This window comes from Rothia dentocariosa ATCC 17931 (assembly GCF_000164695.2).
GTDB classification, from domain to species: Bacteria; Actinomycetota; Actinomycetes; order Actinomycetales; family Micrococcaceae; genus Rothia; species Rothia dentocariosa.
Genome location: NC_014643.1, coordinates 57,672 through 173,014 on the forward strand (window position 1 = coordinate 57,672; position 115,343 = coordinate 173,014).

Below are 115,343 nucleotides of genomic sequence, written 5' to 3' on the forward strand. Positions count from 1 at the left end.
GTTTGTTGACCATTCCGAGCAAAATTCGAGCAGTGTTGCTTATACCCGCGCACGGTATACTCCTATACCGCAAGCATTACCGGAGAATTTTCCTCTAACCCGTACCCTGCTTGATACCGATCTTCATCAAATCCTCGGCTCAGACGGCGCACGTAGACGCGGTTACCTTTTGGGCACCGTCGAAATCCCACAGTACGGTAAACGGCAGCCTATCCGGCTGGATTTAGAGGCACATCCGGGCGCCCTTGCCGTGCTAGGAACTGTTTCCGAACGCACCGCAATCACAAACGCGCTCATAGCCCAAGCTATTGAGCGGCAGAACCCTGTCTATGTTTTTACCTCAGATGCAGGGTATCATCGACGCCTGCACTCGTACGCAGATAGTCTTGCCGTACTCGTTGGCCCCCATGAGCCTCAGCATCTTCGATTCTGCCTCGAAAAATACGTTCGAGTCATCATGCTGACCAGAGCACTCAGCAGCCTCTGCTCATCTGTGACGGAGTTGATGGATGGCTTGAAATGCTCATGAGAGACCCCCAGACGGAGTCATATCTCTACGATGTATTGGCTCAAAGCTACCGTGAGGGCTACCAGGTTGTTTTTACCTCAGCTCTTCCTCTGCGAGGCAGGTTCAATTCGGTCGCATATTCAACCCTTCTCAGCCGCAGGTTTGTGGAATCGGATTTACTGCGCAAGTCTTCTAAGAGCTATCCTCTACCGAACGCCACACATTTTGCGATCGAAGGCGGGCTCAATACCGCCCTTGTGGGCGATGTTCCTCTGGAAGCATCAACGTTGTGCCCTGTTGTGACCTCATGTGAAAATATCATCGAGCTGCAATCGGGTAACTCCAACTTTTCATGCGATAAGTCGCTCTCACTCCGTCAGTTCCCGCAGACTTTTCCCATGCCACAGCTAGAGACAATCGTCATGTGGCATAGAGGCTACAACGCCCAGGGAACACATATATTGTGCGGCTACTCTCGTACGGGCGATCCTAGTTTTCTTCAGGCCAAGGAAGGCGTTTTTATACCCGTTGTGGGTTCCCGTGCCTCAGGTAAAACGCATTTTCTTTCTGCGCTTCGAATGCTTAACCCGCATCTGGGAGCTCTCTACATCAATGGGAACACCCCACCCGACGCCCAGAAAATTCGCCAGATGTGCAAGTCGGTACAAGATCCCGAGAAAACTCTGATTCTCATCGATGATCTTGCCTATATACCGACAGCCGCTCAGCAGGTGCTTCTTGAGCTCGGGCCGCGTTTCAGGGCTGTTTGGGTAGCATATACGCCATGGGCCCGGTGGCATTCATCCCCCATTTTGACGGCACTTTCTGGATGCTCGCGAGCGGTTCTTTTGGCCCCTGCCTCTATCTCTGATGGGGACATTTGTTCTTTGCATGAGATCCCACGCGATATGTATACCGAGGGGATGTTACCGGCTGGGCGCGGAGCACTTGTGGATGCGGGCCGTGTACAGGCTTTTCAGGTTCCCGATGAGGTGTATCAGTCTGCACATAATGCCGTTCAGGCTTATCAAGAGTAAATTTATCGACCCGCATAACGGGATAATTCTCGTTCCTCTTCCTCAGTAACTTTGAGTGTATATTCTCGGGTTGCACGGGTGAAGAGGAGCGCGAATGCCGTTCCAGCTAAGAGAATTTCCACACAGTTAATCACTAAAAATGTTACGGCAGCAGCTTGTACTTCTGGGGTAAGACTAAAGTATATGGAGAGGTTAGAAGCACCTACAAAAGCAGCACACAGGCTGATGAGCATCACCCAGACACGAGCATGTCCCTGATAGAAACGAACAGCACAGAACATGATGCCTACCCCCAAAGCAACTTGAATGAGACTGTTGACGATACGATCTGCGTTCCTCTCAGAGTCATTCATGATGAAGGGTGCGATAATTCCGCGGTACACAAGCACGACGGCAAAAAATCCTAATATACCGGAGGTTATTTTTACAGTAATCGGTACGGTGATGCGTGCTTTCATCGTGTTGGTGGTCTTCCCCATCGTACTCTCCTTGCGGTGGGCTCAGATGCGAGGCTTATAGGCTTTTAATTCTAACTGGCAGTCGTTAAGCACGCATGGTCTGACGTTTTATGTCGTGCATTCGTAGAAGTTCACGTAATTTGCTCTTCTTTCATGATTTTTGAACATAGTTATAGGAGTTTCTTAAGTATTGAAACTTAGATACAAGGAGACCCTAAGTGATGCAAACCTCCAAGATTTTAAGATTTTTTTCGGAAAACCCCTTGTCAGAGAGGAATATCCATGCGAAAGTTGATAAGTCAAATTTTTGCACCACTCATTGACGTAAAGATTTGCCTACACGCACACAGAACAAGTTAAGTTATCGCTTGTTGTCAGCTACCGTGCAGTAGCGAAGCACGAGCAAACCATAAGATAGAAGGAGGTCCAGCTGTGGATTGGCGTAGCCGTGCTGCTTGCTTGGATAAGGATCCAGAACTATTTTTCCCTGTTGGAAACACCGGGCCTGCTCTCTTGCAGATTGAAGAGGCAAAAACTGTTTGCCGCTCGTGCGAGGTTATTGACGTATGCCTCAAATGGGCTATCGAAACCGGTCAAGATTCTGGCGTTTGGGGAGGTACAAGCGAGGATGAGCGTCGTGCGATGAAACGTCGCGCCGCTCGTGCCCGCCGTGCTTCCTAACTATAAGCGCGTATTCTCAAAGTAGAAGCCCGGTGTCACTCCTACTTCCGGCAGGAGTGACACCGGGCTTCTGCTATTTTCTTCATACCAAAATGCTACGTTGTACTAACTCAAGACGGCGTTGATAATAACGCGCGTGCCAGAAGGCTCATTCGCTTCCCAACGGATCGAGCCGTTAAGCTCACTGGCAACTAGAGTACGTACGATCTGCATTCCTAATCCTTCATGCTCCGCTGTAGGCCGATATGCATCCGCACCAGATTCTTCGATGGGGTCATCCCCCATACCTCTGCCGTTGTCCGTAATAATAACGGTCAGGGTATTATCCCCCTGCTCATTGATGTTTCGGCGCCCTTCAAGAGTCACACGCCCAGTTTCACCGTTCAGCCCATGCTCCACAGCATTTGCAACAACCTCGTTGATAACTAGGGCAAGCGGAGTGGCAAACTGACTAGGGAGTAACCCAAAGTGCCCCAAGAGCTCTGTATCTACGGTCTGCCCGGGAGAAGCGAGCTCGGCAGCAATATGGAATTGCCGCTCGATAAGCTCATCAAAATCTACACTCTGCGTTAACCCCTGCGATAGAGCTTCATGCACCGTTGCAATTGTAGCCACGCGTCGCATAGCTTGTTCCAGTCCCTGCTTTGCTTCAGGTGTTGTCATGCGCCGCGACTGCAACCGTAAAAGCGCCGAAACCGTTTGAAGATTATTCTTAACACGATGGTGAATCTCTCGGATTGTTGCATCTTTTGTCATAAGCTCCAGCTCGCGACGACGCAGCTCAGTGACATCACGGCACAAAATAAGTGCACCACGACGTTCCAGCCGAAAAGTAGTACTATGCACGAGTGGAATAGAGCGCATCGTTACTCGGGTGCGGCCAATCGTAAGTTCAGTACGTATATCCGCACGGCCCGCTAGAACGAGCTGCAAAGTCTCATCAGCTTCCTCCCCAGAAGGAAGCATATCTCGGGTAACATCCGCCAGGTTGAGGTTCTCAAGATGGTCACCTAGCCCCAAGCGCGCATACATTGAGTTTGCATTGGGTGAGGCCAAAACGACCTGCCCCTGTGGATTAATGACGATAATTCCATCAATGGCACGCGGATTACCACGAGTATTATTCTCCTGCGCCAGAGGATCAGGCCAAATACCGAGGTGAATCATCTCAAGCATATTCTCGGTAACCCAGTTATAGATTTCTTCAGCTTGAGATGATGCCCGCACTACAGTGGGAATCGTATGCATACTCAGAAGCGCAATAGTACGGCTATTACGCACTATTGGCACAAAGGTCACTTTCACTCCGGGGCGCATACTGGGCCCGGCTTCCATAACATGGTGAACAATCTTCTGGGTATGCCAAGATTTACGTGCTTCATCGCAGATATTATCGTCCATCGTGTGATCCACAATATCGTGATGAAACAGAGTGTGAACGTTAGACGGGCGCACATGTGCTATTGCTGAAAACCCGCTGGACGCCGACGGTCCAGAAACGCTATCCGGCCCGCTCCCATCAGCCACCACATAGTCAGTGGGGAACCATACAACAAGGTCACTCTGAGCAATATCGGCAATAATCTGCCACTCCCCGATGATGAGGTGAATCCACTCGGTATCACCAGGACCGAAACCACCAGGGCTGAGATTACTCTCTGTAAAAGACATTGGGCTCTCCCAAGAAGTTGAATACGTCTAACCTATTCTACGGTTCAACCATGTTTTCTGGATATATGACGTGGAGAGTTTATAGTTTTTACGCCTTATTCATGCGCAATAGATCCTATTGTTACTTTTCGGTTTCGTATCCCGAGAAAAGGCTCACCTCAGTTTCCTAAGGCCCAACGATGTGTATAGCTTGCGAATCCCAACAATAAGCGGGCTTCTGGGCGCATATTCCAGAAGAGTCTGCCCACGAAACCATGCCCGATCCACGGTTTTCCGGTCATACGGTAAAAACCCCGAAATAGGGTTTCGCGGCCCAAAACGCTGCCAGGTATTCGCCAGTTCTCGTTCCGCGTCCCGTCCGGTTGCCTCAGCACGAACCTTGTTAAGCCAGATATGAACCTTGGCAGTATCACGAAGCGTACAGGCACCTTCATGCATTTGGTCATACGCACGGATCGTTCGAGGGATACCGATAATATCGGCGTTTCCCAGTAATACAATATGATCCGCCATTTCAAGAGCCGTTATAGCAGCACCATTGCGGCGGGGACCAGCCTGCGCAAAACCAAGCTCGGCATCTGACTCAAGACATGCTGCTGTGTCAAGAATAATGACATCATAGCGATGCGCAAGCCACTTTATACTATCGCGGAGCGCACGCGTTCGCAGCTCAGGCCAGCGATCGGGACGAGTTATACCGCTCAAAAAATCAAGATAATACTTTCCCACCCGCAGAGTGCTAATTGCCTCATCGCTAATCTGGGTGTCAAGCTGCCCACGCTCGATAAAATGACACAGCTGTGCGATACCAGAATAATCATCTAGAAGACCTAAAAGAGGACTTAATGAGGGGTTATAGGTATCGGCATCGACTAAGCATACACGCATCCCCTCAGCGGCAGCGCAGTTCGCTAGGTTAAGCGCTAAAGTGCTACGCCCCGGCGCTCCCCCTGTGCCCCAAACGGCAACAATAGTTCCTCGGTTTCCAGCTTCTACAGTGTCGTCTATTTGAGGCGCAGAAAACTGTGGATAGTATTGTCGGGGCGAATCTCTACGTTCGTTCAGAGTTGGCTGCTGCATATTACTTTCAAAGTGAGCAGAGGCTTCGTAACCTTCCTGAAGCTGCGACGCTTTTAATTGCTCTTGCGAAGGGCAAGACAATGGAAAATCCATGCTGCTTTGTTCAGTCTGGCTTCTATTCGGGTTTACTAGAGCATAGCCGTATCCAGAAGTATCGGGATGCAGGTATTCTCCTGACCCGTTGTAGAGATTCTGCGTATCATATCCGTAGTGTCCGGAATATCCCGAGTCGTACCCATACCCGTTCTCCGCTTTTTGAGGAGTTATGCCGAGTTCCTGTTCAGGCTCAGCAGATGCCTCATCAAGTAGTTTTTCCACTACCGCTGGCAGTTGATGCGGTTCCGTATCTGTTGCAAGAGGCATAACAAGATCCGGAAGCGGAGTATCTTCAGGAACCAAAGCAATAAATTTTACATCTGCTTCGTCCAGTTCGTGCAGAATAGATACGGTAGCTTCCTGGGGCAGACCCACGCTGAGGATAGCACACGCTATTCCGGCGTGGGCATAGCCTAAAGCATCCGCAAAAGTATGAGCGCTTCGAGCAACGCTAACACGCCCCCGTTGAGATTCGATAGCGTTCAGGATGGTACCGTCGTCTCCTAAAAGTACCAGAGGGATATTATGGATCACTTAGTTCCCCTCAGATTTATATTCAATAGGCACAAGGGTAACTTTTGTCTCTGATGACATGGCATGCAGAATGTCCGGCAGCTTTTCGGATTCTATCCAAAGCTGTACATTGGCATGCCCGTTCGCACCCAAAACCCCTTCATCAACCGCAATAGTTGATATTTCTGCATTCTGAACAAGAGGTTTTTGTTCAGACTCAATATCCTCGTTTTTGCCTTCGCCCTCAGGCACTTTCTGCTTTTCCTTACCGGAGGAGATGACCCAGATATCCACACGTTCGCCAGCTTTAAAAGTAGAAGCTATTCCACGATCAAGGGTTACCGTAACAAGCCGTCTGCGCTCCTGGATATTCTCGTTTGCAGATGCCGAGCTAATAAGCTCCCCCGCAGGAATTTGCCGCACAGCGATATACTTTCCTGATTCAAGTTGCTCACGTGAAAGATAGCGATCTTTACTATCACCCAGATTAACCTGTTTTTCAATCAGCATATCTGGAGTAATCTTTTGCCCAATAGAAATATCATTCTTCGCAGTGTAATATGTATAAGTCTGATTATTAATTCTAATAATTCCAATCACTCCCGCTATTGAAATCAGAATTAAGATAAGACCAACAATAAGCTTCGGGTCTTTAAAACCCGGCTTGTGCATACGCATACTACTTTCTTCAGATTGATGCATATTCGTTCTGGAGATTTTATTATGCTTCACTGCATAGACCTTTCATCCGGAAGTGTCGCTACCCTAGCGGTTTGTAGCTGTTTTCTGCGCTTTCATCAGGGAGCAAGCGCCTAAATTATATAGCACCACACTGCACACCTTGAAAGCAATTATTACAATTTTGAGCGCGGTATCATCTCTTTGTGTGCATAATATCTAAACTACAAACCTATGAATATGAGATGTGCAGCTAGATAATTTTTTCAGGCTTATGTACATAAATAAGCTGGCATAAGCCTATTTAGTAGACTATACTGAAACTACACATTAGCTGCTCCCCAAGAGCACAAAGGGACCCAAAGACTCTGTAGCGGAAGGATTTTTTACCATGTCTGCACCACGTTTTTTGACACTCAGCGATGTCGCCGAAGAGTTGCAGGTGTCGTTGAGCCAGGTACGAGCACTCGTTCGTAGCGGTGAACTACCAGCAATTCAAATTGGTGGTCGCAACCAATGGCGTATTGAGCGCACACGCTTCGAAGAGTACATTAACGAACGCCACGAGCAGACACTAGAAGCCATCGCCTCCGGCAAAATGACGAAAATCAAAGCCAACTAATTGACCGTCACAATAGCACATATACGGGATGTGGGGATTATCCTCACACCCCGTTCTTTATATGCCAGCGCATTGGAGTATGCGGAATAAGGTTCGCATGGAGCTAACGCCATTTCGATAAAATCTGCCCCAACTCGTGCGATAACACCTTCAAACATCGTGTTTACTGGGGAAGCACAAGATAACCGCACAGGCTCTTGGGCCATCATCAAGGCATAGCAGGCGTCGGACATACTAAACCTGTAGGCACGGGCCTGCACATCAACCTTGACCTCTGCCGCCTGACTCTCGCTTTCCCACCACAGGATGCTCGATTCTGGAATAAGGATATTCTCTCGTCCTGTGCTTATCTGAATCCATCCTTGACCAATCGCTTCAAGATACCCTTCACGAACCATCCCGTCCGTACCATTGACTTTTACCCTGCTCCCATGTTGAGCCGCGCATCGCTCACGCATGGTTACCGCCATATACTCCATGCGGGCACGTCGCTGTGCCTGGTTCTCAAGAGCCCGGAGCTGCTCCGCTTCAAACTGTATGTCTAAATCTCGAAATAATCGTTGCATTCTCATGCTATGAGCCTACTGCATTCTAAGGTTTTGAGGCACATTGTACCCCGCACAGAACCCTGGAAAATCAGTATTTCCCCGAGAATTATTACTAAATGATTAAGATTTTGCCCCTCAGATTTACATCAACCATGTAGGCACGGTAAACATAACATATAAGAACATCAACGACTACCAACGCCAAGGGGGAATACGATGAAGTCACAAGCTCAGATGAGCGTCCTTGATGGAGTGCTCAGCATCGGCGTTCCCACGCTATCCGTTCTCTCAGGGGCGCTAGCGCATAGTGTTCGCGTTATATCTGTATCTTTGACGGGTTTGGAAAACGCTATGATGATGAGCGTTGAAGTCCTCTCTGCAGCCGTCATGCTCTGGTGGGCTCTTGGCGTTATCCTCGGTGTTGGATACCTTCTGAAAGTCAGAGCCGGTTCCATACACCTGCACCACCGTGAGGATCGTGGAACTTTTCTGCTCCCCCGGTATATACGCAACACTATTCTTACTCTAGGCGGTGCAGCATTAGGTCTTAGCGCGGCATTTGCACCTGCACAGGCCGCAGATGCGCATCCGAATATCAGCAGCCCTGCAATATCTGCGCCGTCTCAGCTTTCGGCTTCCCCTGCTGCCCACTCGGCTTCGTCGTCAGAGGCATCTGTGGAAAATTCTACGCCCAGCACGGAGGCGAATGCTTCACCGCAGGAGTCAGCCGCAGGAACCCCTCAAGGGGTACCGTCTCAGAACTCTCCGTTCTACCAGGCTGCTGCCTCATCTCCGCAGGTTACTGGGGCGGCCTCCGCTTCTCCTCATGAGTATTCTGAGAGCCCGGCAGTACCCGTTAAAAAGCACCAGCAGCAGCGTCCAAGTCTTTCACCCTACGCGCAGCCCTATGGTACACCGCCGCCATACATATCTGCCGAACCGGCGGTTCCTTCAACAACCCAGCCTCAAGCAGAACATCAGAGTTTGAGCCCGTTCTTCGGCGGCCAACGAGAAGGCGCACCTTCCAGAGAGGTAGCACCAGCATCTCGAAACCACACTACGCGTTCCAGCCACCAAGTTGTTGTGGGTGATTCTCTCTGGTCCATTGCCTGCCACGAGCTGAGCGACGATGCCTCTCCTCCGGAGATTCTGGAATACTCCCTGAGAATTCACGCTGCCAACCTGGACGTTATGGGGGATAACCCCAATATCCTATATCCGGGTCAAACTCTCACATTGCCTGACCGATAAGTACGCTATTTTTCTTCTCGACCGATATGCCCAACCACTATGCAAAGGAGCTAAATCATGACCGCTATCAATATTTCTCTTCACGATCTCTCCAAGAAGATCGAGAGCCATCTTCTCGAAGAAGCAGCCGCCAGAGCGCAACAGGGTGATATTCCCGATGTACCACCATCGACCGCGCCAGGAAATCTTGTCCAATCACAATATGGAGTAGTCCTCTCCCCGATCAATATGTACGCTCAAGATCAACAGAATAGAGAATCTCACCATATGTTGCCACAGAACACTGCTGTTAGGGCACGCATTCGTTCCCGGAAAAGTGCATCTCACGGGCGACCTCTTAAGCGCTCCGATTCTGGAACCCTACGCATTGAGTCGCTTTGCGCAGGCATAGGTTTAGCGGTTCTTGAGGTTCTTATGAAAAAGCGATCCGCACAGCAGTTCAAACACTGGCTATCACCCGAATGCTTCACGGCGTTGGAACAGCGCCGTTCCTCACAAGAGCAACATGCTAGTTATCTCGCTTTTACCAAGACCCCGCACGTAGCGCGGAGCCGTGCTCAAAGACTTAATGACGAGACATATGAGGCATGTATTATTCTCACGGACGGTGTTGTAACCAGGGCTATGGCAATGCGGGTGCAGGCTCGCTACGGCGGGTGGTATATTACTGCACTGCACTTTATCTAAACCGCATAACCAGATGTGGGCACCCCAAGCTTTTGGGAGTGCCCACATGCATAATAAAAATAGTGAAGAAGCTGCTAGTCAGCGTTCTCTACACGAACATCGGTGCCACCTTCTTCATTGGGTGCAGAGTACTGCAAGAACTTTGGGCGGCTCGGAGACTGAAGCTGCACCGCCGAGGCCTTGGTTCGCTGCTTCGACAAATCCAAATTGAAGAGGTAACTAACGGTCTCTTCACGAATAGCATCAAGCATAGCCTGGTACATGCTGTAGCCCTCACGCTGGTATTCCACTAGGGGGTCGCGTTGTGCCATCGCACGTAGTCCGATGCCTTCTTTCAGGTAGTCCATCTCGTACAGATGTTCAGGCCAGCGTTCTCCAATAGTCGAGAGCATTACACGACGCTCAATCTCACGCATAGAATCTTCGCCTACAGATTCTTCGCGTTCATCGTAGACAAGATGCGCGTCTGCAAGGATCTCTTTGACTATCTGGTCGCGAGTAATCTGGGTTCGATCCCCGGCGTCTTCCGCCAGGTCGTCGGCGGTAATACTGACGGGATAGATGCTCTCAAGAGCCTCCCACAGGTCGTCAAGGTCCCAATCTTCTGCGTGCCCTTCGCTGACACGTTCGTCAATGGCGGTCGTCAAGACCTCGTCCACGAAACCAGAGATCTGTTCCTTGAGATCGTCGCCGTGCAGAATCAGAGAACGGTCCTTATAGATGGCTTCACGCTGACGGTTAAGAACATCATCGTATTTCAGCACGTTCTTACGCTGTTCTGCGTTACGTGACTCAACGTTTGATTGCGCAGTCGCGATAGCACGTGTCACCAACTTCGAATCTAGAGAAGAATCTTCCGGAGCCATCGCCATGAGGCGGGTTGCAGCGCCGGTATTAAACAGGCGCATAAGTTCGTCAGTGAGTGAAAGGTAGAACCGGGACTCGCCAGGGTCACCCTGACGGCCAGAACGACCACGCAGCTGGTTATCGATGCGGCGCGACTCATGGCGTTCGGTGCCTAGCACATAAAGACCACCAAGTTCCGTTACCTCATCGTGCTCGGCCGCTGCCTCTTCCTCACACTGTTCCAGAATGTCGGGCCAGCGTTTCTCATATGCTTCAGAATCGCGATTCGGGTCAAGACCCAATTCAGCCATCTTGGCGACAGCCTCGAATTCTGGGTTACCACCAAGCATAATATCGGTACCACGACCTGCCATGTTGGTAGCCACCGTTACGGCACCCTTGCGCCCTGCCTGAGCCACGATGTGAGCCTCACGCTCATTGTTCTTGGCGTTCAACACCTCATGGCGCACACCTTCTTTTGCAAGTTGACGCGAGAGGTACTCCGACTTCTCAACGCTCGTCGTACCCACCAGAATAGGCTGTCCCTTTTCATGGCGTTTCTTAATGTCTTTAACAACGGCTTTGAACTTGGCTACCTCGTTACGGTACACCTTATCCGGGTTGTCAATACGCTGCACATCCTTATTCGTGGGAATAGCAACAACACCCAGCTCGTAGGTGCTCATAAATTCAGAAGCCTCAGTCTCCGCAGTACCAGTCATGCCGGAAAGCTTATCGTACATACGGAAATAGTTCTGCAAGGTTACGGTTGCCATCGTCTGGTTTTCAGGCTTAATTTCGACGCCTTCTTTAGCCTCAATAGCCTGATGGATGCCATCGTTATAGCGGCGTCCAGGAAGAATACGACCAGTGTGCTCATCCACGATCAGGACTTCACCGTCGATCACCACATAGTCTTTGTTATTGGTAAACAGCTCTTTCGCTTTGATGGAGTTATTTAAGAAACCAATAAGTGGAGTATTCCTGGATTCGTACAGATTCTTAATACCCAAATGGTCTTCAACTTTATCGATGCCAGATTCGAGAATACCGACGGTGCGTTTTTTCTCGTCTACCTCGTAATCTTCATCTTCTTTAAGAACGTTTTTTGCGATGCGCGCGAATTCACCGTACCAACGGTTCGCTTCACCTGCAGCTGGTCCCGAGATAATAAGGGGGGTACGCGCCTCATCAATCAAGATCGAATCGACCTCATCAATAATGGCAAAGTTATGCCCGCGCTGTACCTGCTCGTCAACGGTCCATGCCATATTGTCACGCAGGTAATCGAAGCCAAACTCATTATTCGTACCGTAGGTAATATCGGCTTCATACTGTTTACGGCGTTGGTCCGGGTCCATCGACGAGAGAATCACGCCAGATTCCATACCAAGGAACCGGTAGACACGACCCATCAGATTCGCCTGATATTCAGCAAGGTAATCATTCACCGTTACCACGTGCACACCTTTGCCACTGAGTGCGTTTAGGTATGCGGGCAGAGTTGCGACAAGAGTTTTACCCTCACCGGTTTTCATCTCAGCGATATTTCCCAAATGCAGGGCAGCTCCGCCCATAACCTGAACCTTGTAGTGACGTTTTCCAAGGGTACGCTTAGATGCTTCCCGGACAACAGCGAAGGCTTCAGGAAGCATAATATCCAGGGATTCGCCGTCCTCAATTCGGGCACGGAACTTATCGGTCTCGCCGCGAAGCTCGGCATCGGTCATAGACGCAAAACTATCCTCAAGCGAATCGACCGCCGCGCTATACGCTTCTAACTGTCGAAGAATTTTTTTATCGCCAGTGCGGAGGATTTTCTCTAAGAAAGATGCCACTGAGCTTCTACTCCTTGTTGTCTTCGTCCCCTCATGAGGGCGACACAAAATGCGCCCACGGCTTGAGGCTTTCCTAACTATTGTAGGGCAGAGGTATCCATCTGACAGTCACAGTCCTCATTTTTACGCTCTGCGCGGGTAGAAATAATAATTATTTTCCTCACAGGAATATAGCAGAACCCGAAACACTCGCTAGAAAGAAAGCATTTCGGGTTCTAAATCTAAATGAGTATTAATAATGAGGAGTGTCGTCTACTCTTCGGTGAGAGTGATAATACCGTAGCTCCATCCTTTACGGCGATATGCGGCTGCCGGTGCTCCTGTTTCTTTGTCAATATAAAGGTAGAAGTCATGACCAACGAGCTCCATACGATCCACGGCTTCTGCCGGAGTCAGCTTTTCACCTACAAAACTCTTGTGACGAATCTCAATTGGTGAAGCTGCTTCATCGACGAGGGTAACCTCGCTATTGTCGAAGGCTGCTTCTTCAACAGGAACATCGGGTAGCAAAATTTCCGTAATCGTCTCGGTAACCGTAGGAAGCGATCCTGTAGCATCTGCGACAGAAACAGGATGCTTACCACCATGTTTGCGTAGCTTACGACGATCACGTGCTCGACGCAGGCGTTCCAAGAGCTTTCCATAAGTCTCATCAAAGACCGCAAATTTATCATGTCCTTGGGCTTCTGCACGAAGCACCGGTCCACGTCCAACAACGGTAATCTCAACACGAATTGACTCGCCACCAAGATGGCCATCTTTAGTAACTTTGACGTCGATATCGCTCACGTTGTCGCCAAGCTGCTCGAACTTTTCGACCTTCTCTTCGACATATTCACGAAGACGATCCGAAATCTTGATATTACGTCCGTAGATGTTGACTTCCACGATATTTCCCTCCAAAGTGTGGGGGTTATGCACCGTACTCGGTTGAGTTCGATACCGGGAGCCCGTCCTTGAGGCTCCTTGTCATTATTTTATTACATTCTTATGGTGCATGTCACCGGAAATGACAATTATTTTCGTAGTACGAACACTGTGTATCAAAACGCAGAATAGCCTTAGTCCGGGTGTACCATAAGGGCTTCCTCGTCCACTTTTTTCTGCATCGACACAGCAGCTACACAGGCTGCTCCCAGAACTCTCGCGCCACCCTGGTGCAAGACTCGTGATGCTTCAAACACGGTGGCACCGGTAGTCATCACATCATCGCACACAATGCACAGTGCCCCAGCTACACTTGCTCTGGGTGACACCCGCATCGCTCCCTCCATACGCTGGGCTCGCGCGCTAACTCCGAGCGTTTTCTGTCCTGCTGTATTCGGCCTTATTAAACGCTGGTATATGTTTTCTTTTTCTAAACTCAAGATATGATGTGTCTTCACCCGCACTTTACGTCTGTACAGAGCTACAGAACGATTAAGCTCGTGTTCTACCTGTCGCGCAAGCAACTCAGCCGGTACGTAACCACGACGCTGCACGCTACGTTGTGATGAAGGGGCGGGTATCAATAGGATGCGCGTTCCTGCGGGAACTTGCGCACGGTCAATAATCGTTGCCACGGCCCTGCCCAATGCGCGCGCTAGTTCGGGAACCGCATCAGTGCGGCCCGCATTCTTCATGGAAAGGATCACATGCGCGAGTGTTTTCTCATAGATACCTGCTGCAACCGCTCCCGGTACGGGGTGCTGCAGCACAGGAGTGTGCACGGCGGAGGTTTGTTTTCTCAGTGAAGTCTCGCACCGAGTACATAAAGCCCGGCGAGTACCGGCAGCATCTAAAAGCGCCGTACCGCCTACACCGCATCCGACACATGTTGCCGGAAAGAACAGCTCCCACACTGCGTAAAGAGCCTTTTTACCTCTCTTTCGAGGTGTTTTATCCATTGCTCTTTTATCCTGCGTACGTAATCTCACTCAGCGATCCGCTTATGAGTTTCCAACCGCGGTCTTCCAGAAGATAGCACTCTCCCGTATCGACATGCCCAATAATATGACCGCTGTCCCCTGCTGCAGACATAGAGCGCAGTCCCTCCAACCGATCCAGCTTTGTCTCCTCACTGTTGAGAGAGGTTAGTTCTGCTTCCCCTGTGGTGGTGTTGACGACGGCAAGGGTCTGTTCTCCCGCCCAATCTACACAATGGGGAGATACAGAGGCGTTAACCCGCACTAATTCGGTAAAGCTACGCGGTTTGCCACTCTCATCACGTATAATCCCTGAAATAACTAGCATTGACGCATTATCTCGCGTGGTGATAAACGCGCCCCGAGTGCCGTCCCGTGAAATTTTAAGAGAGTTAAAAACGAGACCATTTTGCCAGGGAACAGAGATGTTAATGCCTTTTTCTCTTTCCTCAACGCTATCGGATGCCGGGTTAAAGGCGCGTACTGTTCCGCTATGATCGGTGGCCCATACCCATCCATAATGGTCAATGCTGGGGCGAGATAAGTCGCGTGTTTCCCAAACTTTTGAGGAATTTGTATCGCGCACTGTATAAAGCTTTTTACGCCCCTCGCTTAAGTAAGCGTAGGTAGTGCCGTCATATCCGATAGTTGGCGCCGAAGGATCCTTAATTTTTTCCACTAGCGTGCGCTGCGAATCCCCAGCATCAAAATCACGCTGAGTTACTAAACGGTCTTCATTAAGCGCCACAATTCTAGTATTAGACTGCGTCACCAAAGGTATTTCATGAAATCCTTCGGGCTTATCTGATGATGAAATTTCGTGGCCGTTATAGCAGAAAACTACAGTCTCAATACCCGTAAAATTGCTGGCAAGATGCACAATCTGCTGGCGTAAACGTGCTAATTGAAGTTCATCTGTAGATTCGCCTCCAAAATCAACCTTTATCGTATGTTTTTCAGCGTCAAAGTTAGCACCATTAACTTTCATGGACTCATAAGTCGCTGAGAAGACAGATTCCTTGAGATAATTTGCTGGTCCCATGATTAGGGTTTGAGCCAGCGTTTTAAAAATTTCATCGCTACGTGCGAACCAGCGTAAATCTGGCACCGCGTAGGTATAGCTAGGATCGTAGTAATACAGACGGTAGGATTTGAAAGAACGGTCAAATTCACTACCGTCTATCCACAACCCGTTGGGGCAGTTACGTATGCGCCACTCACCGCCCTCCTGAATCATCTCGAACGTTTCCGGAGTTGGTGCAGGAGCGTTGATAAAGGAAGTAACTAAACCTCGCTCATCCACACGAGCAGTTTGCTTAATCGAAACCTTATAAATATTATCCTCGCCACGAGTGATACGCGCGGTCTCAGAATATATACGGGTCTGAACCTCTGGAACCCATTGTTGAGCAAACTCTGTCGTTAAGTACTGGCGAGCCACTCCGTAATTATCGGAGCTATCAACACCAGCACGCAGAAAGCCTTCAATAATGCCTTCCGGAGTTCCGCCAACCTGAGGACTCATAGCATGGATTGCAGACTTTCTATCGTCTGCATTATCCAAAGACTCTGAATACTTTTGAATACCCTTGGGATCTGGCAATCCAGAGCATGCCTGCACCAATAAAGCAATACTTCCGACTCCGCCCAGAAGCATCGTGCGGCGTGAAAGAGTGGGCAGGGTCTCTGACAGCGTCTGTTTGTGCGAAGAGTTTTGAAATATTCTGCGCATTATATCTGTCCTTCAGACGCATCATCTTGAGTTTCATGACGGGTTTTACGCAATGATGTCGAAAGAGTATCGCCCGCAAGAGCGCTGTGAGCATATGCCTCTGGCTCAGGTTCTCCGGTAATCAAGACCGGGGAAGGACCGAGCTCTCCCCCCTGAACAAGCGGCAAGTTCATCGTGAAGCAGGCGCCTTTTCCTTTTATGCCCCAAGCCTCAATACGCCCACCGTGCAAACGTACATCCTCGGCGGTAATAGACAAGCCCAACTCAGTACCCCCTAGAGTACGTTTGCGTGAGGTATCTGCACACCAGAAGCGGTTGAAGACCTGTGCTGCTTCCTCCTCACTCAAACCGATGCCATGATCGCGTACCGCCACACCCAAGTTTGTTGCATTCGTGGCGATGTAAATATCGACGGGCTTGGATTCACCATGCTCAATAGCGTTAAAGAGGAGGTTACGCAAAACACGTTCAATACGAACCCTATCGATATCAATATCAATATGCGCCTGCTCAGAATGCACAATAAGCCTGGTCCCGGTACGTTCCAGATGCGGAATAACCTCGACCAAAACATCGTTAAGAACACTCATAAAGTCTTCAGCGTCGATGTTCAAAACGGCGCTGCCTGCATCAAAACGCGAAATCTCCAGAAGGTCAGAAAGCAAGGCTTGGAAGCGATCCACCTGGTTATGCATAAGCTCCACACTGCGCGACTGCACAGGATTGAGGGTGTCACGCGAGTCATAAAGGAGTTCGCTGCTCAGACGTACCGTCGACAACGGTGTACGCAGCTCATGCGACACGTCCGAGACGAATCGCTGCTGCAGCGTCGATAGTCTCTCCAGCTGTGTAATCTGATCCTGCAGGCTATCCGCCATTTTGTTAAAGGAAATTCCTAATCGCGCAGCCTGATGTTTACCACGAATGTTAACGCGGCGGTTTAGGTCACCGGCAGCAAGTTTCTCTGCTGTAATAGCGGTCGAAGTGATCGGGCGTACCACTAAGCGAGTGACAAACCACACAATTGAAAGTACTAGAATCAGCAACACTGTGAATCCAGTACTTAACACAACATTGATATACGTAATGGTCGATTCAGACTCGCTTAAGTCGTACACCATAAACAGCCCATAATTGGGGTTCTGAGGAATGGATACACTCGTTCCAATAATCAAGGCCGGGTAAGGCTCACCATTGGATTTTCCAGGTTCTGAAAGCGTCGTTTTCTCCCAAAAAACACCGGGAGAATCCCGCACAGTATCTTTAAAATCTGTGGGTATTACTGAGGCATCTAGAGGCGCGTTATCGCTACTCTGCTCAGGAATAAACCCCTTCTTCGATTGCTGATCCAAGGACACTAAAACCCAGCGCCTCTGAGTATCGCCGCCAGCGTCAAGAACCGTGAGGTTGTGTTTAACAGTACGTCGAACTTCGCTGTCTTCACGCGCACTAATAGGATCCAACACTCTCTGTACAGTCTCAAATCCCTTACTAGTTTCTTCTAACGCCTGGTTCTTTTTATTCTCAAAAAGCGATGTTGCAATCTGGTTAGACAGCGAGGTTCCTACCGCAATAAAAGCAATAAGCATCATGATGCCCGCGCTGGTCACGGACCGAAATTGCAGAGAATGAACCCACAACCGGTGAATTGCGCGGAATGGGTTGAGGGTTCGCTTTTTCCGGGGCTTAGACTTAGCGTCCAAGTCCCGACTATCGGAGGCTCCAGAGGTTGCGTCAGGTGTGGGCATAGGCAAAGTTACTTTCCAGACATGAAGATGCGCATAGCGGACTGAAATATCACGTTAGGCGGCACCTCCAACGTTCTCTAGGGGTACTTTATATCCGACGCCGCGCACCGTTTGGATAACCTGTTCGGCACCAATATCCGTAAACTTCGCGCGAAGACGCTGCACGTGAACGTTTACCAAAGAATCGCTCACATCGCTGTAGCCCCAAACAGTCTCTAACAGCTCTTGACGGCTCATAGCCTGCCCCGGACGGCGAACCAAAGCTGCAAGAAGGTCGAATTCCAAAGGTGTCATAGGCACTTCAACACCTTTATACTTGAGGGTTCGGCCATCCATATCCATGATGGTATCTCCCACCCGCACCACCAACTGGCGGCTCTCACGCGGGCGCAAACGAGCACGGATACGAGCCATAAGCTCAAGATGTTTAAAGGGCTTTGCGATGTAATCGTCAGCGCCAGCTTCCAGCCCTTTTACCACATCTTCAGTATCGCTTTTAGCAGTCAGCATGATAATAGGCACATTAGATGACGAACGGATCTGCTCACAGACTTCGATACCGCTCTTCCCCGGAAGCATGAGGTCCAGCAATACCAAATCTGGTGAATGCCGCATAAACGTCTCAAAGGCGCGAGAGCCGTTTTCGCAAAAAACTGCGTTATATCCCTCCTGTGCCAGGACAATGCCGATCATTTCTGCAAGAGCGTCATCATCATCAACGACCAGGACGGTCGAGGTGGTGGTGGTCATGGCGTCTCTCCTCTATATTATTCGGTGATTATAGTAATTATCCTAAGCCCTCAGCCGCCATTTCTGCGACTATTCGCGCATACTCTGTGGTTCTCGCCATCTGAAGTGTGGCCTCATGCGGGTTTATATGTGTAGTATTTGCACGATGTGTTAGCCCAACCGAACGTATCTCGGTTTTCTGTAGTCCAACATCATTCCACAGTCTCCACAATCTCTGTGCTTGCTGCGGTATAGCATCCGAATCTACGATGGGCAGCCAAAGCCTTGCTCCGGATTCTAGTACGGCTGCCGCTATTTCCCAGCGATGCGGGTCGCTAAGAGGCTGTGCCTGAATCAGATTCTGGCTTGCCTCGTCCGGGTCAAAAAGCAGTTCGGCAGGATTATCTGCCGTTGAAAACGTACGGGCTATAGCGCAAGCATCTGCCACAGAGCTGAGGTTCGACGTGCGATCATCAGGATACGTCAAGGGAACCTTGGTGAGGTTCAGCATAGGCGTTATGGTAAGTTCGGTAAAAGTATTGGCGCAGATACGGTAACTTTCGTAGATTTCGCTAACCGGTACCGCTGGGATAGTGCGAAAACCACTCACCGTAGGGATAGTACCCGAAATAATGCGCCCAAGTTCCGGCTCGTCCAGTTGTACCGTAAGACGGGCTTCGGGCTGGTTGAGGGCTTGACGGATAAGAGAGATGCTCTCCCCTAGCCCTTCTAGAAAGGCATCCCGTATATCGCGTGCCGCCCCCGCATCACTGATGGCGCGCTCGCCATTAGGCGCATAGACCCGCGCAGCAAGGGTGTATGGTCCGCACAGCTGAATTTTGAAACTGGGCGCAGCATCCTCAGGCACTGAAGCTCCAGAAGACTCACCGCCTACGACATCGGCGAGTGCGTTAATATCTGAGACATAACAGGATCGCGCACGCGCACTTTCGCGGGTACCGCCGCCTCTAGCATGAACTAATCGCCATCCATAGGATGCGCCTTCAAGTTCCATTCCAGAGAGCGTGGCAATGGTGCGAGCAAGAGTAGTGCTCTGCCAGCCACGCTCTGGAAGCTCCGGTAGGAATGGAAGATGCGGATGCCCCAACTCACCACGCACACGATGCAGGGCATCTATTATCTGCGTGCCGGGGAATTCGCCTAGTCCGCTGGCTCGTACCGCAACGGTATCGCGCTCAGCAAGCTCGGTAGCGAACTCACGTTCGGGTGCACGATAATCACCCGGTAGCAGCAGGCGCTCGGGCACATACTGTTTTCGGGTGTTTTCGTCCGCAAATCTGGTAGAGAACGAGGTCATCAAATCTACGCTAGCATCTAATCCGTCTGACGGTCGAGAGAATCATCGTTTTGAGCCAGCTCGTCCTTATGCGCGTGCGCTATTTTTTCGTGGTGTCGAATAACCTCGGAAATAATGAAGTTCAAAAATTTCTCCGCAAATTCGGGATCGAGACTAGACTCTTTCGCCATAGCCCTCAGACGAGCTATCTGGGCTTCTTCTCTTCCTGGATCACCCGCAGGCAGGTTATGCTGTGCTTTAAGAACCCCAACGCGCTGGGTGGCTCGAAAACGCTCCGCAAGAATATGAACCAACGCGGCATCGAAGTTATCAATAGAGCGCCGCATCGCGAAGAGTTCTTCGTAAACCTCGGCGGAAACTTCGTCTCCCATGGAGGTGGCACGCGGATCAAATTCTTGCTGGGTCATTATAGGTCCTTAAGGGTTACGAGCATTATTACACTGCTGCGTTTTCACGAAGATCATCAAGGTCTTCACGAGCAAGTGAGTAAGCACGGGCTATGGTGGACTGTCCTAAAACTCGTGTGCCCTGGTAAAGCACCATAGTTTGCCCGGGTGCCACGCCAAAGAGCCCATCGTGCAGACGCACCACAGTCTCTACACGAAGTTTTCCGGGGGTTTCGGCATCGGTATCTTCTGCCCATTCAAGATGCGCGGTACCGCGTACCGGGTCTGCATGTGCACGCACTTGAGCGGTAACATCAAAGGTCTCGCTGCGCACGCCGAGTTTTGGTTCCTGAGCAAGAAAATGTTCTGCTTCCGGAACAGGAATTCCAGCCCAGGTGGCCCGAATTCCGCGGATTTCGTCGATAGAAAGTAACTCACGAGAACCGACAATAACTTCATTCGTTTTTGGTCGGATTTCGAGAACAAAGCGGGGTTTCCCATCAGGCGCCGGAGTGCCTAAGGCTAGCCCCTTACGCTGCCCAACAGTAAATCCTTGAGCCCCAGGGTGTTCCCCCACCACATTGCCGGAGGTGTCTTTAATCATGCCAGGGCGCATTTGAATGTGCTCGCCTAGCCAGGCACGGGTATCACCCTCGGGAATAAAGCAAATATCGTAAGAGTCCGGTTTCTTGGCAACCGAAAAACCACGCCGTTCAGCCTCCGCACGAACCTCTGCCTTCGAGGGCGTGGTTGCTAGGGGGAACCAGGCGTGTTTGAGCTGTTCGTGGGTAAGGACGCCCAGCACATAGGACTGATCTTTTGCCCAGTCTGCGGCTCGATGCAGTTCTCGGTTACCGTCGTCGTTGGTGATAACGCGGGCGTAATGACCGGTAACTACCGCATCAAACCCTAGGGAGACGGCACGTTCCAAAAGCGCGGCAAATTTGATTTTCTCGTTACAGCGCATGCAGGGGTTGGGGGTTCGTCCCGCTTCGTATTCGGCGATAAAATCATCAACTACATCTTCCTTGAAACGCTCCGAGAAGTCCCATACGAAGAAGGGTATGCCCAACTGGGCGCATACGCGGCGCGCATCCATAGAATCTTCAAGGGTGCAGCACCCACGAGAACCGGTGCGGAGCGTTCCGGGCATACGAGAAAGCGCCAAATGCACGCCCACTACCTCATGCCCCGCCTCAACGGCACGGGCGGCAGCAACAGCTGAATCGACGCCGCCACTCATAGCAGCCAAAATCTTCACAGAGTTTCCTTATAAACGTTGGGTACGGTTTCGTGGTGAGAATAAATGTGAGGTTCTATTGTACGCTTCTTATTGCATGTGCGCAGGTTCGCCGCAATTATCCGCCGTACCAGCGTTGAGCGTCAGGCAGATGTGAGGAAAGACCCGCTTTTGCTGCCTGTGCATAGGCTTCAGGCAGGGCCGCGAGCAACCGAGCAATATCTTCGCCGGTGCTGGAATGCCCAAGAGTAAATCGTTGCGCACTGCGGGCGGTGTCTTCGTCCAGCCCCATGGCGAGAAGCACATGGGATGGTCTTGTTACTCCCGCGTTACAGGCCGAACCGGTTGAGGTTTGAATCCCCTGCATGTCGAGCAGAAAGAGGATGGTGTCTCCTTCTGCGCCTTCAAAAGTAAAATGAGCATTCGCAGGCAGCCTTTTTTCACCAGGAAAGGCCTCAGTCGTTGGGTCGATGCCGCTCAGGTGAGCTTGTGGAATAACCGCCTGTACCGCCGCTATTAGCTCATTGCGAAGTGCTGCAATACGGATGGATTCTTCTTCAAGATGCTCAATCACATGCGCGGCGGCCTCAGCAAATCCCGCGATCGCGGGGGCATCTATAGTGCCGGAACGCACGGAACGCTCTTGCCCGCCCCCGTGCAAAACCGGGGTGAGCTGCGCTGTTCGTGTGGCGATAAGCGCACCGATGCCCATGGGACCGCCAATTTTATGCCCGGAAATCGCCATCGTATCAACCCCGCTGTCGCGGAAGTTAACGGGTACCGCACCGAAAGCCTGCACCGCATCCGTATGCATGGGAATACCGTATTCAGAGGCTATGGCGGCAATATCTTGAATGGGCTGTACAGTGCCAACTTCATTATTTGCCCACATAACGGTAACTAACGCAACATCCGCAGGGTTCTGGGCTATCAGTTCCCGCACGTTTTCGGGGTCTACCAGCCCTTGCGAATCCACCGGAATCCAGTCGATAATCGCGCCCTCGGTCTTCTGCAGCCATTCGCAGGTTTCTTCCACCGCATGATGCTCAATACTTGATACTAGGATGCGCCGTCGCACCGGGTCTGCTTCCCTGCGTTTCCAGTACATCCCCTTAACCGCAAGGTTGTCTGCCTCTGTTCCTCCAGAAGTAAAAATAACCTCGGCGGCATCGCATCCTACAGCTCGGGCGATACGTTCGCGGGCATATTCAACGGTGGCACGGGCATCGCGTCCGGTAGCGTGCAGCGAGGAGGGGTTACCGCCCGCACGCATCTGCTGTACCATTGCGTCTATAGCAATTGGCAGGACATCGGTAGTCGCTGCGTGATCTAGGTAGACCCGGTTCACTATTTCCTCCTCTGGCGTATTGCCCTTATTCTATCGTTGTTCCTCGAACTTTCGGGAGGAATTCGTCATAAATGCGCCGCAGGCTAAACCTGCGAAGAGTCACGTTCGGTGGAAACATGCGCGGTACACTGGGGTACGTGTTCAAGATTCTTTTCTATACCCCCGAAATTCCGGGGAATACGGGTAACGCCATTCGTCTGGCCGCAGTAACCGGGGCTGAACTTCACCTCGTCGAGCCTCTAGGATTCAATTTTGAAGATGCGCATCTGCGCCGTGCCGGGCTGGATTATCACGATCTTGCGGTCGTAACGGTTCATAAGACCCTGCAGGATGCTTGGAAAGCCATGATGCCTGCGCGTGTTTTCGCCTTTACCACCACGGCAGCAACCTCGTATGCGGATCTTGAATATCGTGATGGCGATGTGCTTATGTTTGGTCCGGAGTCCGTGGGCTTACCAGCCGATGTACAGCAGGATGAGCATATTACAGAACGCGTAAAAATCCCCATGATTCCTGGGCGCCGCTCTCTTAATCTAGCGAACTCCGCGTCCATCGCAATTTTTGAGGCATGGCGCCAACACGGATTCACGGGAGGAAAGATTTAGTTGTATGTGTGCCAACCGCCAGGTTCCCCTACTTTTTGAGGATATAGCCGCCGACCCGATGAACGCCGAGTACACGTCACGCGGGTGGGAGCCCGTATATTCGGCGAGCGCTCGATCACGCATTATTCTGGTGGGTCAGGCACCCGGGCGTATTGCACAAGAGACTCGTATTCCATGGAATGATGTGAGTGGTCGGTTACTTCGTACATGGTTGAGCGTAAGCGATGACGAGTTTTATAACCCAGAGCTGTTTGCCCTGATGCCGATGGATTTTTATTATCCGGGAAAAGGTAAGCACGGTGATTTACCACCGCGTAAGGATTTTGCGCCGCGTTGGCATCCGCGGCTGCGCGCCATGATGCCGCATGCACAATTAACCATTCTGGTAGGTGCCTATGCGCAAAAGTACTATCTCGATGGAGTTTCTGCTCCGCGGCTTCGCAGTAACCTTACGGAAACGGTGGCACACGCAGAGGATTATCTGCCGGGTTTTGTGCCTCTGGTGCACCCTTCTCCGCTCAATATTGGCTGGCGCAAGCGTAATCCCTGGTTTGAGGCCGAGAATATACCCGATCTGCGTGAGCGAGTACGTAAAATCTTGGGTGCATAGCCTAAAGCGTCCTGAAAACCTAGTCTAGGTTTCCAGGACGCTGACCTGTTAGAAACTAGGCGTTGCGGCGCCTCTTAATTTCTTCAACAGCCTGCGGGATGACAGTGAAAAGATCCCCAATGACGCCAAAGTCGGCAATCTCGAATATGGGCGCATCCGCATCCCTGTTGATGGCGACAATAGTCTTTGAAGTATCCATGCCGACCTTCTGCTGAAGAGCCCCCGAAATACCCACGGAAACGTATAGTTCGGGAGAAACGCTCTTGCCGGTTTGCCCAATCTGAGTAGAGTGATCCAGCCAGCCTGCGTCTGTGACGGCGCGGGTCGAACCGATCGCGGCGCCGAGCGCATCCGCCAGATCCTCAATGGGGGCTAACTTGCCGCCGATACCGCGGCCAGCCGCCACAACGGTAGCTGCTTCTTCAAGGTTGGGGCGAGCAGATGTAGGCTTCTCGGTTATTTCGGTGATGCGCACCATATCGTACCCGGGCAGAGTATAGGTGGTGAGTACACCCTCCCCCACCGCAGTGGGTGCCGCCGCCGTATCTACCGAGTTGAGGCGTAGGGTTACCAACGGCAGACCTTCAACCCGCACGGTGCTGTCGTACTCGCCCGCCAAAACATTCTTACGAATATTGAGCGCATCATCCACGTCATGAGCGCCCGTCACAACGCCTACGGGACGAGATCCCGCCTCGGAATTCCCGAGGCGCACGGCCACGCGCCCCAGAAGCTCAATCGAGTCAATATCATGCGGGGCAAGAACCACATCAGGACCAAACTCAGTAATAGCCTGTACGGCGAGTTCCACGCGGGCAGCAGGCAAAGTATCTGTCATGGATTGCGCTGGGGCAAAGACACGTGCCGCGCCCTGTTTAGCGTAAAACTGCGCAATATCAGCGGAGCCTTGGGCGAACGTCATTACTCCCAGTTGAGTTCCGCCCTGTCCAACACCAGCTCGCAGTCGTGCCAACGCTAAAAGTTCTCGGTCCACACTGCTAGGTTCGGTCGCAAAATTCGTTGTGCCGCCTATAACCAGCACACGGTATGCAGTCGTCATCATTATCTCCTGTACTGGTTAAATAAGGTTTCGGGATGCCAAGAATTCGACCAGCTGTATGCCGCCGTCGCCTTCATCCACGATGGTTTCACCTGCGGTGCGTTCTTCCCGCGTCTGCGCTTCGGTCACGGTAACGGTAGATGCGCTGCCGCCGAACTTAGCAAGCTCATCCGCAATATCCGCTGCGTTCACGGTCGTAATAGGCTTCTTTTTTGCTGCCATCAGCGCCTTAAAGTTGGGGTATCGCGGAGTGTTCACTTGATCGGTCACAGAAATCAAAGCGGGCAATTCAGTTTCACAATGCTGCGAGCGAGTATCCAGATCCCGGCGTGCCCTAACAGTTCGGCCCGCAACGGTCAGCGATGCCACCTGAGAGATTCCGGTGCGCCCCAAAAGTTCGCTCACCTGAACGGGCACCAACGAAGTCTCACCTTCGGTTGATGCCATACCCGTCAGAATCAGGTCGAAGGTGCCGTGTTCCTGCTCATAGGTGGAGAGTGCAGCGGCTATGATGCGTGAGGTCGCCAGAGCATCAGCCCCTGCGAAAGCATCGTCGAGAATGTGTACGCCTGCGTGTGCACCCAGCTGCAGCGCACGGCGCAGCCCCTTAGAGGCATCCGCTGCGCCTAACGTAAAAGCGATAACTGCAGAATTCGCTGCATCGGTGTCTTCCGCTTCGACAATCTGCATGGCGGCTTCCACAGCGTATTCGTCAAGCTCACTCATCACTGATTCGCTGCGGTCTACCCGCAAAGTATCGTCAATTTTTTGTTCAAATTGGGTGTCTGGCACGTACTTGGTAAGTACGGCGATGCGATATGCGTTTTCGCTCACGCTCATCCTCCTGCGCCTCATGTGTGTGCGGCGCGTCTGTGGGGTTTAGTTAGGTTTGGCTATATTCTACCTTGCCGTGAAATCTTCAGTCAGGAAAACCCGGATATGAGAGCGGTATATTCCTGAACACAGCAGGCAAAGGAGAGGCGGCGTTTCTTCATGTGAAACGCCGCCTCGGGCAGTTTTATAGCTCTGTTAATGCTGATTATCGGCGTCGCCGAGCGTCACCTTGATGTTCTTTGTCTCTGACCCCCGTTTAATCTTCATATCCACTGTGGCACCTGCTGCTTGTGCACGCACCACGCCGTTGAGGGTCTTACTCTGTTCGATGCGGTGGCCATCCGCCTCGACGATAACATCTCCCTTCTGCAGACCAGCCTTTTCTGCAGGGCTTCCGCTAGAGATATTGGTGACCCGCACACCATCCGGGAAGAACCGAGATTCTCCCTCGTTGGTCTGCCCAGGGGCGCTTTCAATATTCGCGCCTAGGTACCCATGGGTTGCTTTACCTTTGCTAATAATTTCGTCAGAAATACGCTTAGCGTAGTTCGAGGGAATGGCGTACGCGATGCCCTCATTGCCGCCGCCTTCAGACTCGATCTGAGAGTTGATGCCCACGAGCGCCCCGCTAGAGTTCACCAAAGGACCGCCCGAGTTACCATGGTTCACCGGCGCATCGGTCTGAATCATGGGAATATATACGCCGTCTTTTTCTGCTTCTGCAGCACGGTCGGTGTTAGAGATAACACCCGCAGTCACGGTGTCCTGCAGATTATGCGGCGAGCCAAGCGCCACCACGGTTTCACCAGGAACGACCTTCGAGGAGTCGCCAAAGGTAATGGGTTTAAGGTCTAGCCCACTGGGGTCAATCTTGATGACCGCAAGATCCGAGGTTACATCGGTACCCACGATCTTTGCCACGCGAATACTTCCGTCATGCAAACGCACTTCGACTCTAGAGGACTGCTGGGTACCGTTTGTAGAGACTACGTGATTATTGGTGAGAATATGTCCCTGGTTATCGAGAACTTCACCTGTACCAACGCCGTTACCGTCGGTCAGCTTTGATCCTACAGTGACGGTCGAAGGAAGCACCTTCTTAGCTGTATCGGTTACGACTGTGGGATTTGTTGCACTGCCTCCAGCATTTCTACCGGTGACGGATGAACTATTGCTGCTTGTAGATGCGGCAATACCGCCTCCAACACCAGCACCTACGCCGCCGCCCACAAGGGCTGCAAGCAAAGCCGCGGTAAGCACAACACCGGTTCCATATTTCTTCTTGGGCTCTTGCTGAGGGTTCTGCCCCTGCCCGGAGTACTGGTTCTGATATCCATTCTGGGGGTTCTGGGAGCTCTGTTGATACCCGGAAGTTTGATAATTTTGCTGGTAACCCTGCTGTTGATAACCCGTACTCTGGTAGTCCTGTTGAGCATAGGATCCGGGTGCAGAATGCTGCATTGGACGGGTTGCATCGTTATAACCGTTAGCGCCAGAATCTTGGTTCCAGCCACCAGGGTATTGGGTCATTGTGGTCTCTCCTTGAGGGGCTCTCAATAAATCTTAGGTGATATCTGAATAACCATATTGGCGACAGCGCCAACAGGCACGCGTCTTTTTCTACTGTAAACGCAGTTCTTGTTTTATACCTCCGTTTTCTCTGAGGTTGCACCCGGAATTTCCTGGGAGTTTGCTGAGAACCCTCAAATTCCGGGGTAACTCCACAAAAATATTTCAAGAGGTACAGCCTTCCAGAGTCAATTTCACAGCCTACGCTTAAAGACGGGCTCTAAGGTTTAACGAGATCGCGTCAAGAAAGGAACAGACATGCTGACAGCACTCATTATTAGTACCATGCTGGCCGTTATTCTTGGCTTAGGTACCGGCCTGGTAGCGTGCTGTGCAGGCATAGTGCATCGTCGTTTGGCGCGTGCTCAGTCCTGTTCTTCTGCGCTTGAGCAGCAGCTTAGCTCGGCGACCAGCTTATAAAAATCACGAAGATCTTAGTATTACACGCACCAACGACGAAAGCTCGTAATACAAGCTAAGAGGTGCCGTCTACTAAGTAGGGTAACGGTCACCTTTTCTTAAGCTTCGTAGAGTCTCTAACAACTCGTGGTGCAGCTGAGTCATATCGCAAGGTGATATTTCTTCAGAAAAATTCCCTTAAGCCGCTCTAAAACAGGGTATGTTTATTGGTATGACTATTCATCGCCGAAACACTGTCTCCCAAAATTTTTATGGTGCCACATCTAGACCCCATTCGTCTCAAAGATCTCTGACCCGTATTATGGTCACCCTCATGCTGTCTTTCATCTGCGCGTTGACCGGTATCGGCGCTAGTTTCATTGCTTACCCGACGGCGGCCCACGCTCAAGCACCTTTCGAGGTCACGCTAAATCCACAAACCCCTATTATTGACCGGGACGGAACTCTTAATGCCTTATCGGATGGACTTGAAGACGAGCTCACCGAAGGTTTGAGTACCAGTAATGCCCTTCACTCGGTAGAAGCCTATATGGTGTTGGTCTCCGGGACCAATGGCAAACCGCTCAAGGAGTGGGGTCAAGAATTCCTGAGTCTCAACCATGCTCGCCCACGTACAGTAATTTTGCTTATCGATACGTCTAAGAACCAAGGCACTATTATCAGCAATGACCAGAGTTTTATGAGCGATGCATGGGCACACGCCCTGTATGTTAAAGACAATTCGAGCTCCCAAAACAGCAGTATCAAGCGTGTTATCGCGGATCATGGTCTTTACGGTACCGCCGGACGCATGTTCACTGATATCTTTATCGGGGATCATGACTACTCCGCGAGCAATGACGGAAATATCCCTCAGGGACTAAGCGATATTTCCGAAGCCGATGGCTGGTTCGAAAATTTTCTTGTTGCCGCAGGCGTGTTGGTTTTTATCCTGTTTATTCTGCTTGGAATTCCTGTCCTCATCATCCGCGTCGTACGTAAAAACCGTCGAAAAACGGCAGAATTACAAAAATGGCAGAACGACCTGCCGCTCCGCGATCCTTCGCAGGTACAAGTTCCCCAGCAGTATCAAATGCCGAATCGTCCCGGGCACCATATGGTGACGGATACGGAATATATGAAGAACCGCGGCTACGATCTGAATTAGCCAATATTATTCATCCAATGAGTACCGCATCGTGAACAAAAGCGGTACTCCTGGAGTAAACAGTCGACGACCATACCCTGAGAATTAGCCCGGAATTTCTTCAGATATGTACGCTCTGTGATGACTACAGCTCATGACAGGTTGATGACCGGTAAGATGGAAGTACGTGTGGGTTTATTCCTCCCACGCCGTGGATAATCACCGCGCGGCATATGCGAAAGAATGGGAGTCTTCCTTTGAGTAATATCACGAATGCTGACCGTCCGTTTGGTTCTCGGCGCATCCGACGTGCCCTCAGCGTAGGTGCTTTAGCTTTTGGCACCACTATGCTTTCCGTCGCGCTACCGGCGGCGGGCTCTTCGTTCTTGACACCCGGTATCAGTACCGCGCAAGCCCAAACTCCCATGACTATCACAGGTAGAGTACAAGACACGACTAATGTCTTGGGCGATACCTCAGAACTTAACTCTAAAATCAGCGAACTCTCTAAAAACCACAATATTGATCTGCATGTGCTGACTATTGATAAGTTTGAGAGCCCTGAAGAGGCTAAAGCGTGGACTGAAGAGACAGCGAAAAAGAACAGCTACGGTAATGCGGATGCCATTCTTGTCATAGCGACAGAAAGCCGCCGTGCTTACTTCGCTGCTGGAAGTAATAAGCCGCTCAGTTCTGATCAGCAGTCGGAGGTGTACCAAAAATACATCAAGCCAAAACTGCAAAGCGGGGATTATAAAGGTGCAGCTCTTGAGGCGGTCAACGGTATTAACGCCCAAAAAGGGGGCATTAGCCCCGCTGTCGCTATAGGCGGCGGCGCCATAGGCGTAGCGGGTGTAGCGGGCGCTGGGTACTACATTATGAAACGCCGTCGCTCCAAAAACGAGCCGGGAAGTACACCCGCATATTCAGCGTCTAAAGTACCTGAAGTCTCGTTGGAGGAGCTGCGTACTCGCGCTGGTGCCGCGCTTGTTCAGGCAGATAATTCTATGGTGCAGTCGAAGCAGGAACTTGAATTTGCCCGCGCCCAATACGGTAATGAACATGTCAAGCCTTTTGAAGAGGAACTAACGCGCGCCCAAGAGCTCATGCAGGCATCATTCCATCGCCAGAAACTTCTCAACGATGATGTTCCGGACACCGTTGCGGAACAGCGCGCTTGGTTGAGCGAAATTATCGATAATTCTCAGGAGATTTCTGATATTTCCCGAGATCAGGCGCAGAAGCTCTCTGAAATGCGCAATCTTGAGCACGAAGCTCCACAGGCTATTGCTAGGCTCCAGGGGCGTATACCGGAACTTCAGCAGATAGTCGAAACCGCGCAGCATACATACGCGCGACTCAAGGACCAGTACTTGCCGAGTGCGTTAGAACCGATCAATAAATCTGCAGCTCTGTTGGATTCACACCAAAGCCTGGTGGCTCAGGAACTTCAGGAGGCATCTCGTCTAGTGGATGTTTCCCGGTCTGAAGCTGTTGTACACCTGCGCAACGCCGAAGAATCTGCGGCTCAGATTACCTCGCTGGCAGAAGCAGTCAGCAATCACGCCTCAGCTTTGGAATCTGCGCAGTCCAGCCTTAGCACCGACATTTTGAGTATTCAACGTGACGTGGCTGAGGCTAAGAGCCTCGCGGAGTCTCAGAACCGTGCCGAACTCGCCGCGACGGCAGCCGGTATGGAGGCTATTCTTGGGCAGGTTTCACAACAGGCACAAGAACGTCCGAATGATCCTATTGCCCTCACGGAGCAACTGCATCAGCTCACAAGCGAGCTGAATCGTTCCATGTCATCGCTTCGCGCCGACCGTGAGCGTGAGCAGGCGGCTAAAGAAAGTCTGTCTCGTACCTTACGTTCTGCAGAGGCTCAGGTACGCAGTGCATCGGACTTCATTAACAACCGTCGACGCGGTGTCGGTTCACAAGCTCGTACCTACCTATCGGAGGCGCAAACTGCCCTGAGCGATGCACATCGTTTGCGGGAGTCCGACCCGGTAAATTCGCTCAACAGGGCATATGAAGCTATTTCTTTGGCGAGCGATGCGCAGAACTCCGCAAATCAGGATGTCAACAACTACTGGGATGATAACCGTTATGGTCAAAGCTACGGCGGCGATTCCCTAGCGCAAGGCATGCTCTTAGGTGCTATTTTTAGCGCGATGGGCTCACACTCTGCTTCAGCATCCACCGGTCATCACTGGGGCGGCGGTGACTCCGGTGGAGGCTGGGACTTCGGAGGCGGTGGCGGCGACTTCGGCGGTGGAGACGGCGGCAGCTTCTAACCTACAAGAACATAGGTGTGTCAGAAGCGTGTTAGGGTTCTCGTTAACCTCATGTTCTTGTACTCGTCACCTTATAGGCGATATTTTCCCAGTAATTTTTCAGGCTGACCCACGATAATAAGAAAAGTTGCGGCGCTGTACGTGCGAATAAGCTCCTTCCCGGTGCCGCGTGAAAGAAAAGGATATAACATGGTAAAACAGTCCATTTTCGGTCGTATCGCACAGCTAGCAAAGGCTAATATTAACGCCCTCATTGATGCGGCAGAAGACCCGCAGAAAATGTTAGATCAGATGGTTCGTGACTATACAAATAACATTGTAGAAGCAGAAGCAGCTGTGGCTCAGACTATTGGTAACCTGCGTCTTCTGGAGCAGGATCATGCCGAAGACCTGCGCGACGCCGATGAGTGGGGTTCTAAGGCTCTGGCTGCCTCCAATAAAGCCGATGAGTTCCGTGCTGCCGGCGACACCGCTAACGCGGATAAGTTCGATAATCTCGCAAAGATTGCTCTGGGCAAGCAGATGCAGGCTGAACGTGAGGCAAAGGCCGCAGAACCGCAGATCGCATCGCAGACCCAGGTGGTGGAGCAGCTCAAAGACGGTCTCACCAAGATGCGTGCAAAGCTGGATGAGCTTAAGTCCAAACGCGATGAGCTTAACGCCCGCCAGAAGACCGCTGCCGCTCAGTCTCAGGTAAATGATGCGCTCAAGGCATTCGATGTTATGGATCCCACGAGCGAGGTCTCGCGCTTTGAAGAGAAGGTTCGCCGCGAAGAGGCTCGCGTGCAGGGTCAGCAGGAACTTGCAGCTTCTTCTCTGGACGCTCAGTTCAATGACCTTGAAGAGCTTGGTCGTCAGTCTGAACTTGATGCGCGTCTTGCGGCTCTCAAGAACAAGAACGCATAGTCTTAGCCTGATCGCCTGTTAGATTACGCAGATGCTCCCCAACTTTAGGTTGGGGAGCATCTGCGTTTTACGTTCTATGCTGAAAACCTGTTTTTAGAGTTTAGAGGCACGGTACAGGAACGCCGCCATAGCCTCACGTGAGGTAGCTTCGCCAGGTCGGAAAGTGCCGTCAGGCCAACCAGTAGTAATACCCTGATCTGCCATCCATGAGATTTCCTTATAGAACATAGTAGAGGGGTTTACATCAGCAAACTGCTGTGCACCCGGTGCATATGCGGGAGAACCGTTGAAACGGTAGAAAAACGCTGCCAGTGCCTCACGGCTGATAGTATCATGTGGGCGGAAGGTACCATCGGACCATCCGGTCGTAATTCCCTGCTGTTTAAGCCACACGATTTCCTTATATGCCGGGTGGTTCGGCGTAACATCTGGGAACGGAGAAGTCGCGGGAAGCTCCACGGCAGGGCTACCCGCAAGACGGTAGAGATACGTTGCCACCTGGGCACGATTTACAGCGCTGTACGGACGGAAAGTGCGATCGGCAAAACCGGTCATAATGCGGCGATCCGAGTTCCAACTAATCTCTGTGTAGAACGGATTCGTGGTCGGAAGGTCGCTGTACCCTGCGCCAAAACGGTGACCGCCTGTATCGAGGGATTGCGCCATGATGAGCGGCAGGTCATAATCTTGGTGGCTAAAACCTGGGATCAGTTTCATCTGGGTATTGGTAAAGCCGCTGTTACGGTACGCAGCGTAGCCCTGTTCAACAGCCCCTCGGGCGCTCCACGTTGGAGGGTTCGTTGTACCAGAAGTATCGGCGGCGCCAACCCACCAGTACATAGGCTGGTTCTTAATGTTCTGCGGCGCCTCGGTCTGCATGCGCTCATAACCGCCGCCCGCAACGAGGATAGAACCGCCGCCAGAGCGCCATGTGCCCTGACGATCCGCATTCAGCTCATAAGTGATGAACTCGGCGCCTCCGGAGTAACCCATCGTCCACACCTGTGAGGGGTCGATGCCGTTACTCGAAATAAATTGCTGCGCAAAGGAGCGGAAATAGTCGCCGTTGGCGTCAAGGTTTTCCCACCAGGTAATGCCGTTGCCGGATGCATTTTTATCTGGAGACACGACGGGTACAAAAACCATGTTGCGGGCATTTGCGATACGGCCCATAGCGGGGAGCATGCCCTGCTCAGGGCTGTGAATCTTAGACTGGTCGTTACGCCAATAGTCGCCGTCAATGTAGAAGACTACGCCCACGGGTTTTGACCAGTCAATACCGTTTGCATACACGTGGTACTGAGAGTTAAGGCCGTTCGGGGCGGTGTAGCTGCGGTATGTGCCGGATGCGATGGTTGCATGGGCGGGTGCAGTAAGGGTAGCGCCCACAATAGCGGGTACGGTAAGTGCGGCCAGGGTTCCGGCACGCATCTTTCTGATGCGGGTCATAGTAAGTCCTCGGTTCTCGATTTTCTTGTCGCTATGTGCTGAATAATGTGCGCTGAATTCAGCCGCTATGTTTGTGTTGTGAGTGATAGACTCCGGTAGGGCTAATTTCGCCTACGGAGCAGTGATAATCTGCTGGGACTTGAGATTAGTCCCCTCAGATTTGGGAGCTTTACGAAGTCTGCAATAGCGGAGTAAAGCATTCAATAGAGTTAAATTACCAGTTAAATAATATTAAATAAAAACATAGGTTAAATTTTCGGTATAGTATGCCGATCAAGAGGTTCTTAAGAATTGACGTTTGGCAAGAACATACATGAGAGACAATGTGCACCTACCGCCACAGCAGAATCGCACCATATCGCGGTTTGTAGCTTTTTCTAATTCTCAATAGATTTTTAAAGTAAAGATGTCCTGCTTCTATTCTTATACCATTGCGATAATAGTCACATGGTTATAGAGAATCTACCTCTGGGACGCCCTGAAGGGTTCGCCCAGAAGCTCACGGAAAAATATTTATTCTTTCGTGAGCCCCTGAGTTTTACATGTTGGGCCAGGTCGGGTGCAACCGACCCTCACTATCCCCCACCCCCACATCATCCAAATGCCACCGCTGACCCGTATACACATCCACCTTACGCAACTGCGGATTCGGATTCCCCACATCAGGCTCCTCCTCATGACCCGGACACCCCTTCGCACCCGGATCCTCAGCACAAGTCTTACCCACCGAATGCACCTCAGACTCCCACACCCGCACCAGCACCGGATCACTAATACGAGACACCTCGGTTCCGAAAAACTGCCACGGCCCACCATCAATACTGTACTGACCCGCATACGTCACCGTGACGTACGCATGAAAATTCCCCACCTGCGGATACGCATAACTCGTCGACGTCTCATGTAAGGGTTGACCAGAATACTGTGAAGACACCGGGTTACCAGCACTATGTGTTTTTAGGTCGTGTCCGTCTCCATACTCATACCGGTACGCCACCGGTACCGCCCGAATCCTAGTGCGTCCAATCGGTAAGTCCCCTTCAAAAATATTAGAACTGCCTTCTAGGGTGGTGTAGAAGTTCGTTTCCTCACCCTTACTCGTATGTGGTGGATGCGCACTATCCAGGGTCAGGTGCGGGTGCGCCGGGATCAGCTCCAGCAAATGGGTGCGCATCTCGGTGATAATCCGCTCATACTCACCCTGAGCTTGCTGTGCTGCTTCCGGGTCGTTCAGGGTGCAGGTATCACCGAACAGATGATTCGTAATCGTCTCCCCAACAGGTTTAGCCTGACCATCATCAGTAAATTCTTTATACTGACCCACACGCCCATCCCGACTAACACAGTACGAACCATCATTGGCAACATCAAAGCTAAACGACTTATTAGCACCACTTTTATCCTGAGCGAACCCAAGATTCCCATGATGATGCTCCCCATACCACCTCCTATAAGCCTCTTGCCGTGCCCGTATTTCGTCCAGTGTTTCTGGTGAGCTCTCTATATTGGGAGAACTTTGATTTTGAGAGTTATCGGGATCTTTCCTCTCAGATTGACGCAGCTGAGTCTCTGTTTGCTGCATACATTGAAAACTGTCAGAGGTATTCACGCATGATATAGAAAGAGCACTGGGAACATAATATAGCGGCGAAAGTATCAGACAGGCAGAAAGTCCACCAGAAAAGTACTTCTTCATTCTCATAATTACTTATTTCCCTGCACATTTAGAAAACGAGTGCCATCGATAAACCAGCGATTCCCATCATGGTGAAGGGTCATCATGTACCAGTTATTCTCATAGTCATCGTTATATACCTTGTTGACTCTTCCATCAGCCGCTATATAGATCCGATAAGGCCAGAGCAGAAGATATTTCCATTCGTATTTTCCATTGCCCTGGTTAATAGGTTCGCCATGAAACTCATACTGATGAAGATCACCACCTACAATCCACCCTCCATCTTTATAGAACCTCGAAGTATTTTGATAGAGCTCTAGCTCATCAGTGTACTGTTTATCTACAAACTTCATGGCATCTTTGAAGTCCCCGGTCTGAAGCCCATAGTTACGCCATTCCGTCCACGCCTGCACCGTCTTACGCATCCCCTCTAAGGAAGCATTCGTATACCCCTCCTCCGTCTTGGGCTTCGGAACATTCTGCGCAGGACCATAAAAATCCGCAGGGCGATACTCCCCTTCCGGAGCTTTCGATTTCCCCGAATAATGCGGCGATGTGCTCAACGACGGCGAGGGGCTATCACTGGATGAAGCAGAGGCAACGGCAGTCGCAGAAGAGGAAGAACTAGGACTCTCAGTAGCCATTCCAGCAGGTTTCGCACCCTCCCCACACGCAGATAGCAACACAGCAAACCCAGAAACGCCCAAAACGCTCATAAGGGCACGACGAGACAAAACAGGGGTACGAGTATTCATCGGTGAACACATCCTCAAAAAGTGGCTGGGTGAATAAAATACGGAAACACGATTCGCCCGTACACACTCCTACTGGCTTATGTATTTCAGGTTTCCAGCGGCGGAACCCCAGAGTAAGCCCTGAGTGAGAGTGGCGAGAATTTATCGCTTAGTAGCTACTCTACGATGATTCAAAATATTTAGCGATTCACCCGCGACATATATAACCATTTATTAATAAATAACCTCGGCATGTTTACCTTATGCGATTAAAGAAAGCAGAGTATCAGCTTTACCTTTAAACAGCATCCGCCTACGTTCTGTTCTTGTATAAAGAAAAGTTCTAGGGTTCATGCAGCCCCCCCCTGTTGCTACAGGGCGTTCTAAAGCGACGAAATACCAGGTAAGCCCGCGACTACATGAAATGGAAATAGGGTAGAAAGGCTTTGCACTAACCCCAAACTTAGATATGGACAAGTATGCCTTTTATCTCAGCGCTGTATCCGGTTTCGGAAATGTAAGCTATCTCATTCTGTGGAGGTATTGCTTTAGAGTCTACTCGAAGGCTTAGAGTGACACTACAGATAGCGCTTCACAGCTGTCGCAACTTGCTAGCAGGAGGTTTGTAACGGTAAGGATTAACCAGCTGTGATGCCATCCATATTTCAACTACCTGAGGAGGATACATGCAGTACGTAACTCTCAATAATGGCGTGAAGATGCCTCAGCTTGGGCTCGGCGTTTTATACATTGATGATCTCACCGAATGCGAGCGCGTTGTGTCCGAGGCATTGGAGGTAGGGTATCGTCTGATTGATACGGCTGCTGGTTACCAAAATGAGCAAGCTGTCGGGGCAGCTATCGAGGCAAGTGGTCTTGATCGTGAGGATATCTTCGTAACCTCTAAGCTGTGGGTGCCAGATTACTCTTATGAGGGCGCCAAGCGAGGGTTTGAGGAGTCGCGCCGGAGGCTAGGAGTAGATTATCTCGACCTGTATCTTATCCATCTACCTTTGAATAACTATTTCGGCGCATGGCGGGCATTAGAAGAGCTCTATCAGGCAGGTCACGCGCGTGCAATTGGTGTGAGCAATTTTGATTCGGTGCGTATAGCCGATATTTCACACTTCAGCGAGGTCACCCCGGCCGTTAATCAGATTGAGATTAACCCGTTCCACCAGCGTGTTGATGAAATCTCCTATATGAAGGGGAAAGGTATCCAGCCGGAAGCATGGGCTCCCTTTGCCGAAGGCGCGAACGATATTTTCAGTAACCCGATACTTTTAGAAATTGGAGAAAAATACGGTAAGTCTCCTGCCCAAATAATTCTACGGTGGCAGATGCAGGAAGGGGTTGTTGCTATTCCGAAAAGTGTGCGACGGGAACGTATGGAGCAAAACTTTGACATCTTCGATTTTGCGTTGACCGTCGAAGACATGGCTTCAGTTAAAACGTTAAATACCGATCAGTCATTAATCTTTGATCCTCGTAAGGTTGAGCATGTAGAAGGGTTACTCACGCGCTTTAATTTATAGTCCGCTGGAGCCTATGCGAGGCTATGAACTTATATGAGTATCTCGCAATACCCCATGATTTACTTTGGTTGTGAAGGCTCAGAAATCAGCGTTTGGTTCGCGGATTTTCCTGGCAGCTACAGATATAACTAGGCACAGCACATTGAATCAGCAATACAAAAATAAAAACTCCCGAAATCATAATTATGACTTCGGGAGTATTCCGTTGCGGGGGCAGGATTTGAACCTGCGACCTCCGGGTTATGAGCCCGGCGAGCTACCGAACTGCTCCACCCCGCGGCGACTCATACAACTATACATACCGCTCTGCAACATCTCAACTTGAAGCTATCTGCTGAGATAAACACCACAGAAAAACCCAAAACTGGATGTCTGAACGCCCCTTATTGCTCTCATAGACAGCCCGAATCAATAATTTAAGATGACGAAACGGGGCGCCACCCGAATGTGATGGCACCCCGCTATGACCGTCAGACCGCAAGCACTACTACATCTTATTTAGAGGTAGCTTCCCCAGAAGGACTCTGCGATGCTGAGGATGAACCGCTCGGCTGCTGCTCACTTCCCTGCTGATCGCCGCCCTGTTTCTGATCCTGCTGTTGTTTATTTTCGGCTTCAATAGCCTTCTGCAAAGAATCGTTCAGACGCTTCTGGGCCTCACCATATGCTGCCCAATCGCCCTTCTTGAGAGCGGCATCCGAATCCTGCATAGCCTTGGATGCATCCGCCAGATGCTGTTTCAGGCTAGCGGACTGGTCTGAGCCAGAGGCTCCAGAAGAGCTGGACGAAGATCCAGAGGTCTTCTCCCCATTGCCTTCAGTGCCGGCTCCTGACGGTCCCGACTGAGCATCTATCTTGGCACCGGAAGAACCGTTGAAGACCTGGTTGAGGGCTTCCTCCAGTGTGGGGGCAAACCCGACCTTGTCACCGAAGCTGACTAGCACTCGCTGCAAACGCGGATACCGTGCGTCGCCGCTAGACTGCACGTAGACCGGCTGAACATACAGGATGCCGCCCGCCACCGGCAGAGTAAGCATATTGCCGTTAATGACCTCGGAGGACCCGCGCCGCAGGAGGTTCAGCTGGTTCGAGACCTCAGCATCAGAGTTGAAGATATTCTGCGCCTGGCCAGGTCCCGGAACCACCGATGAACGCGGCAGTTCGAGCAGTCGCAGCTTACCGTAATCCGCGCTGCGTTCGCCGTCCTTGCCGGTACCGGCGTCACCATTTGCAGCGAGGAATCCGTACATCACGTTACGCGAGTTTGAATCACTCTGCTGAGGAATAAAGGTCGACGTCAGCGAGAAATGAGCCTTCCTATCCCCAGGCATCTGGAGCGAGAGGTAATAAGGCGGAATCTGGCGACCGCTATCATTCGTAGGGTCGTTTGGAATCGACCAGACGTCATCGCCCGCGTAGAGGCTGTTCGAGTTCGTCACATGATACTTATTCAGCATCGAGCGCTGAATAGTAAACATATCCGAGGGGTAGCGCACATGGTTAAGAAGCTCGGCGCTCATCTCTTTATAGCTCTTCACGGTTCCGGGGAATACGCCCTGCCATGCCTTCAAAATAGGATCATTTTCATCCCATGCATAAAGGGTGACCGAACCGTCGTAGGCATCCACGGTGGCTTTCACCGAGTTGCGAATGTAGTTCATCGAATTCGTGCGCGGATTCTGATTATTCTCCTGGCTTACACCCTGCGCATATGGGAACTGGTTTGTGGTCGTATAAGCATCCACAATCCACTGCACCCGGTTATTGATAATAGCGGGGTACGCTTTGGAATCCACCTTCAAATACGGCGCAGCCTTCTGAACGCGATCTACCGGGTTACGTTCGTACAGGATCTGCGAACCATCACGAACCGCATCCGAAAGCAAAATATCGGATGACTGGAACTTAATCGCATAAGAGAGACGGTTCAGCGTGGAATCCAACCGGGGACCGCCGTTGCCGTTGAATGTGTATTTTGCATCCGAAGAATTCGTTTCATCGGCGGACTGCGGACGGTCGAGTTCCAGCTGATCACCGCTGCCGCCCACAATGGAATACTGCGGAGAGCTCATACCGAAGTAAATACGAGGCTCATAGTTTTCAGAAATAACGCCATTCGCCTTGATACCGGACTGCATGAACTTGGGGTTACCCGCACCGTCAACCTGGTTACCGTAAGCTGCAATCACGCCGTACCCGTGAGTGTACACCACGTGGCGGTTATACCAGGAATCATCCGAAGTCTGGGAAGGATTCAGCTCACGGGCGGCAATCACCGTGTCCTGAGTCTTATTGTCTACGGAATAACGGTCCACCGAGAGATTCGAGTCGAACCGATAGTATGGACGGAACTGCTGCATCTGCGCGAATGCTGAGCTTACCACGTTCGGGTCCAAAAGACGGATGTTCGCAATAGTCTCACTAGAGTTCCCCAAAGCGCCTTGACGAGTATCGATCGTGGCGTCATAGGGAGTAGTCTCTACCTTATCGAGACCGTAGGCGTACCGTGTGGCGTCGATATTGCGTTGGATAAACTGCGACTGTGCAGCCTGTTCATTCGGCACAACTTGGAAACGCTGTACGATCCAGGGGTACAGCCCGCCAGCGACGAGAGCTACAACCACCAGCATCGCGGTTCCCACTAGAGGCAAACGCCAACGATGCGCGGAAGCCGTAGCCAAGAACAACACAGCCACCAGAACTGCGGAAATCGCCAAAATAGAACGTACGGGAATAATAGCGTTCGTATCGGTGTACATAGCACCGGCCCAGCGCCCCGACTGCTGCTGAACTGCGGTGTACCGTTCCAGCCAGAACGCAGCACCGCGCACCAGAAGGAAGGCGCATGCCAAAACCGCAGCATGACGGCGGAACGCGGCGGAAGTTCCTACACCGCCTGGGCGAACCTTAATACCACCGTAGAAGTAGTGCATAATAGCACCGCCAATAGCGCAGAGCACGATAACAGCGGTCAAAAGATTAACCACTAGGTTCAGGAACGGAAGAGTGAAAACGAAGAATCCAACATCCAACCCAAATTCGGGGTCTTGAACGCCGAAGTCCTGACGGTTCAAGAAAAGCGCCACGGTTTGCCACTGGCTAATTCCGGCACTCCCAATAAAGAACCCTAAAGCAATTGGAAGAATCACCAAGAGAATCTTGCGGATGCGCTCCATACCCCGGCGGTACCGCGCCATACTATCGGTGAAATCACGCCCGCCAAACATGTCACGCAGAAGGTCTTCGGCTTCCGTATGCTCATGCTCGGTCGTATGGCGCTCATGCGGACCGGATTTAGAGGTCTCGTGATGCGCCTGCTCCTCGGATTTATCCGCGTTTTTGGCGTCTTTCTTCGCCTGAGAATCATCGTGGTCAGCATGTTTGATGGCATAAGACATCGAAGCCCAGAACGGCACCGCTACAACGAGTGCGGTTACCACAAAGATAGAGCTCTGAAGCAAGATTTCGGTGGTGAAGACACTGCCAAAACCAAGCTGATTGAACCATAGCCAATCCGTATACACCTGTGTGGCATATACAAACGCCATAATCAAGACTATGACCACCGCGATGGTAATACCCAAAGGACCCGGATAGCGCCGCTTTTTCTTTTTCTGGTCTGCTCCCGCGCGACGGGGAGGCTGAGGAGGTTGATGTTCGTTATCAGATGCCGTCACGGATTCCTCACTTCGTTGGTGGCTGGAACATAGTTAATAAACATTATCTCAAATGTGGCACTCTGACACAGACAGGAGCGTAGGCAAACACGCGGAGAAATACCGTATGTTTGCCTATAACCTGATGTGCACGCCTAGATTGCCGAAAACCTTTTACCCGCAGGTGGGGAACTGATCGGGGGCGGCTCCGTTCTTAATCTTGGTGAGGGCATCCACGGCCTCATCAACGTTATCGACCGGGATTACCTGCATATCACCTGCTGGTGTTTCCCCACGATAGTATTTGAAAACATTGGGGTCGGTTCTGCGGATTTCTTGAAGATCGTCACAGTTTTCGCGCGGTGCCAAAAAGTAGTGGGCACCGTGGCGTCCGGAAGCGATAATCTTATATTTAATGCCGCCGATGGCACCGACTTTACCGCTGGCATCTATGGTGCCGGTACCGGCTACATAGCTTCGGGCTGATTCTTCGTTTCCTGCGTCTTCGGGGGCAAGCAGGCTTTGCTCGGTGAGCTTATCGATGGTACCTAGGGTGAGCATGAGACCCGCGCTGGGGCCGCCAACACCGTCAAGGTTGTAGGTTGCCTCAAAGGGAAGATCAAAGTCCTGTTTGAGCACAATTCCGACAAGCCAGCGCCCCGATTTATCGTCACGCCGCGGTGTGAGAGTAATATTCTGGTTCTCGCCGTTCCGGCTGATTTCGAAGGTGACGGGTCGTCCTTCTGAGGCCTGCACGGTTCCGGTAACATCTTTGAGAGTATTGATCTGTTTATCCCCCACTTTGAGGATGCGGTCCCCACCCTGCACCTGCCCCTCAGCGGGTGATCCGGAGGCGGTTTGGAGAACACTGATTTTCTCGGTCACCGGCAGTTTAAGGTAACGCGCCGCAGCAACTTTCGCCTGGGTTTGAGAATCCGCCATTTGTGCGCTGCTGACCTGGTTAGCTTGCTGGTGGGTAACGTGCGGATAAGTAATTTCGGAGGGAACCACAAGGTAACGGTTGCCGTCCGTAGCCAACCAGCTGTAGAACGCATCCGCTCCGGGGAGAACGGTGTAGGGTCCGCCGGAGACAGATACTGTGGTCATATTCAATTTCCCGGTGGTGGGATAGGTTTGCGTGCCGTTGATCTGGATAATATCTTGATCCTGGTATTGCCCGAGAATATCGAAGAGAGGTCCGGGCCCTTCTTTGCTATATGAGCTGGGCAGCACGAAAGCACCGAGCATCAGCAAACAGGTTGCGGAAGCAGTTAGAAAGCGCAGATTCAGGGAACGTCGTTCTGATAATGGAAGAGATTCATCGCTCTGCTGATGGGATTTTCTCAAGAAAAATGCACGCTTAGCCATGCTTCTTAGAGTACCCGATATTTTTGTTGGGAACACCACATGATGGGTCGGGGTACACTGCGGCGTCAGTATTGTACGCCGCCGAGGTCATAGTATGGGCTGTGCCTAGAGCGAATACCGCGAAATCACGGCAAACTCACAGGTTTACCAGGTACCCTTTACTAGACGGGTAGGGGCAGACTGTGCCCGCCCTCAATACTGAAAGGTATGTGACATGGCTGAGAACCCCACCAACGATAATTCAAATGACCGCGATCCCCTTGAGGAGTTCCTGAAAAAGATGCAGGAACAGGGTTTTGATCCTAACGCCGAGCAGAACGGCAACGGCACAGCGGATAACCCGTTTGCTTTTCTGAACGGAAATATAAACCCTGAAGATATGAACGCTATGGGTATGTCTTTTGATCCCTCTATGCTCCAGGGTATTTTTGCGCAGGTACAGTCAATGTTTACTGCTGGGGCTAGTGAAAACGGGATTAACTGGCAGGGTGTGAAAGACCAGGCTCGTCAGCTCTTAGCGACCACCGGGGAGGATCCCGCCATCACCGAGTCCTTGAGGGCGGCCACGCGCGATGCCTCTAACCTCGCCGATCTGTGGTTGGACAGCGTCACCATTTTTGAGCGTCACAATATTCCTGTTGAGGCCTGGTCCAAGGCTGAATGGCTCGATTCTTCCTTCGAATCTTGGCGTGATATGGTACAGCCCGTAGCGGCTGAGGTAACTCAGGCGATGGTGCTCCCCTCCACCGAAGATGTTCCCGAAGAGCTGGCCCAGCTTTTGGGCGGCACCGGATTCTTGAACAATATTGGTTCCATGATTTTTGGGGCCCAGATGGCGCAGGCACTGACCGAGCTTGCCGGTGAGGTATATTCTTCTACCGATATTGGATTCCCCCTCGCGCCAGGGCGCAGTGCGCTCTTGCCCGCCGGTTACACTCAGCTTGCTGAAGATATTGAGGTGCCTGCACAGGAAATTCTGCTGTACCTGGCGGTGCGTGAGGCAGCGCTGATTCGTCTGCACCGCACAAACCCGTGGCTGCGTGAAGATATTTTGGAGCTGGTAAGCCGTTATGCTCGTGGTATCCGTGTGGATATGAATCGTATTCAGGATGCCGCATCCCAGGTAGATTTGAGCAACCCCGAGGCCGTACAGGATGCCTTCGACGGCGGCTTGTTCAACCCGCAGCGTACGGAAGACCAAGAACTTGCAGTTGAGCGCCTGGAAGCTCTTCTTGCCCTAGTAGAGGGCTGGGTATCGCTGGTAGCTGAGCAGGCAACCCAAAACCTGCCCACAGCCCCGCAGCTGGCGGAAACACTGGTGCGGCGTCGTATCGAAGGCGGCCCGACCGAGCGCGTGTTCGAGACTCTGGTCGGTTTAGAGATTCGCCCTCGCCTGGTGCGTGAGGCGCAGAATTTCTGGCGCACCTATGAAGAGAAGCACGGATATGAGGCCCGTGATGAACTGTGGGCAGCGCCGGAGACTCTGCCGACCGCCGCTGAGCTTGAAGACCCCGATGCCTATGAAGCACGCCAGGATGAGTTCAAGGTTGAGGATATTGACTTTGACACCGAGCTGCAGAAACTTCTGGACGGTGGTTTTGATGAAGGCGAGTCCGACGGCGGTGAATCTTCCACCGGCGACGAACCTAATACATAACACGCCACGCTTCGTAATCGCACATTAGACACTGTGGGCGATTGAGGGATGCGCACCGCATCTCATGCGTGATACCAGCCGATGAAATGCTCTGTGGGTTCCGAAGGTTTTCTGCCTTCGGGACCCACATTTGTTGTGGATCATCGCGGTTCTTAGTTGGTGGCTTGCGCGCGTATAAATTCCATACCCGCCAAGAATGCCCGTGCTTTATCAAGGTTAGGGAACCGGGCTTCTAGAGTGCGAAAACGGGCGTTATGGTGAAGTTCCACGAAGTGACAAAGTTCGTGGTAGATCACGGAGTCCACCACGTATTCGGGGGCTCCCTGAAGATCATCGGAAATACGGATGGTGCCCTGAGTCGGTGTGGTGGATCCCCACCGTTTACGTTGATTCGAGACCCAGCGGATAGAATCGGGAAACTTCTCGGGCGCGAGCTCGGGCAGATGATCCGCTGTCAGAGCACGAGCACGTTCCGTTAAATAATCGTCAGAAGTGAAAGTGCGGCGGCGCCGGGCGCTCTCCCGTTGTTTCCGTTGCACACGGGGAATCAGATTTTCCAGATATTCGCGGATTTGCGCATCCGTACTTGCGCCGGGAACCAACAGGCGAATACTCCCGTCTTTCTGCGGCTGGGCGCTGACGGTTCTGCGGCGACGAGACGAACGCACCACCAGGATTTCCGGGGTGGATGCGGTCGCCGGAATAACTTCGTGGTGCTGTCGGACTTTCTGTCGTGCCATCATATGTTGCCCTATCTGAGCGTTAGGTACGGTGTCTTATGAATGTAATTCTCCGCGAGTGCGCAGGTATTATTTAGCTGTGTCGGGCGGATTGACGGGACGGGTCAATATCATCCAGAAAACGGGAACGACGGCGTTTTCCCCGCCCACCGGTGGTCCGTGAATCCGACCATGTGAACCACAGGTATTTGCGGGCACGTGTGATCCCCACATAAAGCAGGCGGCGTTCTTCATCGATTTCGTCAGAGGTTTGAGCGAAGGTAATGGGCATAAGCCCCTCGTTTAAACCGCAGAGGAAGACCGCATCCCATTCCAAGCCCTTCGCAGAGTGCAAAGAGGCTAACGTGACGCCTTCCATGACGGGAGCATCCTGGGTGGCAAGACGGTGCGCAAGCGTTGCAACGACATCGTGTACCGTGAGCCGATGCGGAACGGGAGCCCCCGCTGCCTCCGCTTGAGCGATGTCTTCGATGCGGGTAGCTTCCAGATGATCAACCATCGAGACGATCGCGGCAAGAGACTCCCATTTTTGGCGTACAGCGCCAGCGGACTGGGGCGCTTTTTCGGTGTATCCCAAAGGTTCCAGCACTTCACGCACATAACGGGGAACGTTCTCGGAACCGTCCGTTGATTTTGCCGACGCTCGCAGGGCAAGCATCGCTTGCTTGACCTCAGGACGATCGAAGAATTGCTCAGCTCCGCGTAACTGATACGGAATACCGCGATCGGCGAGCGCCGCCTCCAGAAGCCCGGACTGCCCGTTAGTGCGGAAAAGCACCGCGATTTCTGATGCCGGAACGCCATCTTTTTCGAGGAGATCCTGGATTTGTTCGGCAATGCCTTCGGCTTCACGTTCGTCATCCGTATATCCGAACCATTGGCTTTCAACTCCCGGTCCGCGCTGGGAAACGAGTTTGAGCGGGGGTGCCCAGGAGAATTCGGTGGAGTCCGGGCGCGGTCGCCGTGCCGCTAGGAGTCGGTTTGCCAGTTCGACCACTTGGCTGTGCGAGCGGTAATCTCGGGTGAGCCGTACCGTGTGTGCGCCTCGGTACCGTCGCGGAAATTCCAGAAGGTGCCGACTGGTGGCGCCGGTAAACGAGTATATGGTCTGCGAGGCATCGCCCACGACGCATAAATCATCGCGCTCCCCCAGCCAGGCGTCGAGAAGGCGCTGTTGGAGGGGCGAAACATCCTGATATTCGTCTACCACGAAATGACGGTATTGTTCGCGGATGGTGGCGGCGAGCGCATCGTCATCTTCGATGATGCCAACGGTCAGGAGCAGAACATCTTCAAAGTCGATGAGGTTCCTTTCGTCTTTGAGGTCTTCGTAGGCGCGGAAGAGCCGCACCATGTTCTGCGGGGTTATTCCGGAGGGCAGGTTGCGCTGGTGCAGATGCGGCGTGAGGGTGTCGGGAGTGAACAGGCTGACTTTTGCCCACTCGATTTCTGCCGCAATGTCGCGTACAAGTGCCCGGTCGACGCTCATGCGCAGGCGCTGGGCGGCTTCGGTGATTAAACCGGCTTTATGTTTGACGATATCGGGGAATGAACCGCCGATAGCGCTGGGCCAAAAATACCTGAGTTGGCGCAGCGCTGCGGAGTGAAAGGTTCGGGTTTGGACTCCTACGGCGCCGAGGGATCGCAGCCGAAGGCGCATTTCTTCTGCCGCGCGGGTGGTGAAGGTGAGAGCCATAACGCGTTGGGGAACGTATTTTCCGCAGGCGATTCCGTAGGCGATGCGGTGGGTGATAGCGCGGGTTTTGCCGGTTCCGGCGCCTGCAAGTACGCGCATCGCGCCGTTGAGTTCGGAGGCGACCCGGCGTTGGTCTTCGTCGAGACCCGCGAGGATATCTTCGGGGGAAAGCTGGGGCGCAGCGTGATTTTGTTGGGGGGCTGCTGGTGGGGGTGCGGGTCGTGCCGGTACCTGTGGAGTTTGAGTGTGAGTCGGGGATGATTTTTGGGCGGGTATGCCGAAGAGAGCTTGCTGTTTGGATGCTCCGGCGCCCTGTGCTGGCATAACGCCCCTCTCCTGGTGCTCTGCGGGTGTTCACACGCTGGTTACTATTGTACCTTTACCTTAGGTGGGGTCTGTCTGCGGCGGTTAGTATAAGCATGCCCAAGGTAGGGGTATCTTTATTCCGTGTTTATTGCTGCGTGACCCGAGTTTTCAAGGGATCGTACGCGAAAATGTGTGCGAGGGGCGAACGTGCCGAACCTCATGAGGCTCATTTGATACTCTAAGAGGGTGACTTTAACGCCTCTTCAGCTTGCCGCCATTGTGTCAGCGGGTGTGCCGGGAATTTACCCTGTGGGCGCATCCGCCGTTCTTGACGACACCGCCGATTTTGACTCAGCTATTATTGTGGATTCGACCAATCGTCGCTGGCGTGTACGTGCTCCTCGTCGCCCCGATGCCAGCATGCGGCTTGAGGCGGAGCACCTTATTCTTCAGTCTTTTACCCCCGGTCTGCGTGCTCGCCTGCCTTTTCAGGTGCCGACTGTGGTGGGTACTGTGCCCTATCAGGACGGCAGCGTTTTCATCTACACGCATATTCCCGGTACCTCTTATGAGGTTGATGATCTTGCGGCGCAGAATGGGCATACGGCAGAAGGTCAAGATAGCCTAGCTGTTTCTCTCGGTAAAATTTTGGCGACTCTGCACACGATGCCGCACGATCTGGTGTTTGAGGCGGGCCTGCCCTCGTATAATTCTGAGGAGATTCGCCGCCGCCGCAGTGTTGAGCTTGAGCGTGTGGCGCAAACCGGCAAGATTCCTGCGGATCTGTTAGCACATTGGCGTTCGGTGCTCTCCCCCGGCCCCACGTGGCAGTTCCAGGCTCACGTGATTCATGGTGATATGAACTCCGATAACCTGGTGCTTGACGGCGCGAAGATTGTTGAGGTGACCGGTTGGTCTGATGTTCAGGTGGGAGATCCTGCCCAAGATTTTGCGTGGCTGTTCTCCTGCTCCGATCAGGGCTTTACCGACAGCGTATTGGATGCTTACCAGCGGCAGATGCGCCCCGAACCGGATGAGCATTTGATTCAGCGGGCGCATTTCTATGCGGAATTTGCTATTGCTCAGTGGTTGGCGCACGGTGCTGAGATCGGCGATGACGATATTGTGCAGCATGCCGTCGCCATGCTTTTGGATGTGCAGGATGGTCTGCGCGCGACCGGCGGGTTACTCGGGCAAGAAGAGGAAGAAGATATTCCACAGGTTATTGACGACGAAGACTAGAGTAAAAACGGATAGATTTAAAGGCTGAGACGTCACCCTGTTGGGTGGTGTCTCAGCCTTTATTCTGTTGCGACTAAGAATATATTCCGGTTGCGCTATCTACCTCTACTATGATGCAGGGGCCAGGCTACCGCGGCCGCCCCGGAAGTTCTTCACCCCATCCGGCGCGGGAGATAATGCGTTCAAGCTGCTGTTCGTTCTGCAGACCACCGGCAATATCGGTGTCCCACACGGTCTGGTCGGAGCCCACATAGTAGAACGCCGCGTGCACACATTCAGGGTCTATCCCCTGTATTTTGGCGAAGGCAAGCCGGTATAGCGCCAGCTGGATGCGCTTATGCCGCATAGCGTGTGCGGAGGGTTTACGCCCGGTTTTCCAGTCCACGAGATCCCAGTGTTCCTGCTCCTGGAGGGTGCCGTCGGCATTAGTGACCTGTTCGGTGCGGCGGAAGACTGCATCAATACGCCCGCGAATGTTCACGCCCGCCACGTGAGTTTCCACCGGGTATTCTGCGCGCCATATGGTGCGGGAAGCCCATTCACTCTCAAGAAATGTCGCGCGCAGTTTATCAAGGTCGAAACTGCCGTCAAGATCGTCATCGCTATAAAGTTCGTCCTGTATATCGAGCATAGGTTCGTCCCCGAAGTACTCCTCAACCCAGGCGTGGAAAAGTGTACCCTGCCGCGCCGCCGCAGATGGCTGCATCGGTACCGGGCGCACCAGGCGACTCAGAACCGTCTCTTTATCCTCCGACAAAGCAATGAGAGTGGATGCCGACATATGCTCGGGTTTCGTGGGAACCGCTGGGGTAACGGCGCGCTGTGCCAAGGCAAGAAGCAGATCGACCTCATGCTCCCAATCCTGAATCTGCTGAGCTTCCGCTTCGGTGGGGCTAGTAAGTTTATCGAGCTCGTCAAGGCTTAACGATCCGCGCGCCACGTTAAGAGCGGTACGCTCCACCCGTGCACGCCGCTGACCGGGTACCGCAATAATGTCACGATTCTCGGTGCGTTCGGCGAGGTCTTTCTCGGATGCCCAGCGGATCACCTGAGCGCCGTCAAAGGGGTCAAAGGGCCAGTCGGCGGTCAACACGGAGCCCTGCTGCGGGTTATCTTTCACCCACGCCGCCGGTTCCAAGAAACGGTGCACAATCTGCGGTCGCACCCCCGGCTGCTCAGGGCCTTGTTTTCCCTGAGCAAGCTGCGCTAAAGGTTCGCGGGCGTAGCGGAAATTCTCGACCACATCCAGCCCGTAACGTTTTTTGAGCCCTTCCAGATTTTCATCGTATGCCCCTTTGGACTCCTGCGGATCGGGCAGGCCGGGCTCCTGCACGCCGCCCATCAGCGCCTGCTTCACCCGGTGCACTTCAGGCAGATTCAGTACCTCGGCATTTGTGATCGGGTTTCCGCCGTCGTGCACAAGCGCATGCGCAATCTGCTCATAGACCGCGCTTGTATAGCGCTGAGAAGCCGCCGTATCTTCGGGGTCATCAGGAGCGGGAATAACCGGTACAGACGTACCATTTTCCAGGCGTATGCCCCGGGGAATACTGTAATTCTCAAGCCACAAGCAGCGCCCAAAAAGTACCTCAATGCTGGCGTCACGATGCTCGATCGCCCACCCAGAGGTGTAAAAACCGGTGCCCAGATAGCCCGGATACAGCCAGGGTGCCACCTGAATACCTTCGTAAGGTTCCTCAGCATAACCCTGCGCGAATTGCACCAGCTCGTTCCAATAAGGCTCGGGCTGATAGGGGTTTACGTTCGGGCCCACCCAACGGCAATTACTGATGTGCAGTAGCGAGCGGGCGCGGGTCATCGCCACATAAACCAGCCTCCGTCCCTCAAAGCCCACATAGTCATTCGCCATATCTTCGCCGTCTTCAAGACGCGCATTGAGCTCTTTATAGTTCTCTAGGGCGCTCACCTCTTCAGCCCGTTCTAAAGCGGACGGCAGATAGTCGCGGTCACCTCGTAGAGGCCAGGGCAGGCTTCCATGTTCCAGGCGGTGCCAGGTGTGTGGACGTGTGGGATATTTATCGCACATGCGTGGCAGATACACGTGATCCCATTCCAGACCTTTCGACGCGTGCATCGTAAGAATTTGCACCGCATCTCGCCGGGGTTCCTCTTCGGCGGGGGTTAGACCCCGCTCGTGGTTTTGGGCCTGTTCCAGCCAGGAGAGGAAACCCAGCAGATAGCTAATACCGTTGGCAGAGAGCACAAACCGCCGGGCGGTGGGGGCGTCCTCATCGACCTCGGTTCCGTCTGCGCCAGCATAGAGCATCGCATTGATGCGCGGCGAGCTCGCAGCGTAACTTGCGGCGACCTCATGAAAGGCATCCAGATGTGCGCGCGATCCGTAGGCGTCCCCGCCGGGGCGGGCGGCAAGCTCGATATCCAGGAGCATCACCCGCTCAATCTCATAGAGCAGGGTGCCGATATCCTCGGTGGTGAACTGGCGCAGATACTCAACCTCGGCGGTGAAAGCGTGCAGACGGCGCAAACCTTCAACGCTCAGACGGCGCCGGGATTCGGGGTAATCCGCAGGGTAAATGGGGTTACCGGCCTCATCTGCTGCGGGAAGATGCTCGATCGCTTCAATAAGCGAACCGTATTCGGCGAGGTCTTCTACAGCGTTTTTACGGACTCGCTCAAATTCTTCGTGGGCGGCACGCAGATTGGCATCGGTATCAGTTTGAGGGCTCGATGGTACATCTCCGCTCGTCTCCCCAGAGGACTGCTCGCCAAAGGTTCGTCCCATATTTTTCTCGCGCGTGGTCGTCAGGTAATTCGACCAATCCCCCAGCGCAAGCAGATCCGCTGTGCCCAACCGCCAACGTGCGCCAGCGAGCAGACGCATCAGGGCATCTGAACGGTTCGGGTCTGCTAAGACCCGCAGCATCGAGACCATATCAATAATTTCGGGGCGCTCCAGAAGCCCGCCCAAACCAACCACCTGCACGGGAACACCCAGGCTCTCGCAGGCCTGGCGAATGGGTTCCATCTGCGCCCGGGTGCGGGTGAGCACCGCCATCGTGGGCATCTGTTCCGGAGTATTGGCGTAGCGGGCGCGTTCCTGCACGATACGTTCGGCAATACCCTGCGCTTCCTCGGTCTCAGACCCGTAGCGTGCCAACTGCACTGAACCGAGCATAGCGCGGTAACCTGATTCATCGGGATTAAGGACCACCGAGCGAGGTCGCAGATCGGGCACGTGAGGCGGAGCTGGGGCACGCACCCAATCGGGAATGTTCTTGAGTTTAGCGGCGATCAGGTTTGCGGCATCCAAAATAGCGACGTCATTACGCCACGCAACTGTCAAATAAAGAGGCGTTTCATCGCGTGTTGGGAAGTATTGATAAAAACTAAACAGCTGACCGTCCGAGGCGCCGCGGAACCCATAAATAGACTGTTTCGGGTCCCCCACCGCCATCACCGGATGCTCAGGTTGGCCGGGACGTCCATCATGCCCGTCGCCAGCTCCGTATAAATCGGCAAAGAGCCGCAGTTGGGCGTGCGATGTATCCTGAAATTCGTCAAGAAGCACAACCTTATAGCGCTCCCGCTCCAGCTGTGCGGCGGCTGGCACCTCACGGGCGATCCGCGCCGCCAACGCGATCAAATCGCCGTAATCGAGCACCTGCATACGCGCTTTCACTCGCGCATACCGCTGCACAAGCTGCGCCAAAATAATTTTGGCTTTCAGTCTCTCTATGACCTTTTTTGCGTTGGCACTGGGACCGGGCGAACTGAGTGATTCGTACGCCGCCAGGTGTGCGGAACAAAATTCGATAACCTGCTGCGGGCTTACCAGATGTTCGGCGCACTCCCCCGACAGCTGCAAAAGGCTCTGCACGATCGTACTTTTTGAGGCGACTCCCAAGGCTGAGCTGGCGGCGGGCAGGTCGCCGTCCCAGTACTGCACGATCTGCGCGGCGAGCTGCCAGGCTTGAGCATCGCCAAGCATTTGCGCATCCTGCTCAACGCCCAGGCGCAGACCGTATTCTTTGACGAGATTATTCGCGTATGAGTGGTACGTAGAGACGGTGGGCTCGGAAGATCCTGCAAGAAGTTCTTCTTCGCTCAGCTCAATCAGGTTACGCTCGCGCAGAATATTTAGGCGAGTGCGCATGCGATCGCGCAGCTCTCCTGCGGCCTTGCGGGTAAAGGTAACGCCCAGAACTTCATCGGCGCGCACGATTTTATTGGCCACAAGCCACACCACACGATCGACCATCGTCGCGGTCTTTCCCGAGCCCGCGCCAGCGATCACCAGACGCGGTTCAAGCGGCGACTCAATAATGCGAACCTGTTCGTCGGTGGGCGGATTCAGCCCCAGCGCGTGCGCGATCTCGCGGGCGCTAAGTCGAGCAGGTTGGTGTGCTGTTCCCCCGGATACTCCGGATGCGCCACGGTCGCCGTCATGCTTGTGCGGCTGATCCGGTTCAGAGGTAGTCATACGGTACGTATCCATTCCTGACGGGGTGATAGTGTCAGCTGTATCAGATGTGATATAGCCACAGGATGCAGTTTACCACCGACGCAGTTTAGAATAGAGGCCGCACGTCACCCTCTAGGAACCACTGGTGTTTTGTGAGAATCTGTCGTTTCTGCTGGGGTTGCCTGCTCGGCACACCAGCAAGCAAAAGCCCCGTTGTCGGGCTAATCCTGAGTGATCTGGCGTCCCTGCGGGCATAGAGGGCAAATTTCGGGCAGGCGGCAGGTTTCCCCGGGCCGATGCCGCGTCTGCATAACAGCACCGGCGATCAGCTCCGCCGCACGCTGAACCAGCTGAACCGCCCAGATACCGGTTTCCGGGTCGAGCGCATCCTGCTCTTGGGGACGATTCCGGGAAGACGCTGCTGTGCCGTCACCCAGCTGCACGAGCGCGGCTCCCCCAGATTTGCGTGTGAAAACCTCGAAACGCTGGGGTGCCGCCTCGCGGTGCTCAAGCCCGGCAGGAATATCAAGACCGTCAGGCTCAACGCCGAAATCACGGCTCATGGCATCCCCGGCGCCCGCCTCTACCGCTACCTGATAGGCGGCAAGCTGGGCATGTTCGGCGATCTGGTTTTTATTGGGTTTGGTCTTGCCCGTCTTCAAATCAACGATGACGTATCGGCCGTCCTCGGTTTTCTCCAGCCTATCGACTCGCCCAGAAATCTGGGCGTTCACGGCATCGCCGGGAACCAAAACCCGGAAGGACCCCTCCACGCCCACGAGTTCGCGGTGATCACCCGGCATAATCTCATTGATATACACCGCGAGTTTATCCACCATTTTCTCTGCACGTTCACGTATCTGCTGCCCCTCCCAAGTATCAGGCAGCGCAAGCGTACTCAGGCGTTCTTCAAGCTGACCGCGCAGGGTCATATAATCGGCGTCCGGGTACTCTTCTGCGATCGCGTGAATGAGCGTTCCCAGCGAGCGCGAGGTGTCGGTCTGCGCCTCGGCACGAGCCGCCGATACGAACCAGTCTAGGGGCGACTTATGAATCGTCTCGATACGCGAGGGAGATACCGGAACTGTGAGTTTTTCGGGGTCACCAGAGTCAGTCGACAAGCCGTCGCGGTGTGGATGCGGTGTAAACGCATTCTGCTCGGTCGAGAGAGGCAAAAGTCCCCACCACTGTTCCGGGGCTGCCCCCGGTACCCCGGCCTGCGCCAGCCTGTTAAGCTGTGCTGCCGCAGCATTTGCCAAGGTGGGGTCTGTGTCTTGAGCCTGCGCATACCGCCTCAGTTCCGCGACGAGGGCGCGCAGGGTCATGGGGCGGCGCACGTGGGTGATGCCGGCGGTGCGCGCATCCGGCACGAGAATATCGAAAAATTCGCTGGGTGCGTCTTCCGTTGAGCTCACGGCGGTAACAACGAGCCTTTCGTTCGCCCGCGATATTGCCGTGGAGAACATGCGTAATTCGTCGTGCCGCACCGCCCGCACGCGGTCGCTCATGCGCACCTGCTGAGCTGCGGCAACGCCCATATCGCAGATGTCGGTCAGCTCACCAGCTTTGAGGAGCGAGCCCCGCACCGTCGTATTCGGCCAGGTTCCATCCTGCAGCCCGCAAACGTAGACAGTCTGCCAGTGTCTGCCCGCCGCGAGTGCCGGGGTGAGGATTTCAACCGCATCGTAGCGTTTGCCGCGCGCTGCGAGGGTATCCATGGGAAGGTCTTGGGCATCGATATAGTCAAGGAACAACTCAGCGGAGGAACCGGGCATCTGGTCGACGAAACGAGTAGCCGCCTCAAAAAGCCCTATCATGGCGTCAAGATTTCGATGCGCCCGCTCGGCTTCCGGCCCAGTCTGCGCGCTTTCGGTCACCCAATTTTTTTCGAGTCCGCTTGCCTGCCACAGCGCCCAGAGTACGGTCTCAGCGTTGGCGCCGCGTTCGCTGAGGGCCTTATGCCCGGCGGCAAGTACACGTGCCACGCGGCGTACCGCCGCACCGATGCCTTGCGCCGGTAGTGCCTGCGGGTTCAAGAGCGCGCCCAGCAGAAGGTCGTCACTACAACGGTGCCCGCCCGCGCGCAGTTCTGCGGCGCGAAGCTGCTGACGTAGACGGCGCACTTCCATGCTGGATGCGCCCCCAAGCCGCGAAGTCAGCAGGGTAATCGCGTTGTGAGCGCCGCTGCCGGGGTTTGTACGATTTTCTTCGGCGAGAACATCGGCTAGGCTTTGCCGTGCGAGCTTTTCGGCCTCGTCATCGGCAGAACGTGTGCCCGCCTCCGTGACAGCTTCGGGGCTTATATTCTCCGTGAGGCTCCCGTCGAATTCGTTATGATCCGGCAATTTCAGATAGTCGGCGCTTTGCTGACGGGCATAAACCAGCAGAGAAAGCGCATCCAGGAAAGGACGTACAGCGGGTTCATCACGCACCGGAACCAACGCTGCACCCGTCACGGTAGGGATGCCGGATGCCGCCAAGACACGCCGGAACCGCGCAACTTCGGTGCCGCTTCGCACGATAATCGCCGAACGCGCATACGCCGCTCCTCGGTACAGATAGTCCTCAAGAAGGAGTTGTGCTACCTGGTTCGCCTCGTCCTGAGGTGAACCCAGAAGGTACCCGAAAACCCCCTCGGGAAGTTCATCAGAGTGCCGCGGATCAAGCAGGTCACCATCATCGCTGAGGCGCAGGAGCGCAGATTCCTCATATTTACTCGGTGCGGCCTGCGGTTCGCGCGGCGTAGGTACATTCGCAATCACGGGGAGCCGACGCGCGATATTCCGCCAGGCCTGGGTGATGGGCGCATTCATGCAGTACGAAGTCTTCAGTTCTTCTCGCTGCAGCTCCGGGAAAATCTGGGGTAGGGTCGCCGCTAGGTCGGGGCGCGCACCACGGAACCCCTGCACCACGGTTTCGGTGCAGCAGGTCATCAGTACCCGCGCGGACGGCGCAAATGCAGCCTCCACTGCCTCGCGCTGATCGCCCGTGTATGTGGCAAGAACCTGCCCCGGCTCACGCCCTACTAGGATGCGCATCAGCCGATACACGGAGGGGCTAAGTTCCTGCGCATCGTCAATCAGGATCAGGTCGAAGCGCGCGCGTTCCTCCCGCAAATATTCGGGGTTTGCCAGCAGGAAGGCGCACGCTTCATGGATTAACGCGGCGGGGTCGTAAGCGTTTGGGGCACGCAGACGGCGAATCTGCTGGTACTCGGTATAGAGCTGCGCCACCGAATGCCAGGCCGGGCGGTCCAGAGTTTGCGCCAGGTTTTCAAGATCTTCAGCGGTCAGCGCATATTCGGCAATACGGTCAAAAAAGTCACGAATCTCCTGGCGGAAACCACGAGTACCTAGAGCCTCATGCAAATCGGCGGGCCAGCGCACCGCCGCGCCTTTGCCTTCGCGGTGCCCCGCCAGGATTTCGCCAATCATTACATCCTGCTCGGGCCCGGAAAGCAGCTTTGGGGCGAACTCCACCCCGGGCAAAAGTCCCGACACATGCGCGCGGCGCAGCAGATCAAAGGCATACGCCGCCCACGCGCGAGTGGGTGCGGTAGACATACTGCGGTCGATACGCCGCGCCAGCTCATCACGCACACGAGTAGCACCCGCGCGGGTAGGGGTCAGCACCAAAAGCCGCGCGGGATCGCCCCCGGCGTTCAGAAAATCTACCGCCGCCGTAATCACGCGCTCAGTCTTGCCCGTACCGGGCGCCCCCAGGATGAGTGTAGCCGTCATGGCTTTAAGTTTATCGGGGTTTCTCGGCGCTACGCAGATATGTCCTCTGCCTGAGAACGTCACGAAGCATCGGGCATTTACACGCGAACTCCGCTAGGCTTGAGCTATGAGCTGGATAGATGCCCCTCGCGCAACCTTCGATTTAGAGACCACCGGTGTCGATGTGACCACCGCCCGCATCGTGACCGCTTCGCTGCTTCTGCTGAACCCGGATGGGAGCGTGCAGCGAGCTGGCGAGTGGCTGGCTAACCCCGGCATTGAGATTCCCGAAGGTGCCGCATCCGTGCACGGTATCACAACCGAATATGCGCGCTCCCACGGGCAACCTGCCCAGCAGGTGATCTGGGAGGTCGCGGGTGCGATCGGTTCGCTCTTCCTAGACGGCATACCCGTTATCGCGTTTAACGCCGCCTACGATTTTTCGGTGCTTCATCATGAGATGCTCCGCTATAACATCGCCCACGGCGAGCTGCCCGCCGGGCACATTCTTGACCCGTACGTGATTCATAAGCACGTTATTCCCCGCAAACGCGGCAACCGCAAGCTCGAAACCCTCACCGCCGAACACGACGTGGTTCTAGAGAACGCCCACACATCCAAGGCGGATGCCCTCGCCGCCGAGCGACTACTCGTTAAGCTCGCTGAGCGTTTCCCCGAGATTGCCACGGATGCCGCTGCCCTCCACACGCATCAGGTTCAGTGGTCGCTTGATCAGGCGCGCGATTTCCAGGACTGGCTGCGCACTAAGCCGGGTAAAGAGAACGAGGTTATCGACGGTCGGTGGCCAATACGCCGCTAATTCTCTATCAGCCTCGTTGATTTCGTCACGTTGAACAGAGTCTGTTGAGGCTGCTTAACTCCCCTATTGACTAAGTATCGCGAAGGTTATCTCGCCGGTTTTCAATACGTCCGGCACTATACCTGCGCGCCGCTAACCCCTATGCTAAAGAGGTAGGGGTTCTCGCCCTAAGGTGCAGTGCAACGCGCCGGTTATGTATCACATCAGCATTCAGAATTGTCATGGAATATCAAGACACCAACACGTACAGTATCTATCTCGGTTCCTCTCGCGAACAGCACAAATATATCGTGTCGCAATCGCAGGTGGTCCTCAAGCTCGGCAGAATCCTCATGAAATCGGGGGCAAGTGCCTACCGTATCAAGGCATCAATGGCGCGTTTAGCGAAGGCCGTGGGGCTACAGGAACATCATGCGCAAGTGACCTTCACAGAGATCGCCACCTCATCATATGCGGATGGTAATTTCCGCACTGAAGTCGCCGAGCAGCGCACGATGGGTATTAATTCCTACAAAATTGACCTGTTGGGTAAGTTCATTTCTGAGCTTCCCGATCGCATATCTCCATCTGAGGCTGATGCCGAGATTACCCGCATCGATTCCATGCCGCATCTCTACAAACGCTGGATGCTCTCCCTCGCCTCCGCCATAGCCTGTACCGGGTTCGCCTTCCTCAATAGGGGCGGTCTGGTGGAATGCCTCGTCGTGTTTATTGCCGCTGGTGCCGGTCAATTTTTGCGTTCTACTCTCATGAAGCGCGGCACAAGCCATATGGCGATTTGGATGGCGTGCGGATTTCTTGGAGCAGGAACCTATATTGGAATTATTAGGCTTCTGGTGGCTCTAAACCTCGTGGGAAGCGACCATATGGTGGGGTTCATCTCCTCAATTCTGTTCTTGGTGCCGGGCTTCCCTATGGTGACCGGCATGCTCGATATTTCCCGCATGGATTTCCTGGCCGGTGTTTCACGCCTGACCTATGTGGCGGTGCTTTTGGTGAGCGGGTCTTTTGCGGTGTGGGTTCTTGCCTCGCTCTTCGAGATTCCGCTTCTGCAAAATATTCGCCCGGATATTCCGGTGGGGCTATATATCCTACTGCAGGTTATTTCATCGGGAGTTGCCGCCGCCGGGTTCGCCATGCTCTTTGCTGCATCTCCCGTGGCGTGCGTGTGGGGCGGCGTTATTGCCGCTATCGCTAATCCGGCACGGATTTGGCTTGTGGAGGCGGGCTGGGCTCCCCATATGGCGGCGACGGTCGCGGTGTTCGGAGTCGGCATTATGGCGGAGATCGTGGCGCCGCTGCACGGGCGTAAATATTCGCGTATATCCCTGTCGGTGCCTGCCGTAGTGACGATGGTTCCGGGTGTGCCGTTTTATCTGTCAATGTCGTATTTTTCGGGCGGGAATATGTACGCGGCTACCAATGGTTTCGTGCAGTCGCTCCTCACCTTCTTGGCCCTGGGGCTGGGGCTGGCGTTTGTGCGCCTTCTTTTCGATAAGAACTGGCTCTTTGATCAGGATACTCAGGTGATGAAAAAGCTCGATAGCGCCTCACATATGCGGTAGATCTTCTGCAATGAATGCGTGACGGCTCGTCGTTTAGGTGGCCGGTTCTGTAAGCTTTCGTGACGAGTCAGCAACCCTGTGCCCTATCTCGTGTGCTACGTTTGTATTGTTTCAGGGGTTTTGTGCCGCTCACACTCACCAACCAAGCGACTGCTCTTCCGGTGTCGCTCGTTTGCACGGCATATTTTCCTCTCAACCAATTACCGAACGAGAAAGATCACCGTCATGCTACACCGTATTATCCAGCGCCCTCTGAATACTGCCTTTGATAAACTTTATGCACGCCGTGCCGCCAAGTTCCCTATAAATCCAGATGGTGTTTTGCGCGTCAGACATCCAGCCTTGATCCTTATTTCGGTCTTCATCTCGGCTCTGGTGGGCACTCTGCTCACAGCTCTTATCGTGTATATGGTGCTGCATCCAAACACAACGCAAACGCCCCAACAATCACTCTCAATCCTGGGCTCTTTTATCCTGTGTGTTGTTATCTTTTATGGCTTAGCCGTTTGGGCGTACCTCAACTATAGAAATATCTACGTTGAGACAGCGCGCGACTATGTAGAGCAACGAAATGCTTTCGGCCGGATCACCCGCATCTATTACAGCGAGGTAAGCGCTTACAGCTATTGGTACGAGTACAACAACAAAATGCTGACGCTGTTCTCCTCTGACGGCCGTCAAGTTTCTTTCCGCCCCAAAATATACCGTGGGGAACGGGTGCTCGCGGTTTTGGCGTTTAGGATGTATAACTCCCGCTGGCCTGACCCGCGAAACAGTAGCGATCAGCACATTGTCGAAACTCAAGCAGCAAACGGTATCGCCGAAAGAGCCCTCTGGAATGAGCATCCGGTCGGTAAGAACCTGTTGATGCCGCAGGACATTCAGTAATTCCGCAGTAAACGGTGGGAGCAGAAATTATTTGGCTGTTTCTGCTCCCACCGTTTATTGTCACGGGCTATATTCCGGGTGAAATTATCTGAGGCTTGCAGGTTTTACTATGCGCTCCCCTGCGGTGGGTTTTGGTTCTGCTGATAGTTGTGGGGCTGCTGCAGGTATCCATAGGGGTTCATCTGCTGGTTCGAGGGCTGCTGACCTGAATTCAGATAGCCCTCTTGAGGATACGCGTTCTGCGGGTATTGTGGCGGCATTGGTTGTTGTGGGACAGCAGTCTGTTCGGGCGTTATAAATCCATTTACTTGAGGGTATTCCATCAAGAAATCGGTTACTTCATATTTGGAGTCTGCTAGTTTCATGATCACAAGTTCATCTTCAGGGTTCTCAAGGTCAGGCCAACGACCAGAACGTGCCCGCGCATAGAGCAAGGCGCCAAAGATTCTTTCTTGAGGTTTGGCCGGAATACACGAGAAAACTGTGTTTCCCCAGGGATCTATCAGATAAAGATCATCGCTAAGGTCTTGAGTAATTTTCCAGTGCTGCCCATCTAAGGTTTGACGTTTCCTTTTGGGACTGTATATATACCCGTCAATAGCTGCAAAGGGAGTAAATTTTTCTTTCCCGAAGACGGTCTGAGTCAGGAACCCTTCAGAGGTTATATCGATATAACTCATATCATGCTGAGCAACGAGGAAAAATAAACCTAATATCAGGATGGGTCCACCATATGCAAAGATTGTTATCTTAATGGTATGCGACCCATCATATTCTCCTGAAAATATGAGTGGAGCAAAATACAGATATCCAATAACTAAAATATAGAGAATATAGTTAGCTCCATGAAAGCGCCGTACGCGGTACGGATGTTTTTTAGACTCCACCCAAGATTGTGCCAGCGAGAAAATAAGGTGAATAGAACATAGCGCTGCCACGGCAATCCAGGCAAAAACCATTATAGAAACTCCATATCATCGGTGATATTTCCCTACCAGGATACCCTGAGAGGTACCCAGGTCTCATGCACAGTTCCTCCCTTAAAAATCCTGTCGCCATCGATTAACGGTTAGATACCTGACAACCACATCTTTCGTGTACTCCGCCAGAATTTTTTCATCCTCTGAGTACCCCAGCTGAGGCCATCGTTCCTGCATACCGCGAAACATCAAGCACTGTCCCACATAATCCGGCATGGCCGAATGACGTACCTGTGTCTGAAGAATTTTTTTACCTTCGTGATTGATCACGCGGAGCCTATCGCCGCGGGAAGTATTCACAGCGTGTCGATCTCCCATAGACACGCGAAGGGTTCCTTCGAAATCAAATCGAGCTGGGCGATAATCGTACCCTTTGATATCAGAAAAAGGAATATTATGCACTCGCCCAAAACCACTACGAAAGACAAACCCCGAAGGAACAAGCTCGATATACCGAATCGTGAGACCACGTATAAGGAGAATAATAAAAATAAAGAATGCGAATATTAGGCACATCGGTACAGCAAAAAGTACGATGACTATAGGAGTCCCTGCGCTTGGCGTCAGAATGACAGAAAGAACAAATGCAAAGAAACTGCCAAAGCCCACCAGAAAAATATCAACAATCACTAGAATCCACCACGGGTATCGTGCCCGCCGAAGCATTGCTTCGCTCTCACGTTTAGCTCTCATCCCCAAATAGGTAATATGTAACGCTGCACAGGTAAGCAACACACCACCAACAATACCTGCACTCACAAAAACTGATGTATTCACAGGTGTACATCCTCCCACGGTCCTTGACGTTCTATAGATTATTTAAATAATTCTTTGGTGAGTGTCTAAATATTCTGATTCTCGCAACTGGTGCCAGAGTCCCCCATTCTGTTCTTTATTGGCATTTCAAGGCTAGCATTACATCTCCTCCAATACGGGATATTTAAGTCTTAGAGGGAAGATTTTGCTCCTCCTTGCATCAGGTCTTTGACCCTCCAGCGTGCAGCCCTTCAATACAGATCGTCAGCAAATCCCATAATTCTTGCCGTTTCGCATCGCTGAGCCCACCCACCATGTGCTGCTCAACATCGCGGATGCGCCCGGTCGCCTGATCGAGCACACGCTCCCCTTCCGCTGTGAGTATGGTCGGTAGCGCGCGACCTCGGGGGGCTTGTTCTGCTCGCTCGATCAAACTGCGTTCTTGAAGCCCTCGCAAAAGCGTATTCATCGTTTGGCGGGTTACGAAAGCCTGCCGCGCCAGCTCAGCATTAGAAGCACCCGGGGTAGATTTTAGAATTTCCAGGCACACGTATTGCGCAACGGTAATCCCAAGCGGGCGCAGAACCTCTTCCATGCGCGAGCGCAGCAGTGATTGCACTTCTTTGAGTCGATATCCAATAAGTTGGTTAAATTCCTCTTGCCTCATGTCAATATTCTGACATATGCTGTTAATGTCAGTATTCTGACATATAAGATACGGTCTACTTGAGGAGGACTATCATGACGGTGACTGGCCCTAGCTTCATCGCATTGCAGGTGCGCGATCTTGAGCGTTCCGCGCAGTTCTACGAAACCTATCTCGGCTTGCGCCGCACCCCGCAAGCGCCGCCGAATGCCGTGGTCTTCGCAACTGAGCCCATCCCCTTCGCCGTACGCGAGCCGCTACCCGGGGTAAACCTTGACGAAATTTCGCGCCCCGGCTTGGGTGTGGCCCTGTGGATGCACGGCAACGATGTACGGAGTCTTCACGCAAAGCTCAAGGAAGCTGGCGTGCGCATCCTGCAAGAGCCAACATCCGGGCCTTTCGGTGAGAACATTATTTTTGCTGACCCGGACGGGTACGCGGTGACGGTACACGATCGGGTCTAACGATCCGATTCAAGACATAATCTGGAGTCCGGGGTTTATCAATACCGTGATAGCCCCGGACTCTTGGTGCTCTTCACAGTTTTAGGAGGTTCTTATGCGCTACTGGGTTGGAGTAGCCTCACGCGATCATGTTTTACTCGGCGTTGCGGGCGGATTCTGCCAGGTTTGCCACGGCAAACAGGTACCGCTAGCACGCATGAAACAGGGAGATTGGATTCTGTATTACAGCCCTAAAACCGGCATGAACTCTGGTGAAAAAGTTCAGGCTTTTACCGCTGTGGGGCAGATTGTGGACGACCGAGTCTACCAGTTCCGCATGGCCGAAAATTTTGAGCCGTTCAGGCGTGATGTTGTGTTTCAGGATGCGCCGCATCCGTGTCCGATTGAGGTAGCACGCGAGCACCCCGAATGGCGGAGTTATGCGAAGCAGCTGCGGTACGGGCATTTTGAGGTTTCGCACGATTTCTTCGAGCACATTTACCGTTACATGATGGCGAGCAAGCACGAGATAACACCCGATAGGTGTTAGGCAGCCAGCCATATGGCAGCATGCAGAGCTTTACGGTATAGAAACAAGGTATGGCGGTCGGTTCATCGAGAACCACGCCACTCAATCCTTTGTAATCGGACGGATGCTCGCCCAAACTCGTAGGTATTGACGCAGCGTCGCTGTCCGATGACCGATAACCGCCTATCATGGGATAAGAGACTTCCAAGCGCCCACACACGAAAGGTTACCCATGAGCTTATCAGCCGAACACCACCTCGCACACCAGCACAGCGAAGAGCTTTTTGAACGCTCCCGTTCCGTCATTCCTGGCGGAGTAAACTCCCCCGTGCGCGCTTTCAACTCTGTGGGTGGCACGCCCGCCTTTGTGGACCGTGCATCCGGCCCCTATATTTATGATGCTGACGGCAACGAATACGTGGACCTCGTCTGTTCGTGGGGTCCGGCGATTCTTGGGCACGCGCATCCGCAGGTTGTTGCGGCGGTTCAGGAGGCTGCCTCACGCGGACTGTCATTCGGCGCTGCATCCGCGCCCGAGGCAGAGCTCGCAGAGCTTGTGGTCGATCGCATCAACACCGCGATCCCTGGCGCAATCGAGCAGGTACGTATGGTATCTACCGGCACCGAAGCCACCATGACTGCTATTCGTCTGGCACGCGGCATCACCGGGCGCGATAAAATTATCAAATTCTCGGGCTGCTATCACGGGCATGTGGATGCGCTGCTTTCTGAGGCAGGCTCCGGCGTGGCGACTCTCGCCCTACCCGGCTCGGCAGGAGTGACCGCAGCAACCGCATCCGAAACTATCGTGCTCCCCTACAACGATCTTGACGCCGTGCGTGAGGCTTTCGCCGCACATCCGGGAGAAATTGCCGCCGTTATTACCGAAGCCGCCCCCTGCAATATGGGCGTGGTGACTCCCGAACCGGGCTTTAACCGCGGTCTGCGCGAAATTACTCAGAGCAATAATGCCCTGTTGATTTTTGATGAGGTGCTGACCGGTTTCCGTGTCTCGTCTGCCGGGTACTGGGGTAAATTTGCTCCCGAAGATAACGGCTGGGTTCCCGATATTTTCACTTTCGGTAAAGTGATCGGTGGCGGTATGCCGATCGCCGCACTCGCCGGTAAACGTGAGGTGATGGAGTATCTGGCGCCGACCGGCCCCGTCTACCAGGCGGGCACGCTCTCGGGTAATCCGCTCTCGGTGGCATCCGGCATTACGACCCTCAAACTTGCCGATGATGCCCTCTACCGCACGCTCGATACACGTTCGGAACAGCTGCAGGCTGCACTGACGCAGGCGCTTACCGACGCCGGGGTGGATCATTCGATTCAGACGGCAGGCAACCTGTTCTCGGTTGCCTTTGGTACCGGCGAGCACGGCGTGCACAACTACGCCGATATTAAGGGTTCTGCTACCGCCAAATACACGGCATTTTTCCACGCCATGCTTGATGCTGGCGTATACCTTCCCCCGAGTGCTTTTGAGGCGTGGTTCCTCTCCGGAGCGCACGATGACGCCGCGATGGAACGCATCATTGAGGCACTGCCGGGCGCGGCACGTGCAGCGGCTAAGGCGTAGCACATCCTCTGACCCAGCGCTTTCCCGCAAAATCTCGTTATAAATTCCGAACTCTGCCCGCCGTCAGCAGCAGCTTCTCAGCTTTGCTGGCGGCGGGTATTTTCTGAGATATTCATCCATACTGTGAGCATCGCAAAAGCGAACAACGTAAAATGCTGTTATGGACTTTCGGGATATTTGGCTTATAGCATTCATCGTGTATTTGGGGTTATGCCTGCTCATTGAGGCGGTCTATCCGGTACGTGTACGCAAAAAGTATGCGCTCAAAGACGAGCACGCTCAATGGTTCTGGGCCTATAAGCATTTCTTCCTGTACATATGGTCCTGGTTTGTTGCAGCGTCTCTTTTCATGCTTTTCTGGGATATTAGCGATTTCATCCGCCCGGTAGCGCTTTTCTTCCCCTTCCTCATGGTGTATGCAGGCGCGCGAATCGGGCGGCGGAATTACCGCATCTCCCATGGTACGTTCCCGGATAACCGCGCGGTTGGCATGCCCAAAATCTATGCTGCTACCTTAGGGGCACTCAGTAAACCGCTGCGTTTTAAACCAGATACCCCTGACTCTCAGCTAGTGCGCGAGACCAGCTGGAGCGTTATCGTGGGCGCAATAGTATTCGCACTGTGCACTCTTATATTTCTGCTCTCTCTGACCGATTTCGATATCTCACCCACGGTTACATTTGGAACGATAGTTCTCGCTATCGGACTTCTGGAAGGGCTATGGGCAATTTTTGTGCACACGGGCATGTATACAGTCTTTACACCTCACCATATGCGGGTTAGTAAAACTCTGGGCAGTGCACGAAATATTCCTTACCGTGACATTATCGGTTACCGTGTTATCCCTAAAAACCCGGATGACCTTAACCCCGATGCAAAACAGGTTTCGCAGTGGAAAATAGAACTACAAATTCCTTGGGGCACCCGCAGCGTTATTGCACGAAACTGGGAACTGCAAAACCCGCACATTGAATATCTAACTCGACAGATCGCTTTCCGCGTGGAACAAGAACGCTGGGCAGACGAAAACTCCCCCGCCGATCGTGAACGGCTAGACGAATACCGGCAGGATGCGCGCCTTGTCTGTACCACCAAAGGCTATATTCCAGCAGGTAAATACGCTCAGGAGGCGGCAAACCGCGCATCTTTCAAGCAGACACATTAGAGTTTTCCTCGCTCTGCTGCACAGGTACAAAGATGGGTTCTCTATTGTCGTGACGCTATCGCAGAAATGCGGGTCTCACGTTTTATGGAGAGCCTATCTTTGAATATTCTTCGCCTTTTGCCGATATCTCCTCAATCCAGCACTAAAAGTTATGACAGTAAAGTAAATCTTCTATATTTCTTCAACGGTTTTCTGAGAATATCCTATTAAATTAAATATTTTTTACGTAAACTTTGTGATTGGTTCGCACAAAACGCTTATTCGTCGTACAGTTGCACTAGAGGTACTCTTTTGAGGATCTTCTGCCCTGTATCGTGCGTACCGTTTTGCGCATCCGCACCATGAAATGCGGATATAAGACGCGGCTCTCGCAAAGTACTCGGCGAATCCTCAAAGATTGCCTTGACCTTCCCTAAAGAAGATCACAACGTTCTGCGGCTGGGCGCGAACCTTCCGGATCGGCTAATTCAGGCCGAGAGTATGCGTCACACCATCGTCGGTTAGCTCGCCTGCTGTGTAATGCTGAGGTTCTTCTGTGGGGGTACATATCACTTCCGATTATTCACCAACCACTACAACTCAGAAAGCCAATTCACCGATGAGCATCAGCAATAACTTCATCACCTGTACACGCCGAGCCGCGTTCGGTTTTCTAGGGGCATCGTCTCTGGTAGCGCTCTTGACCGCCTGCGACGACGAGGACAAGCCCGGGGCACGGCCCAGCACGACAACCAGCAGCACCGCCGCGCCTGAAACCGAGCCTCCCGAACCTGCCGATTCACCCAGTGCCGCACCCAGCTCATCCGGCCCCAAATATTCCGGCAAGTCTAAAGCTCCTGCGGGAGAGTTCCGGGCGGCCGATATTTACGGCCCGGCACAGAATGTTCCTAAACCCACAAATCCACCTGGCTACACCGAACCCACCCTTGACGGCATGATGAAAAGCATGAAGGCATGGACGCAATGGCGCAATTACGGCATGCAGACAGGTGATTACACCGAGGCATATAAGTTTGTGTCTAAAAACCTCGTCGAAGAGATTAATGCTTACAACGCAGATGCAAAACTGTACCACGACGGTGGCTGGATTATCGGCGGTGAGCAGCGCTCTTATGATTTCAGAAATGACCCCGTTCATCAGGGTAACGGCGTGTATTCCTGGGATTTCTTCGTGGGATGGTCCTATATCATCACCGTAGGCGCAGATGGGCGGCATAAACGTAGCAGGAATACCAACTATGCCGATAATCTTTACACGCTCACCGTTCATTATGAAGAAACAGGTTGGATTATCGACAGCATTACCCGCAAGCAAGCCCAGAAATAATTCTTAGATTTTGCTTTCCTAGCCGTGTTAATCCCCGCCGGAGCATTCATAATGGATGCGCTGGCGGGGATTTATTGTCAGGGTCATTCGGTGATGACATACTATGTCAATCGAAACACCAGTGAAGTTTATTCGTAGGTTTTCCAGAGCTATAACCCAAATACCATCAAGAACGCCTTCGTAGCCTGAGGTAGTGTGGTAAGCGACGCTCTCAGGAAAGACTCTTTCATGACTTCTATGAGAGATACCCGCTTAATTACGTACCAGATACCTCCTAAAGCCTAATTGTGCCGACAATACAATGTAGATGCTTCTGCTACGGTTTTTCTTCACGAGCTGTTGTGCAACCTGCGCTCTAATACCTCATATCTGCTGTGATGTTCTCAGATTGAAGAGCCCCTCTCTTGAGCAGCTTTCTTATCATGAACACTTCTGGGTACTGGATCTGAGAGGTACACGTAAAATATCCCTATTCATTTGTCTTCTTGCGCAAGATGCCAGGTTAATTTGGGGCCTAAAACCTTGCGCTCCTCAAAAGCAAAATGAAGATCTTGGCGGTTGTTCTCATCCGAAAATTGACGATAAACTTTGGCAATCCTAGCAAGTGGACGAACCGTGTTCTTGTCACAACGTAAACCATTGATATATGTTTTATCTCCCCTATGTCCATCACCAACACCCTTAAGAACAACACGGAAAGGTTCTGTGTTCTCCCGGATAATCTCCGTAGCACGTACTAACGACAACAACAAGTTGTCAGTACTGATACCTCGAGAAACACCATGTGATTCATCGCTAACCATTGGAATAGACTGTATATGAATAAACCCGTGAGTACGATCTCTACCACCAATAATTTGGTTGATAGACCATTGACGAAGTCCCTGTGAAACGATAGTCGCTATTGGACGTCCGAGCTTTACGGCTACAGATACAACCTTAAGCAATAGTGATACTGAGGCAGGCAAGGTGACACTACCCAAGCCGGTAGGATACTGACCCCGAATGACTTTATACCCCAGTCCTTCGTAATAGGAAGTTAGCTCTTCCTCAGCTTTTGCATAGGTACTCCCAGAGATACTGTGGGAATAAATGTAAACGTTCGCAACCATAGATCTTCCTCTTACTCTTTTAGGTAACTTGAAAACTTCTATACCTTCACCCTACACTCAGATAAAATATTTTGCCACCAAAATTGTCACTCTTTTATTTTCATAAGATAACGTATCTTGATCCAGATTTTATAAATAGTGAGATAGGCTACGGGATTATTCTTCTGGTTTTAGCCGTTTTAATTACTATTCCAAATGGAATAGTGTCTCCCGCGGCAAAGTTTTTGGATTTACTGGTGTGCTATGTCTTGGGATACGGCATTGTTCGTGGCATACGCCGCGACTAATGCCTATATCATTGTTTGGATTACGGTAGACTGACTCATTACCGCAAAAAAGTTCGGTACAGAGACTATGGAGTTTCTGCACCGAACTGGTGAGTAGCAGCAGTTATTCTGCCGTAAGTTCTGCGTAGCGGGCGAAGAGGATTTCGAGGCGTTTATTGTTGGATGCGCACAGCTTGGCGGCTCCGAACGCCTTGTCGACGTGACGATCCAGTTCCTTATGAGCTTTCAATAGCTCAGCATTCATGGCTAGCGGATTGTACATATCCGCGAGCGAAACGCGACCATTGTGCTTTTCCGCAAGTGCCTTGCGTACTTTAAGAATTTTCTGCCCCGCCGTAATAATTTTTGAGCGCAAATCTTCAGCTACTTCGGGAAGAGGAAGATTATTCCAAACGATAGTATTCGAGAAACTCAAATCAGATTTCAGGCGACCACCAACTGCTTTCTGCCAGGTAATAAACATAGAAGAACTAATAATGGCAAAGAGAAAGCCGTCAGGATCAATAGCGGTATATACCTTATCTCCGGCAATAACATCAGAGGAAAGGTGCGCCACCGTATAAAAAAGGCGCGTTTCTGAAACTACACGGGGAATGCCAACATAGCTCGTATCTGGTTGGTGTATTTCAGCGAAGAGACGTGGTACTGAGGCAAGTTCCTGCGTTGCCTTTTTAGGGCTTTTCTCACGCACAGTTCGGACAGCTTCGGTGCGCTTCTTAAGCACCGGACTCTTGGTAATATCTGCCGGATTCGCATCTTCAAGCCATAGGCACCATCGGTCAAGCCCGCGCACGAGCTCCTTACCCATGCGGAAGGGCCGTAAATATTTAGCTGCTATAGAATCGCTTGAGATTTCAGCATAATCTTTTTCTTCCACAATGAGGTTTCCACCGTCTACTGGCTTAGAACCGAAACGTACTGGTGGAAGCTGCGTTGCCAATGGCTTTGATCGTTTCTTGACCAGGATATTGGGAGCGTCCAAAAGATAGGCATTAATATTTTTGACGTCTGCCGCTTCACGAGTCTGCCTCGCGTTCCAGTCATATTCAAATAGGCGCGGTTTATAGTCCTCAGAGCGGGTGAACCCGGTAATCACGCAGTGTACCGCAGCCTGACCGGGTGCTTGAGAATCCCACGGAAACGTGTGATACGCGAATTTAATGCGCCATCCTTCCCGAAAAATCGGGCCAAAAAGGGCCGGAACCGGTTGTCCCTGTGCAATAGAATTAGTCGATACGAAAGCAAATTCGCCCTCAAAATCCTGATCAAAGAACTGTACCGCTTTCCAGAACCAAGCGGTCACAAAATCCAGGTAGCCGTCATAATCTTTGCCCCACACTGTTTTCATAGCGGAAGTCTGTGCTTTAGACATCGTCCACTGTCCCAAAAACGGCGGGTTACCAAAGACAAAGACCTTAGTGGCTTCTGCCGGAATCATCTCACGCCAATTGGTGGTGAGAGCATCCGCATGCACAATATGAGCTACCGACGTAATCGGCAAACGTGTGGGAACCTGGCCCAGGGCACGCGCCAGGGTGCGATCAGCCTGAAACTCCGATAAGAACATGGCGACTTCCGCAATCTTTGAAGGCCACCAGTTAATCTCAATCCCGTGAAATTGCGAAATCGACAGGCGAGTATTCAATGATGCATCCAGTGTAAAACCACCCGAATCCTCTAGCCGGTGGATTTCAGTCAGTACCCGAGTCTCAAGCTCACGCAGCCGCATATACGCAACCTGTAAGAAGTTCCCCGAACCGCACGCCGGATCCATAAAGTGCATGCTCCCAAGCTCGTCAAGAAACGCCGCAAGCTCAGCTCGCTTAGTCTTAGATCCCTTGGTGGAAGCGATCAGGCTTTCCGCACGAGCGCGTAAATCATCTAGAAAGAGAGGGTTTATGGTCTTGAGAATATTCTCTTCTGAGGTGTAATGTTCCCCCGCTGCGCGGCGCGCCTCACGTGACTTCACCAGCTGGAACATAGACCCGAAAATAGCGGTTGAAATCTGTGACCAGTCGAAACCGCACGCAATCAACAGCTGTTCGCGAAGCTCACGCGTAAAATACTCGGTCGGGGTGCGCTCGGCGAACAAAGACCCGTTCACGTAGGGGAATCGAGCCATCAGCTCGGGTACATGACGCATGCGGGTACGTTTAGATTCTGGGGTATCTAAATACTCGAAGAGAGCATTAATCTGCGTGCCCAGGTCTGAACCGTCTTCGCGGGTGTGCTTACGCAGGAACCGGGTGAAGAGATGCATTTCCCAAATACCGGCATCATCGCCAAAGAGCAGGAAAAGGATACGGGTGAGGAACATTGAAGTTTCCTGCACGCGAAGGTCTTCATCTTCGGCATTCTGCGCGGCTTCTTCACCGACAGGAGTATCAGTATCGCCCATCATCGCCTGATATAGGTTCGCCATAATTTTCGATGCGGCTATCGTGAGTTCCTGTTGTTCCTCGGCGCTAATAGCTTCTTCGCCCGCTAGGAATTTCAAAGTGTCGTAGCGATCCGGTAATTGTTCGAGTGTGAACTCTTCCCGGTCACCAGTGCGCCGGTTCACGAATATGAAACGCTCAAAATCACTAACCGCAAGGTAACGCGGCAGGTTCTCTTCGGGAATACTCCCACCAGCTATGTAATCGCGAGCCTGGTCGAGCGCTTCCTCAAGGTTTTTGCCTTCGGTCTTTTGCTCAACCAAAAGTACAGAAGGCCAAAACATATCAATTCGCCCATGATTACCGGTGCTGGCGCGGCGTGCGGGGCGCTCGAACTCGGCGACGGTGCCGGGTTTAATACCAAAACACGCAAGAAGAGAATTCCAGAAGGTTTGGGTCTCGCTAATTTCGAAGTTTTTGCGGGATGACCGTCTATGGCTGTCAATTTTCTGCCGCCACTGCTGCGTGAAACGGCTAAGCTCACCCTGAATATAGGTGCGATCATAGTAAGTCTGCATCAGATGTCCAGTCCTGATTGATGTGGTGATATAGCGTTTCTATTGTGCACGGTGAGAAAGGTAAAAACCTAATGTTTCTCTATTGGTATGCATAAAACGCATAACAAATTACGGATGCGGTAATTATCGTCCGTCGCGGGTTTTGAGCGGGCAGCGCAGGAGCGAGCGCGTTCGTCCGTGTTTGAGCAAGAACGGGGGCGCGTCTAGCGGGGGCAAACACAGCAAACCCACACAGGTATACGCAGCTTTGCTCGGTTTACATATACCTGTGCGGGGTTCGAGTGTCAGTACGGGACTTCCGAGGGTTAGTCTTCACGCAGCCAGCGGGCAGCTTCGGCTGCATAGTAGGTGAGAATCATGTCTGCACCCGCGCGGTGAATCGAACGCAGCGCCTCCAACGCCACGGCGCGACGGTCGATCCAGCCGTTTGCTGCGGCGGCCTCAATCATGGCGTACTCCCCCGACACCTGGTACGCCGCCACCGGGACAGGTGAAAACTCGGCGACCTCACGCACAATATCGAGATAGCTTCCGGCGGGCTTAACCATCACCATATCGGCGCCCTCATCAATATCGGTCTGCACCTCTAGGAGAGATTCGCGGCGGTTCGCCGGATCCTGCTGATACGTTTTGCGGTTCCCGGTAAAGCTAGACTCCACCGCATCGCGGAACGGGCCAAAGAACGCGGAGGCATACTTCGCCGAATACGCCATGATAGAAACATTCTGGAACCCGGCCTCGTCCAGCGCGGCGCGCATTGCGGCAATCTGTCCGTCCATCATGCCCGAAGGCGATACCGTATGCGCCCCGGCGCGTGCCTGAGACACTGCCATCTTGCAGTACAGTTCCACGGTTGCATCGTTATCGACAATCATGGTGCCGTAACCATCATCGACAAGCACCCCGCAGTGCCCGTGAGAGGTGAACTCGTCCAGGCAAGTATCGGCCATAATAACAATCTCATCGCCAAAATCTGCCCGGCAGGCAGCAATAGCGCGGTTCAAAATGCCGTTGTCGTCCCAGGCCGCCGAGCCTATTTCGTCCTTATCATCATCCAGCGGAACGCCGAAGAGGTCGATGCATTTAATGCCCGCCTCCACAGCCTGGCGCACGGCAGGAATCAGAGAGTCTAGCGTGTGCTGATACTGGCCGGGCATGGATGAAATCGGCTGTGGTTCGCTAATGCCGTCGCGCACGAAAAACACCTGAATAAGCTGCTCGGGACGCAGCGCAGTCTCGGCGGTGAGGGCGCGCATCGCGGCGGTGATGCGCAGTCGGCGGGGTCGTCGGGTAAGATTCATCGACATAACCTTTCACAAAATACTTCTATGTTTAGCGAGATACATCTAGGCTGAATGCAGCAGTTCAATGGCTGCTAGAGCCAGGGCCTCCGGGGTAGGAGAATCGGCCGTCCTATGGCGCAGTCCTAGCTCCTCGCATGTGCGGGCGGTCGTGCTGCCGATAGCTACCGCCGGCGGAATTCGTTCAGGATTCGGGTTCTCCCCCACCAGTTCTTTGAGCCTTGACGGAGCGGTGGCAATAATAACGTCTACCGCGGCGGAATTCGAGCCAGTACCGGCAGTAAGCTCACGCGCATTCACACAAGAAATCTCTCCCGCCTCAAGTACGGAGGCGGTCGCCGGCACCATCTCGTATACCACCGCACGCACAGCACGGAAGCCTAACCCCACCAGCCCTTCACGCAGAGTTGGGCGGGCGTTTGCCCCTTCAAAGACGAGTACATTCGCCTGCGCAGAAAGCATATCGTCCCAGCCCAATGCAGCAGATTCCGGGGTATTCTGCGGCTTACGCAGGCTCTCAGGGATGCCCAGCTCAGGATTGGCACCCTCGGTAGGAAATTCTGCGAGCATACCCAGAGCGTCCTGCTTTTCGGGCATAAAATGAGGTTCCAAACCGATCTCACGTAGCGCCCGTGCCGTTGCGGACCCCACACAAGCGATCCGGGTTCCGCCATCACGCAGCGCCCACGCAAAGGATGTGCCAAAAAGCTCGGCGCAGGAACGCACCGCATTCGCACTCGTGAAAGTTGCCCAGAGGAAGGCTCCTTCCGCTGCTAAGCTCACCAAGGAAAACAGCGAATACTCAGGCGCAACTGTACGGGGAAGCTGCATGGGCGCAAAATCCACCTGAATCTTCGGAATGCCTCGCTCCGCAGCCAGATCGTTCAAAGCACGCTCAAAAGGCGCGCCTTGAGCCGCCGTGCGGGTCAGCAGAACACGAGCCACGCTCTATTTCACCTCAAGACCGGCAAGGGCTGCGGCGCCCATCTGAAGCAGGTCTTCGGCAACGCGAATACCCAGTCGTTCAGCGCCGGGAACATCAAGCTCACCGGTGGCAGACGTGTGGCGCAAGCTTTCGGTACCGTCAGGCGATGCGACAACTGCTGTGAGCACAAGATCGCCGTCTTTGACGGTGGCATAGGCACCGATAGGAGCGGCGCATCCGGCCTCAAGACGGCGCAGAAGACGACGTTCGGCGGTGACCTCAAGGTGGGTTTCAAAGTGGTCGGCAGCAATAAGCGCTTCCCCCAGGGTACGCACAGGCTGGGAAATTTCAGAGTTGAATAAGGTCGCGGTATCGGGGTTAGCAAATTCTGTTTCGCGAACCTCAATAGCGAGCGCGCCCTGCCCGGGGGCCGGGAGCATGCGGGAGGGGTCAAGGTATTCGGTAATAACGGATTCTTTGCCAAGGCGTTTGAGCCCCGAAACGGCGAGGATGACGGCATCGCAATCACCGGTGTTTTCGGTACCGATTCCACGGTGTGCGGCTTCATCGGTTTCGGCGCTGTCACGCACGATGACTTGGCGGTTTCCGTGTTCTTCGAGCCCTTTCACACGGGCTATGCGAGTGCCCACGTTGCCGCGAATATCGACAATTTCAAGGTCGGGGCGCAGGGCATGTACCTGTGCGGCGCGGCGCGGTGATCCGGTACCGACGCGGGCGCCCGTAGGCAGGGTATCGAGGGTGAGGTTATCGCGCGCTACCAGGGCATCGCGCGGGTCTTCGCGTTCAAGAATTGCCGCGATGACGAGCCCGGGGCACGGTTCGGCAGGTAAGTCTTTGAGCGAGTGCACCGCAACATCGACTCCGTCGGGGGTATCACCGTCGAGAAGGCGCTGGCGCAGTGCGGCGGCGAAGACTCCGGTGCCGCCGAGGGTTGCGAGTGGTCCGGTGAGCACATCCCCGTCGGTTTTGACGGTGGTGATGTCAAAGGATAGGGTGCGTTCGGCGCCGTGTTCGCGGGAGTGAGCGTTGAACATCTGAACGATGTGTTCGGCGGCAAGGGTGCTCTGGGTGAGCGCCAAGGCTGAGCCTCGGGTGCCGAGAATATAGGGGTCGCTCATGGTTCTCCTCAGGTTCTATGGGTGCCGTATATGCGGGCTCATCACTCGGATGGGATCCCGTATATACGGCGGCGCTTATACGTGCTCATGACAGCAGGCACAGGTTTTCTTAGGGGTATACTCCGCGATTACGGGCTTTTCCTGACCGCGCAGGGGCTTACAGCAGTCGGGGTCGCATTCATCGAACCAACCGAGTTCGCCGGATATGGACTCCCCGAAAACGCTTTCGCGCCTGTCGTGGCCGGATTCTGCGGGCTCAGCCATACGCTCGGCAATCAGTCGGCGCAGCGATTCCACATAGGCGGGATGCACGCCGGGAGTGGGGGTGCGCACCGCCACGATACCGTGGTTACGGCAGGTTTCCATCGCCTCGGTATCGAGGTCCCAGAGGACTTCCATATGGTCAGAGACGAATCCCAGCGGAACCATAATGATGCCGTCTACGTCACCGGCAATTTTATCGATGGCATCGTTAACATCGGGCTCTAGCCAGGGTGTGGAGGGTGAGCCGGAACGCGATTGATAGACGAGCTCCCAGTCGATGTTATCCAGAAGGCTCTCGTCCTGTTCGCGGATCTTTGCAAGAATAGCGCGCGCCACCTGCAGGTGTTTCTCCACATAGGCGGAACCACCCTCGTAGTCGATTCCGCGCGGACCCGCCTCATTAGCGGCAGAGGTCGGCACCGAGTGGGTGCAGAACATAATGCGGATGCGCCCGTTCCCGGCAGCCGCCGTTCCGTCAGCAATGCGCTCCGCCACGGTATTGCGAACCTGTTTCAGCCCGTTCTCTAAGCCCTCAGTAAAGGCCTCAACGAACCCGGGCGCATCGAAAAATTGGCGAATCTTATCGATGCGCATGCGGTCTTGAAGACCGAGTTTCTCCAGCGCCACGCCGTAGTCTTCACGGTATTGGCGGCAGCTGGAGTACCCGGGGTAGGCACTGGTAGCGAGCACCAGAATATTGCGGTGCCCTTCCTCATAAGCCTGCTGTACTACGTCGGTCACATAGGGTTTCCAGTTGCGGTTTGCCCACACGATCGGAATATGCGGCCCACGTTCCTGCATGGCTTCTCGAAGTGCCACCAAAAGCGCACGATTCTGCTCGTTAATGGGCGAGATACCACCGTTTGCGCGGTAGTGGGTGGCGACTTCCTCCAGACGTTCATCGGGTATGCCGCGCCCCGCCGTAACGTTGCGCAGGAAGGGAATCACGTCTTCCTGTCCTTCGGGCCCGCCGAAGGAGGAAAGAATCACTAGGTCATAGGGGGCGGGCACGGCGGTGCGAGAGCGTGTAATACCGCACTCCCCCCGGTACGACTTTAGCGTCTCAGGGGTGAGCGCTGCTGGCCCGTTGGAGGCGGTATTCGCGGGGTCTGTAGCGTTCGGGCAAACATCGTCCGGGATGTTCCCGCAGCACCCTGCGCGTACGGTCTCACTCACGCGAGCACCTCGGCGACATCGGCGGCATTGACACGACGACCGGTGTAGAAGGGGATTTCTTCACGCACGTGCAGGCGTGCCTCGGTGTTACGGAAGTGGCGCATCATATCGACCAGATCGACAAGTTCGGGAGCCTCAAGGGCGAGTACCCATTCGTAGTCGTTCAGACCGAAGGTTGCCACGGTGTTCGCGAGCACCTGCGGGAAGTCGATAGCCTTCATGCCGTGGTTCTTGAGCATTTCGGCGCGGCGTTCGGGATTCATGTAATACCAGTCGTAGGAACGCACGAAGGGGTACACGCATACCCATGCCTCGGGTGCCTTCTGGCGTGCATAGGCGGGTGCATGGTTGCGGGTGAATTCTGCCTCGCGGTGCACCCCCATAGTCGACCAGACGATGGTGGTCGCGCTGAAGAGCGCGGTACGGCGAATCTTGCGCACGGCTGCCTGCAGCTTTTCGGGGGTCGGCCCGTGGGTCCACACCATAACGTCTGCGTTATCGCGCATAGCGGAAACATCGTAGAGTCCGCGCAGCGTTACGCCGTCCGCTTTGAGCTCTTCGATGAGCTGCTCGAACTCTGCAATAGCTTCCGCCGAGGATGCGCTCTCGGCACGCTGCCCGGCACGGGCGAAGACGGTGTACAGGGTATAGTGCAGGGTTTCGCCTTCTTCACGACCGCGTTTGTTCTCATCAGCTGGGGAATGCTGCACGGCATATCCTTTGGGCGCGCCCCCGTACCCGCTTCCATGAGAGCCGTGAGCCGCATTCTGATGTTCTTCGTGAGACATTTTCTTCCTTTCGGTGAAAACCGCCCAAGATTCGCTGAATGTTTTATGTTCACCTGCGAGTCTCAGCCAAACAGATCTTAGTCTGCCTGCGGTTATGCTCCTCACTCGTGAGGTTTTGTCTTCTGTTTTCTTTGGTTAACACGGTGCCTGCACTGCGCGGGCAGCCGCAAGTATCTTCGTCACTTCGAGGCGCGTTTTTGTGTTATGTGTGCGATGAATTGATCCAGCTGCTCCTGGGTATCGCGCACCACGGCGGCGAGTCCGGACCCTGCGGCCCACGAACCAACCGTGCAGACGGTATCGAGTTCTGCCGCGCGTTCACGGAAAAGCTGCACACGCTCGCGGTATCCGGGCGTTGAGAGAGGCAGCACGCCGTTCCAGCGAACCACATCCGCATCCACCAGATTTTGGGCAGTAATGGGCACATCGAGCAGTTTCGAGGCGTCGCGCAAGGCGAGAGTGATCAGTTGGTCTTCGTCAAGAGAAACGTCAGAGAAGGTACTCTGTTCTCCCCCGCGGCCGTAGGAAAGCCGCACCACGTGGCGGTTCTTACCCGCCTCTTCAGCGACCCACGCCCATTTAGCGGTAGCATGGGTGAGCGCTTTGGCGCGCACATTCGTCACAGCTTCGGAAACCAGCAGACCCGTACCACGCGGGTTCGAGTTAAGCGCGGGCTGATCGACAACGAGCGTTACGAGAGCAACCTCGGGGCCGGGGTCAATATTAGGCAGAGAACTTCCCTTAATATGCGGTCCGAGCAGACGCGCAGCGGTGGAACCATCGGTAGCAATCACCAAATAATCGGCGCCCACCGAGGCGGCTTTTTCGCCGTCGCTGCGGCGGCGAATTACCACCCATTCATTGGTGATGGGGTCACGGTCCACCGCAATCACGCCGCATTCGGGAATGTACCGCACGGGTGCGGGCATCTTCTCGATAAGCTGTTCGATCAGCAAGTGCATGCCCCCAGAAAGTCCAGCGACTTGCGAACCTGCGGGTGCTTGAGCGCGTATCGCGGCGGAGGCGGCAGCTAGGGACTTATGCTTTTTCAGCCCTTCGCGTAAGCCGGGGATAACGGCATCAATATCGAGCATATCCGGGTGGGTCGAGTACACCCCGGAGACCACGGGCGCAACCAGATTATCGAGTACTTTTTTACCCATACGGGCACGTACCAGTTCGCCCAGCGTCTTTGCGTTTGCTCCAACCGAAGCAGGCAGCACCTTATCCATGCGAGCGCGGCGCAGACCGCTTTTACCGAGCACACCAGCCAAAGATTTATCAGAAAGATCGCCGGGAATGCCCATAATTCCAGTGCTCGGAGTCTTTCGGGCACCCTGAGGCAGATACAACCATGAACCGTGGGAGTTGGGATGCACAATCTGGTCGTCTAAACCAAGCTCTTTGACGAGGTTTGTCACGGTTGGGGTTCGGGTCGCATAGGATTCCGCACCGGAATCCAGCACCAAACCGGCGACCTTATGCGCGCCGAGGGCGCCCCCCAGATAATCGTTCTGGTCTAGGACGGTCACGTTCACTCCGGCATCGGTCAGACGACGCGCCGCCAACAACCCAGAAATGCCGCCGCCGACTACGATGGCGCTTGGTGCATGATGATTCTTGTGCTGATGTACCATATTCATCCCCGTTAATGTTTCGGTTCTAACTGCCTCTCTTAAGAGTATCCGTTTTATGGGCGTCGGGTGCGTTCGTGAAGATATGTCACTAGATCGGTGAGCACCTGCGGGTCCGTTGTGGGCGGCACCCCGTGCCCCAGGTTCACGATATGGGCGGGTGCGCTCGCCCCGGCGGCGAGTACCTCATCCGCGTGAGCATATAGAGTCTCACGCCCAGCAGCTAAAAGCGCGGGATCGATATTCCCCTGAAGCGGCACCGCGCCGTTGAGCCTGCGGTTCGCCTCATCAAGGGGCAGGCGGTAGTCCACCCCAATCACGTCGGCACCGGCCTCATGCATGGCGGGCAGCAGCTCGGCGGTTCCGGTACCAAAGTGAATGCGCGGCACCCCAAATTCCTCAACCATACCCAGGGCGGCGGCGGAGTGTTCCTGCACGTACCGGCGGTAGTCAGCTTCGCCCAACGAGCCCGCCCAGGAGTCGAAGAGCTGCACGGCGGATGCGCCCGCCTCAATCTGTGCCCGCAAAAACTGCCCGGCGGTGCGCGCGGCCCACTGTGCCAACTCGCGCCAGGCAACGGGATCAGCGTGCATCATAGTGCGGGGGCGCAGGTGATCGCGGGAGGGGCCGCCCTCAACCATATAGGCGGCAACGGTGAACGGTGCACCCGCAAAACCAATAAGAGGGGTGGAACCGAGCATTTCGACGGTTGCCGCGACTGACTCACGAATAGGGTCAAGTGCCGCATCGGTCAGTTCGGGCAGGGCGCGCACTTCATCAAGCGTGCGCACGGGATGTTCGAGTACGGGACCGCGGCCGGGCACAATATCGACATTCACGCCCGCGAGTTTCATGGGGATAACGATATCCGAGAAGAAAATACCAGCATCGACTTTGTGACGGCGCACCGGCTGCACGGTAATCTCGGCGGCAAGTTCGGGTGTCAAACAGGCGTCCAGCATGGGAATTCCCTCGCGCGCCTTGCGATACTCGGGCAGGGAACGCCCCGCTTGGCGCATAAACCAGACCGGACGATGCTCAGATGCGCGCCCGGTGAGCGCCTGCAGCATCGGCGAATCGGCGGTTTGAGCGGCACGCAGAGGATGGGATGCATCCAGGCGCGACAGCTGCGCCTCGGTCAGCAAATCACGCTGACGATCTCTCGGGTGAGCACCCACTGTAGAGCGCGACTGTTGAGAATCTGCACCATTGGCGGCTCGCTGGGGCTGCTGGGTTTCGGTCATACCCTCTAGTTTGACAGGTTTTCGCGCCTGTTTTTATGACACGGTGTCATAAAGTACCCCTTCGTAACCCGTATAAATTTTGGCGTAGGTTTACCTTATTTTTAAACCTGTTTTAGCTATCTCAAAATTTATTTACCCTAAGTTTTTATACACCGGTCCTTTGCTGGGCCTTGTTGAGCATAGTTCGGGACCTTTTCACACAAACTCACACTATTGGGAGCCAGCTCACGTTAGGTTACACTCACCGACTAAAAATGTGTTTATGATTATTGTCTAGTGGCTACGTACTCATTTGTTGCATCACACAGGATCATCGATCTCACCACCGTCGCTCTACTGAGCAACGGTGCAGCTGGCATACCCGAGCTTTTTCGTACCGAAACCGCGCAAAACTTGGGCGTTACCGGCACTATTGTGCTGGCAACCTGCAACCGCCTCGAAATTTATGTGCAGCTCTCGGTGGCCGAGCATTTAGGCCCCGTTAGCGATATGCTCTACGCCGAGATTGCGCAAAAATCTGAACTCGATGCAGAACTTATTGCAGACAGTTTTGAAATCTATGAAAACCTTGAGGCCGCCAAACATCTCTTTACAGTGGCATCCGGGTTAGAGTCCGCCGTGGTCGGCGAGCGCGAAATCGCCGGGCAAGTGCGCCGTGCGCTTGCCTATGCCCAAGAAGAAGGGACGGTTCCCGGGGAGCTTGTACAGCTTTTCGAGCATGCGGCGCACACCGCTCGTCAGGTTGGGCAACACACCACTATCGGGTCACAGGGGCGTTCCATCGTCTCGGTCGCCCTGGATTTGGCGGATGCAGTCGCCGAGAAAGACTGGAAAACCCGCCGTGCTCTCGTCTTTGGAACGGGTGCCTACGCGGGTGCTACTATTGCAGCCCTGCGTGAACGCGGATGCGAAGACATTTGGGTTAACTCCCGTTCGGGCCGCGCCCCGGAGTTTGCCGCAAAACGCGATGTTCGCGCGGTTCCCAAAGGTGAAACGTATAAGGCCATGGAACAGGCGGATGTGATTGTTGGCTGCTCGGGCGGGTCTGACCCGCTCTCCCCCGCCGAAATTCCACCGGGGCATCATACAATCCTTGACTTAGCGCTCTCCCGAGATTTTGATCCCGCTATTGCGGATCTGCCGCAGGTGGAGCTTATTACCTTAGAGTCCGTGCGTTTGGCCGCCCCCGAAGAAACTGAGGAGGCGGTCGCTACCGCCGAGCGCATCGTCGAGTCTGAAACGCAGGCCTTTGCTGCACGGCAAAAGACCCGCAATATTGATTCGGCAATCGTGGCGCTTCGCTCTCATACTATGGAGGTGCTGGATGAAGAACTCGATAAGGTACGCAGCCAATTCGGTTGTACCGCCGCCACCGAGCAGCTCGAACTCGCAATGCGCCGCATGGTGAAGTCCCTTCTGCACACCCCCACGATACGCGCGAAACAGCTCGCAACCCAGGGGCGGACCTCCGACTACATTGCGGCACTCGAAACGCTCTACGGAATCACCATCGACGACCGCTAATTGCGGGATAATCTTCTGCACGCTGCGCTTTATCCCACCGCAGCCCTAAGCCACAGGCGAATCATGCGCGCATCCTTACGGCATCCGCCTGGCAGGCACGGTACACTAAATCCAGAAGAAAACACCGCTGACGGCTTGAAGGGTCATCATGGAAATCAAAATTGGCATTCGTCACATTAGCCGCGAAGTTACGCTCGAAACCAAGGAAAGCGTCGAGACTATCCGCACCAAGGTAGCCGACGCCATTACGAACGGTTCCCTCCTTGAGATCACCGACGATAAGGGAGCAACCACCCTCGTACCCGGTGAGCAGATCGGTTATGTTGAACTCGGCTCTGAAGAGAAGCGCCGCGTTGGGTTCGGTGTCGGCGCCTAACAGCAGGGGTACACCCAATAATTTTTACGAAGCCCGCATTCACGGTTTTGCCGTATGAATGCGGGCTTCGAGCGTTCCTATGACAGTACGCATACTCGACATATCGACCTGTAAGGGTGCATCTGACGCCAAGACGGGTTAAGATTTAAGGGTTAAGTGGATGCCCGGTCGTTCTTGATATACCAGACACCGCGTCTTTCCGAGAGCCTGAGTTCTTTTACGGCAGGTACATCTTCAAGAGCTCGGCTTCGGAATATGAATTTCCCGCGATCGGCTTCCTTCACCTAGCGCCAGCCCGGCGTTGTGAACACACCGTGCTCCCCACAGCACAGTACTTGGGCAGCTACACGGCATAACACCTGTGCACACTCACGCACAGGTACGGGCGCGGCGCAAACCGCCCGATCAGGGCAGGAAGATATGAGATGACCGACGCTCAAAACGCGACGACCGATGAGGCCCAGCCTTCCTCAGTACCACAGTCTTCCCCCAAGTCCTTTGCCGATTTTGGGGTCCGCCAAGATATCAGCGATGCACTCGCCGCCGTGGGCATTGTGAGCCCCTTCCCCATCCAGGAAATGACCCTGCCGGTCGCACTTGCCGGGCATGACATTATTGGGCAGGCAAAAACCGGTACCGGTAAAACCCTCGGGTTCGGTCTCCCCACGATTCAACGTGTGGTGGGCCGTGACGACGACCAGTGGGGTTCGCTGCAGAAGCCGGGGGCGCCCCAGGCGCTTATCTTGGTACCCACCCGCGAGCTTGCAATTCAGGTGGGCAACGATTTAGCGGTAGCCTCTAAACTGCGCAACGCCCGCGTGGCAACCCTGTACGGCGGTGTTCCCTACGAGCCTCAGGTTGAGCAGCTCACCAAGGGGCTGGAAGTTGTGGTCGGCACTCCCGGGCGCCTGATCGACCTGTACCAGCACGGTGCGCTCACCCTCACCCAGGTTAAGACGGTGGTGTTGGATGAGGCCGATGAGATGCTCGACCTAGGCTTTTTACCTTCCGTCGAAAAAATTATGGGATACCTGCCCACCGACCGCCAGACCATGCTGTTCTCCGCGACAATGCCTGGCCCGGTGATCACGATGGCGCGCAAATACATGACTAAGCCCATGCATATTAGCGCAGCAGACCCGGAAGATCACGCCAAGACCAAAGCCTCGATTCGTCAGGTTGTTTACCGCGTGCACCATATGGACAAGGACGAAATGCTCGGCCGTATCTTGCGTGCTCATGGACGCGGACGCACCGTGATCTTCACAAAGACCAAGCGCGATGCCGCGCGCGTTGCCGATGAGCTTATCGCGCGCGGATTCGCCGCCGCTCCCCTGCACGGCGACCTCAACCAGGGCGCTCGCGAGCAGGCTTTGCGTGCTTTCCGCAACGGCAAAGTGGATATTCTGGTGGCGACCGATGTTGCGGCCCGCGGTATCGATGTGGAAGACGTGACCCATGTGATTAACCATCGCGTGCCCGAAGACGAGAAAACCTATCTGCACCGCACAGGGCGTACCGGTCGTGCGGGCCATGAGGGTACCGCCGTAACCTTCGTGGATTGGGAGGATATTGCCCGGTGGCGCCTCATTAACGATGCGCTCGACCTAGGCGTTTCCGACCCCGTGGAAACTTATTCTTCTTCTGAGCATCTGTTCTACGATCTGGATATTCCGCCGGGCACCAAGGGCCGCCTGCCGCGTTCCGAGCAGACCCTCGAAGGTTTAGATGCGGAGCACCTTGATGATTATGGCGACTCGCGCTCTTCGCGGGGCAGTTCCCGTTCCTCTCGGGGCTCGCGTTCGCGCGGTTCTAAATCCCGCGGCTCCCGCGGCGGTTCCCGCAAGGCAAAGTCCGAAAAGCGCGGGGAGGATTCATTCTCGAAGGATGCCGCACCGAAGCGTGAACGCCGACCGCGCCGCCGCACCCGACGCGTTGAGGGTGAAACCGTTGAGACGCGCGCCGAGAAAACCGCTGGGAAAGCCCCTGAGAAAAAATCGGCTAAGAAATCCGGCTCTGCCAAGGATAGCTCGGTCGAGAAAACAGATTCTCAAGGCTCGTCGCGCCGCCGCAGTCGTCGCCGTTCCGGGAATAAGGGTAAAGCAGACTGGACCACAGCCAAGAAAGCGGGTCGAAAAAAGTCTGATGCCGCATCGGGTGAGGAGTAAATAGCGAGTGAGCGAAGCAGTATCCTCCGCCGACGCATCTGTGCCCAAACGGTCAGACACCGACGATATTCCAGCTTTCGATCCGAACGGTTCCTCGCTGGTAGTTCAGGCCGATAATCTGGCGTATCTAAGCGAGCTGCCAAGTGCCTCGTTCACTGTGATCTACATTGATCCGCCGTTTAACACCGGCAAAACCCAGACCCGGCGTACCCTCAAAACCGCCCCCGCTGCAGACGGCGAAGAACAGGGTAAAGGCAACGGTAATCGTACCGGATTTCAGGGCAAAAGCTACACGAGTGCCCTGCAAACCCTTGCGAGTTATCACGATGCTTTTGAGGACTACTGGGCGTTCTTAGAGCCGCGTATTAGGCAGGCTCACCGTCTGCTCACAGAGGATGGCACCCTCTACCTGCACCTCGATTGGCGTGAAGTTCACTACGCCAAGGTTATGTGTGACATGATTTTTGGGCGTGATTGTTTTATCAACGAGATTATTTGGGCCTACGACTACGGCGCAAAATCGACAAAGCGCTGGCCCACTAAACACGACAATATCTTGATGTATGTCAAGAACCCGCAGGAATACTACTTCAATGCGGATGCGGTAGACCGCGAACCCTATATGGCACCCGGTCTGGTGACCGAAGAGAAAGCGGCGCGCGGCAAACTCCCCACCGATGTGTGGTGGCATACGATCGTTTCGCCCACGGGTAAGGAAAAGACCGGGTACCCCACGCAGAAGCCGCTGGGTCTGCTCAAGCGGATGATTGCTGCTTCGTCACGCCCGGGCGACTGGGTGCTGGATTTCTTCGCTGGTTCCGGTACCACCGGTGCGGCTGCGGCGGCATTGGGGCGCAGGTTTGTGTGTGTGGATCAGAACCCGCCCGCGATTGAGGTTATGGCAAAACGCCTGAACGTGGATGCTGAATCGTTTGCCGACTACCGCGGCGTGCCGCGCGGTGCGGCGGTGCTGTTTACTCCGCATCGTCACGTGGGGGTTCGCGGGGGTACCTCTCGGGATGCGCTCACGGCGGCATCGCGGCGCGCACTGGCAGAACAGAGCAAGAAGATTCAGGAGCGTGTGAAGCCTATAGATGGGGCGCACAGCCAGTTTGTGCGGCATCCCTCGACCGATGTTTTGGAACGCGAGCTGCGCGCCCAGGCCCGCGAAAAACTGCGTAAAGACCGCAAACGCCAAGAGCTGACGAAGAAACGGAAGCAGGTCAAGGAAACGGCAGCGTCTTCATAGCGGACTGACCCGGCGTATGCCGTACACTTTGCTGCATCTTCGTAGGGTTTAACCATACGATATGCGGCAAAGTGTACGGGTTACAGTGATGACTTTAGTTCGGCTGTGAGCTTTAGCCGCGAATCTGGGCGCGGATCGCCTCAACAGTTTCGCGGGCAGTGGTATTCTCCCCCAGCCTATTCGGTTTGCCCGCACCGTGGTAGTCGCTGGAACCGGTCACTAAAAGCTCACGGTCGCGCGCAAATTCCAGCAGACGCGCACGGTTCGGTTCAGAATTTTCGCGATGGTAGACCTCGACCCCGGCGAGGCCCGCATCCACCATCTGTCCCAGGTACTCAAGGGGCAACGCAGGACCACGATTTTCACTCATCGGATGCGCCACCACCGGCACACCGCCCGCCGCGCGCACCAGCCGAGTCGCTTCCAGCGGGTCCATGCTCTCTTGCGGCACATAGTAGGGTGAGCCCGCATAAAGAATACGACCGAACGCCTCCTCACGGCTGGCGACGATTCCGGCGGCAATCAGCGCATCCGCAATATGGGGTCGCCCCACCGATGCGTTCTCTTCACCCGTCTGTTCCTGCACATGCTCCCAGGTGAGCGGGTAGTCGGCGGATAGTAGCTCAACGATGCGCCGTGCCCGCCCCGCACGCGAGCGCCGAATTTCCTCAACTCGCCGCGCCAGCTCGGAGGATTGCGGATCATACCCGTAGGCCAGCAGATGCACGCTCTTAGTACGCTTTCGCCCCTGCTCATCGCAATACGTGTACCGGCACGAAAACTCGGCACCGGGCAGAAAATCCAGCCCGTACTCCCCCGCCAGCTCGGCCGCCTGCGACCATCCGCACGCGGTGTCATGGTCGGTAAGCGCGAATCCTGTCAGTCCCGCCTCGTGAATAAGCGGAATTAATTCGGTGAGCGGCTGAGTGCCATCAGAAATTGCAGAGTGAATATGCAGATCGTAACGTTCGGTCATAGTTCTAACTCTAACGCACCCCACGTCCGCATCACCCGCGATAGCGCCTCGCTCAAGGCGATTTCCCGCGGAAAATAGCGGCGGTATACCGGCGATTTCTCGCGGCGCGTGGGATAGAATACAACTATGACTGAAAATACGAAGAAGAGCACCGGAGCTCCAACAACAGATCACCGCGATACCCCCAAAGCGTCAGCTTTTCAGGAGTTCATCGCATCTAACTGGGAGCCCGCTGCTGATGATGGCTATACCCGTGAACGCGTCGCCGATTTTGCGGCGCAACGTCGTAAGAAGATTTCCCAAAAGTTCCCAGGTGAGCGTCTGGTTCTACCCGCGGGGCCGCTGAAGGTTCGCTCGAACGATTGCGATTACCGTTTCCGCCCGCATTCGGCGTTTGCACACCAGACCGGGTTGGGTGTTGATCATGAGGCTGACGCCGTGCTGGTCTTTGAGCCTGTAGATGAAGGTACCGGCGATAACGGCTCGAACCATGAGGTTACCCTGTATTTCCGCCCGTTAGCTGGCCGTGACACCACGCAGTTTTATGCGGATGCGCGTTACGGCGAGTTCTGGGTTGGTCCGCGCCCCACGCTCAAGGAGTTTTCGGAGCGTTACGGTGTGCGGACGAAGGACCTTTCGGAGCTTGAAGTTGCGATTACGAAGAACGCCGGTGCTCAGGCGTTGGGCGGGGTGCGCATCCGACTGGTGCGTGAGGTTGATCCTTCCATTGATGCGCTGGTTGATACCTCCCGGTACAACACGGGCGTTGCGCTGGAGGAATCCGATAAGCTCGATTCTGAGCTGACGGTGGCGCTCTCTGAGGCCCGCCTGATTAAGGATGAAATCGAGGTTGAGAACCTGCAGCGTTCGGTCGATATGACGGTGAAGGGCTTCGAGGAGGTCGTGCGTGAGCTTCCGAAGGCGGTGGCGCATCATCGTGGTGAGCGCGTGGTGGAGACAGCGTTTTTCTCGGTGGCACGTACCGACGGCAACGACCTGGGTTATGACACGATTGCGGCGTGCGGGAATAACGCGACGATTCTGCACTGGATTCGCAATAACGGTACCGTGGATGAGGGCAAGCTGCTGCTGCTGGATGCCGGTGTTGAGGACGATACCCTGTACACCGCCGATGTAACCCGCACGTTCCCGGTGAACGGTAAGTTCACCGAGGTTCAGGCGAAGGTCTATAACGCGGTGCTGGATGCTGCGGATGCGGCGTTCAAGGTCGCTGTACCGGGTCGTAAGTTCCATGAGATTCACGATGCCGCGATGGAGGTGCTGGCGCATCGTCTGGAGGAGTGGGGGCTGCTGCCCGTTTCGGCTGAGGTTTCTTTGACGGTTGAGGGTGGTCAGCATCGCCGGTGGATGCCGCACGGCACCAGCCACCATTTGGGTTTGGATGTGCACGACTGCGCGCAGGCGAAGGCGGAGCTGTACACCGGCGCAACTTTGGAGCCGGGCATGGTCTTCACGATTGAGCCCGCACTATATTTCAAGGATGAGGATTTGTCTGTTCCTGAGGAGTACCGCGGTATCGGTATTCGCTTGGAGGATGACGTGCTGTGCACCGAGGACGGCAATGTGAACCTCTCGGCGGCACTGCCCCGCACGGTTGAAGAGATTGAGGAGTGGATGGCGAAGCTCGCCCAGTAGTCTCTTAGTTTCGCAGACGAAAGTCCCCGCAGCCAGTAATGTCCTGGTTGCGGGGACTTTTCGTTGTATCAGATGCCTCTGTGGCGTTGGAAGCTAGTCTTCCTTGACGCCTTTAGGTTTGGGGGTCTCGCGAGTTGGAGCCTGCCGGATGGTTTTGGCATATTCTTCCGGATCGTCAATGCGCAGACCGAACCGCTGCGCTGCTGGTGCCTGGGGCTTGCGTTCGCGGGCGTCGGCGGCGGGCGAAGACTGCTCAGAAGAGTCGTCGGGCTGGGTTTGCTGCATGGCAGTCTGTGATGCAGCGGTTTGTGGCGCTTGGGAATCCCCACCGGCTGGGCTTTGCCACGGAATCTCTTGTGCCGCACTGCTCTGTTGTCCGTCCGCATCCGCTTGCTCGGGATTCGGGTTCTTAGCGGCACTTTCGTGGTTTTCGGGGTAGCCGCCCTGCTGGTCCGTCACAGTCGACGGGGTGCTCGGGGTCTGCGAAGATTCACCGGCAGGCGTTGGTGTATAAGAGACATAGGGGCTGGCGGCATGGGGCAACCCGGTACCTGCACTCGGTGTTCCCGAGGATACCGCAGCTACCGCCTTCTGGAACAGCGGGTTTGCCGAGAGGATGCGCCGCGCCTCCGAAGAATAATCACTCAGGGCGTAGACTATGGTACGTTCCGGGACTGCCTCACCGCGCATCGGGTAGCGACCGGAACCGCCACGGCGAAGCTCAAAAATTTTCCAGACCACGAAGACCGCAACGGCGATCGGCACGGCGGATGAGGCGGCGGATAAGAAGTTTGTGCCCGCGGTAGAAACCAGCGCCGAATAGAATAGACCCGCAAGAATACCCTGAATAAGAGCAACCAGAAGCGGACGGCCGTACCCCTGCTGGGTGGGGTATTCGACCTGTTTAAGTCCTTCGTTCACAAGGTAAAGCGCAGTGATAGGGTAGTTTGCGGCGGCAAGCACATCAAAAGCAGCGAAGGCTTCTTCACGGCGGCTAAAGGCTGCCACGGGTTCGCCCTGCGGCATAAGCTGCCCGTTAGCCTGCGCCAGGCGAGACGCTAAATAAGAAGACGGGGGCATATTGGGAGGCATCTGAGTCATGCCCTATATTTTACCGGGAGAGGGCCTGTAGACGGCGGGATATTTGCGATGGGCTTAGTTCCCCACGCATAGAAAAATTTTGCGCATCGGTTAGGGCCTGCAGCCCCACACCGGTCATGACTCGTAGCTTGCCTAAAGCACTGGTGAAGTGCGTATTCGGGGTTCACAGCGTACCCTAGATAGAGTGAGCAATACTAAATTCAGCGCCCCCAGCAAAATTTATATCGCCCGCCTGCTCGGTCTTGATGTCTTCGACCCCTTCGGTGATCGCCTCGGTCGCCTGCGTGATGTGGTCGTACTCAAGCGCGGTTTTGGCGCGGCGCTGGCGGCTGGTGCTCACCTGCGCAAAGGCAGCGAGCCCGTGGTCGTGGGCATCATTATTGAGGTGCTCGGCAAAAAGCGTGTCTTCATGCCAATGACTCGTGTGCGCAGCATCGACGCCTCCCAGATTATTTCAACCGGGCTCGTGAATCTGCGCCGCTTTGAACAGCGCAACTCCGAGACTCTGGTGGTGGGCGAACTTTTCGACCGCCGTGTACGCCTGCTCGACGGCAGCGGGGATGCCGTGATCGAAGACGTCGCCATTGAACAGCGCCGCAACGGCGATTGGGGTGTGACCGAACTTTTCGTATCCCGTGTGAGTAGTTCCAGCGGGTGGCGCCGTCGCTCCAAAGAAACCCTGGTGGTGGACTGGGATCAGGCGATGCTCTCCACCGAGTTGGAGCCGCAGGCCGCGACCGCTTTCGTGGCGAACCACGAAAATTCTAAACCTGCCGACCTTGCCGATGCGATCCATGAGATGAACGATAAACGCATGGTCGAAATCGCGGCGGAGCTGCAGGATGAGCGCCTGGCGGACGTGCTTCAAGAGCTGCCCGAAGAGGACCAGGTACAAATTCTTTCCTACTTAGCGGACGAACGTGCCGCGCAGGTTCTTGAAGAGATGGAACCGGATGACGCCGCCGACCTGCTGATTGAGCTCGACGACGTGCAGCGTGAAAAGCTGCTGGAACTCATGGAACCGGATGAGGCAGACGATGTGCGCCGCCTGCTCGAATATGACGAGGGCACCGCCGGTTCGCTCATGAACCCGGTACCGATTATCCTCTCCCCCGAAGCCACAGTTGCCGAGGCGCTGGCGCATATTCGCGCTGAAGAAATCTCGCCCGCGATGGCTGCCGCAGTTTTGGTGGCCCGACCGCCCCTCGAAACGCCGACTGGCAAATATTTGGGGCTGGTGCATATGCAGCAGCTTTTGCGGGTGCCGCCGAGCGAATCGATTGGCCACATTCTAGACACAGACACCGAACCGGTCTCTGACCAGGCAAGTCTTGCGGAATTAGCGCGCGTACTCGCCGCCTACGACTTGACCATTATCCCCATCGTGAACGAATCTCACCGCCTGGTCGGTGCGGTCACGATTGACGACGTACTCGATGCGCTCCTGCCCGAAGACTGGCGCACATTCGACGACGGAACCCCCGTACGAAAGGTAGGGCGACGCTTTGTCTGATCAGAACCGCCGCAACGAAAACCTGAAGCACGAGGAAAATCCGAGGATCGATAAAGCGCGCATCCTCAAAGACCGTCTCGAAAAGAAATACGCCGAACGCAGCCGCGACACCCGGGAAACCAGCAGGAGCGGGAACCGCGCTGAGTCTCAACTGAGCACCCCGGCAGAGCGCAAGAACAAGCTTTTTGCGTACAACCCGAACCCGGACGCTTTCGGACGTATGACTGAGGCGTTCGCCCGGTACATGGGTACGCCTCAATTTTTGCTGTGGATGACCGTCTTCTGTGGAGTGTGGCTGGGCTGGAATACGCTCGCCCCCGAAGAGCTGCAGTTCGACCCGCGAAGCCTCAACTTCACCTTGCTCACTCTGATGCTCTCATTGCAGGCATCCTACGCCGCTCCCCTGCTGCTGTTGGCGCAGAACCGGCAGGATGACCGCGACCGCGTGGTTGCCTCCGAGGACCGCAAACGCGATCAGCAAAACCTTGAGGAGACACAGTATTTGACGCGCGAGATCGCTTCGCTGCGCATCGCCCTGCGCGAGGTTGCCACCCGCGACTTCGTGCGCAGCGAGCTTCGGGATATTTTGGAAGAGCTGAAATCTATTCAAGAAGAGCAGGAACGCCAAGCCGAACAGCTGCAGGATATTGGCGACGATATCGAAGAACTTGAAGATGCGGACGGGGAAGAAAACACCGAGGCTGAGAGTCACACTGCTAATACCGAAAATTCTCCTGACGCCAAGGCACCAACGGCGCATAAAGGCGAACGACCCACATCCTAAAGCGTGTTCTGTAACCCGGTTAAGCTCTTAAGCTCGCAGAACACCAGCCTAGACAAATAATGCGCAAACGCGCATGATAGTAGCACCGCAGCCAACCATCTACGCGGCAGTGTTTTTATCGCCCGGTGCGGCATCGTCACCGCGACGATACATACCCTCTTATGAACGCGCTGAGGAGATACCATGAGTAGCCCAAACGCCACACCGCACGATCGTTCCCGCGAAAACGAACCGGCGCCCGATAATCCCCTGGAGGATGCGCTCTGGGCGGCGCTCGCGCGCGTGGAAGACCCCGAGCTGCGCCGTCCTATCACCGAACTTGGCATGGTGGAATATGCCCGGGTTCTCGCCGAAGAAGACGACCCGCAGCGGCGTTATGCCCAGGTGAAAGTTCTGCTGACCATTGAGGGATGCCCGCTCAAAAACACAATCGACACCCAAGTGCGCGAGGCGGCTGCCGCCGTCACCGGCATCGATCGCGTGCAGCTTGAGCTTGGTGCCATGAACTCCGAACAGCGCGGCGCCCTCAAATCCCGGCTCAAGCCCGAACGTACCAATCCCTTTACCGCACCCGGTTCGCTCACCCGCATCTTCGGGGTGGTTTCCGGTAAGGGAGGTGTAGGAAAATCCTCCATGACCGCAAATCTCGCGGCGGCATTTGCCTCGCGAGGTCTTGCCGTCGGCATTATCGACGCGGATGTGCACGGCTTCTCGATCCCGGGACTCATGGGCATTACGGAAGCCCCCACCCGACTGGATGACCTCATTATTCCCCCGACCGTAGACGTTCCTGCCTCGGTACGAGGTAAAGACGATACGGGCGGGCAAGAGTCGGCGACTGGCGCATCCGGCGGTTTTGTGAAAGTTATTTCAATTGGCATGTTTCTCAAGGATAATCAGCCCGTCGCCTGGCGCGGACCGATGCTGCACCGGGCGCTTGAACAGTTCATTCTTGACGTTCACTTTGGCGCGCTCGATGTTCTGCTGCTTGATCTTCCCCCGGGTACCGGCGATATTGCGATCTCAATGGCGCAGTTGCTTCCCAACGCCGAGTTGATTCTGGTCTCCACCCCGCAGCATGCGGCGGTGGATGTCGCCGAACGTGCCGGTACCCTCAGCCTGCAGACACAGCAAAAGGTGGTGGGCGTGATCGAGAATATGGCGGCGATGACTCTACCCGACGGTACTGTGTTAGAGATGTTCGGTTCAGGCGGCGGCGAGCATCTGGCGAAACGTCTGACCGAGGCGCTGGACTATTCGGTGCCGCTGCTCGGTTCGGTTCCGCTTGATGTTGCCCTGCGTACCGGCGGTGATGAGGGTATGCCCGTGGTGTGGGGCCACCCGGAGTCCGCAACTTCTGTAGAAATTAGGAATATTGCTGCGCAGCTCTTGCGCCGCAAGGATTCTCTGGCGGGCAAGCCGCTGTCGCTAATCGTGTAGAGTTTTCCGGATAGCTCGCAGAAGAGCTCACAAGAATATAAGTATGCTGGGTATCGAGATTCGTATTCTCGATGCCCAGCATACTTATGCGCAGCCGAACGCCTCAGGGTTTAGGACAAGAGCATCCCGGGGACCACCCACCCGAACGCTCAGAGGGTAAAAGTATTAGGGTATATTCAAGTCCCCCGGACCGTGACTATGCCACAGCCAACCTACCCATATCAGCTGTAAAACAAGCCCGAAGAACACCAAAAGCCAGCGATACGCCCTTGAGTCTTTTCCATAGTTTATGAGCACGAGTGCAAGTGGGAAAAGAGGCAACAGAATACGGAATGTTGAGGTCTGCGGAAGCCAGAAGACCCCCAGATAAACCATATAGGCAGCACACCAGATCAGCATGACGGGATGCAGCAGAGAGCGGGTGCTACGTGAAAAAATCCAGCAGAAATAGGCGAAGAAGCCTACGGCAACCAGCAGGGCAACAGCCCACATGTTCCACTGCGGCAGGTAGATATTCAGGTTAGTAACCCACTGCACCACATAGTGCTGCCCGTCATCGACAGTACGCCCGCTCCAGCCTATTTCAGTGGCAAGATAAGCGTCTATCCGCCCCGTCGCAATCGCTGCGTGAAGCGCATGCCCCAGCGCGAAGAAACACACGATCAAGGCGCTGATAAGGTGCAAGGATCGTGCCGCAAATGCGCCCATCAGAGCTTGCCCAGTGCTGAGGGCCGAAGGTCCATCAGCCGCGCGGCGAACATGGTATTCAGAGGCCACACAATACAGCCACCATATACCAGCGAGCGCGCCGAGGGGAACGCCGACGGGTCGGGACTGTGTGGCGAGAAACGCCACCGGTATAGCCCAAAGGTACCGGTCATATGCCAAAAGTAGGATAAACAGGGCAATCGCGAAAATGGTCAGAGACTCCGCATACCCGGTTCCAAAAATAACCGCTGGTCCGCAAAAACCATAGGCAGCAACCGACCATAGTGCCAGGGAACGATGCGGTGATTCCTGGCTCGCACGAATCTCGAATACTCCGTGCTCACGCCAGTTGAGGCATCCCACGAAGAGCAGATAGATGACCCACGCGAGGGCAAAGCTCACTACTACGCTGAGCATCACGGTGCTGAGGGCAAAAGGAATACCCGTGGTATCGGCTATGAACCCCGCAATAGTAGGTTGGGCAGGAAGGAAAGCCCACGTATTATGCCCAACAACTCCGTTATCGTATACGGGTAGTTGGACGGGGTATCCGTTCTTGTAAATCCGTTCGTACCATTCGGCGTCCCACCACCCCAAATATTCAAGAAGGGTGGGCACATGGCCGTCGCCCATTTTCTGCTGACCGGCAACCTGCTGCATACCGACAACCCAGAAAACGATAAACCCCCATAGGCGGCTGGGTGCCCAAATACTAAGCACCTGAGCCCAGGCCGGTAACGCAGCAAAACGATGCGCCACCCGGTGCAGAGCAGCAGTCGCGGAAGTACCGAGGGAGTCGAAAAAGAAGAAGCCGCCGGTATGTAAGGTAAAACGAGTGGGATTAAAACGTTCTGCCCTGCGCGGGTTTAGCGGTGAAATGGGGCCCCGTGGTTTTTCCGCCTCACCATACGTGGGGCTATCAAGGCTTTCGCTCATCGGCGTATTCTCCTGGGCGGTGCGGTGTCTCGGAAGTTAGGTGATGTTTTTACTGAAGTTTTATGTTTCTCAAGGCTTTATCTATGTGACTGTCGCTAGAGCTTCGCACATAGTAAATCCCCTGCCGTAGGGCTAGGGGATCTTCCATAGAATCTAAGCCTTGTTTAGGTCGCTTCCGTATCGTAGGGAGCATAGGCACCGCGCGGCAGCCGGTTTAGATTTGATGCGGCGGGCTTGTTCGCTTCGGAGCGTTCTTTAGCTTCACGTGCCCGTTCTGCATCGTCTTCCGCGAAGGCTTCGCGCACAATAACGCGGGGGTCATACTGACGGGGATCATACTGACGCCAGTTGATTTCGTTGAGTGTTGCATCCCCCAGCGTATCTTTAAACTCGTCTCGGGCTTCGAAGGCCATTCGACGAACTGTTTTGATGAGTTCCTTGATTTGGCGCACGTATTCGGGCATGCGTTCGGGGCCGATCACGAAGAACGTGAGAACGGCTAAGACGACGAACTCAGTGCCACTAATACCAAACACAAGATATAGAGTACCAGCATCTTGAGTGCGACGGGAATTGCCACGAGGGCTTTTATGAGGTGTTTCGCACTGAGCCGCACGGTTTTATCGTCTATATGTGATGCGCATCCCGCCGTAATCTCCCGCCGGGATGCGCCTGGGTATACCGTTCGGTTTAGGGCGGGTAGTCCCCGCCGCCCGGTAGTTGCTTCCAATGCCACAGCCAGCCCACCCAGACAAGCTGCAGAAGAGCCCCGGACCCAATCAGCAGCCACCGGTAGGCGCGCGAAGAGGATATCGCCACGATGGGAAGCATGAGTGGAAAGAGGGGCAGAAGCAGCCGGAAAGTTGAAGACTGTGGGTTGAGGAAAATCAGTAGATAGGCGCCATAACATGCGCACCAGAGGATGATGGGACTTGCGAGAACCCGTTTCACGAGCGGGCTTGCCAGAAAGGCTGCATACCCCACAATCAGGAGCGGGAAAAGGAGGATCGTGAAGTACCCGAAGTATGCTATACCCTGAGAAATCCAGGGTGCCACGGGTGCAAGATCGCCCTGGCGCCAGGCGGTTTCGGTGGCGGTGTAGGCGTCAATACGACCGGTTATTTGCCAGGCATAGATTGGCCAAATGAGCGCGCAGAAGCAGATGAAAAGGGCACTGCCAAGCTGCGGCAGGCTGCGTAAGAAAACGCTCTCGAACCTTTCTTGGTCTTCGCCGCGCTGACGGCGTTGCTGCTGTGCCTTAGCCTCTGTAATCAGGCAGGCGAACCACCATAGCCCGGCGGTGGCACCCAAGGGCACCCCAACCGGGCGAGACAAGCATGCCAGGAGCGCGACGGGCATCATGAGCAGATACTGCTTGCGCATCATCAGCAGTAGAACCCAAACGAGGAATACGAGGTTTAAGGATTCGGCATAGGGCACTTGCAGCACCGGGGCAACCGGCAGAAACGCTACCGCCGCAACCGCCCAGAGCGCCAGATTGTGCCGTGAAGTTTTTACATCCTTCGAGTCTTCGGTGCTCGACGCTGCCTCAGATACCTTTTCGCCATGCGATTGGTCTCGGTAACCCACAATATTCAGGCTCGTGGTGAAGAGCAGGTAGATAACCCATGCGGCAGCGAACCCAGCCAAGAGCGCCACTGTAGCCGCTACTGGATAGTAACCGATCCCTGTGATCCGGTTAATACCGCCAGCGATCAGGGGGAATAGCGGGTAAAATGCCCAGGGATTTTGCGCCACCGCTCCGGTGGAATCATAGGGCAGCTTACTCGGGTACCCGGATTGCGCAATCTGCCCATACCAGCTGGAATCCCAGGTGCTAATGAAGGGAAGGTACCCCAGATGCTGACCCCAGGGACCGAGCAGCTGTTGGTTGCCAACCACAGAAAAAATAATGAATCCCCAGACGCGGCTGAAAGCGTAAACGAGCATGACTTGCAGCCAAGCGGGAAGTCTTAGAAAGGCATCGCCCATACGGCGCAAACGCTCCCCCGATGCTATATACAACCATGTGATATCGGCATTGAGGGTAGAAGTTTTTGAGGGGTTTTTATCCTCATCTCGGCTGGATGTGCTGGCAGGCTTAGTCTGTGACACCGGTTTGTTCGCTGAGCTCCAGGGAATAGAGGGCACGGTGGTGTGCTGCTGGGGAGTTTTATCAGAGGGATTGTTCATCGGGAATGTTGGGGTAGAACCGGTGATGAGGTCAAGGTACTTTCGTCGCTTACGGACTCCCGAGGTGCTGTTTTATCCGCGAACACGTCTAGTCCATCCCGAGCGATATAGGCCGCTAACTTCTTGCCGGGGTATAGTCGCTGGCTGGTGAGACCAAAAGTTCCCAGCAGGGTGAGGATCAGAACCACCACCGCCAGAAGCGTGATCAGGATGTTCATGGGATACCTTTTCAGTTCAGGTTCGGTTCACGGATCCTATGAGCCCTCAGATACGCCTGCCCTAGGAAACACGTACGTTTCTTAAGGCGTTCCCAAAGTAGCTGCTGATCGCCGTTGCCTGCATACAATAACGCATCCAGCGGGTGGGCGGCGCATCGCGGCTCATAGATTTACTCTATCTGTTCAGTCTAGCCTACCTGCCCGGCTGGCACAGATATTAAAGCGCGTATTTGCATCGGTGCGGGGTTTATCGGCTAGTCTTCGTCGACTTCGGTATGCAGCCAAAAAAGCAGATCGGTATAGCAGCGGGTAAGCGCGCTGAAGCTCACGTGCTCGTTGTCGGTGTGAGCAAGGAGCGCATCGCCGGGACCAAAATTCACCGCAGGAATACCGATCTCGCTGAGCCGTGCCACGTCTGTCCACCCGTATTTGGGTTTGGGTTCCTGCCCGACAGCCGCGATAAGTGATGCCGCCAGCGGGGTATCTAATCCGGGCCGCGCCGCCGGAGAAAGGTCTACGAAGTCGAGCTCATAGCCGTCGAAAATTTCAGTAACGTGCGCTTTTGCCTCATCCAGGGTCTTATTCGGGGCAAACCTGTAGTTAATGTGCAGGGCGGCAGCATCGGGAATAACGTTCCCGGCGACTCCCCCGGAAACCTGAACGGCGTTGAGCCCTTCACGGTACGCTAGCCCCTCAACCTTGTAAGTTTGCGGCTCGTATTCCTCCAGAACACGCAGCGCCCCAGCAAGTTTGTGGATCGCGTTTTCACCCTTCCAGGCACGCCCGGAGTGCGCCGCGAGCCCGGCGGTGCGCAGGTAGAAACGCATCGTACCATTGCATCCGCCCTCAATAGTGCCGTCGGTGGGTTCCAAGAGCACACCAAAATCAGCGTCAGTCAGAAGTTCACCGTGGTTGCGAATGAGCCGCGCCATGCCGGAAAGTTCGCTGGCGACTTCCTCATGATCGTAGAACACGTAGGTGAGGTTGTAGTCGGTATCGTGCTCGCCCAGTTCTGCCGCCAATTTGAGCTGCACCGCAACGCCGCCCTTCATATCGGTGGCACCGCGCCCGTAGAGAATCCAGTCCCCGTTATCTTCAACAATGCTTGCGGGTACGGTTCCGAGCGATCCCGCAACCTTGGGCAGAGGTACGGTATCCAGGTGACCAGCCAGCAAAATGCGCGTGCGTTCCTCACCGTTGCGGGGGCCAAATTCGGTACGGGCTATCATAGCGTCACCATCACGGGTGAGATGCAGATGCGGATATGCACTGAGGGATTCATAAACGGCGTCTGCAATAGTTTTTTCTTCCCCGGAGACCGAATAAATATCAAGGAGCGTGCGGGTGAGTTCGGGCATCGAAACGTTCAGATCAAGCGAAATGGTCATCAAGGGGTCTTCCGTAGTTGCGCAACAGTCTTCGTGTTCAACCCTAGCATTTCAACCCGTGGGAGGCCGTGCGTTTTCCCTATACGGCGCCCGATAGCACATCTATAATGGTGGGCATGTCTGAAAACCTATCTTCCGAATCACGTTATGCTTCCGGTGTCGCGCTGGTGAATGTCGTGGCCGCCGGGAATGAGGCTGGGACCGTACTCGATGCCTGGTTCCCCGCTCCCGCGCTAACCCAGACCCCCGACCTTTCTCTCGCCGATGAGCTGGATGCGCTCGTCGCCGACCACCCCGAACGTAACGCCCGTACTGAGGTGCGCACTGCCTCCATCAACCTGGATGAGGCCCCCGAGGATGCGGTCGATGCCTACCTGCGCCTGCACTTACTTTCGCATACGCTGGTACGCCCGAACAGCATCAATCTGGACGGACTGTTCGGCAAGCTGGCAAACGTGGCGTGGACGAATCACGGGCCGGTACTCGCCAGCGAGTTTCAGAAACTTGCGCTGGGGCTTCGTAAGCTCGGGCACCTGAGCGTGAGCCATATCGATAAGTTCCCGCGCCTAGTGGATTATGTGGTTCCCGCCGGGGTGCGTGTGGGCGACGGCGACCGCCTGCGTCTGGGTGCGCATCTGAGCCCCGGCACCACAGTCATGCACGAGGGCTTCGTGAATTTCAATGCGGGCACCTTGGGTACGTCGATGGTTGAGGGTCGCATTTCCCAAGGCGTTGTGGTGGGCGACGGTTCCGATGTGGGCGGCGGTGCTTCTACGATGGGCACGCTCTCCGGCGGCGGCACGCAGCGCGTCTCGATTGGTGAACGTTCCCTGCTGGGTGCGGAGTCGGGGATCGGCATCGCGCTCGGCGACGACTGTGTGGTGGAAGCCGGTCTGTACGTGACCGCCGGGTCGCGCGTGAGCGTGCTCATTCCGGGCGAGGAACCGCGCGTGGTCAAAGCCGCCGAGCTTTCTGGGGTCTCAAACCTACTGTTCCGCCGCAATTCGGTCTCGGGTGCAATCGAGGTTCTGCCGCGTGCCAAGAACACCGTGGAACTCAACGATGCGCTGCACCTGAACTAATGCCGCTCCCCTAAATTTTTCACACGAAAAGTCGCCTATTGGTCTCACATGTTCAACCGGTGGGCGGCTTTTCGGCATAAAAAGTATTCCAAAAGTCACGCGGATCAGGGCTAAGTGGTACAGATGGTTTTCAAACGTGAAATACGCGAAGAACCTCCAGGTCAGCATACCGTTAAGACATACACAACACAGCCTCACAGGCCACGGAAAATCCGGCACGCGCATCGTGGGCGGGCTACTATATTAAGCGACGTTATCACGGGGTGAACACTCACCCACACACCATGAGGAAGCACGGGCAAAGCCTCGCGCCTTCCGCGAAAGGACAATGATGAAGGTTCTCGTCACCGGTGGCGCCGGTTACATTGGTTCTCACACCGTTCTTGAACTCCTCAATGCCGGACACGAGGTTGTCGTCATGGATAACCTGTCGAATTCTTCTGAAACTTCGCTACAGCGTGTTGCCGAGCTCGCCGGTCGCGCACCCGAGTTCCATAAGGTTGATCTGCTGGATTTTGAGGGCATGAAGAAACTCTTCCTCGAGATCCGCCCGGATGCAGTTATCCACTTCGCAGGATTGAAGGCCGTGGGTGAATCCGCCGAGAAGCCGCTATGGTACTACCAGACAAATGTCGCCGGTACCCTGAACTTGCTCTACGCCATGGATGCCGCAGACTGCCGTTCTATCGTGTTCTCATCGTCCGCAACCGTGTACGGCGAGCCCGAATCCATGCCGCTCATTGAGAAGCTGAATATGGATGCACAGTCATGCTACGGCCGCACCAAGGAGCATATTGAAGACATGCTCGTAGACTTGGCAGCTTCCGATGACCGTTGGAATATCGCTCTGCTGCGCTACTTCAACCCCGTGGGTGCGCATGAATCCGGGCGTATCGGTGAGGATCCCTCGGGTATTCCCAACAACTTGGTGCCATTTATCGCTCAGGTTGCAGTCGGCCGCCGCGAGCATCTGAACGTGTTCGGCAACGACTACCCCACCGTCGATGGCACCGGTGTGCGCGATTACATTCACGTCGTCGATCTTGCCGATGGTCACCTTAAGGCGCTGGATTACATTAGCGAGCACGGTGGTCTGCACACCTGGAACCTGGGTACCGGGAACGGCTACTCGGTGCTTGAGGTGCTGCATGCCTTCGAGAAAGCCTGCGGTAAAGAGTTGCCCTATAAGATCGTGGCACGCCGCCCCGGCGATGTTGCCGTTTCCTATGCCGATCCTTCCTCGGCGCTTGCTGATCTGGGGTGGAGCGCATCCCGAGATATTGACACTATGGTGCGCGATCACTGGAACTGGCAGAAAAATAACCCGAATGGGTACGACGCCTAGCCAACTGCCTCACTGAGAGGTTCCTAAGCCGGGTGCCTTATGCATAAGTTTGCATAAGGCACCCGGCTTTTATATTTTTAACTCTACGTAAGTACACCTGAAGTACAATAAAAACAACATACGGTATTGCGTGAGTTTCATATATTTACATGGTATTTATTGCTTTTATATGGCTTCTATTTCGAGTCACCAAAACTATAACTATGCACAGAAGATAAATTTTTCAATAATTTTTACAGAAAACCCGGCAGCTGTTACATACCCGTTACAAACCTGACGTAAGCTAGAATCTCATTCGTTTTATGAAACCCACGTCATAGATGCATCTCACATGAAAGGGTTATCACCGTGACACAGGCATCTGCACCCGCAGAAAAACCACTCGTAGAGCTCAACGAGGTCAATAAATATTACGGCACCAACCACGTGCTCAAGAACATCAATTTAGCGGTCAATAAAGGCGAAGTTATTATCCTTCTCGGCCCTTCCGGTTCCGGCAAATCAACCCTCTGCCGAACCATCAACCGCCTCGAAACTACTTCCTCAGGCTCTATACATATCGATGGAAAAGAACTGCCCAAAGAAGGTCGCGAGCTCGCCAAGCTGCGCGCAGAAGTAGGTATGGTATTCCAGTCCTTCAACCTCTTTGCGCACAAAACCATCCTTGATAACGTGACGCTAGGCCCACGCCGCATCCGCAAACTCTCCAAAGAGCAGGCCGAAGCCGAAGCTATGGAACTTCTCGCCAAGGTCGGGGTAGATTCCCAGGCAGAAAAAATGCCTGCCCAGCTTTCCGGCGGTCAGCAGCAGCGCGTCGCCATCGCCCGCGCCCTCGCGATGAAACCCAAGGTCATGCTTTTTGACGAGCCCACCAGTGCACTTGACCCCGAGATGGTGAACGAAGTGCTCGATACCATGGTCTCCCTCGCCCGCGACGGCATGACCATGATCGTCGTAACCCACGAGATGGGATTCGCCCGTAAGGCCGCCGACCGCATCGTCTTCTTGGCGGACGGCGAGATTGTTGAAGAAGCCACTCCGGATGAATTCTTCACCAAACCCAAGAGCGAGCGCGCCCGCGACTTCCTCTCCAAGATCATCGACCACTAGGGGGTGTGCCATGAAAAAATCATTCTTTAACCGCGCCGCCACCAAGTTTTTCGCCGCGAGTACAGCAGCTGCGCTTGCCCTCGGTTTCACGTTGACCGGGTGCTCCAGCGCCTCGGACTCTAAACCTAAGATTCGCATCGGCATTAAGTACGATCAGCCTGGCTTGGGCTACCAGGACGGGCAGGATTACACCGGTTTTGACGTAGATGTGGCACGCTACATTGCTGGTAAGCTCGGCTATTCGGAGGACCAGATCGAGTTCGTAGAGTCCCCCAGTGCTAACCGTGAGAATATGCTTTCCAACGGTCAGGTCGATATGATTCTGGCGACCTATTCCATTAGCGACAGCCGTAAGAAGAGTGTTGATTTTGCTGGTCCGTACTACGTTGCCGGGCAGGATTTGCTCGTGCGCGCCGATGAAACGAGCATTACCGGGCCCGATAGCCTGAACGGAAAGAACCTATGCTCGGTGACCGGTTCGACCAGCGCCAAAAAGATTCAGGATACCTACGCCAAAAACGTGAACCTGGTGAAGCAGAATAGCTACTCGGACTGCGTGGTCGCACTTAACGGCGGCGTGGTAGATGCGGTTACGACCGACGATATTATTCTTGCGGGTCTTGCCGCGACCAAGGCGAATAAGGGCAAACTCAAGCTGGTTGGCAAAACATTCACCACTGAGAAGTACGGTGTTGGTCTGCCTAAGGGTACCGATAAGTGTGAAGCCATCAATAAGGCTATTAACGAGATGGTAGAAGACGGCACCTGGGAGAACCTGGTGAAGAAGCACACGGACGGCACCGGCTACAGCTACAACACCGAAAAGAATCCGCCAAAGCCTTCGGCGTCCTGCGCTTAGGCACGGAAGAGAGGAAAACGATGTCATTCTTTGACCAACTCGGCGCTCTCTTCGCCAAATACGATGTGTTGGGCGCGTTCTGGGTGAATATTCAGCTAACGTTCTGGGCCGCGATCGGGTCTTTCGTACTCGGTGCGATCCTAGCGCTGATGCGTATCAGCCCGGTCCCCTCGCTGCGCTGGGCGGGTACGATCTATGTGCACTTATTCCGCAATACCCCGCTGACGATTCTGATGACTCTAGCGTTGCTGGGCGTGTGGACACAGTTTCAGCTGTCGTTCTCGACCGATTTTGAGACAAACTTCTTCGTGTACGCCGTGATCGTGCTGTCGATCTATCACGCATCTTTTGTGTGTGAGGCAATCCGTTCGGGTGTGAACACGGTTCCCACCGGTCAGGCGGAGGCGGCTCGTGCCATCGGCCTCGGCTTTATGGATACTGCGCGCATGATTATTTTTCCGCAGGCGTTGCGCGGCTCCATCACTCCGCTGGGCAATACGCTCATTGCATTGGCGAAGAACACGACGGTCGCATCGGTAGCATCCGTTGCCGAAGCCTCAGGCATGATGAAGTCCATGATTGAGTTCGATGCGAACATGGTGCTGGCGATCTTCCTGATCTTCGCGCTGGGATTCGTGGCGATTGTGGTGCCTCTAGGTATCTTGACCACCTGGTCCTCACGTAAATTGGCGGTGAAGCGATGAAATTCTTTAATTCTGATGTAACCACAAGCACCACTGTCCTCTTCGATGCTCCCGGCCCCCGTGCGAAGGCTCGCACCCGTGTCTTCAATATCGCGGCGATTCTGGTTTTTATCGCGTTCGCTGTCTATGTGCTGAGCGTGATGGGCGCTAAGGGCCAGCTTGAGGCAGAAAAATGGACCGATCTCTTCACCGCAAAAGCTTGGGGTTCCTACTACCTGCCCGGTCTGGTTTCAACCCTGCAGGCGGCGGGTATTTCGGTAATTACCTCTATCGCTTTCGGTGTTATCTTCGGCATGGCACGCCTGGCGCAGAACCGCGTGCTTCGTTGGTTCGGCACCATTGTGGTTGAGTTCTTCCGTGCCGTTCCGGTGCTGATGATGATGATTTTCTTCTGGCTGTTCCTCAGCCGGTTCAGCTGGATTAACCCCTCACAGCTGCCGTTCCTTGCGGTCGTGATCGGTTTGACCTTCTATAACGGATCCGTGATTGCAGAGCTGCTGCGTTCGGGTGTCAAACAGCTGCCGCGCGGTCAGGGTGAGGCGGGTCTAGCAATCGGCCTGACCCCCGGTCAGACCCTCCGCACGATTCTTATGCCGCAGGCTTTCAACGCCATGATGCCTTCGATGCTCAGCCAGTTCGTGGTGATTCTCAAGGACACCGCGCTCGGGTACATTATTTCCTACCCCGAGCTGCTGGCATCCGCACGACGCATCGGCTCGGGTGACGGCAACGTGCTGCAGACCCTTCTGTTGGCGGCGGCGCTCTTCGTCATCGTGAACTTCGCGCTCACGGCGCTGGCAACCTGGCTGTCCTCGTTCCTCGCCTCACGTACTTCCTCGAAGGTTCGCAAGGTGGATCTGGTTCCCGGCGAGGTCGATAACCCGAATCCGCCCACCCTCCAGATGTTCTTGCTCCCCGGCAAACGCAAATAATCGGAGGCGCGCATCCGGTATAAAAGATGCCCGGAACTTCCTGCACTGGGGGTTCCGGGTATCTTTGTTTCTCAGGCGGTATTTATTCTCTTACGGCATTTCCTATCCCAGCGCTCGCCGTAAGACGCTCGGATGCCTTCGCAATATCCTCATCGGATGCGGTCAGCGCGATACGCACATACCCGGCGCCGTCTTCACCGTAGAAGACCCCCGGTCCCGCAACGATTCCCAGCTTGGCCAAACGTTCGATAGATGCCCACGTATCCTCACCGAAAGTGGTCCACAGGTACAGCCCAGCCTCAGAGTTTTCGACGCGCCCGCCTGCGGCGGTAATAGCTGCGAGAAGCTCTTCCCGGCGCGCGCGGTACTTATTTTTCTGCGCCGCCACATGGGCTTCATCTCCCAAGGCAGCAATCAGCGCACGCTGCACGGGTGCGGGAACAATCATCCCGGCGTGCTTGCGGGAGTTGATAAGGTTAGGCATAAGCTGCGCATCACCCGCAATAAACGCGGCACGGTACCCCGCCAGGTTCGACTGTTTTGAGAGCGAATATGCGGCGAAAAGCCCGGTAAAGTCGCCGTCGCATACGCGGGGATCAAGAATAGAGGGCACCCGCTGACCGCCGCGAGCTTCATCCCACGCGCCCCAGCCGAGTTCCGCATAGCATTCGTCGCTGGCTACCACGGCACCGATATCGCGTGCCTGCCGCACAATCTCGCGAAGCTCAGCAACATCACGCACCACGCCGTTCGGGTTGGCGGGCGAGTTCACCCACACCAACCGCACACGCCTGCGCACATCTTCGGGCAGCTCATCAAGCGAATCTGCGGGCACGGACTGCGCGCCAGCGAAGCGCGCCCCTATATCGTAGGTTGGGTACGCCACGCGTGGGTAAACCACCACATCGCGCTCTTGAGTGCCGGGGTCAGTTCCTAGTCCCAGTAGAAACGGAAGCCACGCCACAAGTTCTTTGGAACCAACCGTAGGCATCACCTGGTCGGTGCTTAGCCCGGTGACCCCGCGGCAGCGTGCAAACCAGTCCACGATCGCTTGGCGCAGTTCAACAGTTCCGTGCGTGGTCGGGTATCCGGGGGCGTCGGATGCGGCGGTGAGCGCATCCTGAATCAGCTGCGGGGTGTCATCGACCGGGGTGCCGATGGAGAGGTCTATAGTCCCACCCGGATGTTCGGCAGCAAGTTTGCGGTAGGGAATAAGGGTTTCCCAGGGGTATTCGGGTAGATCTAGACCGTAGGCACGCATGGTTCTCCTTGTGCGGCGTTGTAAACCGGCAGATACCGGCTGTTCTTTCGTGCGTAGTCATTGTATCGCGCGTTTGAGTGCTGAGGGTACGGCAAAGCCCCCGTTCCCAGCGTGCGAGATTCGGGGGCTTTAGCCTGTCTTAAGTTTTCAACGTAAGGGTGCGCCGAATGCGCCAGCTACTCCCCCTGCGGCGGAAGGGCGGCGATGAAGGGGACGTCTTTACCGGTTGGTCCCATCTTTGCGGCGCCGCCGGGTGAGCCGAGGTCGTCGAAGAATTCGGCGTTGGCGGTAATGTATTCGGACCATTCTTCGGGTACGTCATCTTCATAGTAGATAGCCTCGACGGGGCAAACGGGTTCGCAGGCTCCGCAGTCCACGCATTCATCGGGGTGGATATACAGTGTGCGGTCACCCTCGTAGATGCAGTCAACGGGGCATTCCTCAACGCAGGCGCGATCTTTCACGTCTACGCAGGGCAGTGCAATTACGTAAGTCATGGGTGCCTTTCTAAACCTAGCAGCGTGTGCCTGCCCTGTAATCCTGCAGGGTCGTCGTCCGGCGCACGTTATCACGAGGGTTATGACCTCGTGGAAGTCTGTGTATAAGTCTAGCTTGCACAGGGCATTTAAGCAGATTTTCGTGTCGTAGCAGACAGCCATAATACGACCCTTAGCCGGTATTTTTTAGGCTAGGCTTTCCTGCGAGCAAATATTATTTACCCTAGTCAAAGCCAAGAAATTAAAATAAATACTCTTGAAAGTTATATTCATCACAACATTTTTCGTGACGCCTCTATGTCATTCTTTAGCTTCATCACAGCTTATGGTGCAGTGCGCGAAGAATTATTAAGCGTTTGAGCTCGGCGCGCTTTCTCTTCGGCCCTGCGATGGCGCAAATGGACCTGCCGCGGGGTGTTATAGAAGGCGTTTCCTTCTTTGGTACGGGTAAAGACGAAAAAGGCAAGCAGAGAGATAACGGGCGTACCCAAAAGCCATAGTGTGCCGTATAAACCAATCGGCGGGTAGTCCGGGTTTACCAGTACGAAGGGCGAATCCGGGCGCATAAAGGCAAGCGCATATATCACCAGGAATGCGAAGGCACCGGTGATAACCGTTGCCCCGCCGCGACATAGCGCGAGGGAAGCCCACAGCGATGCAAAAAATACGGTGGCGAAGCCGAACACGAGCCCGACAGGAAGCGGAGTTTCGCCCGTATACATGACCCAGGCGTGGTAGATTGAGCCCGCAATACCTGCGAGGGTTCCCAGAAGAATGCACGTTATCAGAAGCGATACGATGCCTGCCTGCGTGGGGGTTTCGGGAATTTTGCGCTGTGCGTTACCGTCGAGCAGGCGGTAGGTTTCAACCGCCGAAATTTTCTGCTCTACCTTGTTTGAGAATTCAAAGGTGGTGTCCCCGGTTACCACGATCTGCGTTCCGTGGGCTTTCATCGCTTCACGTTTGGCCTCGACTGAGCCGGTGATAGCGCATTGTTGGCGCGCATCCTGCTCTGAGAATTCTCCTTCAATGCCCCAGGTCAGTATGGGGCGGTCGTTACTATCGCCCAAGATTTTGAGTGCTTCAAGCACAGCCTGGTGAGTGCGCACATGGTCGGGGTGCCCGTAGCCACCGTCGAGGTCATAGGTGATCAGAACATCGGGCTTAATATCGCGAATGGCATTAGCAATAGCCTCGGCCTGCGGGGCGATCGGCTGGGCGGTCAAGGAATCTTCACTCGCCTTCGGGTTCGCCACCGGTTTACCGTCTTTGCCCCACGCCATGCCGGAATCACGGTAGATGTTGAGCGCGCCCGGCGCCGTGGCGGGTTCCTCTCCCAGGAAGAAACGCTTGCGCACACCCAGCTTTGCCGTCGCGTTGTTGAGCTCAACGGTTCGGTACTCCCCCAGTGCCTCGCCGTTGTCGCTGTTGCCGGGTTTGCCCACTTCAAGATGCTGCAGCTTCGGCGGAATGACTTCTCCCATTTCGCCTCGGGTGAGGGTCAGCAAATGCACCTTGGCACCCTTCTTGGCGTAGTACGCCATCGTTGCGCCTGTTGCCGTGGTCTCGTCGTCTGGATGCGCGTGTACGAACAACATCACTGCCTCGGAGGGCGTGTAGCCGCTCGGCAGTAGGTCGCGTTTCGCGTTTTTCATCAGGTGTTCCCCCTGGGCGGGGTACTGCGGCGCGGAAGTTTCAGGCATAGTGTCAGGTGACCTTCTGTCAAAGAACAGTTCTTCTATATCTTAAACCACAACCGGGAGCGGTACGGTTATCGTGGCTTGTCATGACGACAAACGCCCGTACTGCTCCCGGCGGTTAGCTATGCTTGTGTGCCCTAGTTGGCGCGGGCACGGCGGCGGAATTCACGCACGCGCTCGTTCGCATCCAGAATAACCTTGCGGATGCGAATAGCTTCGGGGGTGACCTCCACGCATTCGTCTTCGCGGGCGAATTCGAGGCATTCTTCCAGCGTGAGTTTCTTGGGCGGGGTCAGGTTTTCGAAGCTGTCTGCGGTGGAGGAACGCATATTGGTCAGCTTCTTTTCCTTGGTGATATTCACTTCCATATCGTCCGCACGGGAGTTCATGCCCACGACCATACCCTCGTATACTTCGGAGGTCGGTTCCACGAAGAAGGTGCCGCGTTCCTGCAGGTTAATCATGGCGTAAGGGGTAACCACACCGGCACGGTCGGCGATCATCGAACCGTTGGTGCGGTACTCAATATCGCCAGCCCAGGGTTCGGGGTCTATCGAGTACGACGACGAGATACCGGCGCCGCGGGTTTCGGTGAGGAACTGAGTGCGGAAGCCGATCAGGCCGCGCGCGGGTACCGCGAATTCCATGCGCACCCAGCCGGTGCCATGGTTCGACATGTTCTCCATGCGCCCCTTACGTGCCGCCATCAGCTGGGTTACGGCACCCAGGTGCTCTTCGGGCACATCAATAATCATGTGTTCCATCGGCTCGTACAGTTTGCCGTCGATGGTTTTGGTGACTACCTGCGGTTTACCCACGGTCAGTTCGAAGCCCTCGCGGCGCATCTGCTCCACCAAAATAGCGAGGGCGAGTTCGCCGCGGCCCTGAACTTCCCAAGCATCCGGGCGCTGGGTGGGCAGAACCTTGATGGAGACGTTACCGATAAGCTCGCGGTCAAGACGGTCCTTGACCTGGCGTGCGGTCACCTTCGCGCCCTTGACCCGGCCCGCCATCGGAGAGGTGTTAATACCGATGGTCATGGAGATCGCCGGGTCGTCCACCTTAATAAGCGGCAGAGGCTTGGGGTTTTCGGCATCGGTCAGGGTTTCACCAATGGTAATGTCTTCGATACCGGCGACCGCCACGATTTCGCCGGGGCCTGCTTCTTCGGCGGGAACACGTTCGAGCGCCTTGGTTGCCAACAGCTCGGAGATACGCACGTTCTTAATATCGCCATCTTGACGTGCCCAAGCGACGGTCTGCCCTTTCTTGAGGGTGCCGTTGAAGATACGCACGAGCGCCAGACGGCCCAGGAACGGCGAAGAGTCAAGGTTGGTCACATGCGCCTGCAGCACCTCATCAGGGTTGTAGGTGGGGGCGGGCACATGCTCGATAATGGTCTTAAACAGCGGTTCCAAATCGTCATTATCGGGCAGGGCGCCGTCGGCGGGTTGGTTCAGCGATGCGGCACCGGCTTTGCCGGAAGCATAGACGACCGGCACATCGAGCACGCTGTCGAGGTCAAGGTCGGGCACCTCCTCGGACAGGTCCGATGCCAAGCCGAGCAGCAAATCCATGGTTTCGCTGACGACCTCGTCGATGCGCGCATCCGAGCGGTCCACCTTGTTCACCACCAAAATGACGGGCAGCTTCGCGGCGAGTGCCTTGCGCAGCACGAAGCGGGTCTGCGGCAGCGGACCTTCGGAGGCGTCCACGAGCAGCACCACGCCATCGACCATAGACAAGCCGCGTTCGACTTCGCCGCCGAAGTCGGCGTGTCCGGGGGTATCAATCACGTTAATGGTGATGGTTTCACCGTTCGCGGAGGGTCCATCGTAGAACACGGTGGTGTTCTTCGCGAGGATGGTAATGCCTTTTTCCTTTTCAAGGTCGCCGGAGTCCATCACGCGGTCTTCGACGTCTGCGTGCGCCGAGAACGCGTGGGTCTGCTTGAGCATCGCATCCACGATGGTGGTTTTGCCGTGGTCAACGTGTGCCACGATCGCCACGTTGCGCAAATCAGGGCGCGAAGCGGTGTTTTCAGACATGCGTAATTTTTCTCGCTTAAATCTAGGGAATACTAGGGGCACGCCGCGTTAGGTGCGTGAGCTTAGATACGCGACGCGGATATCAGTGCTGCATGCCCGAGCGTTCTCATGCGGGCGCGCCAAAACGCGCCTCTGTCTCGGGCTTACCTATCTAGTGTACCACTTGCCCTAGTTTGTCTTGAGTGCAGGTTTTAGTCGGCTTCGACTCAGCGCCCGGCATTTTTCTCGTGCAGCCAGTCATCCAGCATGCGGCGGGCAACCGCATTCGTGCCGGGCAGCTCCAGTTTGGGCACTCCCTGTTTCTGGCGTATAGCTTCAGATTCGGCGATAGCCTGCGCCAACTCGGGCGCGGTGAACCAGCGTGCGGCCCGGATTTCTCCGTCTAGATGTTCCACGGGCTGGGTGTCATCGACCGTCACCCGGTAGCAGATCATGAGCGAGCGCGGGAAGGGCCATACATCGCTCATGCGGTAGTCAAGGTTGAGAGCCTGCAGCCCGGTTTCTTCGTAGACTTCGCGGGCTACTGCCTGTTCGAGGTTCTCGCCGGGGTCCACGAACCCGGCGATGAGGGCGAAGCGGTTTTCGTGCCAGAGCCGATTATTCGCCAAGAGTACCCGTTCGCCGTCGCGGCTGAGGACGAGCGCCATAACCGCCGGTTCGATGCGCGGGAATACGAGCTCGCCGGATGCGGTGCGCCGCACCTGGCGTTCCCTGTCGATCAGGGCGGGATCTCCCGAATACGCGGAATACTCCATTTCAAGAAGGTAGTCGCGCTTGGCAAGGGCGGCGGCGTAGCGGGCTCGCCCGGCGGAGTCTTTGTGCACGGGGTAGAAGCGGAACCCGTTCTGCGATGCGGTGATGGGCGCATCCGCGTTAGCGCGGGAGAGATCTTCTGCGAGCGCGAGCAGTTCTTCATCCTCCAGGTAGGCTGCACAATAATCGGTGCCTTCCCGGTCGGAGGGCTTTCTAAATTTAGGTTCCAGGCTGGTTTCGATGATGGTGTTTTGTGGCGCTTCGGGCAGGTAATGAACGGTTCCGTCACGGTTTATAAGGGTTTCTCCACGTCGAGAAATAACCAGGTAAAGATTCTGCTGCACGCTCATAGTTTCCACTCTACCGCATGCGGTCTTCGCTCCTGTGCCCATGCGGTCTGAAAAATATACCTAAAACCACCAACTCGTTGTCTGCGCACGTGATACGCCTGCTCATCTGGCATAAGCGAGAGCGTATCTCTGCAGTCTATTCACTAGCCCGGCGGCCTGAGAGTTATGACCCTGGGTATCCTTCCGGCTTCCAGCCTGCGGCGAGGGCACGCTCATATATTGTCTCTGCGAGGGTATGTTCGAAGGCTTTGGTGAGGTGGTTAGTATCCGCGTACACATATACGTTGCCGATAACCGAGCGGCATAGACCGTCAGGGCAGTAGATATCCTTCAAATCGAGCAGATAGGCTCCACGGTCTGCATATTTCTCGAAAATTGGTGCGGCGGGATTATCACCATATTTCTGCTCAATGGGTTCAGAACAGCTGCTCTTATCCCCCTGAGCCCTAATTGCGCACACATACATATCTTGGGCAAATCGCGGGTTATCGCGCAGACCGATCACCTGGATGCCCGCATCGGTGAAGACGCGCAGGGTTTCGTCGAGGTTGGGGTCTGCGGTCTCGGCGTCAGCGCTTGTGTCGGTTGTGGTTGCGATAATCACTACGGTCGTCGGCTTAAGGCGCAGAATTTCTTCCGTGGCGTTCTGTGAGAACGCTATGCAGCGTTTCTTACGGTCGTTGAGGTAGCCCTCGGGGGCTGCGAACGGGTAGGGGCATCCTGTCTCTAGAAGGTTCATCTGATTGGTGCCGGTGCGCTGGGCGATAGGCTCGAACGCAGCCGTCATCTGTAATGCGTGCGAGCTGCCAACAACAATGGTGAGCGGTGCCGAATCGTCCCCGTTCTGTTTGACGGCGCAGGATGTATTCAGAGATTCATGCACGGGGGTAAAGGGTGCGGGGCATCCCCTCCCCAGTCAGCGAGCATGCCGTAGATGGGGATATCCTGCGGAATAGGCTTTGATACGCGCGACATTTGGTCCGTGCCGACTGCTCGGGCGCCTGGATATGTTGCCTCATCATTTTTCACTAGCTCTTCAGTATTCTGGATCACGGTTATATCGCGTTGCTGTGCCCAGGCGCGAACGCTCAGAACGGGCGCTCCGATCACCAGCAGAATCACGAGTACATAGGCGAGCTGATTCACCCAGAGAGTGGGGGTGAAAATCGTGGTCACGCGCAGTTTCGAGACCGTTTTATCAAGAAATACGCTGGATCGGCTGCGCAGCGGCTTCTCGATATAGGTGCTCAAAACCCATGCCAAACCGATTGAAACGGCGATAATCACCGTGCCTTCCAGAAAATTCACGCGAGGTTTATTAACCGCAGCACTGTAGAGCACGAGCAGGGGCCAGTGCACCAGGTACAGGGCGTAAGAAATATTGCCCAAGCTTTGCAGCGGCGTGGAGACTAGCAGACGGTCGATCGCGAATTTATGGTCGGTACGCCCGGCGATCATCACCAGCGCGCCGGAGAGCACGGGCCACAGCGCCAGGTAGCCGGGGAAGGTTCGTTCAACCGGTAAAACAGCGCCGCAGGTTACTAGTCCCAGGGCGCCCACCCATCCCATCACCACGCGGGTTCTCACATGGCGAGGCTTCCATTTCAGCGTCATCACCGCAAGCAGGGTACCAATCGCAAACTCCCACAGGCGGGTGCGGGTATCAAAATATGCGTAGGCGGAAATCTGCTTTGTCTCCCAGATTGAGAAAGCAAACGAGGTCATGAATACAGTGCCGAATACCGTTACCGCCGCGGGTACGGGCTTGAAACGTACCCGATGCACAAGAAACGCAGCCACCGCGAAAAGTACCGGCCAGAGCAGGAAAATTTGTCCCTGAATCGAGAGCGACCAGAAATGCTGGAAGGGCGATTTATCGCTTATACCCTGAGCAAAATAATTGACCGCACCATTCGCCAGGTTCCAGTTCTGGTAGTAAAACAGCGAGGCTTGGGCATCAACGGCGCGCGCGTTCCAATACAGCGCTGGCAAGATAGCTAAGGAAGCCGCAAGAGTCAGCACGATCACCACGGCTGCGGCAGGTAACAGGCGCGCGAACACATGAGTCCAGTAGGCCAGTAGGTTCAGCGCTTTGCCCTCGTTGATTTTCCGCATGAACGAGAGCGAAAGCAAGAAAGCCGAAATGAAGAGGAAAACATCCACACCACCGGAAACTTTGCCAATCCACACATGGTAAAGCATCACGAGAAGCACGGCGAAGGCGCGCAAACCCTGAATTTCGGGGCGGAATCCGCGAGATTCCAGAAACGATTCATACGGCGGGGTGTGCTCTGCAACGGGTACACGAATTCCCCGCAGCGGGTTTATAGGCATAAAAATATCCTGGAGTGAATATGGTAGTCGTGAGTGAGTTTTCATAATGCGCCGCGTCGTCGAGAATTTCCACGCACGCCGTGCGAAAGCCTGCCCGCTCATGCCCACATTACCGGATACCTAGGACAGGCTCATGAAAACTCTCCCAGTCTATCACCGGTATTTTCCCAAATGTATGCATATTTTCGTGTGCATTTAGAGGACGATTTGCTAACTCTTAAGGGCATCCTGAGGGTTCGTAAAGGTTCTCTTCCAATGCGCGCCGTTCATTAGATAATGCCTGGCGGGAATTATGTGCCGCACCCAAACGTTGTGGTCACCAAAAGCGCAAGAACGCGCAAAACCTTCAGGTAAACGCCTGTATGAAGGTGACATCACCGGGTTGAAAGAGAGAAAATAAGAACCATGACTATTACGAACCCGACGACCACCAGCGCGTGGTCAGCACTAACCCAGCACAAAGCATCGCTCACTCCGAATCTGCGAGCCTGGTTCGAGCAGGATCCTTCCCGCGCCCAGAAACTTAGTTTTGATGCCGCAGACCTGCACGTAGACCTCTCGAAGAACCTCGTCACCGAAGAGACCGTGCAGCTTTTGCTCAAACTCGCCGAAGAGGTGAACCTCGCCGAACGCCGCGATGCTATGTTCACTGGCGAACACATTAACGTGACCGAGGACCGCGCGGTTCTGCACACCGCGCTGCGCCGCCCCAAAGGCTACTCCCCCGCCCTCGTTGTTGATGGGCAGGATGTCGATAGCGATGTTCACGCCGTTCTGAACAAGATCTACGCTTTTGCCGATCGTGTGCGTTCAGGCGAGTGGACCGGTGTGAGCGGCAAGCGCATCGAGACCGTGGTGAATATTGGTATTGGCGGTTCTGACCTTGGTCCCGTGATGGTGTACGAGGCGCTTAAGCCTTACGCCGATGCCGGGATTTCCGCACGGTTCATCTCAAATATCGACCCGACCGATGTTGCCGAAAAAGTTTCTGATCTTAACCCCGAAACTACTCTGTTCATCGTCGCTTCGAAGACCTTCGGTACCCTAGAAACCCTGACCAACGCTCGTGTGGCACGCGATTGGCTGCTCACCGCGCTTGGCGAGGCGAACGCCCTGCAGGGAAAAACCGCAGAGGAAGCCGTGGCTAAGCACTTTATCGCCGTTTCAACCGCGCTCGATAAGGTTGCTGCCTTCGGCATTGACCCCGAAAATGCTTTTGGTTTCTGGGACTGGGTTGGCGGTCGCTACTCCGTAGACTCGGCGATCGGCACCTCGCTGGCAATCGTCTTCGGCCCGAAGGTTTTCGAGGAATTCCTCGCGGGCTTCCACGCCATGGACGAGCACTTCCGCACCGCCCCCTTTGAAAAGAACGTGCCCGTACTCATGGGCTTGCTTAACGTATGGTACGTGAACTTCTTGGGTGCCGAAACCCATGCGGTTCTACCCTACGACCAATATCTGCACCGTTTCCCCGCCTATCTGCAGCAGCTCACCATGGAGTCCAACGGCAAATCCGTACGCGCCGACGGTTCCTTCGTGGACTACTCCACGGGCGAGGTTTTCTGGGGCGAGCCCGGCACCAACGGTCAGCACGCTTTCTACCAGCTGCTCCACCAGGGCACCCGCCTTATCCCTGCGGACTTCCTGGCCTTCGCCAACCCGGCTCACCCCACCAAGGATGGCGAGCAGGATGTGCACGAGCTCTTCCTCGCAAACTTCTTTGCACAGACTCAGGCGCTTGCCTTCGGCAAGACCGAGGATGAGGTACGCGCCGAAGGTACCGCCGAGCATGTGGTAAACGCCCGTATCTTCAGCGGCAACCGTCCTTCGACCTCTATCATGGCCTCCCGCCTGACCCCGCGTGTGTTGGGCGAGCTGATTGCCCTCTATGAGCACATCACCTTTGTGCAGGGTATCGTGTGGGGTATCGATTCCTTCGACCAGTGGGGCGTCGAACTCGGCAAGAAGCTGGCGCTCGATCTGGTGCCCGCTATCAAGGGCGACCGCGAGGTTCTGGCACGCCAGGATTCTTCGACCGCAT

At 54.5% G+C, this 115,343-nt stretch carries 91 protein-coding genes and 1 tRNA gene (2 of these 92 cut by a window edge); 38 read left to right on the forward strand and 54 right to left on the reverse strand.

The genetic code is table 11. The annotated features are described in order from the left end of the window. Window positions 1–529 carry the end of an FtsK/SpoIIIE domain-containing protein gene (locus HMPREF0733_RS00255; RefSeq protein WP_244864745.1) on the forward strand. 2,201 nt of this gene lie to the left of the window's left edge, so 529 of the gene's 2,730 nt are visible here — the last part of the coding sequence; the start codon falls outside the window, past its left edge; the stop codon is at window positions 527–529. Then, a complete protein-coding gene (locus HMPREF0733_RS00260) occupies window positions 526–1,545 on the forward strand; it encodes a hypothetical protein (protein ID WP_041321514.1) in 1,020 nt (339 codons plus the stop codon). The genes HMPREF0733_RS00255 and HMPREF0733_RS00260 overlap by 4 nt, the downstream gene beginning before the upstream one ends. Before the next feature lie 2 nt (window positions 1,546–1,547). On the opposite strand, the gene HMPREF0733_RS00265 is transcribed toward HMPREF0733_RS00260, so the two are convergent. Continuing rightward, window positions 1,548–2,024 (reverse strand): hypothetical protein, encoded by a 477-nt coding sequence (locus HMPREF0733_RS00265; RefSeq protein WP_013397412.1) that lies wholly within the window; start codon window positions 2,022–2,024, stop codon window positions 1,548–1,550. A gap of 411 nt (window positions 2,025–2,435) precedes the next feature. Here HMPREF0733_RS00265 and HMPREF0733_RS00270 point away from each other — a divergent pair, with 411 nt between their 5' ends. Then, window positions 2,436–2,684: a WhiB family transcriptional regulator gene (locus tag HMPREF0733_RS00270; RefSeq protein ID WP_004005030.1), complete on the forward strand. Its 249-nt coding sequence runs from the start codon at window positions 2,436–2,438 to the stop codon at window positions 2,682–2,684. A gap of 105 nt (window positions 2,685–2,789) precedes the next feature. Here HMPREF0733_RS00270 and HMPREF0733_RS00275 read toward each other — a convergent pair whose 3' ends face one another. The 3 genes from HMPREF0733_RS00275 to HMPREF0733_RS00285 all read right to left on the reverse strand — a co-directional run bounded on the left by HMPREF0733_RS00275 (window position 2,790) and on the right by HMPREF0733_RS00285 (window position 6,746). Next, window positions 2,790–4,355, reverse strand: coding sequence for a sensor histidine kinase (locus HMPREF0733_RS00275; protein ID WP_013397413.1), 1,566 nt, complete (start codon window positions 4,353–4,355; stop codon window positions 2,790–2,792). Window positions 4,356–4,508: 153 nt separating this feature from the next. Further along, the gene (locus tag HMPREF0733_RS00280) at window positions 4,509–6,065 is read right to left on the reverse strand and encodes a CpaE/TadZ family protein (protein ID WP_013397414.1); all 1,557 of its coding nucleotides are present in this window, start codon (window positions 6,063–6,065) and stop codon (window positions 4,509–4,511) included. After that, window positions 6,066–6,746, reverse strand: a complete 681-nt coding sequence (locus HMPREF0733_RS00285; protein ID WP_244864747.1) for an SAF domain-containing protein — start codon at window positions 6,744–6,746, stop codon at window positions 6,066–6,068. It lies immediately after the preceding gene. 367 nt (window positions 6,747–7,113) lie between these two features. On the opposite strand from HMPREF0733_RS00285, the gene HMPREF0733_RS00290 reads away from it, so the two are divergent. Next, window positions 7,114–7,344, forward strand: a complete 231-nt coding sequence (locus tag HMPREF0733_RS00290; RefSeq protein ID WP_004005036.1) for a helix-turn-helix domain-containing protein — start codon at window positions 7,114–7,116, stop codon at window positions 7,342–7,344. On the opposite strand, the gene HMPREF0733_RS00295 is transcribed toward HMPREF0733_RS00290, so the two are convergent. After that, window positions 7,341–7,910: a hypothetical protein gene (locus HMPREF0733_RS00295; protein WP_115333633.1), complete on the reverse strand. Its 570-nt coding sequence runs from the start codon at window positions 7,908–7,910 to the stop codon at window positions 7,341–7,343. The two genes, HMPREF0733_RS00290 and HMPREF0733_RS00295, sit on opposite strands and share 4 nt — an antisense overlap. Before the next feature lie 198 nt (window positions 7,911–8,108). Here HMPREF0733_RS00295 and HMPREF0733_RS00300 point away from each other — a divergent pair, with 198 nt between their 5' ends. Both HMPREF0733_RS00300 and HMPREF0733_RS00305 read left to right on the forward strand, forming a co-directional pair. Continuing rightward, the gene (locus HMPREF0733_RS00300; RefSeq protein WP_013397417.1) at window positions 8,109–9,143 is read left to right on the forward strand and encodes a LysM peptidoglycan-binding domain-containing protein; all 1,035 of its coding nucleotides are present in this window, start codon (window positions 8,109–8,111) and stop codon (window positions 9,141–9,143) included. A 57-nt stretch (window positions 9,144–9,200) separates the two neighbouring features. Then, the gene (locus HMPREF0733_RS00305) at window positions 9,201–9,830 is read left to right on the forward strand and encodes an Rv3235 family protein (RefSeq protein WP_013397418.1); all 630 of its coding nucleotides are present in this window, start codon (window positions 9,201–9,203) and stop codon (window positions 9,828–9,830) included. 74 nt (window positions 9,831–9,904) lie between these two features. Here the strand turns inward: HMPREF0733_RS00305 and secA are convergent, their stop codons facing one another. The 10 genes from secA to HMPREF0733_RS00355 all read right to left on the reverse strand — a co-directional run bounded on the left by secA (window position 9,905) and on the right by HMPREF0733_RS00355 (window position 22,919). After that, a complete protein-coding gene (gene secA / locus HMPREF0733_RS00310) occupies window positions 9,905–12,514 on the reverse strand; it encodes a preprotein translocase subunit SecA (RefSeq protein WP_013397419.1) in 2,610 nt (869 codons plus the stop codon). Between the two features lie 252 nt (window positions 12,515–12,766). Continuing rightward, on the reverse strand, window positions 12,767–13,402 hold the full coding sequence (gene hpf, locus HMPREF0733_RS00315; RefSeq protein WP_037231053.1) for a ribosome hibernation-promoting factor, HPF/YfiA family: 636 nt from the start codon (window positions 13,400–13,402) through the stop codon (window positions 12,767–12,769). A 173-nt stretch (window positions 13,403–13,575) separates the two neighbouring features. Next, complete coding sequence (locus HMPREF0733_RS00320; protein WP_244864749.1) at window positions 13,576–14,223, reverse strand: ComF family protein; 648 nt, start codon at window positions 14,221–14,223, stop codon at window positions 13,576–13,578. 184 nt (window positions 14,224–14,407) lie between these two features. Further along, window positions 14,408–16,150: an LpqB family beta-propeller domain-containing protein gene (locus HMPREF0733_RS00325; RefSeq protein WP_049775408.1), complete on the reverse strand. Its 1,743-nt coding sequence runs from the start codon at window positions 16,148–16,150 to the stop codon at window positions 14,408–14,410. Further along, window positions 16,150–17,898, reverse strand: a complete 1,749-nt coding sequence (gene mtrB, locus HMPREF0733_RS00330; RefSeq protein WP_013397423.1) for an MtrAB system histidine kinase MtrB — start codon at window positions 17,896–17,898, stop codon at window positions 16,150–16,152. Before mtrB ends, HMPREF0733_RS00325 begins: the two co-directional genes overlap by 1 nt. A gap of 54 nt (window positions 17,899–17,952) precedes the next feature. Further along, window positions 17,953–18,648 (reverse strand): MtrAB system response regulator MtrA, encoded by a 696-nt coding sequence (mtrA, locus tag HMPREF0733_RS00335; protein ID WP_013397424.1) that lies wholly within the window; start codon window positions 18,646–18,648, stop codon window positions 17,953–17,955. A 37-nt stretch (window positions 18,649–18,685) separates the two neighbouring features. Then, entirely contained in the window at window positions 18,686–19,945 is a 1,260-nt protein-coding gene (locus HMPREF0733_RS00340) for a uroporphyrinogen decarboxylase/cobalamine-independent methonine synthase family protein (RefSeq protein WP_013397425.1), read from the reverse strand. Between the two features lie 17 nt (window positions 19,946–19,962). Beyond that, entirely contained in the window at window positions 19,963–20,352 is a 390-nt protein-coding gene (locus HMPREF0733_RS00345; RefSeq protein ID WP_013397426.1) for a chorismate mutase, read from the reverse strand. A 28-nt stretch (window positions 20,353–20,380) separates the two neighbouring features. Then, window positions 20,381–21,592 (reverse strand): tRNA 2-thiouridine(34) synthase MnmA, encoded by a 1,212-nt coding sequence (gene mnmA / locus HMPREF0733_RS00350; RefSeq protein ID WP_013397427.1) that lies wholly within the window; start codon window positions 21,590–21,592, stop codon window positions 20,381–20,383. A gap of 97 nt (window positions 21,593–21,689) precedes the next feature. Further along, complete coding sequence (locus HMPREF0733_RS00355) at window positions 21,690–22,919, reverse strand: cysteine desulfurase family protein (protein WP_013397428.1); 1,230 nt, start codon at window positions 22,917–22,919, stop codon at window positions 21,690–21,692. A gap of 137 nt (window positions 22,920–23,056) precedes the next feature. On the opposite strand from HMPREF0733_RS00355, the gene HMPREF0733_RS00360 reads away from it, so the two are divergent. Then, on the forward strand, window positions 23,057–23,524 hold the full coding sequence (locus HMPREF0733_RS00360; protein ID WP_004005052.1) for a tRNA (cytidine(34)-2'-O)-methyltransferase: 468 nt from the start codon (window positions 23,057–23,059) through the stop codon (window positions 23,522–23,524). A 4-nt stretch (window positions 23,525–23,528) separates the two neighbouring features. Then, on the forward strand, window positions 23,529–24,134 hold the full coding sequence (locus tag HMPREF0733_RS00365) for a uracil-DNA glycosylase family protein (protein ID WP_013397430.1): 606 nt from the start codon (window positions 23,529–23,531) through the stop codon (window positions 24,132–24,134). A gap of 55 nt (window positions 24,135–24,189) precedes the next feature. Here HMPREF0733_RS00365 and HMPREF0733_RS00370 read toward each other — a convergent pair whose 3' ends face one another. The 3 genes from HMPREF0733_RS00370 to HMPREF0733_RS00380 all read right to left on the reverse strand — a co-directional run bounded on the left by HMPREF0733_RS00370 (window position 24,190) and on the right by HMPREF0733_RS00380 (window position 27,558). Continuing rightward, window positions 24,190–25,194 carry an electron transfer flavoprotein subunit alpha/FixB family protein gene (locus HMPREF0733_RS00370; RefSeq protein WP_244864751.1) on the reverse strand — a complete coding sequence of 335 codons (1,005 nt, stop codon included), beginning with the start codon at window positions 25,192–25,194 and terminating at the stop codon, window positions 24,190–24,192. 18 nt (window positions 25,195–25,212) lie between these two features. Beyond that, window positions 25,213–26,034 (reverse strand): electron transfer flavoprotein subunit beta/FixA family protein, encoded by an 822-nt coding sequence (locus tag HMPREF0733_RS00375; RefSeq protein WP_013397432.1) that lies wholly within the window; start codon window positions 26,032–26,034, stop codon window positions 25,213–25,215. A gap of 189 nt (window positions 26,035–26,223) precedes the next feature. Further along, window positions 26,224–27,558, reverse strand: a complete 1,335-nt coding sequence (locus HMPREF0733_RS00380) for a S1C family serine protease (RefSeq protein ID WP_013397433.1) — start codon at window positions 27,556–27,558, stop codon at window positions 26,224–26,226. Between the two features lie 297 nt (window positions 27,559–27,855). Between HMPREF0733_RS00380 and HMPREF0733_RS11195 the strand changes: the two genes are divergently transcribed. The 4 genes from HMPREF0733_RS11195 (at window position 27,856) to HMPREF0733_RS00395 (ending at window position 32,346) form a co-directional block, all read left to right on the forward strand. Further along, window positions 27,856–28,017, forward strand: coding sequence for a hypothetical protein (locus HMPREF0733_RS11195; protein WP_004005059.1), 162 nt, complete (start codon window positions 27,856–27,858; stop codon window positions 28,015–28,017). Between the two features lie 301 nt (window positions 28,018–28,318). Beyond that, the gene (locus tag HMPREF0733_RS00385; protein WP_013397434.1) at window positions 28,319–29,164 is read left to right on the forward strand and encodes a hypothetical protein; all 846 of its coding nucleotides are present in this window, start codon (window positions 28,319–28,321) and stop codon (window positions 29,162–29,164) included. A 236-nt stretch (window positions 29,165–29,400) separates the two neighbouring features. Continuing rightward, the gene (locus tag HMPREF0733_RS00390) at window positions 29,401–31,440 is read left to right on the forward strand and encodes a TPM domain-containing protein (protein WP_244864753.1); all 2,040 of its coding nucleotides are present in this window, start codon (window positions 29,401–29,403) and stop codon (window positions 31,438–31,440) included. A gap of 189 nt (window positions 31,441–31,629) precedes the next feature. After that, window positions 31,630–32,346, forward strand: a complete 717-nt coding sequence (locus HMPREF0733_RS00395; RefSeq protein ID WP_013397437.1) for a PspA/IM30 family protein — start codon at window positions 31,630–31,632, stop codon at window positions 32,344–32,346. A gap of 93 nt (window positions 32,347–32,439) precedes the next feature. Here HMPREF0733_RS00395 and HMPREF0733_RS00400 read toward each other — a convergent pair whose 3' ends face one another. The 3 genes from HMPREF0733_RS00400 to HMPREF0733_RS00410 all read right to left on the reverse strand — a co-directional run bounded on the left by HMPREF0733_RS00400 (window position 32,440) and on the right by HMPREF0733_RS00410 (window position 36,228). After that, window positions 32,440–33,795, reverse strand: coding sequence for an S-layer homology domain-containing protein (locus tag HMPREF0733_RS00400; RefSeq protein ID WP_013397438.1), 1,356 nt, complete (start codon window positions 33,793–33,795; stop codon window positions 32,440–32,442). Window positions 33,796–34,333: 538 nt separating this feature from the next. Continuing rightward, on the reverse strand, window positions 34,334–35,377 hold the full coding sequence (locus tag HMPREF0733_RS00405) for a hypothetical protein (protein WP_013397439.1): 1,044 nt from the start codon (window positions 35,375–35,377) through the stop codon (window positions 34,334–34,336). Window positions 35,378–35,499: 122 nt separating this feature from the next. Beyond that, a complete protein-coding gene (locus HMPREF0733_RS00410) occupies window positions 35,500–36,228 on the reverse strand; it encodes a DUF6318 family protein (protein ID WP_013397440.1) in 729 nt (242 codons plus the stop codon). A 665-nt stretch (window positions 36,229–36,893) separates the two neighbouring features. On the opposite strand from HMPREF0733_RS00410, the gene HMPREF0733_RS00415 reads away from it, so the two are divergent. After that, entirely contained in the window at window positions 36,894–37,742 is an 849-nt protein-coding gene (locus tag HMPREF0733_RS00415; RefSeq protein ID WP_004005070.1) for an aldo/keto reductase, read from the forward strand. 205 nt (window positions 37,743–37,947) lie between these two features. Here HMPREF0733_RS00415 and HMPREF0733_RS00420 read toward each other — a convergent pair. The 3 genes from HMPREF0733_RS00420 to HMPREF0733_RS00430 form a co-directional block, all read right to left on the reverse strand. Then, window positions 37,948–38,021 (reverse strand) — tRNA-Met (locus tag HMPREF0733_RS00420). 215 nt (window positions 38,022–38,236) lie between these two features. Then, the gene (locus HMPREF0733_RS00425) at window positions 38,237–41,419 is read right to left on the reverse strand and encodes a UPF0182 family membrane protein (protein ID WP_013397441.1); all 3,183 of its coding nucleotides are present in this window, start codon (window positions 41,417–41,419) and stop codon (window positions 38,237–38,239) included. Between the two features lie 153 nt (window positions 41,420–41,572). Further along, the gene (locus tag HMPREF0733_RS00430) at window positions 41,573–42,766 is read right to left on the reverse strand and encodes a YlbL family protein (RefSeq protein ID WP_013397442.1); all 1,194 of its coding nucleotides are present in this window, start codon (window positions 42,764–42,766) and stop codon (window positions 41,573–41,575) included. Between the two features lie 214 nt (window positions 42,767–42,980). On the opposite strand from HMPREF0733_RS00430, the gene HMPREF0733_RS00435 reads away from it, so the two are divergent. Continuing rightward, a complete protein-coding gene (locus HMPREF0733_RS00435; RefSeq protein WP_013397443.1) occupies window positions 42,981–44,423 on the forward strand; it encodes a zinc-dependent metalloprotease in 1,443 nt (480 codons plus the stop codon). A gap of 152 nt (window positions 44,424–44,575) precedes the next feature. Here the strand turns inward: HMPREF0733_RS00435 and HMPREF0733_RS00440 are convergent, their stop codons facing one another. Both HMPREF0733_RS00440 and HMPREF0733_RS00445 read right to left on the reverse strand, forming a co-directional pair. Beyond that, window positions 44,576–45,166 (reverse strand): M48 metallopeptidase family protein, encoded by a 591-nt coding sequence (locus HMPREF0733_RS00440; protein WP_013397444.1) that lies wholly within the window; start codon window positions 45,164–45,166, stop codon window positions 44,576–44,578. 70 nt (window positions 45,167–45,236) lie between these two features. Further along, a complete protein-coding gene (locus tag HMPREF0733_RS00445; protein WP_013397445.1) occupies window positions 45,237–47,183 on the reverse strand; it encodes an ATP-dependent helicase in 1,947 nt (648 codons plus the stop codon). 228 nt (window positions 47,184–47,411) lie between these two features. Between HMPREF0733_RS00445 and HMPREF0733_RS00450 the strand changes: the two genes are divergently transcribed. Continuing rightward, window positions 47,412–48,407, forward strand: a complete 996-nt coding sequence (locus HMPREF0733_RS00450; RefSeq protein ID WP_013397446.1) for a macrolide 2'-phosphotransferase — start codon at window positions 47,412–47,414, stop codon at window positions 48,405–48,407. 127 nt (window positions 48,408–48,534) lie between these two features. Here HMPREF0733_RS00450 and HMPREF0733_RS00455 read toward each other — a convergent pair whose 3' ends face one another. Beyond that, window positions 48,535–52,869 carry an ATP-dependent DNA helicase gene (locus HMPREF0733_RS00455; protein WP_115333557.1) on the reverse strand — a complete coding sequence of 1,445 codons (4,335 nt, stop codon included), beginning with the start codon at window positions 52,867–52,869 and terminating at the stop codon, window positions 48,535–48,537. Window positions 52,870–53,072: 203 nt separating this feature from the next. Beyond that, the gene (locus HMPREF0733_RS00460) at window positions 53,073–56,591 is read right to left on the reverse strand and encodes an ATP-dependent helicase (protein ID WP_013397448.1); all 3,519 of its coding nucleotides are present in this window, start codon (window positions 56,589–56,591) and stop codon (window positions 53,073–53,075) included. A 106-nt stretch (window positions 56,592–56,697) separates the two neighbouring features. Between HMPREF0733_RS00460 and HMPREF0733_RS00465 the strand changes: the two genes are divergently transcribed. From HMPREF0733_RS00465 to HMPREF0733_RS00475, 3 genes are all read left to right on the forward strand, one after another. Next, complete coding sequence (locus HMPREF0733_RS00465; RefSeq protein ID WP_013397449.1) at window positions 56,698–57,390, forward strand: exonuclease domain-containing protein; 693 nt, start codon at window positions 56,698–56,700, stop codon at window positions 57,388–57,390. Window positions 57,391–57,611: 221 nt separating this feature from the next. Beyond that, window positions 57,612–58,955 (forward strand): threonine/serine exporter family protein, encoded by a 1,344-nt coding sequence (locus HMPREF0733_RS00470; protein WP_013397450.1) that lies wholly within the window; start codon window positions 57,612–57,614, stop codon window positions 58,953–58,955. A gap of 225 nt (window positions 58,956–59,180) precedes the next feature. After that, window positions 59,181–59,843: a G protein-coupled receptor family protein gene (locus HMPREF0733_RS00475; protein ID WP_013397451.1), complete on the forward strand. Its 663-nt coding sequence runs from the start codon at window positions 59,181–59,183 to the stop codon at window positions 59,841–59,843. Window positions 59,844–59,950: 107 nt separating this feature from the next. Here HMPREF0733_RS00475 and HMPREF0733_RS00480 read toward each other — a convergent pair whose 3' ends face one another. The 3 genes from HMPREF0733_RS00480 to HMPREF0733_RS00490 form a co-directional block, all read right to left on the reverse strand. Next, window positions 59,951–60,523, reverse strand: coding sequence for a hypothetical protein (locus HMPREF0733_RS00480; RefSeq protein ID WP_244864755.1), 573 nt, complete (start codon window positions 60,521–60,523; stop codon window positions 59,951–59,953). 360 nt (window positions 60,524–60,883) lie between these two features. Beyond that, window positions 60,884–61,600, reverse strand: a complete 717-nt coding sequence (locus HMPREF0733_RS00485; protein WP_041321517.1) for a hypothetical protein — start codon at window positions 61,598–61,600, stop codon at window positions 60,884–60,886. A gap of 199 nt (window positions 61,601–61,799) precedes the next feature. After that, window positions 61,800–62,246 carry a MarR family winged helix-turn-helix transcriptional regulator gene (locus tag HMPREF0733_RS00490; RefSeq protein ID WP_013397454.1) on the reverse strand — a complete coding sequence of 149 codons (447 nt, stop codon included), beginning with the start codon at window positions 62,244–62,246 and terminating at the stop codon, window positions 61,800–61,802. Window positions 62,247–62,320: 74 nt separating this feature from the next. Here HMPREF0733_RS00490 and HMPREF0733_RS00495 point away from each other — a divergent pair, with 74 nt between their 5' ends. The 5 genes from HMPREF0733_RS00495 to HMPREF0733_RS00515 all read left to right on the forward strand — a co-directional run bounded on the left by HMPREF0733_RS00495 (window position 62,321) and on the right by HMPREF0733_RS00515 (window position 67,271). Further along, entirely contained in the window at window positions 62,321–62,689 is a 369-nt protein-coding gene (locus tag HMPREF0733_RS00495; RefSeq protein WP_013397455.1) for a VOC family protein, read from the forward strand. 94 nt (window positions 62,690–62,783) lie between these two features. After that, window positions 62,784–63,218 carry an EVE domain-containing protein gene (locus HMPREF0733_RS00500; protein ID WP_013397456.1) on the forward strand — a complete coding sequence of 145 codons (435 nt, stop codon included), beginning with the start codon at window positions 62,784–62,786 and terminating at the stop codon, window positions 63,216–63,218. A gap of 211 nt (window positions 63,219–63,429) precedes the next feature. Beyond that, the gene (gene hemL, locus HMPREF0733_RS00505) at window positions 63,430–64,779 is read left to right on the forward strand and encodes a glutamate-1-semialdehyde 2,1-aminomutase (protein WP_013397457.1); all 1,350 of its coding nucleotides are present in this window, start codon (window positions 63,430–63,432) and stop codon (window positions 64,777–64,779) included. 160 nt (window positions 64,780–64,939) lie between these two features. After that, complete coding sequence (locus HMPREF0733_RS00510; RefSeq protein WP_013397458.1) at window positions 64,940–65,944, forward strand: hypothetical protein; 1,005 nt, start codon at window positions 64,940–64,942, stop codon at window positions 65,942–65,944. 598 nt (window positions 65,945–66,542) lie between these two features. After that, complete coding sequence (locus tag HMPREF0733_RS00515; RefSeq protein ID WP_013397460.1) at window positions 66,543–67,271, forward strand: DUF6318 family protein; 729 nt, start codon at window positions 66,543–66,545, stop codon at window positions 67,269–67,271. A gap of 473 nt (window positions 67,272–67,744) precedes the next feature. Here the strand turns inward: HMPREF0733_RS00515 and HMPREF0733_RS00520 are convergent, their stop codons facing one another. The 9 genes from HMPREF0733_RS00520 to hemE form a co-directional block, all read right to left on the reverse strand. Then, entirely contained in the window at window positions 67,745–68,383 is a 639-nt protein-coding gene (locus tag HMPREF0733_RS00520) for a hypothetical protein (RefSeq protein ID WP_013397461.1), read from the reverse strand. Window positions 68,384–68,773: 390 nt separating this feature from the next. Continuing rightward, window positions 68,774–71,626, reverse strand: coding sequence for a class I SAM-dependent DNA methyltransferase (locus HMPREF0733_RS00525; protein ID WP_013397462.1), 2,853 nt, complete (start codon window positions 71,624–71,626; stop codon window positions 68,774–68,776). A gap of 305 nt (window positions 71,627–71,931) precedes the next feature. After that, entirely contained in the window at window positions 71,932–72,927 is a 996-nt protein-coding gene (hemB, locus tag HMPREF0733_RS00530) for a porphobilinogen synthase (protein WP_013397463.1), read from the reverse strand. Window positions 72,928–72,972: 45 nt separating this feature from the next. Further along, window positions 72,973–73,872: a uroporphyrinogen-III synthase gene (locus HMPREF0733_RS00535; RefSeq protein WP_013397464.1), complete on the reverse strand. Its 900-nt coding sequence runs from the start codon at window positions 73,870–73,872 to the stop codon at window positions 72,973–72,975. 3 nt (window positions 73,873–73,875) lie between these two features. Then, window positions 73,876–74,991, reverse strand: a complete 1,116-nt coding sequence (gene hemC, locus HMPREF0733_RS00540) for a hydroxymethylbilane synthase (protein ID WP_013397465.1) — start codon at window positions 74,989–74,991, stop codon at window positions 73,876–73,878. 75 nt (window positions 74,992–75,066) lie between these two features. After that, window positions 75,067–76,431 (reverse strand): ferrochelatase, encoded by a 1,365-nt coding sequence (locus HMPREF0733_RS00545; RefSeq protein ID WP_013397466.1) that lies wholly within the window; start codon window positions 76,429–76,431, stop codon window positions 75,067–75,069. Continuing rightward, window positions 76,428–77,219 (reverse strand): hydrogen peroxide-dependent heme synthase, encoded by a 792-nt coding sequence (hemQ, locus tag HMPREF0733_RS00550; protein WP_013397467.1) that lies wholly within the window; start codon window positions 77,217–77,219, stop codon window positions 76,428–76,430. The genes HMPREF0733_RS00545 and hemQ overlap by 4 nt, the downstream gene beginning before the upstream one ends. Window positions 77,220–77,398: 179 nt before the next feature. Continuing rightward, window positions 77,399–78,862 (reverse strand): protoporphyrinogen oxidase, encoded by a 1,464-nt coding sequence (gene hemG / locus HMPREF0733_RS00555; protein ID WP_013397469.1) that lies wholly within the window; start codon window positions 78,860–78,862, stop codon window positions 77,399–77,401. Window positions 78,863–78,909: 47 nt separating this feature from the next. Then, window positions 78,910–80,097, reverse strand: a complete 1,188-nt coding sequence (gene hemE / locus HMPREF0733_RS00560; protein WP_013397470.1) for a uroporphyrinogen decarboxylase — start codon at window positions 80,095–80,097, stop codon at window positions 78,910–78,912. 276 nt (window positions 80,098–80,373) lie between these two features. Between hemE and HMPREF0733_RS00565 the strand changes: the two genes are divergently transcribed. The 4 genes from HMPREF0733_RS00565 (at window position 80,374) to HMPREF0733_RS00580 (ending at window position 85,414) form a co-directional block, all read left to right on the forward strand. Further along, window positions 80,374–81,621: a glutamyl-tRNA reductase gene (locus tag HMPREF0733_RS00565; protein ID WP_013397471.1), complete on the forward strand. Its 1,248-nt coding sequence runs from the start codon at window positions 80,374–80,376 to the stop codon at window positions 81,619–81,621. A gap of 148 nt (window positions 81,622–81,769) precedes the next feature. Then, window positions 81,770–81,997: a DUF3107 domain-containing protein gene (locus tag HMPREF0733_RS00570; protein WP_004005102.1), complete on the forward strand. Its 228-nt coding sequence runs from the start codon at window positions 81,770–81,772 to the stop codon at window positions 81,995–81,997. Between the two features lie 425 nt (window positions 81,998–82,422). Then, entirely contained in the window at window positions 82,423–84,165 is a 1,743-nt protein-coding gene (locus HMPREF0733_RS00575) for a DEAD/DEAH box helicase (protein ID WP_013397473.1), read from the forward strand. 7 nt (window positions 84,166–84,172) lie between these two features. Further along, complete coding sequence (locus HMPREF0733_RS00580; RefSeq protein ID WP_013397474.1) at window positions 84,173–85,414, forward strand: DNA-methyltransferase; 1,242 nt, start codon at window positions 84,173–84,175, stop codon at window positions 85,412–85,414. Between the two features lie 112 nt (window positions 85,415–85,526). Here the strand turns inward: HMPREF0733_RS00580 and HMPREF0733_RS00585 are convergent, their stop codons facing one another. Beyond that, the gene (locus tag HMPREF0733_RS00585; RefSeq protein ID WP_013397475.1) at window positions 85,527–86,390 is read right to left on the reverse strand and encodes a PHP domain-containing protein; all 864 of its coding nucleotides are present in this window, start codon (window positions 86,388–86,390) and stop codon (window positions 85,527–85,529) included. A gap of 126 nt (window positions 86,391–86,516) precedes the next feature. Between HMPREF0733_RS00585 and HMPREF0733_RS00590 the strand changes: the two genes are divergently transcribed. After that, window positions 86,517–88,046 carry an aminopeptidase P family protein gene (locus tag HMPREF0733_RS00590; protein ID WP_013397476.1) on the forward strand — a complete coding sequence of 510 codons (1,530 nt, stop codon included), beginning with the start codon at window positions 86,517–86,519 and terminating at the stop codon, window positions 88,044–88,046. A gap of 93 nt (window positions 88,047–88,139) precedes the next feature. Here HMPREF0733_RS00590 and HMPREF0733_RS00595 read toward each other — a convergent pair whose 3' ends face one another. Continuing rightward, complete coding sequence (locus HMPREF0733_RS00595) at window positions 88,140–89,147, reverse strand: hypothetical protein (RefSeq protein WP_013397477.1); 1,008 nt, start codon at window positions 89,145–89,147, stop codon at window positions 88,140–88,142. Between the two features lie 184 nt (window positions 89,148–89,331). Here HMPREF0733_RS00595 and HMPREF0733_RS00600 point away from each other — a divergent pair, with 184 nt between their 5' ends. The 3 genes from HMPREF0733_RS00600 to HMPREF0733_RS00610 all read left to right on the forward strand — a co-directional run bounded on the left by HMPREF0733_RS00600 (window position 89,332) and on the right by HMPREF0733_RS00610 (window position 92,884). Then, window positions 89,332–90,660 (forward strand): magnesium transporter MgtE N-terminal domain-containing protein, encoded by a 1,329-nt coding sequence (locus tag HMPREF0733_RS00600; RefSeq protein ID WP_004005110.1) that lies wholly within the window; start codon window positions 89,332–89,334, stop codon window positions 90,658–90,660. Next, window positions 90,653–91,444: a DUF1003 domain-containing protein gene (locus HMPREF0733_RS00605; RefSeq protein ID WP_013397478.1), complete on the forward strand. Its 792-nt coding sequence runs from the start codon at window positions 90,653–90,655 to the stop codon at window positions 91,442–91,444. Before HMPREF0733_RS00600 ends, HMPREF0733_RS00605 begins: the two co-directional genes overlap by 8 nt. A gap of 183 nt (window positions 91,445–91,627) precedes the next feature. Next, entirely contained in the window at window positions 91,628–92,884 is a 1,257-nt protein-coding gene (locus tag HMPREF0733_RS00610; RefSeq protein WP_013397479.1) for a P-loop NTPase, read from the forward strand. Between the two features lie 165 nt (window positions 92,885–93,049). On the opposite strand, the gene HMPREF0733_RS00615 is transcribed toward HMPREF0733_RS00610, so the two are convergent. The 5 genes from HMPREF0733_RS00615 to dapE all read right to left on the reverse strand — a co-directional run bounded on the left by HMPREF0733_RS00615 (window position 93,050) and on the right by dapE (window position 98,327). Next, window positions 93,050–94,528, reverse strand: a complete 1,479-nt coding sequence (locus tag HMPREF0733_RS00615; protein WP_013397480.1) for a hypothetical protein — start codon at window positions 94,526–94,528, stop codon at window positions 93,050–93,052. Between the two features lie 164 nt (window positions 94,529–94,692). Further along, window positions 94,693–95,064, reverse strand: coding sequence for a twin-arginine translocase TatA/TatE family subunit (locus HMPREF0733_RS00620; RefSeq protein WP_013397481.1), 372 nt, complete (start codon window positions 95,062–95,064; stop codon window positions 94,693–94,695). Between the two features lie 154 nt (window positions 95,065–95,218). Further along, window positions 95,219–96,721, reverse strand: a complete 1,503-nt coding sequence (locus HMPREF0733_RS00625) for a hypothetical protein (protein ID WP_013397483.1) — start codon at window positions 96,719–96,721, stop codon at window positions 95,219–95,221. Continuing rightward, window positions 96,718–96,939: a hypothetical protein gene (locus HMPREF0733_RS00630; RefSeq protein ID WP_013397484.1), complete on the reverse strand. Its 222-nt coding sequence runs from the start codon at window positions 96,937–96,939 to the stop codon at window positions 96,718–96,720. The genes HMPREF0733_RS00625 and HMPREF0733_RS00630 overlap by 4 nt, the downstream gene beginning before the upstream one ends. A 254-nt stretch (window positions 96,940–97,193) precedes the next feature. Next, window positions 97,194–98,327 (reverse strand): succinyl-diaminopimelate desuccinylase, encoded by a 1,134-nt coding sequence (gene dapE, locus HMPREF0733_RS00635; RefSeq protein WP_013397485.1) that lies wholly within the window; start codon window positions 98,325–98,327, stop codon window positions 97,194–97,196. 107 nt (window positions 98,328–98,434) lie between these two features. On the opposite strand from dapE, the gene dapD reads away from it, so the two are divergent. From dapD to HMPREF0733_RS00665, 6 genes are all read left to right on the forward strand, one after another. Beyond that, complete coding sequence (gene dapD, locus HMPREF0733_RS00640) at window positions 98,435–99,409, forward strand: 2,3,4,5-tetrahydropyridine-2,6-dicarboxylate N-succinyltransferase (RefSeq protein WP_013397486.1); 975 nt, start codon at window positions 98,435–98,437, stop codon at window positions 99,407–99,409. Window positions 99,410–99,740: 331 nt separating this feature from the next. Then, window positions 99,741–100,754, forward strand: coding sequence for a UDP-glucose 4-epimerase GalE (gene galE / locus HMPREF0733_RS00645; RefSeq protein ID WP_037231082.1), 1,014 nt, complete (start codon window positions 99,741–99,743; stop codon window positions 100,752–100,754). Between the two features lie 348 nt (window positions 100,755–101,102). Next, a complete protein-coding gene (locus HMPREF0733_RS00650; RefSeq protein ID WP_004005123.1) occupies window positions 101,103–101,864 on the forward strand; it encodes an amino acid ABC transporter ATP-binding protein in 762 nt (253 codons plus the stop codon). A gap of 10 nt (window positions 101,865–101,874) precedes the next feature. Then, on the forward strand, window positions 101,875–102,723 hold the full coding sequence (locus HMPREF0733_RS00655; protein WP_004005124.1) for a glutamate ABC transporter substrate-binding protein: 849 nt from the start codon (window positions 101,875–101,877) through the stop codon (window positions 102,721–102,723). Between the two features lie 20 nt (window positions 102,724–102,743). Then, a complete protein-coding gene (locus tag HMPREF0733_RS00660) occupies window positions 102,744–103,427 on the forward strand; it encodes an amino acid ABC transporter permease (RefSeq protein WP_004005126.1) in 684 nt (227 codons plus the stop codon). Next, on the forward strand, window positions 103,424–104,359 hold the full coding sequence (locus tag HMPREF0733_RS00665; protein ID WP_013397487.1) for an amino acid ABC transporter permease: 936 nt from the start codon (window positions 103,424–103,426) through the stop codon (window positions 104,357–104,359). Before HMPREF0733_RS00660 ends, HMPREF0733_RS00665 begins: the two co-directional genes overlap by 4 nt. A gap of 82 nt (window positions 104,360–104,441) precedes the next feature. Here HMPREF0733_RS00665 and dapC read toward each other — a convergent pair whose 3' ends face one another. From dapC to HMPREF0733_RS00695, 7 genes are all read right to left on the reverse strand, one after another. Next, entirely contained in the window at window positions 104,442–105,620 is a 1,179-nt protein-coding gene (dapC, locus tag HMPREF0733_RS00670; protein ID WP_013397488.1) for a succinyldiaminopimelate transaminase, read from the reverse strand. A gap of 176 nt (window positions 105,621–105,796) precedes the next feature. After that, window positions 105,797–106,117, reverse strand: a complete 321-nt coding sequence (gene fdxA, locus HMPREF0733_RS00675; protein WP_004005129.1) for a ferredoxin — start codon at window positions 106,115–106,117, stop codon at window positions 105,797–105,799. A gap of 323 nt (window positions 106,118–106,440) precedes the next feature. Next, a complete protein-coding gene (locus tag HMPREF0733_RS00680; protein ID WP_013397490.1) occupies window positions 106,441–107,820 on the reverse strand; it encodes a PIG-L family deacetylase in 1,380 nt (459 codons plus the stop codon). Between the two features lie 134 nt (window positions 107,821–107,954). Continuing rightward, window positions 107,955–109,865: a translational GTPase TypA gene (gene typA / locus HMPREF0733_RS00685; protein ID WP_013397491.1), complete on the reverse strand. Its 1,911-nt coding sequence runs from the start codon at window positions 109,863–109,865 to the stop codon at window positions 107,955–107,957. A 206-nt stretch (window positions 109,866–110,071) separates the two neighbouring features. Further along, window positions 110,072–110,968, reverse strand: coding sequence for an NUDIX domain-containing protein (locus HMPREF0733_RS00690; RefSeq protein ID WP_115333556.1), 897 nt, complete (start codon window positions 110,966–110,968; stop codon window positions 110,072–110,074). 163 nt (window positions 110,969–111,131) lie between these two features. Then, a complete protein-coding gene (locus HMPREF0733_RS11295; protein ID WP_013397493.1) occupies window positions 111,132–111,851 on the reverse strand; it encodes an SGNH hydrolase domain-containing protein in 720 nt (239 codons plus the stop codon). Beyond that, entirely contained in the window at window positions 111,836–113,302 is a 1,467-nt protein-coding gene (locus tag HMPREF0733_RS00695; RefSeq protein WP_244864763.1) for an acyltransferase family protein, read from the reverse strand. The genes HMPREF0733_RS11295 and HMPREF0733_RS00695 overlap by 16 nt, the downstream gene beginning before the upstream one ends. 405 nt (window positions 113,303–113,707) lie before the next feature. Here HMPREF0733_RS00695 and pgi point away from each other — a divergent pair, with 405 nt between their 5' ends. Continuing rightward, a protein-coding gene (gene pgi, locus HMPREF0733_RS00700) for a glucose-6-phosphate isomerase (RefSeq protein WP_013397495.1) crosses the window boundary here: on the forward strand, window positions 113,708–115,343 show its 5' portion. The gene runs 35 nt beyond the window's last position; 1,636 of the gene's 1,671 nt are visible here — the first part of the coding sequence; its start codon is at window positions 113,708–113,710; its stop codon lies off the right edge, out of view.

Coding starts and splice junctions, on each gene's coding strand:
- HMPREF0733_RS00295 (WP_115333633.1), bottom strand. CDS start 7,910: ATGCAACGATTATTTCGAGATTTAGACATACAGTTTGAAGCGGAGCAG.
- HMPREF0733_RS00455 (WP_115333557.1), bottom strand. CDS start 52,869: ATGACTACCTCTGAACCGGATCAGCCGCACAAGCATGACGGCGACCGT.
- HMPREF0733_RS00435 (WP_013397443.1), top strand. CDS start 42,981: ATGGCTGAGAACCCCACCAACGATAATTCAAATGACCGCGATCCCCTT.
- HMPREF0733_RS00695 (WP_244864763.1), bottom strand. CDS start 113,302: ATGCCTATAAACCCGCTGCGGGGAATTCGTGTACCCGTTGCAGAGCAC.
- hemQ (WP_013397467.1), bottom strand. CDS start 77,219: ATGTCTCACGAAGAACATCAGAATGCGGCTCACGGCTCTCATGGAAGC.
- HMPREF0733_RS00575 (WP_013397473.1), top strand. CDS start 82,423: ATGACCGACGCTCAAAACGCGACGACCGATGAGGCCCAGCCTTCCTCA.
- HMPREF0733_RS00275 (WP_013397413.1), bottom strand. CDS start 4,355: ATGTCTTTTACAGAGAGTAATCTCAGCCCTGGTGGTTTCGGTCCTGGT.
- HMPREF0733_RS11195 (WP_004005059.1), top strand. CDS start 27,856: ATGCTGACAGCACTCATTATTAGTACCATGCTGGCCGTTATTCTTGGC.
- HMPREF0733_RS00690 (WP_115333556.1), bottom strand. CDS start 110,968: ATGAGCGTGCAGCAGAATCTTTACCTGGTTATTTCTCGACGTGGAGAA.
- HMPREF0733_RS00630 (WP_013397484.1), bottom strand. CDS start 96,939: ATGAACATCCTGATCACGCTTCTGGCGGTGGTGGTTCTGATCCTCACC.
- HMPREF0733_RS00525 (WP_013397462.1), bottom strand. CDS start 71,626: ATGCAGACTTACTATGATCGCACCTATATTCAGGGTGAGCTTAGCCGT.
- HMPREF0733_RS00340 (WP_013397425.1), bottom strand. CDS start 19,945: ATGACCTCGTTCTCTACCAGATTTGCGGACGAAAACACCCGAAAACAG.
- mtrB (WP_013397423.1), bottom strand. CDS start 17,898: ATGCCCACACCTGACGCAACCTCTGGAGCCTCCGATAGTCGGGACTTG.
- dapD (WP_013397486.1), top strand. CDS start 98,435: ATGGTGGGCATGTCTGAAAACCTATCTTCCGAATCACGTTATGCTTCC.
- HMPREF0733_RS00585 (WP_013397475.1), bottom strand. CDS start 86,390: ATGACCGAACGTTACGATCTGCATATTCACTCTGCAATTTCTGATGGC.
- HMPREF0733_RS00490 (WP_013397454.1), bottom strand. CDS start 62,246: ATGAGGCAAGAGGAATTTAACCAACTTATTGGATATCGACTCAAAGAA.
- HMPREF0733_RS00300 (WP_013397417.1), top strand. CDS start 8,109: ATGAAGTCACAAGCTCAGATGAGCGTCCTTGATGGAGTGCTCAGCATC.
- dapC (WP_013397488.1), bottom strand. CDS start 105,620: ATGCGTGCCTACGGTCTAGATCTACCCGAATACCCCTGGGAAACCCTT.
- HMPREF0733_RS00345 (WP_013397426.1), bottom strand. CDS start 20,352: ATGACCCAGCAAGAATTTGATCCGCGTGCCACCTCCATGGGAGACGAA.
- galE (WP_037231082.1), top strand. CDS start 99,741: ATGAAGGTTCTCGTCACCGGTGGCGCCGGTTACATTGGTTCTCACACC.
- fdxA (WP_004005129.1), bottom strand. CDS start 106,117: ATGACTTACGTAATTGCACTGCCCTGCGTAGACGTGAAAGATCGCGCC.
- HMPREF0733_RS00365 (WP_013397430.1), top strand. CDS start 23,529: ATGTGTGCCAACCGCCAGGTTCCCCTACTTTTTGAGGATATAGCCGCC.
- dapE (WP_013397485.1), bottom strand. CDS start 98,327: ATGACCATTTCGCTTGATCTGAACGTTTCGATGCCCGAACTCACCCGC.
- HMPREF0733_RS00680 (WP_013397490.1), bottom strand. CDS start 107,820: ATGCCTGAAACTTCCGCGCCGCAGTACCCCGCCCAGGGGGAACACCTG.
- HMPREF0733_RS00470 (WP_013397450.1), top strand. CDS start 57,612: ATGGAATATCAAGACACCAACACGTACAGTATCTATCTCGGTTCCTCT.
- hemB (WP_013397463.1), bottom strand. CDS start 72,927: ATGAATCTTACCCGACGACCCCGCCGACTGCGCATCACCGCCGCGATG.
- HMPREF0733_RS00495 (WP_013397455.1), top strand. CDS start 62,321: ATGACGGTGACTGGCCCTAGCTTCATCGCATTGCAGGTGCGCGATCTT.
- HMPREF0733_RS00595 (WP_013397477.1), bottom strand. CDS start 89,147: ATGACTCAGATGCCTCCCAATATGCCCCCGTCTTCTTATTTAGCGTCT.
- HMPREF0733_RS00415 (WP_004005070.1), top strand. CDS start 36,894: ATGCAGTACGTAACTCTCAATAATGGCGTGAAGATGCCTCAGCTTGGG.
- hemL (WP_013397457.1), top strand. CDS start 63,430: ATGAGCTTATCAGCCGAACACCACCTCGCACACCAGCACAGCGAAGAG.
- HMPREF0733_RS00510 (WP_013397458.1), top strand. CDS start 64,940: ATGGACTTTCGGGATATTTGGCTTATAGCATTCATCGTGTATTTGGGG.
- HMPREF0733_RS00515 (WP_013397460.1), top strand. CDS start 66,543: ATGAGCATCAGCAATAACTTCATCACCTGTACACGCCGAGCCGCGTTC.
- HMPREF0733_RS00440 (WP_013397444.1), bottom strand. CDS start 45,166: ATGATGGCACGACAGAAAGTCCGACAGCACCACGAAGTTATTCCGGCG.
- HMPREF0733_RS00285 (WP_244864747.1), bottom strand. CDS start 6,746: ATGCATCAATCTGAAGAAAGTAGTATGCGTATGCACAAGCCGGGTTTT.
- HMPREF0733_RS00590 (WP_013397476.1), top strand. CDS start 86,517: ATGACTGAAAATACGAAGAAGAGCACCGGAGCTCCAACAACAGATCAC.
- HMPREF0733_RS00265 (WP_013397412.1), bottom strand. CDS start 2,024: ATGGGGAAGACCACCAACACGATGAAAGCACGCATCACCGTACCGATT.
- HMPREF0733_RS00465 (WP_013397449.1), top strand. CDS start 56,698: ATGAGCTGGATAGATGCCCCTCGCGCAACCTTCGATTTAGAGACCACC.
- hemG (WP_013397469.1), bottom strand. CDS start 78,862: ATGAATATGGTACATCAGCACAAGAATCATCATGCACCAAGCGCCATC.
- HMPREF0733_RS00520 (WP_013397461.1), bottom strand. CDS start 68,383: ATGGTTGCGAACGTTTACATTTATTCCCACAGTATCTCTGGGAGTACC.
- HMPREF0733_RS00400 (WP_013397438.1), bottom strand. CDS start 33,795: ATGACCCGCATCAGAAAGATGCGTGCCGGAACCCTGGCCGCACTTACC.
- HMPREF0733_RS00665 (WP_013397487.1), top strand. CDS start 103,424: ATGAAATTCTTTAATTCTGATGTAACCACAAGCACCACTGTCCTCTTC.
- HMPREF0733_RS00375 (WP_013397432.1), bottom strand. CDS start 26,034: ATGAGCGTGAGCGAAAACGCATATCGCATCGCCGTACTTACCAAGTAC.
- HMPREF0733_RS00660 (WP_004005126.1), top strand. CDS start 102,744: ATGTCATTCTTTGACCAACTCGGCGCTCTCTTCGCCAAATACGATGTG.
- mtrA (WP_013397424.1), bottom strand. CDS start 18,648: ATGACCACCACCACCTCGACCGTCCTGGTCGTTGATGATGATGACGCT.
- HMPREF0733_RS00655 (WP_004005124.1), top strand. CDS start 101,875: ATGAAAAAATCATTCTTTAACCGCGCCGCCACCAAGTTTTTCGCCGCG.
- HMPREF0733_RS00625 (WP_013397483.1), bottom strand. CDS start 96,721: ATGAACAATCCCTCTGATAAAACTCCCCAGCAGCACACCACCGTGCCC.
- HMPREF0733_RS00460 (WP_013397448.1), bottom strand. CDS start 56,591: ATGACGGCTACACTCATCCTGGGGGCGCCCGGTACGGGCAAGACTGAG.
- HMPREF0733_RS00325 (WP_049775408.1), bottom strand. CDS start 16,150: ATGCGCAGAATATTTCAAAACTCTTCGCACAAACAGACGCTGTCAGAG.
- HMPREF0733_RS00500 (WP_013397456.1), top strand. CDS start 62,784: ATGCGCTACTGGGTTGGAGTAGCCTCACGCGATCATGTTTTACTCGGC.
- HMPREF0733_RS00430 (WP_013397442.1), bottom strand. CDS start 42,766: ATGGCTAAGCGTGCATTTTTCTTGAGAAAATCCCATCAGCAGAGCGAT.
- HMPREF0733_RS00480 (WP_244864755.1), bottom strand. CDS start 60,523: ATGAGTTATATCGATATAACCTCTGAAGGGTTCCTGACTCAGACCGTC.
- HMPREF0733_RS00615 (WP_013397480.1), bottom strand. CDS start 94,528: ATGAGCGAAAGCCTTGATAGCCCCACGTATGGTGAGGCGGAAAAACCA.
- HMPREF0733_RS00570 (WP_004005102.1), top strand. CDS start 81,770: ATGGAAATCAAAATTGGCATTCGTCACATTAGCCGCGAAGTTACGCTC.
- HMPREF0733_RS00260 (WP_041321514.1), top strand. CDS start 526: ATGAGAGACCCCCAGACGGAGTCATATCTCTACGATGTATTGGCTCAA.
- HMPREF0733_RS00475 (WP_013397451.1), top strand. CDS start 59,181: ATGCTACACCGTATTATCCAGCGCCCTCTGAATACTGCCTTTGATAAA.
- HMPREF0733_RS00410 (WP_013397440.1), bottom strand. CDS start 36,228: ATGAATACTCGTACCCCTGTTTTGTCTCGTCGTGCCCTTATGAGCGTT.
- typA (WP_013397491.1), bottom strand. CDS start 109,865: ATGTCTGAAAACACCGCTTCGCGCCCTGATTTGCGCAACGTGGCGATC.
- HMPREF0733_RS00445 (WP_013397445.1), bottom strand. CDS start 47,183: ATGCCAGCACAGGGCGCCGGAGCATCCAAACAGCAAGCTCTCTTCGGC.
- HMPREF0733_RS00380 (WP_013397433.1), bottom strand. CDS start 27,558: ATGACCCAATACCCTGGTGGCTGGAACCAAGATTCTGGCGCTAACGGT.
- HMPREF0733_RS00610 (WP_013397479.1), top strand. CDS start 91,628: ATGAGTAGCCCAAACGCCACACCGCACGATCGTTCCCGCGAAAACGAA.
- HMPREF0733_RS00370 (WP_244864751.1), bottom strand. CDS start 25,194: ATGACGACTGCATACCGTGTGCTGGTTATAGGCGGCACAACGAATTTT.
- HMPREF0733_RS00290 (WP_004005036.1), top strand. CDS start 7,114: ATGTCTGCACCACGTTTTTTGACACTCAGCGATGTCGCCGAAGAGTTG.
- HMPREF0733_RS00395 (WP_013397437.1), top strand. CDS start 31,630: ATGGTAAAACAGTCCATTTTCGGTCGTATCGCACAGCTAGCAAAGGCT.
- hemE (WP_013397470.1), bottom strand. CDS start 80,097: ATGACCGAAACCCAGCAGCCCCAGCGAGCCGCCAATGGTGCAGATTCT.
- HMPREF0733_RS00405 (WP_013397439.1), bottom strand. CDS start 35,377: ATGCAGCAAACAGAGACTCAGCTGCGTCAATCTGAGAGGAAAGATCCC.
- hemC (WP_013397465.1), bottom strand. CDS start 74,991: ATGAGCGACCCCTATATTCTCGGCACCCGAGGCTCAGCCTTGGCGCTC.
- HMPREF0733_RS00305 (WP_013397418.1), top strand. CDS start 9,201: ATGACCGCTATCAATATTTCTCTTCACGATCTCTCCAAGAAGATCGAG.
- HMPREF0733_RS00385 (WP_013397434.1), top strand. CDS start 28,319: ATGGTCACCCTCATGCTGTCTTTCATCTGCGCGTTGACCGGTATCGGC.